The organism is Kribbella sp. DT2 (assembly GCF_049844575.1).
GTDB lineage: Bacteria > Actinomycetota > Actinomycetes > Propionibacteriales > Kribbellaceae > Kribbella.
Map to the genome: position 1 here is coordinate 788,096 of NZ_JBNCLH010000002.1, position 110,105 is coordinate 898,200.

Here is a 110,105-nt window from a genome sequence, read left to right on the forward strand (position 1 = left end):
GACCTGTGCGCGGCGGTGGCCGAAGGGCTCGGGCTTCCCGCGCCTGCTGGAGCGCCGGCCGAGGTCGTCCCGTCGCCGGCGCTGTCGCAGATCCCGCCGGGTCCGGGGCCGATCACCGGGCGGGTCATCGGGGTCTTTGCGGCTCCGGGTGCTGACCTGGCCGGGATCACGAAGCTGCGGCGCGCCGTGGAGGCTCGCGGCGCCGTACTGCGGCTGATCGCGCCGCTGGGCGGGGTCGTGAAGCGGGCGCGCTCGGAGCAGATCGTCGAGCGGACCCTGCTCACCACCCGATCGATCGAGTACGACGCGGTGGTGGTCGCCGGAGGCATCCCCGACTTCACCGACATCAAGCTGTCGATCCTGCTGGGCGAGCTCTTCCGCCACTGCAAGGTGATCGCCGCCTGGGGCGACGGCGACCAGGTCCTCGCCGCCGCCGGGATCGACACCACCGCACCTGGCGTCGTACTGGGGGAGAGCGTCGCCAAGCCCTTCACCAGCGAGCTCCTCGACACGGTCGGCCTCCACCGAGTCTGGGAGCGGGCAGCGCAGATCATGGCGAGTTAGGGCGTGTCTGGCAGCGGAGCCGCCGGCGGCGGCTCCGCTCAGGTGGCCAGTGACTTCAGGGCGAGCGTCAGGCGCTCGGTCAGCCAGTCGAGGGTCGTGGTGGTGATGGTCAGCGGCGGCGACAGGCGGATCGTCGAGCCGTGGGTGTCCTTTGCCAGTACGCCCCGCTCGGCGAGCCTCTCGCACAGCGCGCGGCCGGTCCCGAGCGCCGGATCGAGGTCGAGGCCGGCCCACAGTCCGTGGACGCGGAGGCCGACCAGGCCCTGCGCGCGCAAAGGCTCCAACCGTTCGCGGAGGGCCGGCTCGAGGTCGAGCACGTGCTGCTGGAGATCGCCCGGTTCGAGCAGCTTGACCACCGCGCGCCCGACGGCGGCGGCGAGCGGGTTGCCGCCGAAGGTGCTGCCGTGGGTGCCGGGCGTGATGACGTCCATGATCGCCCGGTCGGTGACGACGGCCGACAGCGCGACGATGCCGCCGCCGAGCGCCTTGCCGAGGATGTACACGTCCGGTACGACGCCCGCCCGCTCGGAGGCGAAGGTCGCCCCGGCCCGGCCGAGGCCCGACTGGATCTCGTCGGCGACCATCAGCACGTTGTTCGCCGTACAGGCCGCGCGGACGGCGGCCAGGTAACCGTCCGGCGGGACGATGACGCCGGCTTCACCCTGGACGGGTTCGAGCAGGACGGCGACCGTGGTGTCGTCGATCGCGGCCTCCAGCGCGGCCGCGTCGCCGTACGGGACGGACCGGAAGCCCGGCGTGTAGGGGCCGTAGTTGTCGTGCGCGTCGGCGTCGCCGGAGAAGCTGATGATGCTGATGGTCCGGCCATGGAAGTTGCCGTCAGCAACGGTGATCGTGGCCTCGCCGTCCGGCACGCCCTTGACCAGGTAGCCCCAGCGGCGGGCCAGCTTCAGCGCGGTCTCGACGGCCTCGGCGCCGGAGTTCATCGGCAGGACGGCGTCCTTGCCGGCCAGCCCGGCCAGTTCCGCGCAGAACGGGCCGAGCTGGTCGTGGTGGAAGGCCCGGCTGGTCAGCGTCACCCGGCCGAGCTGCTCGGTCGCGGCCGCGATCAGCGCCGGGTGCCGGTGCCCGAAGTTGAGCGCGGAGTACCCGGCGAGGCAGTCGAGATAGCGCCGGCCGCCGGTGTCGGTGACCCAGGCCCCCTCGGCGTGAGCGATGGTGACCGGCAGTGGGTGGTAGTTGTGTGCGCCGTACTGCTCTTCCAGCCTCACCGGGTCGGTCACGGATCGCTTCCCTTCGTCGGTAACAGGTAGTACAGGAGAGCATATCCTGTACTACCTGCTACTGAGGTCAGCCGAGCTGTTCGCGGACGGCGCGGGCCGCGCCGACCAGGTGGTCGAGGGAGTCGCGGACCTCGGGCCAGCCGCGGGTCTTCAGGCCGCAGTCGGGATTGACCCACAGGCGCTCGGCCGGGATCGCGGCCAGACCCTTCTGCAGCAGTGAGACGACCTCGGGCGTGCCGGGGACGCGCGGGGAGTGGATGTCGTAGACGCCGGGACCGACGCCGCGCGGGTAGCCGGCGTTGCCGAGCTCGTGGGCGACCTGCATGTGCGAGCGGGCCGCTTCGAGGCTCGCGACGTCGGCCTCCATCTCGTCCAGCGCGTTCAGGATGTCGCCGAACTCCACGTAACACATGTGCGTGTGGATCTGCGTGTCCGCCCGGACGCCGCTGGTCGTCAGCCGGAACACCTCGGTGCCCCAACTCAGGTACGCCGCACGGTCGGCCTGCCGCAGCGGCAGGGTCTCGCGCAGCGCCGGCTCGTCGACCTGGATCACCGCGGCACCGGCCGCCTCGAGATCGTTGACCTCGTCCCGCAACGCCAGCGCGACCTGGCGTGCGGTGTCGCTGCGCGGCTGGTCGTCGCGGACGAACGACCACGCGAGCATCGTGACCGGACCGGTCAGCATGCCCTTGACCGGACGCTCGGTCTGCAGCTGTGCGTACGCCCACCAGCGGACCGTCATCGGCTCCGGCCGCGAGATGTCGCCGACCAGGACCGGCGGCCGGACGTACCGGGTGCCGTACGACTGGACCCAGCCGTGCTGCGTCGCCAAGTACCCGTCGAGCTGCTCGGCGAAGTACTGGACCATGTCGTTGCGCTCGGGCTCACCGTGCACGAGCACGTCCAGCCCGGCCTTCTCCTGGAACGCGAGCACCTCCTGGATCTCGGCCTCGATCCGCTGGTCGTACTGCGTCGCGTCGATCCGTCCGGCGCGCAGGTCGGCGCGCGCCGTCCGCAGCTCGGTGGTCTGCGGGAACGACCCGACAGTCGTTGTCGGGAGCAACGGCAGGCCGAGCCGTGCCTGCTGGGCGGCGCTGCGTTCGGCGTACGGCGTGGAGCGGCGACTGTCCGCGTCGGTGACCGCTGCGACCCGCGCCCGGACGTCGGGGTTGTTCGTCAGTGCCGAAGCGCTCCGGGAGTCCAGCGCGGCCCGGTTCGCGTTCAGCTGGTCGGCGATCGCCTCGGCGCCTTCGGTGAAGCCGAGCGTCAGCGTCGCGATCTCGGCGGACTTCTGCCGGGCGAACGCCAGCCAGCGCGCGACCTCCGGGTCGACGCCGTCCTCGGCCGTGACGTCGTACGGGACGTGCAGCAGGGAGCACGACGCACTGACGTCGACCTGACCGGCCAGCGAGCGCAGCCGGGTCAGCGTGGCGAGCGACTTGGTGAGATCGTTGATCCAGATGTTGCGGCCGTTGACCACGCCCGCGACGAGCCGTTTCGAGCGCACCTCGGAGGCCGCGACCAGGTCGTCGAGGTTGCCCTCCGCGGGACCGGTGAAGTCGATCGCCAGACCCTCGACCGGCGACTTGGCCAGCACCGGCAGCGCCTTGCCGAGCCGGTCGAAGTACGACGCGACGAGCAGCCGCGGGCGATCGGTCAGACCACCCAGTACGGCGTACGCGCGGGCCGTCAGGTCGAGCTCATCGGCCGAGCGGTCCTGGACCAGCGCCGGCTCGTCCAGCTGCACCCAGCCGGCGCCGGCGGCGCGCAGGTCCGCGAGCACTTCGGCGTACACGGGGAGGATCTTGTCGAGCAGCGACAGCGGCTCGAAGTGCTCGTCGACGCCCGGCGCCGGCTTGGCCAGCAGTAGGTAGGCGATCGGGCCGACGACGACCGGGCGCGCGGTCAGCCCGAGGTCGAGCGCTTCGCGAAGCTCGGCGACCTGCTTGCTGGTGTCGGCGGTGAAGGTGCTGTCGGGGCCGAGCTCGGGGACCAGGTAGTGGTAGTTGGTGTCGAACCACTTGGTCATCTCCAGCGGCGCGACCTCCTGGGTGCCGCGGGCCATCGCGAAGTACCCGTCCAGCGGGTCCGCGGCCACAGCGGCCCGGTGCCGCTCGGGGATCGCGCCGAGCAGGACCGACGTGTCGAGCACGTGGTCGTAGTACGAGAAGTCGCCGGTCGGGACCTCGTCGATGCCGTCGGCAGCGAGCTGCTGCCAGTTGGCCTTGCGCAGGCCGGCCGCGGTCTGCCGGAGGGCGTCCGCGCTGACGGTGCCCTTCCAGTAGCCCTCGACGGCCTTCTTCAGTTCACGGCTCTGGCCCTGACGCGGGTAGCCGTACACGGTGGACCGTGCTGCTGACTGGGTGTTCAAGTGTCTCTCCTTGGCGAGGCAGTCTCGAAGACCCCGGACCTCAGGAGAACGACGGCAGGCGCGACGGGTCGCGCACGGCCGACCTTCCCACGAGGTCACGCGGTCACCGCCGTACGACGACGCACGGCGGGCAGAGGCAGGTCTTCGGACTCGCGGGCGCGTCTGGCTCCAGACACCTACTGGCCGTCGCTTCCCAGACCGGTCCTCCGGTCCAGTGCTGATGACGGCGGTCGTTCCCACTCACCGCTGCGGGGCAGTCCCGGATTTCCACCGGGTTCCCTCTTACGACGACCCGACTGGCGACCGGGCCGAACCACTGCGTCTCCACTTTCTCACAGAACTCTCACAGCACGACGCGAGTGTGATCGGTCTGCCAGCCAGGCTGATTTGGTTCAATGCGCGCGTGAACAGGCTGACGCGATGAGCACCGACCACGTGGACGGCCGCGTGCAGTCCCGGACGCTGCTGACGATCGGTGCCCTCGGCGTGGTCTTCGGGGACATCGGCACGAGCCCGATCTACACGATCCAGACCGTGTTCAACCCCGGCGACCCGCACCCGGTGCCGGTCTCGGCCGACAGCGTGTTCGGGATCGTGTCGCTCATCTTCTGGGCGGTCACGATCATCGTGACGATCAAGTACGTGCTGCTGGTGCTGCGCGCGGACAACCACGGCGAGGGCGGCATCCTCGCGCTGATCACACTGATCCGTAGCCACGGCACCAACGGCAGCCGCCGGACCAAGGTGATCCTGGCCGGGCTCGGCATCTTCGGCGCGTCGCTGTTCTTCGGCGACTCGATGATCACGCCGGCCATCTCGGTGTTGTCCGCGGTCGAGGGTCTCAAGGTCGTCGAGCCCGGGCTGGACTCGTACGTCGTACCGATCACCGCGACGATCATCGTCGTCCTGTTCACGCTGCAGCGGCTCGGCACCGGCCGGATCGGGCGGTCGTTCGGCGTCGTGATGGTGATCTGGTTCGTCACCATCGGCGCGGCCGGGATCGGTGGCATCACCCGCCACCCGGAGATCCTGAAGGCCCTGTCGCCGACGTACGCGCTGGGCTTCCTGACCAACGACTTCGGGCACGCCTTCTTCGCGCTGGCCGCGGTCGTGCTCGCGATCACCGGCGCCGAGGCCCTGTACGCCGACCTCGGGCACTTCGGCCGCGCGCCGATCACCCGGGCCTGGCTGATCCTCGTGTTCCCGGCGTGCGTCCTGAGCTACCTCGGGCAGGGCGCGCTGGTGCTCAAGGACCAGTCGTCGATCAGCAGCCCGTTCTTCCTGCTCGTGCCCGAGTGGGGGAGGATCCCGCTGGTCCTGCTCGCCACCGCCGCGACGGTGATCGCGTCCCAGGCCGTCATCACCGGCGCGTTCTCGGTCGCCCGCCAGGCGGTGCAGCTCGGGTACCTGCCGCGGCTGCGGATCCTGCACACGTCGGACGAGACGATCGGCCAGATCTACGTGCCGTGGATCAACTGGGCGCTGATGATCTCGGTGCTCACGCTGGTCTTCGCGTTCCAGACCTCGGCCGCGCTCGCCTTCGCCTTCGGGATGGCGGTCACCGCCACGGTCACGATCAACACCGTGCTGTTCTTCTACATCGTCCGCAAGCAGTGGGGCAAGCCGATGTGGGTGGTGATCGGCGGAGGAGCGGTGTTCCTGTCGATCGAGCTGCTGTTCCTCGCGGCGAACCTGACCAAGCTCGTGCACGGCGCCTGGCTGCCGCTGCTGATCGGGATCACGGTCTTCACCGTGCTCACCACCTGGCAGCGCGGGCGCGCTCTGGTCACCGCGCGGCGCGAGCGTCAGGAAGGCTCACTGACGACGTTCGTCAACGAGCTGCACGACGCGCGGCCGCCGCTGCGCCGGGTGCCCGGGACGGCGGTCTTCCTGAACCGGGGCAAGGACACCGTGCCGCTGGCGATGCGCGCGAACGTCGAGCACAACCACATCCTGCACGAGAACGTCGTGATCCTGTCGATCGAGACCGAGCCGGTGCCGTCGGTCCCGGACACCGAGCGGATCACGATCGACGACCTCGGGTTCGACGACGACCGGATCGTGCACGTGACGGCCCGGTTCGGCTACGTCCAGACCCCGGACGTGGCCGCCGTACTGCGGCTGGCCGCGGAGCAGAGCTCCGAGGTGGCCTCGATCGATCTGAGCGACACGTCGTACTTCCTGTCGACGATCGAGCTGCGGCTCGGTGAGCACCCGGACATGGCGCGCTGGCGCAGCCGGCTGTTCGTGGCGACCTCGCACATCAGCGCGGACGCCGCCGAGTACTTCGGTCTGCCCCGCGACCGCGTGGTCATCATGGGCTCGCGCATCGACGTCTAGTGATCCTTCGGGCGGCTTAGCGCAGGTCGTCGGAGAAGGACTGGGCGGCCTGCGTGAGCAGGGGGATCGCCCGGTCCACCAGGGGCTCGGTCATCCGGCCGGCCGGGCCCGAGATCGAGAACGCGAGCCGCGACGGGACGTCGGGCACCGGTACGGCGATGCAGCGGACCCCGAGCTCCTGCTCGCCCTCGTCGACGGCGTACCCGTCCTGCTGTGCCTTGCGGAGCTGGGCCGCGAACTCCTCGACGTCGGTGATCGTGGTCTCGGTGTGCTTCGGCATGCCGGTGCGCTGCAGCAGGTCGCGGACCTCGGCCTCGCGCAGCTGGGACATGATCGCCTTGCCGACGGCGGTGCAGTGCGGGAGGACCCGGCGGCCGACCTCGGTGAACATGCGCATCGAGTGTCGCGACTGGACCTGCGCGAGGTAGACGATCTGGTCGCCGTCGAGCATCGCCAGGTTCGCGGACTCGCCGAGCTCGTCGACCAGGCGGGCCAGGTGTGGGCGGGCCCAGACGCTGAGCATGTGCGAGGAGGTCTCGCCGAGGCGGATCAGCTTCGGGCCGAGCACGTACTGGCGGGAGGGCTCCTGGCGGACGTAGCCGAGATCGACCAGCGTGCGGACCAGGCGGTGGATCGTCGGCAGGGGGAGGCCGGACGCGGTGGCGAGCTGGGACAGGCCGAGCATGCCGCCGGCGTCGGCCATCAGTTCGAGCAGGCCGAAAGCGCGCTCGATCGACTGCACGCTGCCCGAGCGCGGGGTGCCGGTGGTTTCCGCCACGAGGTCTCCTTCGGATTCCGGATGGCGGAAGTCTAGCGCCAGATCCCGGAAGCTCAAGGTCTTGCTGGTTCCGGTTTGTGGATAATAGTCTCCACCATACGGAAATCATGGAGATTAAGGTGGTGGGTATGACAGACCTCGACGCTCTCGTCGGCGACCTCGACCGACGGCTGGCCGAGGCGGACGCCGTACTGGCCACGCGGTACCCGGGGGATCGGGGGGTGCGGCAGCCGGTGCACACGGTGTACGTGCCGGGCGATCAGTACGACGCCGGGACGGTTGGTGCGTGGGCTGCCGAGGCGAAGGCCGCGCTGGCGGCGCACGCCGGGTCGGCCGCGGAGCTGGCTTCGGCCGTGCCTGCGTTGCACGAGCAGGTCTACGAACGGGTGATCGCGAAGCTCGACGCGGAGCCGATCGAGGATCTGCGGATCGACTTCGAGGACGGCTACGGGACGCGGTCCGACGAGGAGGAGGACGCCGCAGCCGTTGCTGCCGCGCGGGCTTTGGCGTCGACCGTCAAGGACGGGTCGGCGCCGCCGTTCCACGGTCTGCGGATCAAGTCGCTGGAGGCGCCGAGCCGGCGTCGCGGCGTACGGACGCTGGATCTCTTCGTCGGTGAGCTGGCCTCGGCCGGTGCGCTGACGAGCGGCTTCGTGATCACGCTCGCGAAGGTCACGTCGGTCGAGCAGATCGCGGCGATGGTCGTCGTACTGGAGGCTGTCGAGCGGGCGCACCCGGTGCCGAAGCTCGGCTTCGAGATCCAGGTCGAGACGCCGCAGTCGATCCTCGGTCCGGACGGCGTTGCGCTGATCCCGCTGATGATCGCTGCCGGTGCCGGCCGGGTGACGGGGCTGCACTACGGCACGTACGACTACTCGGCTTCTCTCGGCGTCGCCGCGGCGTACCAGAGCATGGAGCACCCGGTCGCCGACCACGCCAAGGACGTCATGCAGCTCGCCGCGGCCGGGACCGGTGTCCTTATCTCCGACGGCTCCACCAACGTCCTTCCGGTCGGCGACCGCGAGGCCGTCCACGCCGCGTGGCGTCTACATGCCCGACTTGTACGCCGCTCGCTCGAGCGGGGCATCTACCAGGGCTGGGACATGCACCCCGCCCAGCTCCCCACCCGGTACGCCGCCACGTACTCGTTCTACCGAGAAGGCCTGGCCTCCGCCGCCGCTCGCCTCCGCGCCTACACAGGTGGTGGCGACTCGGGCTACCTGGACGAGCCCGCGACGGCTACAGCCCTGGCTGCCTACGTGCTCCGAGCAGCCGAGTGCGGCGCCGCCACCCAGGAGGAGATCAACAAGCTGACGGGCTTGGACAAGGTCGCTCTGGCGAAGCTGGCGAAACGGCCCATCTAGGCGTGCCACCTCCTCCGCAATCGGGAGGAGGCGGTGGGTGGAAGGAAGAGGCGCCCGCCCCGGAGCCCTCGGCCTCCGACCTGGGCGGCGCACCGCTGACCCCTGCGATGGTTCCGCCAAGGCGTCGGGTCAGCCGACTGACGCCGTACTGGACGACTGACGCGATGTACCGCGGCAGTCGTCCAACAAGGAAGCAGTCGTCCAACAAGGAAGCAGTCGGCCGGGAAGGTCCTTGCCGTCGCCTCCCGGTCCTGCAGTCATCGGCTCGGCCTGGGTGCCTGACTTCGGCTTCCGACTGCCGGTTACAGGACAGGTGGTGAAGGTGTGGGCCCGCTGGTACGACGTACAGGTTGCTTGGTCGCGCTCCGTCGGCCCGGCAGGGTGTCGATCGGGCGCCGCTGGACGAGGTGCTGGTGGGGACCGACCGACAGGAGGTCTCCTGCGCGAGTTGGGCGGGTGGGCAGGATCTGAGAGTAGGTCGCGGCATGGCGCGTCCGGAGAGTGGGAGACGTCCTGTCGGTCGGTACTGGGCGAGCTGACCGGCGCGGGTGGTCAGCCGGCTTTGGCTAGAAGGGCTTGTTGGGCTCGGGCTACTTGAGTGGCGATGGTTGGTTCGTCGATCGTGATCAGGTGATTCTGCTCGACTACAGGGCGGCCGTTGACCAGGAGGAGGTCCAGCGGGGGAGGTGCGCCGAGGACCAGTGCGGCTACTGGGTCGGCGATGCCTGCGTGGGGGAGCGTGTCCAGGCGCCAGAGGGCGAGGTCGGCCAGTTTGCCGGGTTCTATGGAGCCGATCTCCTGGTCCCGGCCCAGGAGGCGCGCGCCTTCGAGCGTGGCCATTTCGAGGGCGGCTCGGACGGTGAGGGCTTCCGGACCGCCGCGGGCTCTCGCGAAGAGGACGGCGTGGCGGACCTCCTCGAGCAGGCTGCCGGCTTCGTTGCTGGCGGCACCATCTACGCCCAGGCCGACGGGCGCACCGGCGGCGCGGAGGTCGGCGACTCGGGCGATGCCGGCGCCGAGGCGGGCGTTCGAGCTGGGGCAGTGGGCCACACCGGTGCCCGTCTGACCCAGCCGTTTGATCTCGGTGTCGGTGAAGTGGATGCCGTGGGCGAACCACACGTCCGGACCGACCCAGCCGAGCGAATCGGCGTACTCGGACGGTGTGCAGTTGAAGCGATCCGCGCACCAGTCGGACTCGTCGGTCGTCTCCGCGAGGTGCGTGTGGAGGCGGACGCCGCGGCGACGGGCGAGCTCGGCTGCTTCGCGCATGAGCTCGCCGGTCACGCTGAACGGTGAGCAAGGCGCCACCGCGATCCGCAGCATCGAGCCCGGCGACGGATCGTGCCAGCGATCGACCGCGGCCTCGGTCGCGATGAGGATCTCGTCGCGGTCCTGCACCACCGAGTCGGGCGGCAGCCCGCCGTCCTTCTCGCTCAGGTCCATCGAACCGCGCGCCGGGTGGAACCGCAGTCCCACCTCGGCGGCGGCCAGGATCTCCGCGGCCAGCAGATCCCCACCGGCCCGCGGGAACACGTAGTGGTGGTCGGCCGCGGTCGTGCACCCGGTCAGCGCGAGCTGAGCCAGCGCACCCTGCGCGGCGACGTGGACCGACTCCTCGTCGATCCCCGCCCACGCCGGGTAGAGCGTCGTCAGCCAGCGGAACAGCCCGGCGTCCGGCGCGAGCCCGCGCGTCACCCACTGGTACAGGTGCTGATGCGTGTTGACGAACCCGGGCGTGAGCAGGCAGCCTCGCCCGTCCACCACCCGGGCACCCTCGTACGCCGGCGCCGGGCCGGGGCCGGCAGCAACTATTTGGTTGCCGGAGACAACAACATGCCCGGCGAACTCCCGGCGACCGGGATCGAGGGTGACCACGGTCGCCCCCTCGATCACGATCGCCCGGCCGTCGCCCTCGGCCGCCCGACCGGCGTCGTCGCTTCGGTGCTGCTCGCTCATCCGCGAACCTCAGCAGAAGCCCGGCACGGCGTGCCAGGCGCTGCCCGCGTCCGTGGCGTCGTCCCGGACGACCGTCGCCTCGATCAACCCGTACGGGCGGTCCGCCGCGATGAAGACCTCACCCGGGTTCTCCACCTCGAACGGCGACAGGTCCACCAGGAAGTGGTGCTTGTTCGGCGCGGAGAACTTGATCTCCGCGACCTCCGGGTGCCGCTCCAGCACCGCCTCACCCATCCCGTACAGCGTCTGCTGCAGCGCGTAGCTGTGGATCCGCGCGAACTGCTCCAGTAGCAGGCCCTTGATCTCGTCGTACGACTTGTCCCAGTCGACCTCGGTGTGGTCGTAGCGCCACCGGGCGACCAGCGACGTCGCGAGGATCCGGTCGTCGGTCTCCGGCAGCGTCGTGTACTTGTCCTTGCGGAAGCCATGGAACTCCGACCCGGTCGACTTCAGGACCGTGAGGTCGTGGATGCCGGACACGACGTACGCGCGCCGCTCGGCACCGTGCCCCTCGACGTTCACGATCGTCGACCGGATCCCGGCGCCGGACCGGACGAACGAGTGGTCGTGCTCCTGCCCGTCGACCAGGATCCGCTCCCACGGGTACTCCTGGATCTCGACCCGCGCGCCGTCGGCGGCCGGCGTCGCCTCGAGGAAGTGGTCGCCGAGCGTCAGCGCGAAGTCCTCGATCGCGCCGACGCCCTTCTCCTTGGCGAACGCGAACGCGGTGTTCTTCTGGGTGTCGGTCGGCAGCACCTCGCCCTGGTTCCCGGTGATGTGCGCGTCCTCGAACCGGCCGCGCAGCGCGGACGAGACGTTGAGGTCGCGGATCTGGTGGCGCGCGGTGTCGCGGTAGATGCGCACGACCCGGCTCTCGGCCTTGCCGTACTGGTTGGCTCCCAGGTGGATCGCCATCGGGTCAGCTCCCTCGATAGGTGGAAAAGGCGAACGGGCTGAGCAGCAGGGGGACGTGGTGGTGCCGCTCGTCGGTGATCGTGAAGGTCACGGTGACCTCGGGAAAGAAGATCTCCTGGCCGGACGCGGCCGCGTAGGCGGCGACGTCGAACCAGAGCTGGTAGGTGCCGGGCGGGAGCCCGTGCGGGGTCAGGTCGTTGACGCGGCCGTCCTCGTTGGTGCGGCCGGACCCGAGCTCGACCACGAGGTCGGCGGCACGGTCACCGGGGCGTTCGGTGCCGATCCGCGACAGCCGGACCGGTACGCCGGCCGCAGGCTTGCCGCGCGCGGTGTCGAGCACGTGCGTGCTGACCGTGCTCATACCGGCACCTCTTGATCCACGACCTTCGTCAGCCGCAGGACGGCGATCTTGCGCAGCTCGTCCCGTACGACGGCCCGCTCGGTCGCGTCGTCGTTGCCCAGCCGCTGACGCAGCGCCGCGAGCATCTCGGCGGCCGACAGCCCGGTCGCGCAGATCAGGAACACCCGGCCGAACCGGTCCTCGTACGAGCGGTTGCCCTCGGCAAGCGCAGCGCGGGCGTCGTCGCCGACCCCGGCCTGCTCGTCGCGCGACCACGCGGCCTCGGTGCTCGCGCCCGGCGCGCGGTCGCCGATCCGCGGGTGCGCCGCGAGTGCTTTCGCGACCTCGGCGTCGTCGAACGTGCCCGCGGTCCGGTCGGCGAGCGCGGTCAGCGCCGCGAGGTCGTCGTACGGGCGGTCGGCGATCAGGCGGTCGACCCAGCGGTCGACGTCGCAGCAGGCGGCCAGCATCGGTCTCAGTCGCTCGGCCGGTACGGCGTTGAAGGCCCGCAGGTCCATCAGTTCTCCCCAGTGGTGAGCAGCTCGCCGTCGATCCAGACGGCCCGAACGTCGGCCGGAGTGCCGAGCGTGAAGATCCTGGCCAGCACTTCCTCGGCGTCGGCCGCGTGGGTGATGCCGACCGCGAGCGGTGAACTGTCCGCGGGCCGCAGGAGCTGGGCGTCGAAGCGCTTGCCGACGCTCAGGTCGCCGACCTCGTCCAGGCCGAGCGCTTCGGCCCCGGCCGCGGTGGACAGGTGGAGCAGGTGCGCCGACGTGAGCGGGTGGCCGTTGTCGCCGAGCAGTTGCTGGCAGAAGTAGGCCTGCAGGCCTTCCTTCAGCAGCGAGAACCCGGTGCCCGCGCCGACATCCGAGCCGAGCGCGACGCGGACGCCGTTGTCGACGTGCCGGCCGATCGGGAACAGGCCGCTGCCGAGCGCCGCGTTGCTCGTCGGGCAGTGCGCGACCGTGGCGCCGCTCGTGCCGAGCAGCTTCAGCTCGACGTCGGTCGGGTGGACGTTGTGCGCGAACACGCTCCGGCGACCGACCAGGCCGTGCTTGTCGTACGTGCTCAGGTAGTCGCTGCCGCCGAACAGCTCGGCGACCGTGGCGATCTCGGCGTCGTTCTCGTTCAGGTGCGAGGTGAACCACGCGTCCGGTACGTCGTTCAGCACGTCGTGGCAGGCGGCAAGCAGTTCGTCGGTGCAGGAGAGTGAGAAGCGCGGCGTCACGGCGTACCGGTTGCGGCCGACGCCGTGCCAGCGGTTGGCCAGGGCAACGGACTCGGTGTGCGCGCGCTCGGGGGTCGTGAGCAGGTCGGGGCGCAGCAGCCGGTCGCTGACGACCAGGCCGCTGGTGACGCGCAGACCGACGCGGGAGGCGGCGGAGAAGAGCGTGTCCATCGCGTCGACGTAGTGGGCGCCGAAGACCATCGCGCTCGTCGTACCGGCGGCCGCGAGACCGCGGACGAACTCGTCGGCGACGCTTCTGGCGTACGCGGAGTCGGCCATCTTGGCCTCTTCCGGAAGGGCGTACTTGTCGAGCCACTCCATCAGCGGCATCCCCATCCCGCCGACCGCGCGGATCTGCGGGAAGTGCACGTGCGTGTCGACGAACCCGGGCAGCACCAGCCCGCCGGTCAGGTCGACGACCTGCTCGGCCGGGTGCGCGCGGCGCAGCTCCTGGTAGGGGCCGCGGGCACGGATCACGCCGTGCTCGACCAGCAGTGCGGCGTCGGTGGCGACCCGCAGGGTGCCGCCGGTGAAGGGGTTCTCAGGGGTGTCGAGGAACGTGCCTCGGAAGAGCGTCATGCTGTTGCCTCACGATGGGCCGGCGCTTGGTGGCGCTCGGCGATGAATTGGTGGAGCAGCCAGGCCGCCACGCTGACGGCGATGGTGGCCGGCTCCTTGCCTGGCAGGTCCGGCAGACCGATCGGGGTGGTGATGGTGGCGATCGCCTCGGACGGGATGCCGTCCTCGGCGAGCTTGCGCTGGAAGCGCGCCCACTTGGCGCTGGAGCCGATCAGGCCGATCGTCGCCAGCTGTCCGTTGCGCAGCGCCGCGTCGCAGAGCGCGGCGTCCTCCGCGTGGTCGTGGGTCATCACCAGCGCGTGCGTCCCGGGCGGCAGCTCGCCGACCACGAGCTCGGGGAGCACGGGGACCTGGTGGATGTGGACGCCGGCGACGGCGTCGTCGAGGACTGCGAGTCGCTCGGTGGTCAGCTGGTCGGGCCGCGAGTCGATCAGGTGCAGCTCGATGTCGTGCCGCGCCATGATCCGCGCCAGCTCGAGCCCGACGTGCCCGAGCCCGAAGATCGCGAGCGACGGAACCACGGCGAGCGGCTCCAGCAGCAACTTCATCTCGCCGCCGCAACACTGCACGGCCTGCTGGTACGGCGCCTTGTCGGAGAGCTTGAACTCCAGTACTTCGGGCGCGGTCACTTGCTCGGCGATCATCGCGCGAGCCCGGTCGACCGCAACCATCTCCAGGTTGCCGCCGCCAACGGTCGCCCAGGTGCGTTCAGCACCGACGACCATCTTGGCGCCCGCCTCACGCGGCGAGTGCCCACGCACGGACACCACCGTCACCAGTACGCCGGGAAGGCGTTGCTCCCGGAGGCGTTGAACTGCTCGCATCCAGTCCATGTCGGCTTTCACACTCCACTCAGGCTGGAGGGGGAAGGGGAGGGGGAGGGGGCCGCCTCGCCCCGGCCGCGAGCGGCTTCGCCGCTGCGGGCGCCACCGCCGCTGGCGTCATCGTCGCGGCCGCGGCTCGCGCCTCCGCCGGTGGCGTCGTCGTCGTGGCTGGGGCTCGCGCCTCCGCCGGTGGCGTCGTCGTCGTGGCTGGGGCTCGCGCCTCCGCCGGTGGCGTGGGCGGGGGTCTCTGCCGAGCGGGCTTTTTCGAGTGCCCAGAAGACGGCTTCCGGGGTTGCTGGGGACGGGAGGTCGACGCTCGTTCCCGCCGGGCCGAAAGCTGCCGCCGCCTGGCGGAGAGCCTCGCGGACCGAGAAGGCGAGCATCAGTGGGGGTTCGCCGACGGCTTTCGAGCCGTAGACGGCGCCGTCCTCGTGGGCCTTCTCCAGCAGGTGGACGTTGAACACCTGTGGCATCTCCGAGAAGCTCGGCAGCTTGTACGTGCTCGCCGCCTGCGTCGCCAGGCGGCCGCGGTTCGGGCCGTCGGACTCGTCCCAGCGCAGGTCCTCCAGGGTCAGCCAGCCGGCGCCCTGGACGAAGCCGCCCTCGATCTGGCCGACGTCGATCAGCGGGCTCAGGCTGTCGCCGACGTCGTGGACGATGTCGACGCGGCGCAGCGTGTAGGCGCCGGTGAAGCCGTCGACCTCGACCTCGGCGGCCGCGACGCCGTACGCGAAGTACTTGAACGGTTCGCCGTGCATCGCGTTGGCGTCCCAGTGCAGTCCCTCGGTCCGGTAGAACCCGGCGGCCCAGAGCTGGACCCGCTGGAAGTACGCGGCGCTGACGATGTCCTCCCAGCGCACTGCCTCACCGGACAGCCCGCGGGCGATCCCGTCGTTGAACCGCACGTCGTGCGGGCTGATCCCGAGGCGCGCGCCCGCGACCTGTTCGAGCCGTTCGCGGATCTGCTCGCACGCGTTCTTGATCGCCGCGCCGTTCAGGTCGGCGCCCGAGCTGGCCGCGGTCGCGGACGTGTTGGGCACCTTGTCGGTCCGCGTCGGCGCCAGCCGCACCCGTTCCAGCGGTACGCCGAGCGTCGTGGCCGCGACCTGCAGCATCTTCGTGTGCAGCCCCTGGCCCATCTCCGTGCCGCCGTGGTTGATCAGCACCGAGCCGTCCTTGTAGACGTGCACCAGCGCACCGGCCTGGTTGAACGCGGTCAGGTTGAACGAGATCCCGAACTTCACCGGCGTCGCCGCGACCGCGCGCCTGCGGTTCGGATGCGTCGCGTTGAACCGCGCGATCTCCTCCTGCCGCCGCGCGATCTCGCCGTTGCGCAGCACCTCGCTCCAGCAGGCTTCGAGCCGCTCCGCGTGCCGAACGGGTTGCCCGTACGGCGTGAGGTGGCCGGGCTGGTACAGGTTGCGCCGCCGCAGCTCCATCGCGTCGTACCCGAGCAGCGGCGCGCACCGCCCGAGCAGGTCCTCGATGACGAGCATCCCCTGCGGACCGCCGAACCCGCGGAACGCGGTCTGCGAGGTCTTGTTCGTCTTGGCGATCTGCCCGTCGACCCGCACGTTGGGGATCCAGTACGAGTTGTCGATGTGACACATCGCGCGAGCCAGTACGGGCTCGGACAGGTCGAGGCTCCAGCCGCCGTCCGCGGTGAGCGTGGCGTCGAGCGCGACGATCCGGCCCTGGTCGTCGAACCCGGCCCGCCACCGGCTGTGGAAGCCGTGGCGCTTGCCGGACATCGTGACGTCCTGGGTGCGGTTGAGCCGCAGCCGGACCGGCCGACCGGTCAGCGTCGCCCCGAGCGCGGCGATCGCAGCGAACCCGTGCGGCTGCATCTCCTTGCCGCCGAAGCCGCCACCCATCCGCAGGCACTGCACGGTCACCGCGTGGCTGGCGACGCCGAGAACGTGCGCGACGATCTCCTGCGTCTCCGATGGGTGCTGCGTGCTGCTCTGCACGAAGATCTGCCCGCCCTCGTCGACGAGCGCGAGCGCGACGTGGGTCTCCAGGTAGAAGTGCTCCTGCCCGGCGAACTCGAACTCGCCGTCGAACACGTGCGCCGCACTGTCGAAGGCTGCCTCGACGTCGCCGTGCTCGAGGTGCCTGCCGGTGCCCTGGAAGTTGCCCGCGGCAATGGCTTCCCGGACGGTCACGAGCGAGGGCAGTGACTCGTAATCGACCTCGACCGCCGCCGCGCCGAGTCGCGCGGCCTCCAGCGTTTCGCCGAGGACCCAGCAGATCGCGTGCCCGTGGAACATTACCTCGGTGCTGGGGAAGAGCGGCTCGTCGTGCTTCACACCGGCGTCGTTGACCCCGGGCACGTCTTCGGAGGTCAGGACACGGACGACACCTGGTACGTCGTACGCCGGCTTGACCCGCAGCTCGACGATCCGGGCGTGCGCGTGCGGTGCCTGGACCGGGTAGGCGTGCAGGACGTCCTTGGTCCGGACGACGAGGTCGTCGGTGTAGAGGGCCTCGCCGGTGACGTGCAACGCGGCGCTCTCGTGCGGCAGCGGGACGCCGACCACTGACTGGGCTGGGCGCTCGGACAGCTGGCTCATGCGCTGACCTCCTCCTCGGCTTCGAGGGACTGGGCGTGGAAGCGGAGCAGCGACTGGCCGAGCATCGCCGACCGGTACGACGCGCTCGCGCGGTGGTCGTCCATCGGGGTGCCTTCGGTCGCCATCACGGCGGCGGCCTCGCGGATCGTGCGCTCGGTCCACGGGCGGCCGATCAGGGCTTGCTCGGTCGCGGTGGCGCGCAACGGGGTGGCGGCGACGCCGCCGAGTCCGATGCGGGCTTCGCTGATCAGGCCGTCGGCGACGCCGAGGGCGTACCCGACGGCCACGCTGGAGATGTCGTCGAAGCGGCGCTTGGCGATCTTGTGGAATGCGGTCAGCGGGGCGAGCGGCAGGGGGACAAGGATCGCGCGGATCAGCTCGTCGGGGGTCTTGAGGGTCTGCCGGTAGCCGGTGAAGTAGTCGGCCAGGGCAACTGTTCGCTCGCCGCGACGGGACGCGAGGACGAGCTGGGCGTCGAGCGCGAGCAGGGCCGGCGGAGTGTCGCCGATCGGTGAACCGGTGCCGAGGTTGCCGCCGATGGTGGCGCCGTTGCGGATCAGGCGCGAGGCGAACTGCGGGAAGAGCTGCCCGAGCAGCGGGACCCGGCCGGCGAGCATCCGCTCGATCTCGGTGAGGGTGAGCGCGGCGCCGATTCTGACCTGCCGGTCATCGATCTCGAACTCGCGGAGCTCGGCAAGCCGGTCGACGGCGACGACGAGCGGGGACCGGAGCCCACGCAGATTGACCTCCACCCCGGCATCGGTCGACCCGGCAACGATCTTCGCTTCCGGACTCTCGGCCAGCAGTTCCAGTACGTCGTGCAACCGTTCCGGACGAACGAACTCGGCACCACCGGACACCAGCCGAGTCACCGCGGGCGGGGGAGGAGGCAACGACCGCCGAGCTGCCAACGTGTCGTTCTCCTCCGGATCACCGAGGGCGTACGCAGCGTCCCGAATCGGCCGATACCCGGTACACCGGCACAAGTTCCCACTGAGCGCATGCAGGTCGAATCCGTTCGGCCCGTGCTCGTGGTCATCGCCGGTCCCGCCGGTGCTCCCAAGGCCCAGGCCGCCCGGCGCGCGCAGCGCGCCGGGCAGGCCGTCGGCCGGGCGGGCCGCGTCCTCACCACCCACCCCGCCGCGCCCGCCGGCGCAGCCGGCGGGCGCGGCGGTCGCCGTACGGGCTGGGCGGTAGTACTCGGCGACCATGCTGCAGATGAAGCCGGGGGTGCAGAAGCCGCACTGGGAGCCGCCGCGGACTGCCATCTCCTGCTGGACGGGGTGGAGGGACGAGCTGCTGCCCAGGCCCTCCGACGTGATGACTTCCTGGCCGTCCAGGGCGGCGACCGGGACGAGGCACGCGTTGATCGCGGTCCACTCGGTGGGGCTGTCGATGCCCGGTCGGGCGACCAGGACCGAGCAGGCGCCGCACTCGCCTTCGGCGCAGCCTTCCTTTGCGCCGGTCAGGCCGCGGTCGCGGAGCCAGTCCAGGGTGGTGGTGTGGACCGCGGCGCCGTCCAGCGAGACGTCGGCGCCGTTGACCTTGAGGTTCGTGCTCATCGGTTGCTGCTCCAGCGGGTCCTTGCACTGTGGATGGGGTTGGCGTCGCTCAGGAAGTCGTCGAAGCGGTAGCCGGCGATCTTCGCGATCTCCAGCAGCGCGGCGGCGTGCTCCTGGTTCTCGCAGTTGCCGAGCCGATCGCGGCCCTGCTCGACGATCCGCGTGAACGAGTCCGCGTCCCGGACCGAGATCACCAGCGGGAAGCCGAAGCGTTCGCGGTACTGATCGGTGATCGCCGCCAGCTCGTCGCGCTCGGGCTCGGCCAGGAAGGTGAGCCCGCGGGTGGCCTGGTCCCGCAGCGACGCCTCGCCGCTCAGACCGTCGGCGACGAACTGCGACCCGAGCTGCGGGTACGACTCGATCAGCTCCCGCTGCTCCTCGACCGACCCGGAGAACAACGCCTCCTGGAACGACCGCCGCAGTGCATGGGTGTCGGTGAACGGCCGCATCTCCCACGCCCGCTCGACCATCCACCGCGGCCCCTGGAACAGGTCGGCGAACGTCTCGACGAACTGCGGCTGCGTCATCTTGTTCACCTGATCCAGCCGTACGGCGCTCGACCCCGGCTGCCCGGCGACCGCCGGACCGAAGTCCTTGCCGACGTGGTGGAACAGCAGGTTCAGCAGGATCGCGGTCAGGCTGCCGAGCGTGATGCCGCTGCCGAAGATGATCTCGGCCCAGTCGGGCACGGCCTGGGCGACCTGCGGCTGCGCGGTGACGTACATGGCCAGCCCGACGCTGGTCGCGACGATCACCACGTTGCGGTGGTCGTGGAAGTCGACCTTGGTCAGGGTCTGGAAACCGACGACCGCCACGGTCGCGAACATCGCCAGCGCGGCGCCACCGAGCACCGGGTGCGGGATGCCGGCCACGATCGCGCCGGCCTTGGGCAGCAGGCCGAGCAGGATCATGATCACGCCGGCCGCGGCGACCACCCAGCGGCTCTTCACCCGGGTGAGCCGGACCAGGCCGACGTTCTCGGCGAAGCAGGTGTACGGGAAGGAGTTGAAGATGCCGCCGATCGTGGTGGCCAGGCCGTCGGCGCGCAGGGCCCGGGCGATGTCCTCGCGGCCGATCCGCTTCTCGACGATCTCACCGGTCGCGAACACGTCTCCGGTGGTCTCGACCGCGGTGATCAGCATGACGACGACCATCGAGATGATCGCGGCGATCGAGAACTGCGGCCAGCCGAAGTAGAAGGGTGTGGTCACCCCGACCCACCCGGAGTCGGCGACGGCACCGAAGTGGGCGTCCCCGAGCGCCCACGCGACCAGCGTGCCGACAACCAGGCCGACCAGGACGGCGACCGTCGCCATGAATCCCTTGAACACCCGCTGGATCAGCACGATCAGTCCGAGCGTGCCCAGCGCGTACGCGAGGTTCTTGCCGCTGGTCGGGTCCGAGGTCGGCCCGGCGCCGCCGGTGGCGTCCCCGGCCGCGACCGGCAGCAGCGCCAGGCCGATGATCGTGATCACCGAGCCGGTGACGACCGGCGGGAAGAAGCGGATCAGCCGGCTGAAGAAGGGTGCCATGAAGAACGTCGCGAGACCGGCTACCAGCACGGCGCCGTAGATGACGAGCAGTCCGTCGGTGCCGCCCCCGGCGGCCATGCCGATCGCGATCATCGGCGACACGGCGGTGAACGTCACGCCCTGCAGCAGCGGCAGCCGGACGCCGACCTTCCAGAACCCGACCGACTGGATGATCGAGGCGATGCCGCAGGTGAACAGGTCGGCGTTGATCAGGTGCACGAGCTGCTCGGTGCTGAGCCCGATCGAGTTCGCCAGCAGGATCGGGACGATCACCGCGCCGGCGTAGAACGCGAGCACGTGCTGGGTGCCGTAGACGGCCAGCCGTCCGGGGGACATCACTTCGTCGACGGGATGACGTGGTGCCTGGCGGCGGGGGCGCAGGGCTGCCTTCATCGAACACCCTCCAAGGGGTCGGCGGCGGGGATTGTGACCTGCACGACAGCTTGCGTTCACCCCGTGGTCCCGGGCTAGCGAGGAACCTCCGAAGTTCGCCCGTCGCGGCGCCCCCGGTTCTGTGCGATCACCCAAAGGGCGCGGGTCAGAGCGACTTGAGCGCCAGGAACACGTCGATCTTGTCCTCGAGCTGCGACAGATCGCGATCGGTCAGTTGCTCAACGCGTTCGATCCGGTACCGGACCGTGTTGACGTGCAGGTGCATCGCCTCGGCGGTGCGGGCCCACGAACCCGAGCAGGCCAGGAACTCGCGCAACGTCGCGAGTAGCTCGCCGCCGGTCTTGCGGTCGTGCTCGAGCACCGGGCCGAGCACGCGGTGCGTGTACGTCCGCCGTACGTCGTCAGGCACCGTGGCGAGCAGGAGCACGTGGGACGCGACCTGGTCCGAGGTCACCACCGACACCGGGGTGATTCCGGCGCGGGCGACGCGGTGGGCGAAGCGTGCTTCCTCCAGGGCGCCGGACAGTGCGTCGACGGAGGTCTCGCCGCTGATGCCGACGGCAACCCGCGACCGGCCCAGGCCGGGGGCGAGCCGGCCGAAGGCGCGGCGCAGCAGCTCCGGCAGATCAGGGGCCCAGGGCAACAATCCGATCAGCAGTCCGTCGCGCCCGGGCGCGACGGTCGCGGGGCCGGCGGCGCCGGGGGCTCCCCCGGCGCGCGGCGCGCCGCCGAGGCCGCCCGGCCCCACGGTTCCGGCCACGTCCTCGAAGACGGTGATCGCCACCTCGGCGGCTCCGGCGTCCCGTGGGGCCTGGTCGGCGGGTTGCGGGGTGTGTAGCTCGGCGACGACCACCACCATCGGCCGGTCGGGTTGCGCACCCGCCTGCCGCAGCCGGGTGGTGACCTCGGGCAGTGGTCCGCCGGACTCGACCAGGCTCAGCGCGTCGGCCATCAGTGGACGCAGGGCGAGCCGGCCCTCGTCTCGTCGTACGCGATCGAGGGCGCCGATCGCGCACAACTCGTGCACGGTCTCCACCTGGTCGCGGGGCCACTGCGAGTGGTCGCCCTCGATCACCAGCAGCCAGGCGGTCAGCCGGTTGCCGAGACCCGATCCGACGGGGAACACGCTGTACGCCGCGTCGCCCGCCTCGGCCACGGCCGGCGTACGGTCGGCCGTCAGGAACCGGCGGGTGACCGCGTCGAGGGTCTCGTCGTCCAACGGCTCAGGACCCGGTACGACGTGCCGCCCGGTCGGCGTGATCACCCGGCAGGTGTGCCCGATGTCGGTGGAGATCTGCGCCGCGAGCTCGTCGAGGCTGCGCCCGGACGCGATCGCGGACAGCAGTTGGCGCTGGCGGACCAGGCTCGCCGACAACCGGGCTCCGCTGTCGGTGGCGGCCGCGACGTACTCGGTGACGTCCGCGAAGGCGACCTCCGTCGGGACCTCGGCCAGCGTCAGGTGGTGGCGACGGCAGGCCGCGATCAGGTCCTCGGGGATCGTGCCGAACAGCGCCTTGCCGGCCAGGATCGTGGTCGCGCCCCGCCCGGCGACCGACGCGACGAAGGTCTCGCTGTCGGTGGGACCGCGGCGCCAGACCAGACCGGTCAGGACCAGTTCACCGCCGCTGAGGTAGTTGCCGGGCTCGAGCAGGTCGGTGGTGACGAGCCGGCCGATCGGGCGGTCGGACGTCTCCTGCGCCTGGTGCAGCAGACGCAGACCGAGCTCCGGTGCGCCGAAGAGTTCGGACAGCAGCATGGTGGTCACCTCCCGCCCCTTTGGAGAAACCTACAGCGCCCGGGGCGCTTGACGCTGCCGGTGCAGGCAACTTATCGTCCTTTCGCAGAACAGAAACAATATTCCACAATGCGGAAGAAGAGGCGTGATGATGCTCCGCTACACGGTGAATTGCTCGATCCTGTTCACCGAGCTCCCGCTGCTCGAACGACCGGCCGCCGCGCGGACCGCCGGGTTCGACGCGGTCGAGTTCTGGTGGCCGTTCGCCGAGGCCGTGCCGGCCGACGCCGAGATCGATGCGTTCGTGCGGGCGGTGGAGGACGCCGACGTCCAGTTGACCGGACTCAACTTCTTCGCCGGCGACATGCCCGGTGGCGACCGCGGGCTGGTGTCGTGGCCGAAGCGGGCCGGGGAGTTCCGCGACAACATCGACGTCACCGTCGGCATCGGTGAGCGGCTCGGGTGCGGGGCGTTCAACGCGCTGTACGGCAACCGCGTCGACTCGGCCAAGCCCGCCGAGCAGGACGAGCTGGCGATCGAGAACCTCGGGCTCGCGGCTCAGGCTGCTGGACGCATCGGAGCTGTCGTACTGGTCGAACCGGTGAGCGGCGCCGAGCGGTATCCGCTGCTGACCGCGGCCGATGCGCTGGCCGTGATCGACCGCGTGCAAGCGGCGTACGACGTACCGAACCTCGGGCTGCTCGCGGATCTCTACCACCTCGCGGTCAACGGCGACGACGTCGACCAGGTGATTGCCCGGCACATCGATCGGATCGCGCACGTGCAGATCGCCGATGCGCCCGGTCGCAACGAACCCGGGACCGGCACGCTCCCGCTGCAGGCGCAGCTGAGCGCCCTCGAAGCCGGCGGCTACACCGGCCTGGTCGGGCTCGAGTACAAGCCCTCGACCACCACCCTCAAAAGCTTCGACTGGAGATTCTGATGACGAACATCGCTTTCATCGGCCTCGGCATTATGGGCAGCCCGATGGCCGTGCACCTCGCGAACGCCGGACACCGGGTGACCGGCTACAACCTCGACATGGAGCGCGCCAAGCCGCTGGTCGCGGCCGGTGGCGTGGCCGCGGACTCGATCGCGGACGCTGTCAAGGACGCGGACGTGGTCTGCTTGATGGTGCCCGACTCGCCGGACGTCGAGCTGGTGCTCGCCGGGCCGGACGGGGTCTTCCAGAACGCGCCGACCGGTGCCCTGGTCATCGACTTCTCCAGCATCCGGCCGGACGTCACCATCGGCCTTGCCGCGCAGGCTCGTGCCAACGGATTCCGGTTGCTGGACGCACCTGTTTCCGGAGGTCAGGCCGGCGCGGAGAACGCGGCGCTGTCGATCATGGTCGGCGGTGAGGCGGAGGACTTCCAGACCGCGAAGCCGTTGTTCGACCGGGTCGGCAAGACGGTCGTCCACGTCGGCGGGAACGGCGCCGGCCAGACCGTGAAGGCCGCGAACCAGCTGATCGTTGCCTCGAACATCCAAGCGCTGTCGGAGGCCGTCGTCTTCCTCGAGGCGTACGGCGTCGACACCAAGGCCGCGCTGGAGGTGCTCGGCGGAGGGCTGGCCGGTTCGGCGGTGCTGAACCAGAAGAAGGAGAACATGCTCTCGCGGACCTTCGAGCCGGGGTTCCGGATCGACCTGCACCACAAGGACATGGGGATCGTCACCGCGGCCGCGCGGGAAGCCGGCGTCGTCGTACCGCTGGGTGCGCTGGTCGCTCAGCTCGTCGCGTCGGCTCGTACGAACGGTGACGGTGGGCTCGACCACTCGGCGCTGCTGCGTGGTGTCGAGCGACTGTCCGGCAAGGCGGTCAGCTGATGGCCAGGATGCGCGCGGTCGACGCCGCGGTCCTGATCCTGGAGAAGGAGGGATCGACGCAGGCGTTCGGACTGCCCGGTGCCGCGATCAACCCGTTCTACAGCGCGATGCGCAAGCACGGCGGGATCAAGCACGTGCTGGCCCGCCACGTCGAGGCCGCCTCGCACATGGCCGAGGGCTACACGCGGGCCACCGCAGGCAACATCGGCGTCTGCATCGGTACGTCGGGGCCGGCCGGGACCGACATGATCACCGGCCTGTACTCGGCGTCGGCCGACTCGATCCCGATCCTGTGCATCACCGGGCAGGCGCCGGTGGCGAAGCTGCACAAGGAGGACTTCCAGGCCGTCGACATCGCGTCGATCGCCAAGCCGGTGGCCAAGTGGGCCGTGACGGTGATGGAGGCGGCGCAGGTCCCGGGGACCTTCCAGAAGGCGTTCTGGTTGATGCGGGAGGGGCGGCCGGGACCGGTGCTCGTCGACCTGCCGGTCGACGTCCAGCTGGCCGAGATCGACTTCGACATCGACACGTACGAGCCACTGCCGGTGACGCGGCCCGCTGCTTCGCGGGCGCAGGTCGCGCGGGCGCTGGAGATGCTGAACGCTGCCGAGCGGCCGTTGATCGTGTCGGGTGGTGGGGTGATCAACGCGGATGCCTCCGCGTTGCTGGTCGAGTTCGCCGAGCTGGTGGGCGTTCCCGTCGTACCGACGTTGATGGGGTGGGGGACGATTCCCGACGACCATCCGCTGGCGGCCGGGATGGTCGGGCTGCAGACGGCGCACCGGTACGGGAACGCGACGCTGCTGGCCTCGGACTTCGTGCTCGGGATCGGGAACCGGTGGGCGAACCGGCACACGGGTTCGCTCCCGACGTACACCGAGGGCCGGAAGTTCGTGCACGTGGACATCGAGCCGACGCAGATCGGGCGGGTGCTGGCACCGGACTACTCGATCGTGTCCGACGCTGCCGCTGCGTTGGCGGTGTTTGTCGAGGTCGCTCGGGAGTGGGCGGCCGACGGGCGGTTGGTGGACCGGTCGGCGTGGGTCGCGGAGTGCGCGGGGCGTCGTACGGCGTTGCAGCGCAAGACGCACTTCGACAACGTGCCGATCAAGCCGCAGCGGGTGTACGAGGAGATGAACCGGGCGTTCGGGCCGGAGACGCGTTACGTTTCGACGATCGGGCTGTCGCAGATCCAGGCGGCGCAGATGCTGCACGTCTACAAGCCGCGGCACTGGATCAACGCCGGCCAGGCCGGGCCGTTGGGGTGGACCGTGCCGGCGACGCTCGGGGTTGCCGTGGCGGATCCGGACTCGACGGTGGTCGCGCTGTCGGGCGACTACGACTTCCAGTTCCTGATCGAGGAACTGGCGGTGGGGGCGCAGTTCCAGATCCCGTACATCCACGTGGTGGTGAACAACTCCTACCTCGGGCTGATCCGGCAGGCGCAGCGGGGGCTGGAGATGGACTACTGCGTGCAGCTGTCGTTCGACAACATCAACAGTCCTGAGGTCGGTGGGTACGGTGTCGATCACCTGAAGGTGGCCGAGGGGCTCGGGTGCAAGGCGCTGCGGGTGACGGCGCCGGACGAGATCCTGCCGGCGCTGGAGCAGGCCAAGAAGCTGATGGTCGAGTTCCGGGTGCCGGTCGTGGTGGAGGTCATCCTGGAACGGGTGACGAACGTCGCGATGGGCACCGAGATCGACGGGGTCGTCGAGTTCGAGGAGCTCGCCACAGAGCCCGGGGACGCGCCGACCGCGATCGCCGCGCTCAGCTGATGCGGGTGCTGGTTGCCTCCGACAAGTTCAAGGGCACGCTGACCAGCGCGGAGGTCGCGGCCGCGGTCGCCGACGGCGTACGGCGGTCCCGGCCGTCCGCCGTCGTCGAGTCGGTCCTGATCGCCGACGGCGGCGACGGCACACTGGCCGCCGCGGTCGCGGCGGGGTTCGAGCTGGTCCCGGTCACGGCCAGTGGGCCTACGGGGGAGCCGGTCTCGTCAGGGTTTGCGCGCCGGGGGGAGGCGGCGTCTCCGGGCCTTGCGGGCCGGGGTGAGGTGTCTCCGGGCGTTGCGCGCCGGGGCGCGACCGCGGTGGTCGAGTTGGCGGACGTGTCCGGCTTGATCCGCCTGCCCGGCGGCGTTCTCGCGCCTCTCACGGCGAGCTCCCGAGGCACCGGCGAAGTGATCGCCGCTGCCGTCGAGGCCGGTTGCACGCGAGTGATCCTGGGCATCGGCGGCAGCGCGAGCACCGACGGGGGAGCCGGCCTCCTCCGCGCGCTCGGCGCCCGGCTGCTGGACGCCTCCGGCGCCGAGGTCCCCGAGGGCGGAGCGGCGCTGGCCGACGTGGTCTCGGTGGAGTTGGAGGCGCTGCACCAGCGGACGAACGGGATCGAGGTGGTGGTCGCCTGCGACGTGGACAACCCACTCACCGGCCCGTCGGGCGCGGCGGCGACCTACGGGCCGCAGAAGGGTGCCGGGCCTGAGCAGATCGACGTACTGGACAGAGCGCTTGAGCACTGGGCCGGGCTGGTTGCTCCTGAACTGCGTGACACGCCGGGTGCTGGGGCGGCCGGTGGTGTTGGGTTCGCTGCGCTTGCGGTGCTGGGGGCCGAGCTTGTGCCTGGGATTGAGTTGGTGCTGGATCTCGTCGGCTTCCGCGAGCGGCTCCACGGAGTGGATCTGGTGGTGACCGGCGAAGGAGCCCTGGACGAGCAGACCCTCCACGGCAAGGCTGTTGCCGGCGTCGCCTCGGCAGCGAAGGCCGCAGGCGTTCCGGTCGTGGCTGTTTGTGGAACCAACCGGTTGGACGGCGCTCGGCTGCGGGCGGCCGGGATCTCGGCGGTGTACGCGTTGACCGACCTGCAGCCTGACGTGAGCCGTTGCATCGCGGATCCCGTGCCGCTGCTCCGCGGGCTCGGGGAACGGATCGGCCTACGATGAGTTCGACCGAGAGGGGCGGCGTATGAGCTCGCTGGACCGTGTCATCCAGGCCCGCAGAGTCGTCACGCCTGCGGGGGAGCAGGCGCTTGCCGTCGGCATCGAAGGCGGCCGGATCGCCGTCGTCGCGCCGTACGGAACCGACCTCGCCGCCGTGCACCTCGTCGAGCTGAACGACGACGAGGTGCTGATGCCCGGCGTCGTCGATACCCACGTGCACGTCAACGACCCCGGCCGGACCGCGTGGGAGGGCTTCACCAGCGCGACCCGAGCGGCCGCGGCCGGTGGGGTGACGACGATCGTCGACATGCCGCTCAACAGCATCCCGCCGACCTGCGACGTCCCGGCATTGGAGCTGAAGCGGAAGACCGCCGAGCGGCAGGCGTACGTCGACGTCGGGTTCTGGGGCGGTGCGATCCCGGGCAACCTCGCCGACCTGCGCCCGCTCCATGAGGCCGGCGTGTTCGGGTTCAAGTGCTTCCTGCTGCACTCGGGCGTCGACGAGTTCCCGCCGCTCGACCCCGCCGAGCTCGAAGCGGCGATGCGTTCCATCGCGAGCTTCGACGGACTGCTGATCGTCCACGCCGAGGACGCGCACCACATCACCACAGCCCCGACCGGCCCGGCGTACGACGGTTTCCTGCAGTCCCGCCCCCGCGCGGCGGAGAACGCCGCGGTCGCCGGGGTGATCGCGCTGGCTCGGCGTACCGGTTGCCGGGTCCACATCCTCCACATCTCCAGCGCCGAGGTCCTCCCGCTGCTCGCCGAAGCGCGAGAGGACGGCGTCAGGATCACCGCGGAGACCTGCCCGCACTACCTGACCTTCTCGGCCGAGGAGATCCCCGCCGGCGCCACGCCGTACAAGTGCTGCCCGCCGATCCGCGAGGCCGCGAACCGCGAGCTGCTCTGGCAGGGCCTGCGCGACGGCTTGATCGACCTGGTCGTCTCGGACCACTCGCCGTCGACGGTCGACCTCAAGCACCTCGACACCGGCGACTTCGGCACCGCCTGGGGCGGCATCGCGTCGCTCCAGGTCGCCCTCCCCGCGGTCTGGACCCAGGCCCGGCGTCGCGGCTTCGGGCTCACCGACATCGCCCGCTGGATGAGCCAGGCACCTGCTGCCCAGGCGGGACTCACCCGCAAGGGCCGGATCGAGCCCGGGTCCGACGCGGACTTCTGCGTCTTCGCCCCCGACGACGCCTTCGTGGTGAACGCCACGACCCTGCAGCACAAGAACGCCGTCACCCCGTACGCCGGATGGCCGCTCGCCGGTGTGGTCCGCCGTACGTGGTTGCGCGGCGTACCGATCGACATCGACGCCGACCCGAGCGGTCGGCTGCTGAACAGAGGAGACCAACGATGAACCAGCCGCGCTACTACTCGCCGGCCGGCGGACACCCCGCCCAGACCGAGCTCACCACCGACCGCGCGGTCTTCACCGAGGCGTACGCCGTCCTTCCGCGCGGCACGATGCGCGACATCGTCACCAGCCAGCTCCCGTTCTGGGACAACACCCGGCTCTGGGTCCTGGCCCGGCCGCTGTCGGGCTTCGCCGAGACGTTCTCGCAGTACATCGTCGAGGTCGCCCCTGGCGGCGGCAGCGACCGCCCCGAGACCGATCCCGGCGCGGAGGCCGTCCTGTTCGTTGTCGAAGGCAACGTTGTGCTCACCGCCGACGGCGAGAAGCACGAGCTGGCGCCCGGCGGGTACGCGTTCCTCCCGCCCGGCACCGACTGGACGCTGCGCAACACCAGCGACCAGGTCGCCCGCTTCCATTTCCTCCGCAAGGCCTACGAGCACATCGACGGCATCGACGTACCGCCGGTTCTCGTCACGAACGAGACCGAGGTCGAAGGCCTCGAGATGCCCGGCACCGAGGGCCGCTGGAAGACCCAGCGTTTCGTCGACCCGAACGACGTCCGCCACGACCTGCACGTCAACATCGTCACCTTCGAACCCGGCGGCGTGATCCCGTTCCCCGAGACCCACGTGATGGAGCACGGCATCTACGTCCTCGAGGGCAAGGCCGTCTACCTGCTCAACAAGGACTGGGTCGAGGTCCAGGAAGGCGACTTCCTCTGGCTCCGCGCCTTCTGCCCCCAAGCCTGCTACGCCGGCGGCCCGACCCGCTTCCGCTACCTCATCTACAAGGACGTCAACCGCCACCCGAAACTGCCCCGCTAGACCGCTTACCGTGCGGGTATGACTTCTGACTTCGAGGTGGCGCCGGACATCCACAGTCCTGAGGAGAGGGTCCGGTACGAGCGGGGGGCCGCGGTGCTGAACGCGGTGGACGGGGGTGCGGCGCCGGGGGTGATGGAGGCGCTCGGGGACGTCGCGCCGGCGATGGCTCATCACATCGTGGCGTTCGGGTTCGGGGACATCTACTCGCGGCCGGGGCTGGATCCGAAGCAGCGGCAGTTGGTGACGCTGGGGATCCTGACCGCGCTCGGTGGGTGTGAGCCGCAGTTGGAGGTGCACGTGCGGACTGGGCTGAACGTGGGGTTGTCGCCGACCGAGATCGTGGAGGCACTGACGCACGCGGCGGGGTACTGCGGGTTCCCGCGGGCGCTGAACGCGATCTTCACCGCCAAGAAGGTGTTCGCCGAGCGGGGTCTGCTGCCGGTGGCCGACTAGGGGGTGTCTCCCAGTTCCCGCCTACTGCGCGGCACTCGGCACGGCACCTCGAAGCACTGGAGCAAAGCCCACGATGGAAAAACATCGAGGGCTTCACTCCAGCACTCCGAGCTACCGCACCGAGCACCTGCTCGCTACGGCGGGAACTGGGAGACACCCCCTAACGCTTAAGGTATGGCCTGTGCCTGATCACTCCCGGAGACCGCGTGTGCTCGACGTCCTTGGCGTGGGGGAGGCGTGGGAGGTGCCGAACGCGTGGGTCGATGGGGTCCGCGGACGGCTGCGGGCGTGGGGCGATGACGCGGACGCGCTGCGGCCGGGGGTGTTTCCGGACTTCGTGGACGGTACGCCGGCCGCCGTGTGGTTCGCGCACCAGGTGGCGCCGCTGCTGGCCGGATGGGTTCCGGTACTGCGGGGCGAGTACGCCGACCTCGGCGCCGTACTGACTCGGGAGTTCTACCGGCCGTCGGTGCGGCTCGGTGGGGACGGGTACGTCGTGCGTGTCGCGCCGACCGACTGGCCGCTGCAGGTGGTGTCGGGGGCTCGTGGGTTCCCCGAGGACGTGCGGGTGCAGGCGCTGCGGTTGTCGCGGGACGTGGTGAGCCTGTTCGTCGACGCGGCGCCGATGGCGGCCCGGGCCCGGGCGTTGACGTCCGCGTTCGACCGGGTGCTCGGGGACCGCGAGGCAACCCGGATGCACGCGGCGGCGGACTACGACACGATCGAGCAGTTCTGGCGGACCGCCGTACTGAGTGACGCGGAGCGGGTGGTGCTGCCGGAGCTCGGTGGGCCGTCGGCAGCGCTGCAGTACTCGCTCGACACGCTGCGGGACGTCCACGGGAAGCTGTCGGCGGTGGTTGCGGGCGACGAGGCGGGCGAGTTCGCGCAGCTGCTGGCGCGGATGGTTCGGGCGGCCGGGCTGCCGGGTCAGCCGGCGGCTGTCGGGCAGGTTCTCGGGGTCGCCGGGTGGGACGTCGAGTACGCGATCGCGGACCTCGAGAAGACCGGCTTCCGCACGCACGAGTGGCTGGCGCGGAACACGGCGTGGCTCGCGCGGGCGGTTTCCGAGGGCCACGAGGCGCTGGCGAGCGCCTGGGCGGCTGCGGCGACGCGGGTCTCGGTGCACCTGGCCGGCGTACTGGAGCGTGGGGCGTGGCCGGAGCCTGAGGTTCCGGATCTGGGCGCGTACGTCCGGTTGTTGGAGCGCCCGGCGGTGGTGGACGACTCGATCAAGCTGGTCTGGGGCGCGAAGAAGCAGGAAGCCAAGCCCGAGCAGCCGAAGGCCGCCGAGCCGCAGCAGCCCGTTGAACCGAAGCCCGTGCAGCCGAAGCCCGTGGTGCCGAGGATCGAGGAGCCGAAGGTCGTCGAGTCCGAGCCCCAGGAGCTCATCCTCCCCGATCCGCTGCCGCCCAACGCCGGTGCGATGGACGAGTTGGACGCGCTCGTCGGCCTGGAGTCGGTCAAGGACGCGGTCCGCCGGATGGTCGCCGAGATCAAGACCAACCTGCGCCGCCAGGAGTTCGGGCTGCCCGCGCAGGAGCGCGCCCGGCACATGGTGTTCGTCGGCAAACCCGGTACGGCGAAGACGACGATCGCCCGCCTGCTGGCCCGGATCTACAAGGAGCTGGGCGTGCTCGAGAGCGGGCACGTGGTCGAGGTCGACCGGTCCGACCTGGTCGGACCGACCGTCGGTACGACGGCGCCGATGACCGCGGCCAAGTTCCGCGAGGCGCTCGGCGGGGTGCTGTTCGTCGACGAGGCGTACACGCTGGTCCCCGAGGGCCAGCCGGGCGACTTCGGGCTGGAGGCCGTCGCCACGATCCTGAAGATGATGGAGGACCACCGCGACAAGTGCGTGGTGATCGTCGCCGGGTACCACCGTGAGATGCAGCGCTTCATGGAGTCGAACACCGGTCTGCAGTCGCGGTTCCCGAAGCTGCTGTCGTTCGCCGAGTACGACACCAACCAGCTGGTCGCGATCTTCGAGCTGCAGGCCCGGCAGCAGGGCATGGCCTACACGCACGACGTCCTGGTGCAGGTCCGCAAGGTGATCCCGCCCGCGCCGCGAGGCCACAACTTCGGTAACGGCCGCTTCATCCGCAACCTGCTCGAGGAAGCCATCTCCAACCAGGCGACCCGGCTCGCACGGCGCGATCCCGACACGCTGACCGAACGCGACCTGCGCGAGCTCCTCCCGGAGGACGTCAAGCCGGCCGCCTCGATGCGGGCCGAGGACTACCTTCTGCAGAAGCCCGGCACGTAGGCCTCGGCGGTCAGATACCTGGGACGCGCTCGCCCTCGCGCACCGGCCCCGGGGGAGTGCCCTCGCCGAACGGCTCACCACCAAGCGCCTCACGGCCGTGCGGCATCGACCAGTTCACCAGCTCGGGTCCCTTCGGGACGAGCTGGTTCGGGTTGATCGTGGTGTGCACGAGGTAGTAGTGCTGCTTGATCTGCTCGAAGTCGACGGTGTCGCCGAAGCCGGGCGTCTGGAACAGGTCGCGCGCGTACGCCCAGAGCACGGGCAGCTCGCTGAGCTTGTTGCGGTTGCACTTGAAGTGACCGTGGTAGACCGGGTCGAAGCGCACCAGCGTCGTGAACAGCCGAATGTCGGCCTCGGTGATCGTGTCGCCGACCAGGTACCTGGTGTCGATCAGCCGGTCCGACAGCCAGTCGAGCGCCTCGAACAGCTTGTCGTACGCCGCCTCGTACGCCTCCTGCGACCCGGCGAACCCGCACTCGTACACGGCGTTGTTGACATCGGTGTAGATGCGTTCGGCAACTTCGTCGATCTCGCCGCGCAACGCCTCCGGATACAGGTCGGGCGCACCCTCGCGCTGGTGGGCGGTCCACTCCGTCGACAGGTCGAGCGTCAGCTGCGCGAAGTCGTTGGTCACCACGGCACCGGTCGGCTCGTCGACGATCGCGGGCACCGTGATGCCCTTCGGGTAGTCCGGGTCGCGCCGGAAGTACGCGTCCTGCAGGCGCGGGATCTTCAGCACCGGGTCGACGCCGCCGGGGTCGAGGTCGAACGTCCAGCTCCGCTCGTCGTGCGTCGGGCCGCAGAAGCCGATCGACAGCGCGTCCTCGAGCCCGAGCAGCCGCCGGACGATGATCGCGCGGTTCGCCCACGGGCACGCGCGGGCGACCACCAGCCGGTAGCGGCCCGGCTCGACCGGGAAGCCGTCGCGGCCGTCCGCGGTGATCCGGGTGGCGATGTAGTCGGTGTCACGGTCGAACTCGTCGTTGGGGGGCACCCTTGCAGAGTTCCCCACCAACGACGAATTCACTCGGTCAGGCCGTCAGCCGCAGGTAGTCAACGTTGAACCCACCGGTCTCGCAGAACACGGTCAGGTCCTGCTCGCCCGCCGGCAGCGTGATCCGCGCGGTGACGGACTGGTACGTCGCCCAGCCACCGGTGTCCGGGATCGACAGCTTCGCGAGCACCGTGCCGGACGCGTCCCGCAGGGACACGGCGTCAGGGGCAACGGCTCCGCTCCCGTTCGCCGCGCGGAACTCGACCTGGTACGTCGCCGCCTGCTTCACGTCGAGCCGGTACTTCAACCAGTTCCCGGCCGCCGTCCAGCCGACGTTCTTGCCGCCGCTGGCCGACGGGTTGGTCTCGACGAAGTTCGCGCCGCCGTCGGTCCAGCCGCTCTGGGCGACGTACGCCTCGGCCTCGACCTTCTCGCCGACGGGTGTGCCCTTCGGGTTGACCGTAACGTGCAGCGTCACTTCGTCGTACGCCGCACCGTCGGTGACCCGGAGCTTGACGTCCTGCTTCCCGGCCGTTGCCGGGCGCAACGTCACCAGCCCGCTGCGCGCGTCGAGGGTGACGCCGGCCGGTAGGTCCTTCGCGTAGTAGGCGAGCCGGTCACGATCGCGGTCGGTCGCGGACAGTTGCACCTGCGTGGTCGCGTACTGGTCGGCGACGACGTCCGGCACGTCCTTCAGTACGGGCGCGCGGTTGTGGTGCTCCGACGGGACGTCGCCCTTCCAGCGGTACGTCGCGAACGAGTTCGCCGGCACGGTCGCCGTGAACGACTTCCCGGCCAGGACCACCCGCACGGTCGTCGGCGTCGCGTTCGCGTTGCCGAGGATCGCGACGAAGTCGTCGCCGCGGTCCTTGAACACGACGTTGCTGATGCCGTTGCTCGTGGCACTGGACTCGACCCGGGTGTGCTCCGGCCCGAGGTACCTGGCGAACTGGCCCATCGCGTAGAGCTCGTCGCGGACCGTGAAGGTCTTCGTGGTGGTGTCGACCTTGACCAGGCGGTTCGGCCACTTTGTCGTACGGCCGACCTCCTCCCAATCGATGTTGTTGTCGCGGGCCGACGTCCAGTGCAGCGTGCCGCCGTCCTGGTCGGTGGTCTGCGCCCACATCACGTACGACGACGCGTCCAGCCGGAAGTAGTCCAGGATCGTCGCCGGGTCGAGGTCGCTGGTCTCGGTCATGTGCACCGGCTTGCCGGTCTGCTCGTACGCGTCCCGCATCACCGTGGGATCACCCCAGTACGGGTGGAACGCGATCGCGTCGCTGGCCTGCTTCGTCTTCGGGTCGTTGAAGATCCGGTAGTAGTTCTTGGTCTCGGTGCTGTTCGGGTCGCGCCAGTCGTAGAAGTTGAAGTCGTGCACGTACAGCTCGGTGCCGAGCCCCGCGCGCCGGACCTCACGCTTGATCGCGACCGCGAGCTTCTGCTGCTGCTCGACGCTGATGTCCATCGCCGGGTAGACCACGTCGATGCCCGGCTCGTTGAGTAGGGTCAGCGCGTCGACCTTCACGCCGTACCTGGCGTACGCCTGGAGGTACTTGACGTAGTACTTCGCGAACACGTCGATGCAGTCGTCGCGCAGCTTGCCGACCTGGTAGTACGCCGTGGTGCTGCCGGGCTTGAGCGCGACCTCGCCGGTGAACCGGTTGTTGGTCTTCATCCAGGCCGGCGCGCTCCAGGCCGAGGCGAAGAACGTCGCCCGCGGGTTGTAGCGCTGGATCAGCTTGACCGTGTCGATGATGTGCGCGTCGACGTCGCGTTTGATCGAAAAATGCTCGAGGCCGAAGTCCTCGGTGACGCCGGCGGGCAGTTCGTCGTACGACCAGAACGGGAGGTGCTCGATCAGGTCCGGGCTGCCGATGGTCAGCCGGAAGCGGTCGAGGCCCGCGCCTTTCTTCGGGTCGACCAGCAGGCGGATCGCGCGGTCGCGCTCGGCCGGGGTCAGCTTCCACAGGTTCGACACGCTGGTCTCGTCGAGCGAGAAGCCGACGCCGGTGTACTTCTGCCGCAGCGTGCTCGGGTCGACGACCACGGTCGCGTCGGCGGCACCACCGTCGTCGCGGGTCACGTGGGTGGTCGGCAGGGGCTGCCAGGCCTGGTCGGCGCCGCTGGAGTAGGTGCCGGTGACGGCGGCACCACGATCGGGCCGGCCGGCGGTCGCCGGCAGCCCAGCAGCGGCCAGCACGCTCCCGGCCGCCAGCGCGACGACAACCGCCGCAGAGATGGAACGCCTCACGAAACCTCCTGGAACTGGGGCGGAAAGCGCTTGCACCCCGGACGGTACCGGCAGCATGCGCATTCCACATCCCCTCCACGGTTCCGGAACTTCACGTGGCACGCACGGCAAGCCACCTTGTGCACCGCTCAGCCATATTTCGGCGCGGGATGTGGCTGGGCGGTGCACAAAGTCGGAGGGGGCAGGGGTGGTCGTTCGGGATTGCGGAAGCCGAGTGTCCGGGACGGGGGTTAGGGTCCGGGGCATGGAGATGATGACGGGTCCGGAGATCGCCGCGGCGGGGCTGACTGATTGGCGCAAGCTGGGGCAGGGGATTCATGCCCGGTACGTCGTGGGGGACTTCGCGGCGGGAGCCCGGTTCGTCGGGGCGATCGCGGAGGCCGGTACGGCGTTCGGTCACCAGCCGCGGGTGACGCTGGGCGACACGTTCGTCGACCTCAAGCTGATCAGTGACGACGCGGTCTACGTCGTCGACGGGGTCGAGCACGTGGTGGAGTACACGACGCGCAAGGACCTCGATCTCGCGCAGCGGATCACCGAGATCGCGGCTGGGCAGGGTGTGCGGGCCGACCCGGCCGGGATCACCACGATCGAGCTTGCGCTCGACACCGCGAACGGGGCGAAGCTCGCGCCGATGTGGGCGGCGCTGCTGACCGGCGACACCGCCGCGGCCGGGCGGGGGACCATCTCGTCCGACGTACGGGATGCGACCGGGCGGGTGCCGATCCTGTGGTTCCAGGACACCGACGAGCACGAGACCCCGCGGCAGCGCTTCCACCTCGACGTCTGGGTGGCTCCCGAGTACGCCGAGCAGCGGATCGCCGCGGCCGTCGCCGCCGGCGGGACCGTCGTCGACGACAGCGAGGCCCCGTCGTACGTCGTGATCGCCGACCCGGACGGCAACAAGGCTTGCGTCTGCACGGATTCACTGGGCATCAGCCGCTAGCACCGGCGTACGGCGCCTCGCCGTGGCGAGGGTCGCCGTGGTGATGACGACGGCCGTGACGGCGACCGTCAGCCAGCCGGCGGTGTGGTTCATGCCCGGGCCGACGGCGGTCGCGATCCCGATGCCGAGGGCAACCATCACGGCGGTTCCGAGTTGGGCGGCGGTGTTGAGCAGTCCGGCGGCCGCCGCCTGCTCGTCGGCCGGAACGTCCGTGCCCAGCGTGTAGGCGGCGACCGCGCCGAGCCCGTTGCCGAGGCCGCTGAGCACCAGCGCGACGACCATCACCGGGATCTCCGGCGCGAGGACCACGCCCACCGCGCCGAGACCGATCAGGACCAGCCCGCCGAGCAGCACCCGGCGCGCGCCGCCTTTGACGAGCCGGGCCGCGAGCGCGGCACCGAGGACGACGGCGAAGCTGAACGGCAGGATCATCAGCCCGGCCGCGCCGGGGCCGAGCCCACGCGCGTCCTGGAACCACAGCGTCGTGATCACGATGAAGGTGCTGGTGGTCGCCGTGATCCCGAAGGACCCGATCACACCGCCGGCCGTGCCGTGCCGCCGCCAGATGCCGGGCGGGACCAGCGGACTCTTCGTGGAGCGCTCCCGGACGACGAGGAGTGGAACCAGAGCGATCGCCAGTACGACGAGCAGGCCCGCCGCGAGCCAGGAGGTCCCGGCCGCGTTGGCGGCGGCGACGAGTGCGCTGACGGAGAGGACCTGGAGAATCACCGAGCCGGCGTTCAGCGGCGTCGGTGTCCTCGGAGCGGCGGGACTCACCAGCCGTACGATCGCCAGCGCCAGTACGGCGGTCGCCGCGAGGTTCGCCCAGAAAATCACGCGCCAGCCGACGCTGCCGGTGACCAGTCCGCCGACCAGCAGCCCCGACGCGCCGGCCAGTCCACCGGTCGCGTTCCAGGCGGCCAGAGCGCGGTTACGCGATCGGCCCGGTTCGGTCGCTCCGATCAGCAGGACCAGGGCGTTCGGGATGCTGATCGCCGCGGCGACGCCTTGCAGGAGGCGGCCGACGACGAGCCAACTGACGGCCGGTGCGACCGCGCACAGGATCGAGCCGAGCGCGAACACCGTGAGCCCGGCCAGCAGGACCCGACGCGGTCCGCGGGCGTCGCCGAGTCTGGCTCCGAGCAGCAAGAGCCCGCCGAAGCCCACGGCGTACGCCGGAACCAGCAGGCCGGCCTGGGTCGGCGAGCCCTGCAGGTCCGCCAGCATCCGCGGCAGCGCGGCGACGACGACGGTGACGCCCATGACATCGACGAACTGCACCGCGCAGATGACGGCCGTCCGTGCTCGTTCCTGGCTCATCCCTCGACACTAGGTAACGCGTTTGGTTGCGTAAAGCATTAGCGTGTCGCGCTAGACTGCGACGATGGACGACGTACCGAGCTGGAGCTGGCTGGAGGGCCGGCCTGCGCTCGACTTCGTCAACACGGTGATCCGCCGGGGCTGGACCGAGATCGAGCTGATCCGTTCGCCGGCCGACCTGGACTCGTGGCTGGACGCGGCCGCCCTGCCGGCGCCACGCCCGGCGAAGGTGACCGCGCGCGACGTGGCCGACTTCCTCGCCGTACGGGATGCTGCGCTGCGGCTGCTGCGAGCGGCGGTCGGGCAGGGGGCGTGGGACGCAGGCGACACCGAGGTGTTGAACGAGGCACTGGCAGCGGCGCCGGAGGTCCTGGCGCTCGGGGACGAGCCGGGGGTTGTCGAGGCCCGGCCGGTCGGGTCGCCACGGCCGTTCACGTTGCTGCTGGCTCGGTTGGCCGGTGAGGTGCGTGATGTTCTGGTCGCGGGACCGGCTGAACTCGCCCTGTGTGACGCGCCGGGTTGCGGGCAGTTCTTCTTCCGGCGTCGGCCGAACCAGGCCTGGTGCGGTACGCCGTGCGGCAACCGGGCGCGGGTCGCACGGCACCACGGCCGAGGCTCCGCCGCGACCTGACGGAGCCTCAGTCGCTGCTCAGGCGGCAGTCGCCGCGGGCTGGAGCTGGTCGCGGAGGCCGGCGAGGATGCGGGTCAGGAGGCGGGAGACCTGCATCTGGCTGATGCCGAGCTTCTGGCCGATGTCGGCCTGCTTCCAGTTCTCGACGAACCGCAGTTCGAGGATCTCGCGGTCGCGAGGATCGAGGCCCGCGACCAACGGGGACAGCACCTCGGTGGCCTCGAAACGGTGCAGCTGCGGGTCCTCGGTGGCGGCGATGACGTCGGCGAGCACGAGGTCGTGCTCGTTCTGCCCGGCCGGGCGGTCCAGCGACAGCACGGTGAAGCAGCCCCGTGCGCCTTCGGCCTGGCGGACCTCGGCGACCTCGACGCCGATCGTCGCGGCCACCTCTTCCAGGGTGGGTTCGCGGCCGAGCTCCTGCTCGAGCTGCGGGAGGACGCCGGCGATCCGGCCCTGCAGCTCCTGCAGCCGGCGGGGGATGCGGACGGTCCAGCTGCAGTCGCGGAAGTAGCGCTTCACCTCGCCGCGGATCGTCGGTACGGCGTACCCGATGAACGGCACGCCGTCGTCGATCCGGTAGCCGCGGACCGCCTTCATCAGCCCGAGGCAGGCGACCTGTTCGAGGTCGTCGTCCTCGACGCCGCGGCCGCGGAACCGCTGCGCGATCCCGCGGGCGATCTCGAGGTTGAGCTCGACGACCTGTTCGAGCAGCCGCTGCCGCTCGGCGTCGTCGGTGGACCGGGTGCGGGCTTCCAGCAGTTCCCGGGTGGCCGTTTCGCGCAGGGCGCGGTCGTCGGCGGTGCTGCAGTTGGTGGGTACGACGGTGTGCATGAACATGACCTCGCGACGGACTCGTCACGGCGCGGCCCTTCTCCGGACCGCGGTCAGATAGCTTCGCCCGGCACGTACCCACGCCCCAAACGTCAGGGAAGCAGGCTGACCCGGTCGCCGGGAATGGTGATCACGTCCCCGACAGCGTCATTCCACGAGCTTGCCCGCGCTGGAGACCTCGCGCATCAGCGCGCTCAGCTCGGCCGGGACCGCCGGGATCGGCTCGGCCTCGACCTGGCCGCGGCCCGACCACACCAGGTTGACCTGCAGCTTCTCGTCCAGCTCGGGGTAGTCCGACCGGTTGTGGCAGCCACGCGTCTCCCGGCGTACCAGTGCGGCCTCCAGCGTGGCCCGTGAGGCCAGCGCCGATGCCTTGAGGTCGAACGCGTGCGCGAGGTCCTGGAACCCGGCGATGTCGGGGTGCACTCCGAGGTTCGCCATCCGGTCCTCGACCTCGGACAGCTCGTCGAGTCCCGCGGTCAGCCCTTCCTCGTCCCGTACGACGCCCGCCCGCGTCGTCATCGTGTTCCGGAGCGCCCGCTGCAGGGCACGGACGTTCTCCTCGCCGTTGCTCGCGAGCAGCCCGTCGACCTCCGCGCGAGCTTCACCCACGGCTGAGGCCGACCGCTCCTGCCGTTGCAGACCGGTCGAATACCGCGCCGCGTCCTCGGCCACGATCCGGCCGAACACCATCAGCTCGATCAGCGAGTTGCCGCCCAGCCGGTTCGCGCCGTGCAAACCGCTCGCCGCCTCGCCGATCGCGTACAGCCCGTCGACGCCGGTGCCGTGGTCCTCGGGCCGGACCCAGACGCCGCCCATCGAGTAGTGGGCCGTCGGCGCGATCTCGATCGGCTCCTTGGTGATGTCGAGCATCTGCAGCTCGAGCAGCGTCTGGTAGACCCGCGGCAGCCGCCGCGTGATCGTCTCGCGCGGGAGGTGCGAGACGTCGAGCCAGACGCCGCCGTGCGTCGTACCGCGTCCTTCCTTGATCTCCGTGTACGCCGCCAGCGCGACCCGGTCCCGGGTCGACAGCTCCATCCGCTCGGCGTCGTACCGGGCCATGAAGCGCTCGCCCTCGGCGTTACGCAGCTGGCCGCCTTCGCCGCGGGCGGCCTCGGAGACCAGCGTGCCGGCCGCGTTCTCCGGCTCGATGAGGCCGGACGGGTGGAACTGGACCAGCTCGGGGTCGCGGATCCGGCCGCCGGCCTCGACGGCGAGGCGGAAGGAGTCGCCGGTGTTCTCGTCCCGGCGCGAGGACGTGTGCCGCCAGATCCGCGTGTGCCCGCCGGCGGCCAGGATCACCGCGTCGGCGCGGATCAGGTACCGCTTGCCGGTGACGAGGTCGAAGCCGTACGCCCCGAACACGCGGTTTCCGTGCGTCAGGATCCGGGTCACGTACACGGTGTCCAGGATCGGCACGTCCAGCTGGACCGCGCGGTTGACCAGCGTGCGCTGGATCTCCAGTCCGGTGTAGTCACCCGCGAACGCCGTCCGGCGGTAGGTGTGGGCGCCGAAGAACCGCTGCGAGATCCGCCCGTCGGCCTCCCGGGCGAACGGCATGCCGTACCGCTCCAGGTCCTCGATCCCGCGGGCCGCCTGCTCGGTCACGATCCGCACGGTGACCGGGTTGGCGAGCAGGTAGCTCTCCCGCAGCGTGTCGGCCGCGTGCTGCTGCCAGCTGTCCTCGGGATCCATCGTCGCGAGCGCGGCGTTGATCCCGCCCGCGGCCAGCGAGGTGTGCGCGTCCGCCCGCGATCGCTTGCCCAGGGCAAGTACATCGATCCCTCGCTCGGCCAGCTCGATGGCGGCGCGCAGACCACCCCCACCGGTTCCGATCACCAGCACGGAGGTGGAGATCTGCTGCTCGGTCACGGTCACGGCGGTGCTCCTCTGGGTCGCCTGCGATGTTCCTTCTGACCATCAGACCGCTCCGAGGGCCCGGGTGTGACGTCCTGTGAGCGAGGTCGCAGATGCAACCGGAGCAGCGGGTTGGCCGGTACTGAACGCAGAAGACACCGCCTCCTGAGGAGTCCACGTGCAACGAAGACCCATCTCTGTGCTGGTCACAGCCGGATTGGCCGCCGGCCTGCTGACAGTTCCGCCCGGTACGGCGGCCGCTCTGCCGCCGTCCGCTGCGCCAGTTCCGGGTACGACGGTGACGCTCATCACCGGCGACCGCGTCGAGGTCACACCGGACGCGACGCCGAAAGTGACGCCCGCCCCGGAGCGCCGGTCGATGCGTTTCCGGATCACCGACGACCGCGGCCGGGTCCGGGTGATCCCGCTGGACGCCGTCGGACCGCTGACCGCGGGCAAGCTCGATCCCCGGCTGTTCGACGTAACCGGTCTGATCGAGGCCGGGTACGACGACGCGCGACGGCCGGAGCTGCCGTTGATCGTGCAGGGCGCGGGATCGGCTGCCGCCCGCCTGGCCGGTACGAGCGGGCGCCGGGAGCTTGCGAGCATCGGCGCCTTCTCCGTCCGGGAGTCGAAGCGGGACGCGGTCGCGTTCTGGAAGTCCCTGCAGGCCGGCGGCAAGCTGCGAGCGGGCGTCGGCAAGGTCTGGCTGAACGGCGTACGGAAGCCGACCTTGGACAAGAGCGTGCCGCAGATCGGCGCACCGGCGGCCTGGGCCGACGGGCTGACCGGGCGCGGCGTCACGGTGGCGGTGGTCGACTCCGGCATCGACGCTCAGCACCCGGATCTCGCCGGCCGGGTCGCCGCGACCAAGAACTTCGTCGACGCGCCGACCGGTGACCAGGTCGGCCACGGCACGCACGTCGCCTCGACGATCACCGGCACCGGTGCCGCGTCCGGCGGGGCGTATCGAGGAGTCGCGCCGGACGTCCGGCTGATCGACGCCAAGGTGTGTGGCCTCGATGGCTGCCCGGAAGACGCGATCCTGGCCGGCCTGGAGTGGGCCGCCGTCGAGCAGCGAGCAGGCGTGGTCAACGTCAGTCTCGGTGGTCCTGACGCACCGGGCGACGATCTCCTGGAGCAGGCGGTCAACACGCTCTCGACCCAGCACGGGACGTTGTTCGTGGTCGCTGCCGGCAACGCCGGGCAGGGTGGTCCCGGCACGATCGACTCGCCGGGGAGCGCGGCCTCGGCGTTGACCGTCGGCGCCGTGGACAAGCAGGACCGGCTGGCCGACTTCAGCAGCCGTGGTGCGACGTACGGCGACGCGCTCACCAAGCCCGACGTGACGGCGCCGGGCGTGGACATCGTCGCGGCCAAGGCCGCCGGCACCGAAGCCGGCCTGCCGGTCGGGGACCAGTACGTGTCGCTGTCCGGTACGTCGATGGCGACGCCGCACGTGGCCGGTGCCGCGGCGATCCTGCGCCAGCAGCATCCGGACTGGACCGGGGCGCAGGTGAAGGCGGCGCTGATGGCTTCGGCCAAGCCCGCGGCGGGCGTGGGTGCGTTCGGCCAGGGCGCCGGGCGCGTCGATGTCGCTCGCGCGATCGACCAGCAGGTGGTGAGCACGCCGACGAGCCTGAGCTTCGGGCTGGCGAGCTGGCCGCACGAGGACGACCCCGTCCAGACCAGGACCGTCACCTACCGGAACTCCGGCAGCACGCCGGTGAGCCTTGACCTCGACCTGAGGGTTACCGACCTCCCGGCAGGCCTCTTCACGGTGTCGCCCGCCTCGCTCGTCGTACCGGCCGGTGGAAGCGCGGACGCGACGGTCACCGCTGACACCCGGCCCGCGACCGTGCCGATCGGGCAGTTCAGCGGGCAGGTCGTCGCCAGCGGAGCCGGTACGACGGTGAGCGTTCCGCTCGGGGTGGAGAAGGAGACGGAGAAGTACGGCGTCGACGTGACCACCATTGCTCGCGACGGCAAGGCTCCCGCCGAGCACGTCACGTTCTTCGACCGGGTCGGCGACTGCGGAACCGACCCCGCCTGCGGCGACTTCCTGTACGGCGCCGGAACCGGAACGGGCTCGGTCCGCCTCCCGCCGGGCGAGTACACGGTCGCGGACTTCAGCACCGTGACCGGCAGTGACTGGACCCTGCTGATGCATCCGGCCCTGAGGCTGGGCAAGGACACCGCGCTTACCCTCGACGCCCGCCAGGCGAAGCCGCTCGAGATGTCGGTGCCGAAGGCAACGGCCCGGCTGATGGAGCAGACCGTGGTGGTGGCCCGCGACATGCACCGTGGACGGGGGACGGAGCTGACCTACTTCCAGCCGGGCGACGCCGAGAACCCGATCTACGTCAAGGGTCTCGGACCGGCCGCACCCGAGGCCGACGTGGTCAGCGTCGCCTACGGCCGGTTCGCCGAACCGGGGCCGGCGGGGGACTTCGCGAACAGTCCGTACGAGTACAACGTGGCGGGTTACCGGCTCGGCCAGGTGATGGACGGTCTCCGGCTCAAGCCTCGGCAAGGGGAGTTCGCGACGGTGCGGGCGAGCTACGCGGCCGAGACCGACGTGCCGCAACGAGGGATCACCAGCCACACGGCCCGGCCTGCCGCCTCGAGCCTCGAGTACGCCGTACCGCCTTCTGACGCGCAGGCTCTGACCGCCACGATGCCGTTCCGGCGGACCGAGTACTTCCTGGCCGAGGGACTGACGTGGTCTTCGAGCCTGGTCGGTCAGGCCGTGGACGGCTCGACCTTCGGGCCGTGGTTCTACGACGCGAAGCGATCGGCCTACGCGGCGGGCCGGACCTATCCGCAGGAGTGGAACAAGGGAGTCTTCGGCCCGCGGCTGACCCTGGGACCGATGGAGCCGAACGGGCTGGCGAACGGCGCGCGCAGAGTGGGGGACCAGCTGGTTCTCGGGCTCAGCCTGCGCTCGGACAGCAACCCGCTGCACATGAACAACCCCAAGTTGCCGGTCGGATCGGCCCGGCTCTACCGCGACGGCGAGCTGATCGAGGACCTGCCCAGCGCGTCCGCCTACCGGGTCGACGTGCCGCCCGGCGCCGCGTCGTACCGGTTGGAGACGGCCGTCGAGGCGCCGTGGAGTCAGCGGTCGACCCGGCTCGACACCGCCTGGACGTTCCGGTCGGCCCACGTCGACGGGGAGGCGCCGCTGCCTTTCCTGGCCGTGCACTACACGCCGGAGCTGGACGACCACAACCGGGCGCGGGCGGGATCCGCGTTCGCCGTACCGATCTCGGTCCAGCGCCAGCCGGGTGCTCCCGCGGTCCGGGTGAAGCGCCTGGCGGTCGACGTGTCGACCGACGACGGGAAGACCTGGCGGGCTGCGAAGGTGGAGCGGACCGGCGACAGGTGGCGTGCGGTGGTGACCAACCCGAAGGGTGCCGCCGTGTCGCTGCGGGCCGTCGCGGAGGACGCCGAGGGCAACAAGGTCGAGCAGTCCGCCCTGCGGGCCTACCAGGTGCGGGACTGATGGCGACGCGTGCAACCCGGGGCAGGGCACAGCCCGTACTCACGAGTGAGAAGAAGCGCGACCACGAACCGAAGGAGATACGTGGCCACCGACCGCGACCAGGAGTTCTCGGCGTACGTCGCCGCCCACCGGGGGCGGATGGTGCGGATCGCGAGGCTGTTCACCTCCGGCGACGCGCACTGGGCCGAGGACCTGGTGCAGACCGCACTCACCAAGCTCTACCTGAAGTGGCACCGGGTCAGTCCGGAGCTCGGCCCGGCCCGGTACGCCGACAAGATCCTGGTCAACGTGTTCCTGGACGAGAAGGCCCGGTTCTGGCGGCACCGGGAGACGCTGACCGACGAGCTGTCCGAGTCCGGCCCGGTTCCGGCCGGCGGCGCGGAGGACCGGATGGTCATGCGCACCGCGCTCGGCCGGCTGCCGAAGCGTCAGCGGGCGGCCGTGGCGCTGCGGTTCTTCTGCGACCTGGAGGTGGCCGTCGTGGCTGAGTTGATGGGGTGCAGCGAAGGCACCGTGAAGAGCCAGACCGCGCGGGGGCTCGACAAGCTCCGCGACCTGATCGTCGACCCGACGAACGACTTGGAGAACGTGCGATGACCGATCTGAAGAAGCTGCTCGACGAGGTGGCCGGGCCGGAGCCGGTGGTCGGCGACGACGAGGTCGCTGCCGATCTCGGACGGGGCCAGAAGGCCGCCCGTCGCCGGCGACTGGGTGGAGCCGGCCTGGTCGGTGGCGGGGCGTTGGTGGCCGTCGCCGCGCTGTCGGTGCCACTGGTGCTCGCTCCCGGCGCCGGGACGGACGCACCGGCCGAGGCCGGTCCGCCGGCCGCGTCCACTCCGGTCGAGCCTCCGGTGCGGCAGTTGACCGCGGGGGCGGTGCTGCTCGTGGCGGCCGCGGCCGAGGAACGCGGCGAGGTGACCACCGGCAAGTACTTCCGGGTCAGGACCACCTGGACCCGGGACCTTCCTGTCGGGCGCGACAAGACGCCGTACAAGATCCGTGAGACGTTCCTGCAGGAGGACTGGACGGGCCGCGCGGGCGGCTCGTCGTACCGGGGTCGACGGTCGCTCGGCGCGAAGCCCGCGACCGCCGCCGACGAAGCTGTCTGGCGGCAGGCCGGATCTCCGACCAGCTGGAACCTGGGCAAGACCGACACGGTCGTGCCCAGGGACCAGATCATCACCGCCTCCCCGGGCAAGGGTGAGCTGGACAAGCTGCACGGCGACGCCGACCGGTACGACGCCTTGGGCGTGCAGGGTGTGCCGCTGAAGGAGATCCTGGCGCTGCCGTCGACCCCGGACGGGCTGCGGGCACGGTTGCTGCAGGACAAGGCTCACCGGGCCAAGGACGCCGACGACACGTCGTACCTGGTCGGCATGGCCACGGGCCTGCTGGAGACGACCCCGGCGCTGCCGAAGGTTCGCGGGGCCGCGCTGCGGCTGCTGTCCGGACTGCCCGGGGCCGAGGTCGAGGAGAACGTGCCGGACACGCTCGGACGCAAGGGGACGGCGGTCACCTTCGCGTTCCCCGCGCTGCGGTCGACCGTCAGGTTGCTGATCGAGCCACGCACCGGGAAGCTGCTGAGCAGCGAGCACCTCGGCGGCAAGATCGGCCGGACCGTCGTACTGGCCTCGGGCTGGACCGACGACCAGCCGACCGCACCGGTGAAGTGAGCTGAGCCGTCACCTGCCGCCCGGCGCCGTCACGGCGTCGAGCGGCGGGTACGGCGAGTCGGCCAGCCCGAGGTCGCGCCAGACGAAGCGGGGGACCCCGGCCAGGAACTCGCGCAGGAAGCGGGAGCTGTGCGCGATCACCGTCTCGTGGTGCTGCCCCGGCGAGAACCAGACCCAGTCGTCGGCGATCCGGAACGGCGCCGGCGAGGTCGCCATCAGGTACTCCATCTGCCGCGGGTGGATCACGTCGTACGCGAACTTCGTGCTCGGCGAGGTGACCTTGAACTGGTCGTTGAACCGCTCGCTCTCGAAGCTGATCCCGCGCCCGAACGACCGGCCGGCCACGGTCAGCTCCGGCATCCGGACCGGCAGCTGGAAACCGAGGATCGCCTCGCTGTGGTTCTCGGTCACGGTCCGGGTCGTGGTCCGGCCCTCGCTGTCGGTCGAGGTCTCGGTCCGGGTGGTCTGCCAGTGGTGGGTCAACGCGACGAACGGCGGGCCGTCGCCGTCGCGGCCGCGGATCACGTCCGCGGTGCGGTGGTTGTGACCGGACCGGGACACCGGGGTGCCCTGCAGCAGGCTGTCGTCGACGTCGACCCAGTACCAGTCCGGGTGGTGGTAGAAGGAGAAGCGCGGCTGCTGCTCGGGCTGCACCCGGTGGTCCAGCGGGGTCGCGTCGATCGCGTCGGCGACGGCGGCGAGCTGCTCCAGCCACGGGCCGAGCTGGTCAACCTCCTTGCGCGGCGGGTCGAGCACGGTCAGTTGATCGGCGTCGATGCCGAGGTTGAGCCCGGTGGTGCCGCCCGCCAGCCCGTTGAGCTGGTTGCAGACCTGCGGGGTGAGCAGCTCCGCGGCGTACGCCGGGTCGAGCGTGCCGACCTGCCAGCCGGGACCGAGCGCGGGCGGCGGCGGGACCATGGTCGCCTCCACGCCGTACCGGACCTGGGTCTCGCCGCCGGTGACCCACAGCTCGGGCAGGCGACGGGAGAGGCTGACCATCGCGACCCAGCCCTTCCAGCGCTCGGACTTGTACTCGATCACCTGGAACGGGCGGCCCGACGCGGTGCGGCCGCTGATCTGGTCGTCCGGGTCGCGCCGGAAACCGAGGCCGAACGGCGGGTTCGTGAGCCGGGCGACGGCGCCGAAGTCCGGGCTGTTCACGAACGTCCAGCCGCGTTCGCGCAGCGACTTGATGTACTGCTGGCGGCGTACGAGCGCGATGATGCCCCACGCGACTCCGGCCACGACCACACCGCCGATGACCAGAACGACCGCTAGTGCTGAGCCCGACATGACTGCCTCCCCGAGGACGACCTTGCAGCCGGACGATAGCCCGGGATCAGGCCAGCCGGTGCTCCTCGAGCCAGGTCGCGGCTCGGCGTTTCGAGGCGCGTGACAGCCAGGCGTCCTGGATCACCTCGCCCAGCTCCTGCCGGGACAGGCCGCCGAGCTCGCTGCCCCGGACCAGGACGGACAGGTGTCCGTCGAAGTGCGGCGTGGTGAAGAACGGGCTGCTCTCGTCGGAGACCAGCGCGAGCTTGTCGTCCTCCTCGGGCACCCAGATCACGATCACGTCGTCGTACCGCTGACCGGTCTCGGGGTCGAACGCGTCCGGCCGCGGGGTCCGGAAGAACACGAACGACTTCCCGCCGACCTGGTAGACGGGACCCTTCTCCACAGTGACGTGCGGCATCGCCAACGCGATCTCGTGCACGTCGGCAACTTTAGCTGTCCGGCCCGGCATCTGGTCAGTTTAGATGTCAAAGGCAGACCGGCGGCTCCGACCAAGGGGTGTCAGCAGGAACTCAGGCGGAGGGAAACGATCATGGGCAAGGTCCGGGTGCACAACTTCACGATCACGCTGGACGGCTTCGGGGCGGGCACGGACCAGCGGCTGGAGGAGCCGTTCGGGGACGGCGTCGACCACCTGCACGACTGGATGGACCCGCTGTTCGACGGGACCGCGACCGGGCTCGACGCCGAGGTCGGGCTGGACGCCGAGGCGTTCGGCGCGACCATCATGGGACGCAACATGTTCGGGCCGGTGCGCGGCGAGTGGCCGGACGAGTCGTGGACCGGGTGGTGGGGTGCCAACCCGCCGTACCACCACGACGTGTGGGTGTTCACCCACCACCCGCGGCCGGACGTGCGGATGGAGGGGGACACGACGTTCCACTTCACCGACGAGCCGATCGAGGTCGTGCTCGGCAAGGCGCGCGAAGCGGCCGGCGAGAAGGACGTGATCGTGGCGGGCGGCGCGGCGACGGTCCGCCAGTACCTGCGGGCCGGGCTGATCGACCAGCTCGACATCGCCGTGGCGCCGATCCTCGCCGGTGCCGGCGAGCCGCTGTTCGCCGGCCTCGGTGACGCGTTGAAGCAGTACGAGGTCGTCCAGCAGATCAGCTCACCGGCGGTCACTCACGTCCGGCTCGTACGGCGCTAGCGGCACAGCTCCTTGTCGAGCAGCGCGTTGACGGCGGCCTTGTGGTTGCCCGCGCCCCAGGTGACCGAGACGGTGACGCGACGCTGGTTGTTCGGCGAGACGAAGGTCCACGTCGAGTAGCCCGGCGCGTCACCGTCCTTGCCCCAGGCGTCGCCGCAGGGGAGCGTTCGGCGGATCAGGCCCAGGCCGTACTGCGACTCGTGCGCGGTCTCCTTCATCTCCTGCATGAGCTGGGGCGGCAGCAGTTCGCCGTCGAGCAGGGCACCGAAGAACCGGTTGAGGTCACGGGTCGTGGAGATGATCTCGCCGGCGGCGTTCAGGACCGACGGGTTGACGTTGGTGATGTCGACCAGGCCCTTCTCGAGCGGGAGGTAGCCGCGGGCGTGGGGGCCGAGGATGAACGGGTTCGTCCCGGGGACCGACGTGCTCCTCAGCTGCAGCGGCTTGATGATCCGGTGCTTGATCGCGTCGGCGTACGAGTGGCCGGTGACCTTCTCGACGATCAGGCCGAGCACGAGGTAGCCGGTGTTGTTGTAGACCACCTGGGAGCCGGGAGCGAAGTCCACCGGGTAGGCCGTCGCGCGGGCGACGAGCTCGGCGGTGGTCCACGTCTTCCAGCGGATCGCGAGGAACTCCTCCGACCGCGGTGACGGCAGCGTCGCGAGCACCTCGTGCAGACCGCTGCTGTGGTTGAGCAGCTGGCGGACCGTGATCCGGTCGTCGTGCACGACGCCGGGCAGCACGCGCTCGACCTTGTCGTCGAGGTTCAGCCGGCCCTCGTCGACCAGTTGCAGGACGACGGTCGCGAGGAACGTCTTCGTCTCGCTGCCGATCCGGAACCGCGCGTCCGACGGCACGGGCAAGTGCGTGCCCGCCACGGCAGCGCCGCTCGACGCGCGCGTCCTTCCGCTGTCGGTGCTGATCTCGGCGGTCGCGCTCGTCGCCCCCGCGGCGACGACGGCGTCGACCTTCTGCTGCAGTCCCGACGGGTGAATGGGTGTCGCCAGCAGGGCGGTGCTCAGGACCGCGGTCCCCAGGGTCATCATCATGAGCACCACCCTGCCGCCGCCCGGCGCTTGCCCGTAACCGGGAAAGACCTGATCCGGCCCTCGGGGGAACCCCCGCTATCCCAGGGCGGCCGGCAAGGGGTCGGCGTGCACGATCTGCAACCGGCTGACTGCCCGCGTCAGTACGACGTACAGGCGCTGGAGCCCGCGGGCCTCGGCCGCGACGATCCGCGCCGGCTCGGCGACGACCACCGCGTCGAACTCGAGTCCCTTCGCCAGCGTCGCCGGGACGCAGACCAGGCGGGTCGTGTCCATCGCGTCCTCGACCGCACCGAGCAGCGCGGGCTGCAGACCGGCATCAGCCAGTACGTCGCACAGCTGCTCGATCTGGTCGTCGGCGGCGATCAGGGCGACCGATCCGACGCCGGCCAGGGATTCCTTGCAGGCGTCGATGATCTCGGTCGTGAAGGTTTCCTTGTCAGCAGCAACGACTTTGAGGGCGTCGGCAACGGTCCGGACGCCGCTCGGCGTTCCGAGGGTCGGCGCGATCGTCGGCAGCAGCTGCGCCGCGAAGTCGATGATCTGCTCCGGCACCCGGAAGCCGCGGTCGAGCTCGGCCACGATGCCGTCCTCCTTGCCGAGGTGGGCGAGGACCTGGTCCCACGGCCCGGCGGCCCACGCGGTCGTCGCCTGGGCGAGGTCGCCGAGCACCGTCGCGGAGCCGCTCCGGCACCGGCGGCCGAGCGCGCGCAGCTGCATCGCCGACAGGTCCTGCGCCTCGTCCAGCACGAGGTGCCCGAGCGAACCGGCGTGCCGCTCGATCAGGTCGTCGAGCTCGTCGAGCAGCACGGTGTCGGCGCTCGACCACTTGGCCGTCTTCGCCGAGCGCGGCGCCTTCGGCCACAGCAGGGCAGCACGTTCGTCGTCGGTCAGTTCGGGAGCCTGCGTCGCGAGGAACTCCGCGTCGGAGAACAACTTCCACAGGACCTGCTCGGGCGTCACCTTCGGCCACACCGCGTCGACCAGCTGCTTCACCGGCTTGGACCGGGCCACGGCGTTCTGCACCCGGTCGTCGGGCGACTCGCCGCGGCGTTCCATCAGCACCAGTACGGCGTGCGCGATGCGCTGCGCGAGCGCGTTACGGCCCGGGGTGTACCGGGTCGACCCGTTGAGGGCGTTGACGATGTCGACGAGCTCGTAGTCGTGCACGCGGTAGCGCTGGGATCCCTTGCTGTACAGGATTCCTTCGGCCGGCGTACCGACGGACGTCCAGAGCGCGCGGCGCAGGATCTCGGCCATCCGGGCGTCGCCCTTGACGCGGGCGGCCTCCGGCCCGTCGACGGCGAGCACGGGCGAGGTGATCAGCTCCTCGATGGTGATCTGGCGGACGTTCACCTCACCGAGCGCGGGCAGGACCTTGCGGATGTAGGACAGGAACGAGCGGTTCGGGCCGACGATCACGACGCCACCACGGCTCAGCCGCTCGCGCTCGGTGTAGAGCAGGTAGGCGACGCGGTGCAGCCCGACGGCGGTCTTCCCCGTACCGGGTGCGCCCTGGACGCAGACGCTCGGCTGCAGCGGTGCGCGGACCAGGTCGTCCTGCTCGGGCTGGATGGTGGCGACGATGTCGCGCATCGGGCCGGTGCGCGGGCGCTCGATCTCGGCGCGCAGGAACCTGTCGGCCTGGTCGAGCTCCTCAGCGCCGATCATCGGTTCGTCCTCGAACCCGGTCAGCTCGGCGGTGTCGGAGAAGCCGTACCGGCGGCGCAGCAGCACGTGCTGCCGGTCGCTGCGGGTCGCGCGGTAGAACGGGACCGACACCGGCGCCCGCCAGTCGATCACCATCGGTACGCCGGTGCCGTCGTGCACGTGCCGGCGGCCGATGTAGTACCGGTCGAGGTCCTCGATCGACCCGTGCTCGTAGTCGAGACGGCCGAAGAACAGCGGGACGTCGGGCAGGTCGAGCAGCGCGAGCGTGCGCTGCTGGTGGGCGCGCTGGTTGGCCTCGTTGGTGAAGCGCTCGTCGTTGTCCTCGCCGCCGATCACCGGGATCTCGCGCGCGGTGACGTCGTGGTGCATCCGGCGCAGCGCCGCGCGGGACTCGGCCAGGTAGGCGCGCTCTGCGTCGAGCTCGGAGCTCTGCTGGGATTCGGCCATCGGTGTGGGACCTCTCGTGCTGTCGTGGTGGAGGGAAACGAACGACGGTGTGTCGACGGCGATCTTCGAGATCCCGCCCCGGAGTACGTCCGGTTCGTTTCGACCCTCACGCAGTGCAGACAAGCCACCCGAAAAGACAGACCGGCGACGCTAGCAGGTGGTCCGGTCGATCGCCACCGGATTTCCCGGTGAGGCTCAGGTCACCTCGGTCGGCTGTCACGCGCCGTCGGGCGGTCGGTGTCTCGTGAGCACCACCGACAGAGGAGACGATGATGGAAGCACGGTTCAACCTGTTCGAGAGCCCGACGGCCGCGAAGGTCGCGAAGCGGATCTACTCGGTCGCGGGCGTCCTCGAGCAGTCGACGGTGCCGAAGGCGCTGCAGGAGATCCTGGCGCTGCGCGCGAGCCAGATCAACGGGTGCGCGTTCTGCGTCGACATGCACACGAAGGACGCGACCGCCGCGGGGGAGTCGCAGCAGCGGCTTCATCTGGTGGCCGTCTGGCGCGAGGCCACCGTCTTCACCGAGGCGGAGCGGGCCGCTCTGGCGCTGACCGAGGAGGGGACCCGGCTGGCCGACGCCTTCGAAGGAGTCAGCGACGAGACCTGGTCCGCCGTCCGCAAGCACTTCACCGACGACGAGGTCGGCGCGCTGATCTGCATGATCGCGCTGATCAACGCCGCCAACCGGATGAACGTGATCGTTCAGAACCCGGCCGGTGCGTACGAGCCGGGGACGGCCGCGGCGCTGATCAGCTAGTCGCGCAGGGTCTGTGCGGCTGGTCGTGTGGACGCCAACCAACGCGGGCCGCTCCCGTCAGCCCCCGGTCCGCGTGTCGGGCCGGGGACGTGCTGGGTTCAGCGGTGCCGGCGGGCTGCGTCCTCGCGGGCCAGCAGCAGGTAGGCACTTGCCGTCCACGTGTACGCGCGATCGCGCAGGCCCTCACCGGTCAGCGCGTCGAAGTTCTCGGCGAAACCGGAGCGCTCGCACAGCCGGCGGAAACGCGTGCTGACTTCGTCGGCCAGGTCGACCTGGCCGACGGAGCGCAGCCCGTCATCGAGCAGCACGGTCGGCGGCGCCCAGATCGGCCCGCGCCAGTAGCCGTCGGCGTCGTAGTCGGCGGAGTCCGGCTGCTCCGACGCCAGACCCCAGGCAGTCAGATGCCGGCGGATCTTGGCGACGAGCTGCTCGACGACCTCGGCCGGGAGCCGGTGCCCGATCATGATCGGCAGCGCCGTGACCAGGCTCGTCGTCTTGCTCGGCGTACGGCTCGAGGCACCGCGCGCGGCGAAGTCCTTCCCGTCGTACAGGTCGGCGAGCAGTCCAGCGACGATCTCGTCCGCGGTCGTGCTCCAGTACGCCGCATCGTCCGGCCGCGCGAGCTCCTCGGCCAGCGCGGTGAGCGCCTCCAGTTGCAGGACGAGAACACTCGCGAGATCAGGTGCTTCGATCACCGGCTCGTGGTCGAAGATCGTCGCGTTGTCCCACCCGCTGTCGAACCCGTGCTGGTAGTGCGGCAAAGCGTGCCCAGGAACCCGGCGCCGGTCCAGCCAGAACTTCGTCCACGCCGCCAACCGCTCGTACACCTCGACGCTCGTCGGCCCGGTCGCGAGCTTGCGCCACGCCCACCCGTGGATCGGCGGCTTCACGAAGTTGTAGACGATGCCGGAGTGCCCGACGACGTCCGGCAGCGCCCCACTCGCTTCCTGGTGATCGAACGGCATCAGGAACTGATCCAGCGCCAGCTCCGCCTCACCCGGCGCCAGCGCGAGCGCGTTGAACGCGTGGTCCCAGCTCCACACCCGGTCCATCCAGTGCTTCGACATCAACGCGGCCTCGCGCGTCACGAACCCGTCCGCCCGCACGATGCTTGCCCAGAGCACGTACGCCGCCGCCTCGGCGGCCGGGTACTCCGCGGTCCGCCACCCGGCGACGCGCTCGACGAACTCCCCGAACTCCGCCCGCACCCCGGCCACCACCTGGTCGAACTCCGCCACCTTCTCGTACGGCGGCCGCGCGGTCCCGAACTCCTCGACGACCGCCTCCCAACCGTCGTCGCCGTCCAGCCGCACGGTCCGCCCAGGCCCGGTCGTCGCGTCCCCACGCACCATCGTGACCCGATACCGCCGCCCCGAAGCATGGCTGGCAAAGACCGGACTCAGATCAGTCGGGTCGACGAACAAATGCGTCTCCTCGTCAGCGCTCAATTCCAACGCCAGCCCCCGCCCGCGAAACCGCACTGTGTCCACCGTCTCGAACACAGCCTCGATCCGCCCCGCAGCCGCCTCCCACCGCAACACCTCCGGCGCCGCAACCACCTCCGTCGCCTCCGACGGCTTCAACGCGAGCACCCCCACCTGCTTGGTCTGATGCGTCACGAGATGAACGTCATCCGCCACCACGCCGTACGCGATGACAGGAGACAGCGCCAACCACGAGCCGCGCCGACTGAAGGGAATCTCACGAAGATCAAAGTCCATCCCCAGATCCTATTGGATATGCGATGCCTGCGGGAGGCGAAGGGTCCGCACCCCGACCAACTCGCCCACGGCTCGACGTCCCCGTCGTTGACCGCCCACTTCGACGAAGACTGCCCCCTCCGTCAACCACTGCTCCCTTCTACGACGACTGCCCCCTTCTACGACGACTTGCCCGGTACAACGCGCTAGTCGTCTCATGCGGGACCAGTCGTGCCGCCGCGCCGAGCGGGGCCACCGCGCCAGGTGGGAGGTCAGTTGGGTCGGGCGGGCTGACCAGGCCAGCTGGGCGCCGGAGACAGGCGTGAGCGGACGTGTACGTCCGCGAGTCCCGCCGACCCGATGCCCCGCCAACCACTGATCAACAGTCGCGTTGGCTCGACACCCACGCTCGGGTCGGGCTGGGAACCGACGTTCGGTGCCACTTGATCAGTGGTGGGCGTCGGTCGGCGGCGGGTTGGGGGATGACGGTCGGCTGTGTGGCGAACTGGTGGTGGATGGCCTTGATGGTTGCCGCGGATGGACGTGCAGCACTGGAGCGGCATGCGCGGGGTAGGGCGCCTAGGTGATTGTCCAGGGGCGAAGTTTTTCGGGGTTGCGGACCGCCCAGAGGTTGGTCACCTGGTGGTGCTCGACGTGGAGGGCGATGACGACGACCGTGACGCCGTCGAGCTGGGCGATGATGCCGGGGCGGCCGTTGACCGGTCGTTCGAGGATCGTGAAGCCGGGGGCCAGGGACGAGATGCCGATCAGCAGCTGGGCGATGCGGGCGGCGCCGGCGACCGGGTCCAGGTGGGCGGTGACGACTCCGCCGCCGTCGGCCACGGCCAGGGCTTTGGGGTCGAGGACCTCGATCAGGGCGTTGACGTCGTTGGCGGACCAGGCCTGCTGGAAGGCGCGGACCACGTCGGCGTGTTCGGGAGCGGGACGGACGGGGGCTCGGGAACCGGTCAGCCGGCGGCGAGCCGAGGAGGCCAGTTGGCGGCAGGCAGCGGGGGTGCGGCCGACGATCTCGGCGACCTCGGGGAACGGGTAGCGGAACACGTCGTGCAGGACGAACGCGACGCGCTCGGCGGGCGTCATCGACTCGAGGACGACGAGGAAGGCCATGTTGACCGACTCGTCGAGGGTGACCCGGTCGGCGGGATCGCCGGGTGGGCGGCCGCCGAGCCAGTCGGTGGCGTCGGGGAGCGGCTCGGGGATCCACTCGCCGACGTACCGCTCCCGGCGAGAGCGGGCCGAGCCGAGGACGTCGAGGCAGATCCGGCTCGCGACCGTGGTCAGCCAGGCGCCGGGAGTGTCGATCGCCTCGCGCTGCGCGGCGGTCTGCGCGTACCAGCGTGCGTAGGTCTCCTGGACGACGTCCTCGGCGTCGGCGAGCGAGCCGAGCATCCGGTACGCCAGGTTGATCAGCTGCCGGCGCTCGTCGATCACCCGGCTGAGGCTGGCGTCCTCGGTCATCCGTCGCTCCCCGTCGTTCGCTGATCCTGCCTGGCATCCGTTCGACGAAACAGCCTCCCGAACTGTCAGGCCTCACACTCCGCGCCGCTGCTTCGTCGTACCGGACGACAACCACAGGAGCGAGGAGACAACCGATGAGCGACTTCGAGGCTATCGCCGTCCGGGTCGAGATCGAGGCGCTGCGCGGTGAGTTCACCGACGCGGGCATGCAGCGCGACTACGACCGGCTGGCGGGGCTGTTCACCGAGGACGGGGTATGGCGGCTGCCGCACATCGACCTCGAGTTTGCCGGGCGGGAGACGATCCGGGCCGCGGTCGAGCGGCTGCAGAAGCTGTGGGAGTACTTCGTCCAGACCGCCCATCTCGGCGCACTGGTGATCGACGGCGACACCGCGACCGGACGGGCCTACGTGACCGAGTTCGGCCGCCTGTACGACGGGCGCTCGAACTTCAACTGCTCGATCTACCACGACCGCTACCGGCGGACGTCCGACGGGTGGAAGTTCGTCGAGCGCTCGTACGAGATCAGGTACCAGGACCAGACCCCGCTGCCCGGTGCGGGCAACTCTCCGGAGGTTTGAGATGAATCCTTTGACCGGCGACTACAGCCTTTCCACGCCTCTCGACTTCACCGTGCGTCAAGGGTTCGGCCGGGTCGGAGGTCGCTTCGAGAAGGTCGAAGGTAGCGCGTCCTTCGATGGCGACGAGCCGTCGAGGTCGAGCGTGCAGGTGACGATCCGGACCGTGAGCATCCAGACCGGGACCAAGCGGCGCGACGCGCATCTGCGGCGGAGCTATCTGAGGACGGATGCGCATCCGTTGGCGACGTTCGCGTCGACGGAGGTGGTGCAGCTGGACGGGGCCGGCTTCCGGGTGAGCGGCGTACTGACGCTGCGCGGAGTTCCGAAGTCGGTGACCTTCGATCTGCGGCGTGACGGGTTGAGGTTCGCGGGCGAGCTCACCCTCGACCGGCGGGACTGGCAGGTGGAGTGGAACGCGGTCGCGGAGGGGTGGGGGCTGTTCGTCGGGTACGACGTGATCGTGCGCCTGGACGTCAGTGCGACGCGAAGCCCGCGAGCCGCCGAGAGCGCGACGAACGCGGTCGCCGCACCGGCCGAGTGAGCCGGCTCGACCGGCTGTGGCCGGTCAGGTCCAGTCGGGGCCGGCTTCGAGGCGGAGGTGCAGTAGTTGCTTGAGCGGCATCGACTCGCCGTCGCGGGCGCCGAGGCCGACGGTGAGCGGCGGGTCGGAGGGCTCGACCTGGAGGCCGGACAGACGGGCCTTCAGGCTGGGGCGGACACCGAGCAGGTAGAAGTTGCCGTCGGCATCGACTGCGAGGGTGTGGTTGCGCTTCAGGTACCAGCCGACCAGGTTCGTACGGTAGCTCGCGCCGGATGCGACGACCTGCGCGCGCAACGGGCCGGGCTCGATCCCGGCGGCCTTGGCCTTCGCCACGAAGTCCACGAGCAGCGCTCGTGCCGCGGCCGTCTCGGTCGCGCGGCGCCGGTCGAGGGCAGCTGCCTGCTCGGCCGCTGCCTCGCGTCGTCGATCCCGCCAGCTGGCTTCGCTTTCCACGCCGCCACCCTAGACGCCGCCACGAGAGCCTCGATGGACGGGCGGGACGGGGGACGGGCGAAGGCCAGGGCCGAGCCGCGTGCGGCCCTCAGGTGGTCGCCTGCGTGAGCGCCCCGTCCACCGCCGAGCCGGGTGCGGCCCTCAGGTGGTCGCCTGGGCGAGCAGGCCGTCGACCAGGGCGGCGAGGCCCTGGGGGAAGGTGTTTTCCTGGGCGACCTCGCCCCACTGGCCGGCGGCCGCGGTGAGGTGGGGGAGCTGTGGGTTCTCCAGGCCGCTGAACGGGCTGTTCTCGGCGGGTGGGAAGTCGGCGTCGGGGTAGCGGCGGGCGGTGTTGGCGCGGACCAGGATCTCGCCGACGGTGAAGTACCAGATGTTGCGGAAGATCAGGACGCTCTGCGCCGGCGTGCAGCCGTGGTCGGCGGCGCCGGCGAGGATCGCCTCGACGACCCACAGCGCCGGGTCGCCGATCCGGGTGATGAAGCCGTCGCTGGTGAGCACCTCGGCCGCCCAGGGCCACGCGGCGAACGCGTCGTGGATGAGGACGCCGGCCGCAATGATCCGGTCGCGTGGCTCGCCGGACAGCTCCGGGCGCGGCAGCTGTGCGGCGTACTCGGTCAGTAGGAGGAGCAGCAGGTCTTCCTTGTCCCGCACGTGGTGGTACAGCGTCGTCGCGCCGATCCCGAGCTCGCCGGCCAGGCCGCGGATCGTCAGCTTCTCCCAGCCGTCCCGGTCGATCAGCCGTCGGGCCGCGGCAAGGATCTCCGTGCGCGAGGTGACAGGTGGCCGACCGGTCTGGCCGCTGCTGACGCTGGATCTGGGCACGCCCCCATCATGCGGTCCGGCGCGCCCCGATCCCAGCACCGGGGTGCGTGGTGTCGGCACGACTGCTAGTTTAGGAACATGTTCCTAAAGACGATCGGACTCGGCGAGCTGCTCCAGCCCGTACGCCGCCGCCTGGGCCTGGCGATCGCGTTGCAGGCGGTCGCGGCGGTGGTCGCCGTCGTACCGTTCGCCGCGGTCGCCGAGCTGGCGCGAGTGCTGCTGGCAGACGGTCCGATCGATGGCGACCGGGCGTGGCGGGTCGCCGGGATCACCGCAGGCGCCCTCGTCCTGTGGCTGCTGCTGAGCGGCGTCGCAGGTGCCCTGGCCCACCAGGCGGACCTGGACTTCCAGCTGTCCGTACGCCGGCGCCTCGTGCGCCACCTGGGCCGGGTCCCGCTCGGGTGGTTCACCGACCGGGGTGCAGGCGGGATCGGCAAGGCGGTCCAGCACGACGTCGACACGATGCACCACCTGGTCGCGCACGCCGCGCTGAGCCTCACGGCGAGCGTGATCACGCCGGTGGTGACGCTGGCCTACCTGTTCGCGGTGGACTGGCGGATGGCGCTGATCCTGCTGGTCCCGATCGTCGCCGGGGTCGCGCTGTTCGTCCGGCTGGCGTTCACGATGGAGTCGCAGACGGCGGCCTTCGACGCGGCCCAGCAGCGGATCGTCAGCCGGGTGATCGAGTTCGTCGAGGGTATCGCGGTGGTGAAGATGTTCGGCCAGGCCCGGCGCGCGCATCGCCAGTACGGCGAGGCGGCGGACGACTTCTCACGCTTCTTCCTGGCCTGGGTCTCGAAGGGGTACCGGGCGTCGGCGCTGTCGGAGTTGCTGCTGAGTCCGGTGACCGTGCTGCTCGCCGTACTGGTGGGTGGGGCGGTGCTGGTTCCGTCGGGGCGGCTGGAGGCGATCGACCTGTTGCCGTTCGCGATCCTGGGGCTCGGGCTGGCGTCGCCGTTGCAGGCGTTGCACTACTACAGCCACGACGCGGAGAAGGCCGTCGCGGCGGCGAAGCGGGTCGGATCGTTGCTTGCGGCCCCTGAACTCCCCGTCGCGGACGCGCCGCGCCACGCTGTCGGCGGGCGGGTCGAGCTGTCCGGGGTGGAGTTCGCGTACGACGCCGGGCGGCCGGTGCTGAGCGGGATCGACCTGGTGCTCGAGCCGGGCACGGTGACGGCGTTGGTGGGCGCGTCGGGGTCGGGCAAGACGACGCTGGCGAAGCTGCTGCCGCGGTTCTTCGATCCGACCGCCGGCGTGGTGGCGATCGGTGGGGTGGATCTCCGGGAGGTCGCGCCCGAGGAGTTGTACAGGCTGGTGTCGTTCGTGCTGCAGGACGTTCAGTTGCTGGATGCAACCGTGCGGGACAACATCCGGCTGGGACGGCCGGACGCCGACGAGGCGACGGTACGACGAGCAGCTCGGGCCGCGGCGATCGACGAGCGGATCGGTCGGCTGGCGCTCGGGTACGACGCGGTCGTCGGGCGGGACGTGCGGCTGTCCGGGGGAGAGGCTCAGCGGGTGTCGATTGCCCGGGCGCTGCTTGCCGACGCGCCGATCGTCGTACTGGACGAGGCGACGGCTCATGCGGACGCGGAGTCGGAGGCGTTGATCCAGGACGCGTTGTCGGAGCTCGCGGTGGGGCGGACCGTGCTGGTGGTCGCGCATCGGCTGGCGTCGGTGACCGGCGCCGATCAGATCGTGGTGCTCGATCAGGGGCGGGTCGTCGAGAAGGGCCGGCATCAGGAACTGCTTGCTGCCGGCGGACGGTACGCCGGGCTGTGGCAGCTGCAGGAGGAGGGGCGATGATTCGCAAGTTGTTCAGGGCGCTGGGGCCGGAGTACGACGGGGCGTTGCGGCGGTTGGTGGGGTTGTTCGTCGTCGCCGGAGTTCTGCAGGGGCTGGCGTTCGTCCTGCTGGTGCCGGCGTTGAAGGAGCTGCTCGACGGTGGCCGGCCGTGGCCGTGGGTGCTCGCGCTCGGGGTGCTGTGGATCTTGTACGCGATCGTCGCACCGATGGCGACGCTGGCGGGCTTCAGGACCGGGGCCGGGCTGAGCCGGGACCTCCATCACCGGATCGGGGACAAGGTCGCGCAGCTGCCGCTGGCCTGGTTCACGGCCGACCGCGTCGGCGGGCTCGGGCGGCTGGCCTCGCACCGGATCCTCGACATCATGGGGGTGCCCGCGCACCTGCTGCGGCAGTTGGTCGACACGACGGTCACGCCGCTGGTCGTCGTACTGGCGATGTTCTTCTTCGACTGGCGGATCGCCGTGGCGATGGCCGTCGCCGCGGTTGCCACGGCGATCGTCTATCGCGTGGCGAGTCGGGGGCTGGAGGCCGTCGACCAGGAGGCCGACCGGATCCATGCGGAGGCGGCCGGGCGGATCGTCGAGTTCGCGCGGGCCCAGCCGGTACTGCGGGCCTTCGGGCGGACGGTGGACGGGCATGCGGCGCTGGACGACGCGCTGGTCGCTCAGCACCGGGCGGGGCGCCGGACACTGCGGGTCGGGTTGTCGGGGATCGCCGGGCTCGGGTTCGTGGCGCAGGCGTCGTTCGTCGGAGTGCTTGCGTTGGGCACCTACCTGACGATCGGCGGCTCCCTGGGGGCGGCCGAGTTCATCGCGTTGCTGGTGCTGGCGGCGCGGTTCGTGGAGCCGGTGATGGTGACGGCTGAGCTGGGCGGGGCGTTACGGGTGGCGGGGAACGCGCTGGGGGAGATCGACTTGTTGCTGGCGACCGAGACGCTCGTCGAGCCGGTGGTTGCGGCGAAGACTCGTGGGTTCGGGGTCGAGCTGGAGGACGTGGAGTTCTCGTACGACGGCGGCGGGACCGCGCCGGTGCTGGCGGGGCTGTCGATGAGCGTTCCGGAGGGGCGGATGACCGCGCTGGTCGGGGCGTCGGGGGCCGGCAAGACGACCGTGGTGAAGCTGATCGCGCGGTTCTTCGATCCGGCGGCGGGCGTCGTACGGGTGGGTGGTGCCGATGTGCGCGACCTGCGGACCGAGGACCTGACCTCGCTGGTGTCGGTGGTGTTCCAGGACGTGTACCTGTTCGAGGGCAGCATCCTCGACAACATCCGGGTCGGCCGGCCCGAGGCGACCGACGAGGAGGTGTTCGCCGCGGGGCGGACAGCGCGGGTCGACCAGATCGCCGAGCGACTGCCGGCTGGATGGGACGCGCCGGTCGGGGAAGGCGGCAGCCGGTTGTCCGGTGGGGAACGGCAACGGATCTCGATCGCCCGGGCGTTGCTGAAGGACACCCCGATCGTGCTCTTCGACGAGGCGACGGCCGCGCTCGACGCCGAGAACGAGCACGCCCTGCACGAGGCGATGACGGCGCTGTCGCGCGATCGCACCGTGCTGGTGATCGCCCACCGGCTGCACACGCTCGAGGGGGCCGACCACATCGTCGTACTGGACAGCGGCCGCTGCGTCGAGCAAGGTCGCCATGAGGACCTGCTCGCGCGCAACGGCCGCTACGCCCACTACTGGAACGAACGCCGCCGCGCCCAGGGCTGGCGACTGGCTGAGGGGATCAGTAGGTAGCCGGCCGGTAGTTCGTCCACCCCTGCCCGATGTCCTCGCCGGTCCTGAGGGTTCCGTCGCCCTTGCCGGTCCAGCGGAAGAGGTGGCCGTCGCTCGTCCGTACGGCGACCAGGTCGGCCTTGCCGTCGCCGTTGACGTCCATGGCGTTCATCGGGCCGAAGCCGTTCCAGCCGCTGCCGACGTCGATGCGGGTGGAAAAGGTGCCGTTGCCGGCGCCGCGGTAGTAGAAGAGGTTGCCCGAGGCATCGGTGCCCCACAGGTCGCCGTCTCCGTCGCCGTCAACATCACCGCCGGCGAACTCGTAGTTGGCCCACCCCTCGCCGATCCGGTTGCGCTGGCTGAAAGCGCCGTTGCCCTTGCCCGGGTACCAGTACAGAATCCCGCCGTCACGGGCGACGATGTCGGCCTTGTTGTCCTTGTTGAGGTCGACGACCGTGAACCACTCCATGCTGTCCCAGCCGGCCCCTTCGTTCACCAGCTTGGTGAAGGTGCCGCGCCCGGAGTTGTTCCAGTAGTGCAGCTTGCCGTCGGTCGAGGTCGCGAAGATGTCGGCGTACCCGTCGGCGTTGCTGTCACCGACACCGATCCGGTGGTACGACGCCGACCAGCCCGGCCCGACTTCGCTTGAGCCGCCGAACTTGCCCAGCGCGGTGCCCGGGTAGAGGTGCAGCGTGTTGCTCGGGTCGACGGCCAGCAGGTCGTCGTACTTGTCGCCGTTGACGCTCTCGGCCGCGCGGTCCGTGACGGTACCGCCGCAGTTGTAGCTGGTGTACGCCGGACCGTTGTAGTCGAAGCTGTAGGTGACGAACTCGCCGTGCAGCTCGATGTGCTGCTCGTTGCCGTTGTAGACCTGCGCGTAGTGCAGGTGCGGTCCGCTCGCGTTGCCCACGGCACCGACCCGGCCGATGAACTGACCTTGGGCGACCTGCGTTCCGCTGGCCACGTCACGCGAGCTGAGGTGCCGGTACTCCGACTTCCAGCCGCCGCCGTGGTCGATCGTGATCACGCCGGCCGCACCCTGGGTGGCGACACCGGCCGCGCTCGCGACGACGGGCTTGCCGAGGTCGTCGTCGCCCGCACCCCAGTTGAAGTCGAGCGGGAAGGAGTTGTCACCACCGTGCCCGGTGTACGTCGCGCCGTTCCACTTCTCGCCGCACGGGAACGGCAGCTCGAAGGTGGGCTTGGCGTCGACCTGTGCCGACGAGGCCGGCGCTGCGATCGCCGTACCGGCGACCGTGAGCAGGGAGATGGCCAGTCCGGCCAGGGATCTCTTGAGCAGCTGCTTGTTCATCGTCGTGCTCCTCAGTAGGTCGCGGGACGGTAGTTGGTCCAGCCCTGGCCGATGTCCTCGCCGGTCCTGAGGGTTCCGTCGCCCTTGCCGGTCCAGCGGAAGAGGTGGCCGTCGCTGATGCGTGCGGCGACGAGGTCGGCCTTGCCGTCGCCGTTGACGTCCATGGCGTTCATCGGGCCGAAGCCGCTCCAGCCGCCGCCGACGTCGACTCGGGTGGAGAAGGTGCCGTTGCCGGCGCCGCGGTAGTAGAAGAGGTTGCCGGAGGCATCGGTGGCCCACAGGTCACCGTCTCCGTCTCCGTCGGCGTCACCGCCGGCGAACTCGTAGTTGGCCCAGCCTTCGCCGATGCGGTTGCGCTGGCTGAAAGCGCCGTTGCCCTTGCCGGGGTACCAGTAGAGGATTCCGCCGTCGCGGGCGACGATGTCGGCCTTGTTGTCCTTGTTGAGGTCGACGACGGTGAACCATTCCATGCTGTCCCAGCCGACGCCTTCGTTGGTGAGCTTGGTGAAGGTGCCGTGACCGGAGTTGTGCCAGTAGTGGAGCTTGCCGTCGGTGGAGGTGGCGAAGATGTCCGCGGCACCGTCGGCGTTGGAGTCGCTGACGCCGATCCGGTTGTAGTACGACGACCAGCCCGGGCCGATGTCGGCCGAGGCGCCGAACTTGCCGGTCGCGTTGCCGGGGTAGATCCGCAGCGTGTTCTCGGGGTCGACGGCCAGCAGGTCGTCGTACTTGTCACCGTTGATGCTCTCGGCCGCGAGCGGCGTCGCGCCACCGCTGGTCCACCAGGTCGTCTGCTTGCGCGCGCCGGCCCAGCTGAAGCTGAAGTGGATGTGGTCGGTGTGCGGGTTCGGGCCGGAGTAGTTCTGCCAGCCGGCGTTCGGCTCGTAGGCCTTCCAGATCTTGTGGTTCCAGATCAGGTAGACGATGCCGAGCCGCCGGGCCAGCGCGTGCTTGTTGCCGTACTGGTCGGTGGCGAGCATCCAGTTCAGCAGTTCGTTGGCCTTGGCAAGCTGTGTGGAGTTGTTCGCGTTGAACCCGAAGTCGAGCGCGCGACCGTCGTGGTGGTCGCTCGGATCGCCAAGGTTGCAAGGGCGGGTGATGCCCATGCTGTTCTGTCCCGGGTACTCGGCGTCGAGCATCGCCTGCAGGCTCAGCGGACCCGACTTGGCGGTCGGGTCGCAGCCCGGCGTGACGTAACCGGCGTAGCCGTCGATCGCGGCGGGGAAGGCCGGCGTCGGTGGAACGGCGGCCGCGGTGGAGGCGGTCGTGAGCGTCGCCGCCAAAACGGCGGCACCGGCGAGGCCGGCGAGGAGTTTCTTCACAGTTCACTCCGTATCTGGGCAGGTTGCAGCGGCGGAACCGATGACATCCGGGCATGACGCAGCGCCGGGCATGGTCCCGTGTGGACGAGTAGCTGTCTCAGTGAGAAGCGCGGCCGTGAAGTCCCCCGACCCCCCTAGGCCGAACAGCAGCAACTGTGACCTGCCCTGGCCTCGTTCCGAAAGCCTTCTGCAGCAACGTGCAGCCAGGAATCGATGCAGCACAAGGGTTTTCAGCGCATCGGAGGCACTCCACCGATAAGCTCGGACCATGACGCAACAGCCGCCGTACAGCCACCGCAGTACGGTCCGCGGCGTAGAAGCCTGGGTCGTCGCGCTGAAGCTCGACGACGCGGGTGCGCAGCGATTCGGAGAGCTCACCGCCGACCTGGCGAAGAAGGCGCCGCCGGCCAATCAGATCGCGATCGTGGTGGACAGCCGGGTGGTGAGTGCGCCGTCGGTGATGTCGGCGATCAGTGGTGGGCAGCTCGAGGTCAGTGGGGCGTTCTCCGAAGAGGGTGCGGAGAAGTTGGCTGAGGCGATCGGTGGGTGATCAGCGCGGTGGGGTGTGCCAGGGCCAGGTGGTGAGGAGGGTGCGGAGTTGGCGGGTGGCGGGGGAGAGGTAGCTGTTGGTGTTCCAGTAGAGGGTGAGGGTGCGGCGGCAGTCGGGGGTGTCGATGGCGACCAGGGCGCCTGGTGGGGTGAGGGTGGAGCGGCGGGCCTGGTCGGGGACCAGGCCGACGCCGAAGCCGGCGCTGATCAACTCGGCCAGGGTGCCTGCCTCGTCGGCTTCGCAGACGATGCGGGGGATGAGGCCGTGCTCGGCGAAGAGGCGGTCGAGCAAGCGGCGGTGCCAGTGGCCTGGGCGGGCGCTGACGAACGGGACGTCGGCCAGCTCGTCGATGGTGACTGACTTGCGGTTGGCGAGCGGGTGGTCGAGGGAGGTCGCGAGCCAGACCTGTTCCTCGAGCAGTTGCGTGCTCTCCAACCCGTCCGCGGGGACCGGCTGCGACGCGAGGCAGAGGTCGATCTCCTGCGCGCGGAGCCGGCGGGACATCTCCGACGCCGGGAGCTGGACGAGCTCGATCTCGACGCCCGGCCGTTCCAGCTTGTACGCCGACAGCGCGGCCGTGATCGTCAGGAAGGTCTCCGACCCGACCCGCACCGTGCCGAACCCGTCGCCGGTCGCGTCGGCGACAGCGCGCCGGCCCGCGTCCAGCTCGCCGAGCGCGCGTTCGGCGTACTGGCGGAAAAGGTGGCCGGCGTCGTTGAGTCGCAGCCGGCCGGCCCGGTCGAACAGCGGCGTGCCGAGCTCGTGCTCCAGGCGGGCGATCGTGCGGCTCAGTGACGGCTGCGCGATGTGCAGCTCCTCGGCGGCGCGGCTGAGGTGCTCGAGGCGCGCGACGACCAGGAAGTGCTGCAGCGAATTGAGGTCCATGTCGTTCCGAGCATAACGTCATAGCGATATTGGTCTTCGACAGAATAGCCGCCGGATCATAGTTTCGACGGCGTGAGTAGTGATGGGATTCTGCGAGGCCTGGTCAGCGCCCACCTGGTGACGATCGTGGCCCAACCGGTGTTCGCCGGTGTCTTCCTCAGCGGTGACTACGACGGGCTGCGCTGGCACGAGCTCGGCGCCAACGTCGTCACCTCGATCGGTTACCTGCAGCTGGTGGTCGCGATCGTCGTGTGGGTACGGCGGCGCGTGAGCTGGCCGTTCGTGGCGACGCTGGTGCTGGTCGGGGCGGAGACGGCGCAGTACTTCGCCGGACTGGCGGGCGCGCTGTGGTTGCACCTGCCGCTCGGGGTGATGACGATCGCTGGGCTCGTGGTGCTGTTCATCGCGGTCTGGTGGAAGGGGGAGGCCGTCGATGCGTGAGCTATCGAGGCGCCGGGTGCTCGGGATCGGGGCTGCGCTGGGGGTGACCGCGGCGGGCGGCCTGTCAGCTGCTGCTGCGTTGTCGAGGCGCCCTTCGTTCACCGGCAAGGAGTTGCGCAGCGGGGTACCGTTGCCGCCGCCGTACGAGGTGCCGCTGCCGATTCCTGCGGTGCTGGCGCCTGTTGGTGGGGACCGCTACGAGATCACGCAGCGGGAGACCACGGCGGAGATCCTGCCGGGGATCCGGACGCCGGTGTGGACGTACGGCGGGACGTTCCCGGGCCCGACGATCGAGACCCGGCGAGGACAACCGATTACTGTTGCTCACCGCAACGAGCTGCCGGTGCCGACGGTGCTGCACCTGCACGGCGGGCGGAGCACGCCGGAAGCCGACGGGTACCCGACCGATCTCGTGCTGCCGGCGGGATGGTCGGCGGACCACGGCGGCGGAGCACATGACATGCACGCCACCGGGCAGAGCGGTCACGCCACCGAGCACGGCAGTCGACCCGCCATGCACAGCATGAAGGACCCCCGCGCGGTGATCACCCAGCTCACCCGCGAGTACACCTTCGCGGTCGACCAGCGCCCGACGCTGCTCTGGTACCACGACCACCGGATGGACTTCACCGCCCCCGCGATCTGGCGCGGCCTGGCCGGGATGCAGATCGTCCGCGACGACGCCGAGGACGCGCTCGGCCTCCCGGCCGGTGAGCGAGAGCTGCCGCTGATGATCACCGACCGGTCGTTCGCGGCGGACGGCACCCTGGACTACCCCTCGATCGACCCGACGCTGCGCGGGCGGCCCGGCGTACAGGAGTCTTACCTGGCAGGGGTTCTCGGGGACGTCGTCCTGGTCAACGGCGCGCCCTGGCCGGTGCACGAGGTCGACGCGGCGCGGTACCGGTTGCGGATCCTCAACGCGTCGAACGCCCGGCACTACGACCTCGAGCTGGTCGGCGACGACGGGCGGCGGCTCGACCTCGTCCAGGTCGGCGCCGACCAAGGGCTGCTCGCCGGGCCGGTCGTCCATCGGGACCTGCCGATCGCTCCGGCCGAGCGGTACGACGTGGTCGTCGACTTCTCCGGCGTACCGGTCGGCAGCCGGGTGCGGATCGTCAACCGGCTGGGCTCGGGCCGGACGCGGGACGTGATGGCCTTCCACGTCGTACGACGGGCGCGCGACGACAGCCGGATCCCGGCCGTCCTGTCCGACGACCTGCCGGACTGGCAACGCCCGGACGCTGTCCGCGTCCGCGACTTCGCCTTCCGCGCCGGCCGGATGCCCAGCGGTCGCGGCTGGCTGATCGGCGGGCAGCCGTTCGACCCGGCGCGCCCGGACGTCACCACGCGCCTCGGTGACGTGGAGATCTGGCGGCTGGTGGCCGACGTGCACCATCCCGTGCACCTGCACCTCGTCGGCTTCCGCATCCTGTCCCGCAGCGGCAAGGCGCCGCCACCGCACGACGCGGGCCTCAAGGACACGGTCGCGCTGCGCCCCGGTGAGTCCGTCGAGCTCATCACCCGGTTCGAGGGCTACCGCGGCCGCTACCTGTTCCACTGCCACAACGCCGAGCACGAGGACATGGCGATGATGGCCAACCTCGAGATCACCTGACGGTCAGTGCGGGAGCTTCCGGGTGTCGACGAGCTCCTGGGCGACGTCGCGGAGCTTGGTGTTGGTGTCCTGGGAGTAGCGCTTGAGGATCGCGAAGGCCCGGTCACCGTCGACGTCGAAGCGTTCCATCAGGATGCCCATCGCCATGCCGACCAGTTTGCGGGCGTCGACGGCCTGGGCCATCGTCTCCTCGTGCCGGGCGGTGGCGACGGCGACCGTCGCGTGCCGGGCGAGGATCTGCGCGATCGCCTCGTCGTCGGCGCCGAAGGCGTCGGGCTGCGGGCTGTACAGACCCAGGACGCCGACGGTGCGGCCGTCGTCGCCGAGCACCAGCGGCACGTCGAGCACGCTGCGCACGCCGAGGCCGGACACCTTCGCGGCCCACTTCGGCCAGCGGCCGTCGGTGTGGGTGTCACGGATCAGGACCGTGGTCCGGTCCCGCAGCGAGGTAACCAGCGGGCCGTCCTCGGTGTCGATCTGCAGGGTGTAGACGTCGGCGACGACCGGGTCGGTGACCGCGGCGATCTCGGCGCGGTGCCCGCGGGTCGCCAGCGCCAGGCCGGCGTGCGTGCAGTTCAGTGCCTGCAGCGCGAACTGCACCACCGCGTCGACGGTCTCGTCGACGCCGGAGGCGTCGTGCAGCTCGACCGCCAGCCGCGCGAAAACGTCGGCAGCCGCGCCGTCTACAGGGTCAAGCGTCGCCACATCCGTCTCCACGTCCGCATGACGGTCACCCCGCCGGTCGGAGTGCCCAGACTCATATTTTGCCTCACCGGCCCCGGCTGTGCCGGAGGTGGCCGGTATCAGGGCGCCGGGGTGTCGTTCTCGAGGATCAGCCCGGCGAGCACGGTCAGGTCGGCGGCGACCAGTTCCGGCTGCGGACCGTGCGGGCTGAGCACCATCCCGGGCCGGCTGATGAACGCGGCCTGGCAACCGGCTTCCAGCGCGCCGGTGATGTCCCAGTTGTGCGCCGCGATCAGCCGCACCTCACCGATCGGTACGCCGTACGCGGCGGCGACCGCCTGGTACGGCGCGGGCGCGGGCTTGAGGTGCCCCACGGTGTCGGCCGACATCACCCGGTCGAAGTACTGCCGGATCCCGGCGTTGGCCAGCTGCTGCTCGGCGACGTCCTGGACGGAGTTGGTCAGCGCGACCAGCCGCAGCGGCGAGTCGGCCAGCCGCGCGAGCGCGTCGGGCACCTCCGGGTGCGGCGGCAGCGACGACATCAGCGCGACGGTCTCGTCCACCTGCTCGTCACTCAGTACGACGCCCTGCCGCGTGCCGAGCATCCGCAGCGCGGCCCGCTGCGCGGTGGTGAAGTCGACGTACGCGCCGGTCAGTCCACCGACGAACGCGAGCTGCAGCATCTGCGCGAACCACAGCGGCCGCAGCGCCGCCGTACCGAACAACTCCTCGAACCGCCCGTCGAGGGCTTTGAGGTCGAGCAACGTCTCGTTGACGTCGAACGCGAGGACCTGAGTCATGGGGTGCTCCCGGCAGTCAGAAAATAGAGGGACGATTCTAAAAATGGTAGCTTAGCTGGGTGGAGCGGAAGCTGACGGCGAAAGGGGAGGCGACGCGGGCGCGGATCGTCGCGGCGGCCGCGGGGCTGATGTACGAGCGTGGGGTGGCGGGGACGAGCACGGAGGACGTGCTGGTGGCCGCGGGCGTGAAGAGCCCGTCGCAGCTCTACCACTACTTCGGGGACAAGCGGTCGCTGGTGCAGGCGGTGATCCAGTACCAGACGGAGTCCGTGCTGGGCTTCCAGAAGCCGTTGCTCAGTCGGCTGGACAGCTTCGAGGCGCTCGAGGCGTGGCGGGACGCGGTGGTGGAGCTGCAGCGGTCGCGGGACTATGCGGGCGGGTGCCGGATCGGCTCACTGGCCGCGGAGCTGGCGGACCACGACGCTCGCGCGCGGACCGAGCTGATGGGGACCTTCGAGCAGTGGGGAGAGGCGATCCGTGACGGACTGGCCTCCCTCCAGGCGCGGGGGGAGCTGGATGCGGCGGCCGATGTCGATGAGTTGGCTTTGGTGCTGCTGACGGCGCTGCAGGGCGGACTGCTGATGACTCAGGTACGGCGGGACACGACAGCGCTGTACGCCGTACTGACCGCGACCATCGAACACCTTCGCGGGCTCAGCTCCGTTTGATGCCCGCTGCGTAGTTGAGAGCGGTGAGCGTGTTCTGGAGGGTGGCCAGGTCGGGCTCGGGAGTGACGGCGAAATCGGCGTACAGGCAGTAGGCGAGGTTGCCGTCGGTGGTGCGGCCGGCGATCTCGGGGTGGCCGTCGTCGTTGTCGAGGACGAGCCAGCCGAGGGTGTCGAGCTCGTCGAGCACGATCGCGCTGGGGGAGTCGTCGCCGGGTGGCAGGACCAGGAGGCCGGCGCCGGTGAGCTCGTCGAGGTAAGCGGTGTGGGCGTCGGCGAGCTCGATGACCGCGAGGTCGATGAAGTCGACGCCGGGGCGGGGCGTGTTCTCGGAGGCGCAGGCGATCGCGATGCCGTGCGGCAGGCAGGTCGTCTGCGGCATCGGCCGGGAGTACGGCGTACCGGGGCGGCGCAGGCAGCGGCGGGTGGGGGAGATCGGCAGGGTGCGCCGGTGGGTGTTGCGGTTGTTCACGCGGCGGCCTCGACCTCGAAGACCCGGTCGAGGCCGGTGCGGTGCAGGGCGTCGGCGGCCCGGCGGTTCGCGTGCCGGATGACGACGCCACCGCCGCGGCGGCGGCAGATCCGGTGGGTGTCGAGCAGGGCGGCGAGCAGCGTGGACGACATCTGGTCCAGGTCGGAGACGTCGATCACGACCAGGCACGCGCCGTCCATGACGAGGTCGTTGAGCTGCCATCGCAGGGCGGTCAGACCGGCGGCGACCTCGGCCTCGCTGATCGTGACGATGGCCTTCCGGGGCGGTGGGGTGTGAGTGGAGTGCGTCATGGCGGACCTCCCGGCAGCACAAGCAGGATCTTCTTACTCTTCCCCGTGGACGTTGAGAACGATCGAGCGCCTTCTTTACGATCCGATGACGAGAAGGGTCCCGGGCGTCCTCCGCGACCGATCGGTTGCGAGGATGGTTCGATGGCGTTGCAGGTCCTGGTCGTCGAGGACGACGACCGCATCCGCACCGTCCTGCGGCTCGCGCTGGAGGACGAGGGGCACCAGGTGACCGAGGCCGCTGACACGCCCGCTGCCCTGGAGCGGGTGCGCACGGTGATGCCCGACCTGGTGCTGGTCGACCTGATGCTCGGCGAGATCGACGGCTACACCTGCATCCGCGAGATCCGCCGGCTGAGCGACATCCCGATCGTGATCGTCAGCGCCCGGTCCGACACCCACGACATCGTCGCGGGGCTGGAGGCCGGCGCCGACGACTACCTCACCAAGCCGTTCCAGGTGAAGGAGCTCACCGCTCGGTTGCGGGCGCTGCGCCGACGGCTGCGGACCAGTACGGAGGCGACCGAGCCGGACGTCGTACTGGATGCCGATCCCGTACGGCGCCTGGTGCTGTCCCGGTCGCGCGGGTCGGTGCTGCTGCAGGGCGCGGACCTCAAGCTGACCGTCACCGAGTACCGGCTGCTCGCGGAGCTGGCCCGGCCGCCGGGCCGGGTGCTGAGTCGCCCGGCGTTGCTGTCGTCGGTCTGGGAGCACGGCTTCTACGGTGACGAGCGGATCGTCGACGTGCACATCCGGCGGTTGCGAACCAAGATCGAGCGCGATCCGGGCCGTCCGCAGCTGGTGGTCACCGTGCGCGGGATGGGCTACCGGCTGGACCCGCGGTGAACCGCGCGATCGCCGCGCTCGGTCTGCGGCACCGAATCGTGATCGCGTTCGCGCTGGTCGCGCTGCTGGTGTCGATGGTGTTCGCGGTCAGTACCTACGCGCTCGCGCGCGGGTACCTGCTGGGTCAGCGTGAGCGCGTCGTCCAGCAGCAGGCGCTCGCCGACGCGGGGTTCGTGCAGCGACGGCTCGAGACCGCGGGGGCGGACGTGTCCGCCGTACTGACCGCGGCCGGTACGCCGGCCGGGCACACGGTGGTGCTGAAGTGGCAGGAGCAGTGGTACGGGTCGGCGCTGGATCAGGGGCGGGAGATCGTTCCCGAGGAGATGCGCGCCGAGGGGGCCGAAGGGCGGGCGGCGACGCAGCGGTTCCGGTCCGCTGACGGGCCGGTGCTCGTGGTCGGCGTACCGCTGCCTGCTGTTGGTGGCGAGTTCTACGAGATCGCACCGCTGAACGAGCTGGACGGGATCCTGCGGTTGCTGAGCGGCATCATGATCGGTGGGGCGTTTCTGTCGGCGCTCGCCGGCGCGGCGCTGGGGGCTTGGGCGAGCCGGTCGGTGGTGACGCCGCTGAACCGTGTCGCGGTCGCGGCGGCGACGATCGCGGGGGGCGAGCTGGACACCCGGTTGCCGCCGACCGAGGACCCGGAGCTGGCGACGATCGTTGCCTCGTTCAACAGTATGGTCGAGACGCTGCAGCAGCGGATCGAACGGGACGCCCGGCTGGCGGCGGACGTGAGTCACGAGCTGCGGTCGCCGTTGACGACGCTGGTGGGCAGCGTCGACCTGCTCACCGCACGGCGGGACGAGCTGCCGCCTCGGTCGCAGCAGTTGCTCGACCTGATCTCGGCGGACCTGGAGCGGTTCCGGCGGTTGCTGGACGACCTGCTGGAGCTGGCGCGGTCGGACGCGGGGCTGGATCTGGGGTCGGAGGCAACGGTTCCGTTGCGGGACCTGCTGGTTTACGTGGCTGGTGAGGTCGGTGCCGACCCGGCGCTGGTGAAAGGGGCCGAAGGCATCGACGTGCGCGGGGACAAGGCGCGGCTGGGACGGTTGTTCCGGAATCTGTTCGAGAACGCGGACCGGCACGGCGGTGGGTTGACGGGGGTGCGGGTGAGTCGGTCGGGGGACGACGTGCTGATCGAGGTGGACGATGCCGGAAGCGGAATCGCGCCGGAGGAACGGGAGCGGGTGTTCGAACGGTTCGCCACCGGCGCGAACGCGCGGGGCTCGTCGTCGGGGACCGGGCTGGGGCTGGCGCTGGTCGCGGAGACCGCGGCCGCGCATGGTGGTGCCGTGTGGTGCGAGGCGTCGCCGTCGGGTGGCGCGCGGTTCGTCGTACGGCTGCCGGAGGTGAAGCGGTGAAGGGCTGGTGGGTGGGGTTGGCCGTCGTACTGGTGGCTGCTGGGTGCGGGGTGCCGACGCAGGACTCGCCGGTGGGGATCCAGCCCGAGGCGCTGCCGTCGCGGTTGCGGGAAACCGCGTTACCGGGGGAGGTCTCGCCGCCGACGGCCGGGCCTGGGCAGGTGAGCGTGGTGGTGAACTTCGTGCGGAAGGACCGGTTGGTGCGGTCGGCTCGCGAGGTGCCGAACGGGTCGGCGCAGGAACGGCTGAGTGCGATCGTCGAGGCGCTGGCCGCCGGTCCGACCGAGCGCGAACGCGCGAGTGGGATCTCCTCGGCGTTGCCGGCCGGGCTGCAGCTGACGGTCGCCGCGTTGCAGGGCAACCGCGCGGTGATCGGCCTGACCGGCGAGACCGACGGCTCGGCCGCCGAGAACGTGCTCGCCGTCGGCCAGATCGTGCTGTCCGCGACCGCGATCCCCACGGTCAAGGAGGTTTCGTTCGAACGCGACGGGCTGCCGGTCGAAGCCCTGCTGGCCGACGGCGCGCTCACGAGGAACCCGCTGACCGCCGCGAACTACGCGTCACTGCGGGCCGGCTGACGCTTGAGCGAGGTCGCTGCGATCAGTACGGCGACCAGCAGGACGACGGCGCAGAGAGTCAGGCCTCGGGCGTAGCCGCTGTTGAGGGTTTCAGGGGTGATCAGGTCGCCGGTGTGGTCGTGGGCGGCGGTGCCGAGCGCGGCGAGGCCGAGGGACGCGCCGAGTTGGCGGGAGCTGTTGAGCAGGCCGGACGCCGTACCGGTCTCCTCGGGTGCGACATCGGTGGTGGCGGTCGCGACGAGCGGACCGAGGCAGAGGCCGAAGCCGATGCTCGCGATGATCGACGGACCGAGTACGTCGGTGAGGAACCGGCCGTCGGCGCTGATCTGCCCGAACCACGCGAACCCGATCGCGGTCAGCAGCGCGCCGCCGATCAGCAGCCGTTTCGCTGAGACGTGGTAACCGAGCTTGATCGCGAGCACCGACCCGACGACGACGCCGAGGGCGAAGGGCAGGAACATCACGCCGGTCAGCGCCGGGCCGATGTCGAGGACGCGCTGCAGGTAGAGGGACATGAAGTAGAAGGACGACGCCATCGCCGCGCCGACCAGCAGGTTGTAGGCGTTCGCGCCGGACACCGAGCGGTTCGCGAAGAGGCCGAGGCGGACGAGTGGTTCGCGGCGCGTGGTGCGCTCGACGAGGATGAAGGCCGCCAGTAGTAGGGCGGCCAGAGCAAGGGTGATGAGGGTGGTGGGCGAACCCCACGCGTGCCGGTCGGTCCGGACGACACCGAAGACGAGCGTCGTCATCCCGGCCGTCGCGAGCACCGCGCCGAGCACGTCCGGGCGGCCACGTCGTACGGTCTTCGCGCTCGCGGCGACTCCACCGGCCGCCAGCGCGAACGCGACGGTTGCCATCGGGACGTTCACGAACATCACCCACCGCCAGCTCGCGTACTGGGTGAGCACCCCACCGATGAGCACGCCGAGCGCGCCACCGGCCGCGTTCGTCGCGCTCCACACGCCGAAGGCGCGGACCCGGGCACGGCCGCCCGGAAACGTCGTCGCGAGGAGCGCGAGCGCGCCCGGCGCCAGCATCGCCGCCCCGATCCCCTGCGCGGCACGGGCCGCGACCAGGTGCCCCGGCTCCTGGGCGAACCCGCCGATCAGCGACGCCAGCCCGAACAAGGCCAGCCCGGTGAGCAGCAGCTGCTTACGCCCGTACCGGTCGCTGGCCTTGCCGCCGAGCAGCAACAGGCCGCCGAAGGTCAGCGCGTAGGCGTGGATCACCCAGGTCACGCCGGTCGCGCTGAAGCCGAGCCCGCTCGCGATCTGGGGAAGTCCCACGTTCACGACCGAGAGGTCGAGGGACACCATGAACTGCACGACGGCCACCACGGCGAGGGTGGTGGCGGGGCTGCTCTCTGCCTTTCGGAACATGTTCCGAAATTAGCAGCAGAAGTCCACGGTTGTCGATCGTGGGGTGGCGAGGCCGGGTTAGCCGGCGGGTGGGACGACCGTGTAGCCGCGTTCCTCGATGGCGGTGAAGCAGCGGGCCTGGATCTCGGGGGTGGGGAAGGGGGCGCTGACGCGTTTGGTGTCGAGGTCGATGGTCGTGACGGTGACGCCGTGGGATTGCAGGACGGTGGTGATGGTGCTGGTGCAGTGGGAGCAGGTCATGTCGGGGACCTCGAAGACGACGTCGGGGAGGGGCATGGTGGGCTCCTGGGGATCGAGGGTGACGACGTTCAAGTGACTGAGGAAGGTGGTGACGAAGAGGTCGACCAGGTGAGGGAGCAGGGGCGGGCTGGGGGTGGTCATGTTGGCCAGGCAGCGGAGGAGTTCGCCGGTGGGGAGGGCGGCGTACTGGGGGAGGTCGGCGGTGGCGATCGCCTGGTTCTTCAGGGTGCGGAGGATGGTTGTCGACTCCGTCGTGTAGCGGAGGGTGCCGCCGGGGTGGGGTTCGAGGGCGATCGGGATCATGCCTCGGCGGAACGTCGACGACTGCAGGCCCCAGTGCCAGGTGTTGGCGACGACGGCGAAGATGCCTGAGTCGCGGAGGGCGACGGCGAAGGAGGCCGGGTCGTCGTACGGGGTGCTGGCGGCGAGGTAGGCGTGCTGGGCGAGTGCCCGGGCGGTGGTCTCGAAGCCGACGGCGAGGATCTCGCGGGGGTCGGCGTCGGTGGTGGTCGTGGTCATGATGCGGCGGTCGTGATCGCTCAAAGGGCTCAACGCAGGAAGGGCCTGGCGGAGAGCGAGAGTGGTTTCGCGCGCGACGACCGGGACGATCGGGCCGAGTGAGCTGCAGTGGGCCACGTTCAGTACGCCGGTGCTGTCGTGCCACAGGACTCGGTGGGTCGCGCTGGTGGCGACCGCCGTGTCGAGGTATGCGCGCTGGGCGGTCGTGAGCCGGCCGTCGGGTGAGAGCGGGGTGACTTCCGGTTTGGCACTCCACGGGGCTGGCGCCGGAAGGACCGGCGTCCAGGGCGCGATGGTCTCAGCCAGGATGCGGGCCGCCGCCGCGCGGTCGTAGTCGGACGCAGGCGCCTCCCCGGGGACGGCTCCATTCTCCTGGGAAGGGCGCAGCGTCGCTGGTCACACCGCGTGTCCGGCGAACCGGCTGCGCCGGTCGCCGGAAGAGCGGGTCAAGCGCGAGCGCTGCCTCATCGCCGCGTGAGCGGACGACCGGGCGAGCGCTGTGCCTCATCGCCGCGTGAGGCGGATGACCGGGTACTCGCGCTCGGACTTCTCCTGGTACTTCGCGATCCGGGGCTGGGCTTCCGCGATCCGCTTCCACGCCTCCGCGCGCTCGGTCTTGTCGAGGCGCTCAGCGGTCACCGGTACGGCGCCCTTGTCCGCGAACTCGACCGTCACCTGGTCCGGGTGGGCCGTCAGGTTCGCGTGCCAGTCGGGGTGCTGACTGCCGCCGCCGGAGGCGACGACCAGCCAGGACTCGCCGTCCGCGAACCAGGCCAGCGGCGTCGCCCGCGGCTCGCCGCTGCGGCGCCCGAGGGTGTTGAGGACGAGCACGTCCATCCCCATCATTTGGCCCTTGCCGTCGCGGATCTTGCGGCTCGCCCGCGCGCCCATCTTCACCTGCATCCATCGCGAGAACCGTCCCGGCGTTCCCGGCTTGCGCTCCGCCTGCTGTGTGTTCGTCATACCGAAGACGCTAGGCGCCCGACCACCGCGCTCGCTTCTCGATTCCTGATCACCTGCGAGCGGCGGCGATCTCCTGACCGAGCTCGCTGCCGGGGAAGCGGTCGAGCATCGCGCGCAGTTCGTCCGCACCAACGTTGGCCCCGAACGCCTCCGCGCGCGGCTGCAGCCGTACGCCGTCCGCGAGCCGGTCGAGCACGACCGGGTCGAAGCCCAGGTCGTCGACGAACTCGGTGACCACGGCAACGTCCGACGCGTCGTCACCGGCCACGGCGATCGCCTTGCGGCCCGGCGTACCGGCGGGGCGGGCGCCCTCGTCGAGGTCGTGGTAACCCATGTGGTTGAACCCCTTGACCACCTGCGCCCCGTCGAGGAACGCGGCGACGGTCTCGCTGGACGACGTCCGTGGGTCGGTGAGGTCAGCGCGGTGGCCGTCGATCTCCCACCAGTAGTTCATCGCGTCGACGACGAGCTTGCCGCGCAGTTCGTCGACCGGGAGCGCCTGGTACTTGCCGAGCGGCAGCGCCAGTACGACGAGGTCGGCCTGCGCCGCCGCCTCCACACTCGTGGTCGCGACGGCGCCGGGCACCAGGATCTCGACGGTGAGCGCGATCTTCGCGGGATCACCCGAGCCGGCGATCAGCACTTTGTAGCCCGCGGCAACGGCCAGCCGGCCGAGCACGGTCCCGACCTTGCCGGCGCCGAGGATCCCGATCGTGTGGATGCCGGTCGCGCTCATGCTCGTTCCGGGGAAAGGTCGGTCGCCGAGGACAGCTCGACCGCCGGGGTCAGCTCGGCCAGCCGCTCACGCACCTGCGGGATCACCTTGCCGCCGAACAGTTCGACCGCGCGCATCCGCGCGTCGATCGGCTGGGCGCCGCTGCTGTAGATCAGGTCGAACCGCCCGACGCCCACCGCGTTGACCGCACGGGCGATCTTGGCGGCGACGGTGTCCGGCGAGCCGATGTAGAGCGAGCCGTGCTCGATCTCGGCCAGGTACTCCTCGCGGCGGATCGGCGGCCAGCCGCGCTGCTGCCCGATCCGGTCGCGGATCACCTTGTAGTGCGGCCAGTAGATCTCGCGTGCCTCCTCGTCGGTGTCGGCGACGAAGCCCGGCGAGTGCATGCCGACCGGGTGTGCCGTCGTACCGAACTGCTCGGCGGCGCGGCGGTACAGATCGATGTACGGCGCGAAGCGCTCCGGCTGGCCACCGATGATCGCGAGCATCAGCGGCAGGCCGTGGTGCGCCGTCCGGATCACCGACTGCGGCGAGCCGCCGACGCCGATCCAGGTCTTCAGCCGGCCGGACTCGGTCTTGGGGAAGACGTCCGCGTCGGTCAGCGCCGGGCGCGTCGTACCGGACCAGGTGACCGGCTTCTCGTCCAGCAGCTTGACGAACAGGTCCGCCTTCTCCTCGAACAGCACGTCGTAGTCGGCCAGGTCGTAGCCGAACAGCGGGAACGACTCGGTGAACGAGCCGCGCCCGAGGATCACCTCGGCGCGGCCGTTGGACAGCGCGTCGACGGTCGCGAACCGCTGGAAGACGCGGACCGGGTCGTCCGAGCTGAGCACGGTCACGCCGGACGCCAGCCGGATCCGGCTGGTCCTGGTCGCGATGCCGGCCAGGACGGTCTCCGGCGACGAGACCGAGTACTCCGGGCGGTGGTGCTCGCCGAGGGCGATCACGTCGACGCCGAGCTCGTCAGCCACGACGGCCTCCTCGACGACCTGGCGGATCGCCGCGGCGTGCGAGAGCAACCGGCCGTCACCGTCCTGCGGGACGTCGCCGAAGGTGTCGAGTCCGAACTCGAGATCTGTCACGGGTCCTGCGCTCCCTGGGTCGTAAGGGGGTTGATGTGTCAATCCTAACCGCCGGAGTTGACGCGTCAACCAGGTGGTTCGACAGGCGTAACGCGAAGCCGCGGCAACTTCTTCCCGCCGCGACCGCGTTGGGTAGATTCAGCGCATGGTGGTCGGTCCGGCGGTTCCGGTGGCGGCGGCGCGGCGGATCGCGTTGGTCGCTCAGGGGTTCGGGCAGGCACGGCCGGGGCGGGCGGATGTCCGGCAGGTACGGCGGGTGGTCGAGCGGGTCGGCGTACTGCAGGTCGACTCGGTGAACGTGCTGTGCCGGTCGCACTACCTGCCGGTGTTCTCGCGACTGGGGGAGTACTCGCGGGAGCGGCTGGACCGGATGTGCTGGGGCGGCGGTGAGCTGTTCGAGTACTTCTGGGGACACAAGGCGGCGTTGCTGCCGATGGCGTCGTACCCGTTGGCGCGGTGGCGGATGCGGGTGGCTGAGCGGCAGGTGTGGGACGCGCCGCTCGACCCGGAGTTGCAGGTGCCGTGGTCGGTGGTGGTCGGGATGCGGCGGCTGAGCGTGGAGCGGCCGGGGCTGGTCGACGACGTCCTGGCGATGGTCGCGGAGAAGGGCCCGATCACGGCGGGCGAGGCCGACCGTGACGGCGTACGACGGAAGCGGACCGATCCGGACCCGGATCCGACGACCGGGACGATGTGGAACTGGCAGGACGCGAAGATCGCGATCGAGTACCTGTTCGCGACCGGCCGGGTCGCCATCGCCGGGCGCCGGCACTTCGAGCGCCTGTACGACGTCGCTGAGCGGGTGCTGCCGGGCGCCGTACTGAATGCGCCGGAGCTGGACGATCACGAAGCCCGGCGGGAGTTCGTCCGGATCGCGGCGCGGTCGCTCGGGGTGGCGACGGCGGGCGAGCTGTGCGGCGCGACGAAGGGGCACTATCCGTTGCCCACGGCAACCGCCAGGCGCGTGGTCGGTGAGTTGGTCGACGCCGGGGAGCTCGTGCCCGTGCAGGTTGACGGCGTGAAGCAGCAGAGCTACCTGTGGGCGGAGGCCGAGGACCGGCCGGTCGACGCGCGGGCGTTGCTGTCGCCGTTCGACACGCTGATCTGGAACCGGGACCGCACCGAGCGGCTGTTCGAGTTCTTCTACCGGATCAGCATCTACACGCCCGAAGCGCAGCGCGTGCACGGGTACTACGTGCTGCCGTTCCTGCTCGGGGACCGGCTGGTTGCGCGGGTCGATCTCAAGGCTGACCGGCGGAACTCCGCACTGGCCGTGCCCACCCTGACGCTCGAGCCCGGGGCGACGGACGTGGTCGAGCCGCTGGCGGCCGAGTTGCAGTTGATGGCCCGCTGGCTGGGCCTGGAGCGGATCCAGGTCACAGCCGGCGGACCGTTGGGGCGAGCGCTGTCGAGCGTGCTGGGTTAGGCCGCCGCGTGGACCCGGTGGGTGGGAACAGCCCGCCGCGTCGCGCGCTTGATGCGCTGCTGGCCGACCAGGCTGATCAGTGAGAGCAGGATCGCCGCGCCGGTGTACCAGGTCACGGTGGGGATCTCGCCGAGCGCGGCCGTCAACTGTCCCGCGATGACGACCGGGACACCCAGGCCGACGTACGCGATCAGGTAGACCGCGCCGACGACGCCGGCGCGCTGGTGCGGGGCGGCCAGCGGGAAGACGAGCGCCAGCGCCGCGGTGAACGAGGCGCCGAAGCCGATGCCGGCCAGGGCCTGGCCGATGATCATCACGGCGAGGCTGCCGGCCAGTACGCCGGTCAGGATGCCGGCCGCGCCGACGACCGAGGCGTAGATGCCGATCGTCATCGCGCGCCGGGAGTCGACCCGGCCGAGCGCGAAGCCGATCAGGAACGACGCGGTCTGCGGGACGAACCCGGCGACACCGTTCATCAGGCCGCTGTCGATGTGGAAGACGCTGTGCACCAGGCTCGGCGCGAGACCGCCGGACAGGCCGGCCAGCATCCAGACCGCGGCGACCACCGGCGCCGAGGCGGCGAACTCCGCGCGGGTGGCCGCGGGGAACGAGATCCTCGGGATCATCGATCGCAGCGCTCCCGGCGTACGGCGTACTGTCTCGGGCGAGAGCGCGACGACCCCGAAGCCGAGCACGGTCAGCGCGGTCAGTACGACGAAGATCACCGTGTTCGCCTTCGGCGTCAGCTGGATCGCGACGCCGGCCAGCAAGGAGCCGAAACCGAGTCCACCGGTCAGCCCGGCGCTGCCCAGGATCACACCGAGCCCCTTGCGGTGGGCCGGGGCGATCTCGACCAGGGCCGCGGTGAAGGCGGTCGTGGCCGCGCCGGCGGCGACGCCCTGCACGGTCCGGCCGGCGATCACCCAGTCGACGTTCTGGGCGAACAGGAACAGCAGGTTCGACACCACCTGCACGACGAGCGCGCCGAGCAGAACCGGCCGCCGGCCGAGGTGGTCGGACAGCGACCCGACCGTCAGGACGGCGGCCAGGAACCCGGCGGCGTACACGGCGAACGCCAGCGTCAGCAGCTGCGGTGCGAAGTTCCACTGGTTCCGGTACTCGACGAGCATCGGGGTGAGGGAGCCGGCCGCGAGGTTGAGGCTCGTGAACGTGATCGCCACGCCCGCCAGCGCGACGCCGGTGGGCAGGGTCCAGCGGCGCTGGACGACGGGGGACTGCGGTGAGGTGGACACGGAGGCTCCTTGCTGAACCCAGCGACTAGTCGGTGATGAGGACGACGCCGGCCGGCGCGTCCAGGGCCTTCACCGTCAGTTCGGCGGCGCGGTCGAGGCTGACCCGCGGCTCGGCGGGCACGTTCTCGGGGTTGTAGGTGCCCGGGCCGTAGAACTGCCCGTAGCTGAGGACGACGCCGCCTTCGGCGAGCACCGACTTCTCGAGCTCGGCGACCGCGTCGGCGTCCGGTCCGGCCGGCAACTGCCAGGCGACGGTCTGCGCCAGGAGCTTCGGCGATCCGCTCTGCCGGGCGGCCTCGATCAGGTTCTGGTTGCCCTCGGTGCGGATCCGGGCATTCAGCGGGGTGTGGTGAGCGATGTCCGCGAGGTCGTCGGGCAGGTCGGTCAGCTCGTTCAGTACGACGTCCGGCCGGAACTCCTTCACCGTCCGGACCAGCGCGTCCCGGTCGAACACGTCGCAGACGATCGGCTCGGCGCCGAGCTCCTTCAGCAGAGCGGTCTTGCTCTCCGAGCGGGTCATCCCGCCGACCACGTGCCCGGCCTGGACCAGCAGGGGAACGATCCGCTGCCCGATCACACCGGACGCTCCGGCCAGAAAAATCCTCATCGCGCGATCTCCTTCGGTTATTCTGGATGTTTAATGTCCAGATAACCGTACGCCCCTGGCTATCGCGTGGTCAAGCCAGCAGGTTCCGGCCCGTGGACGCCGGTCCGGACGGTGGGGGAGCGTCCCTACGATGACTACTGAGCCAGTGGACATTCGACGCTTCGGTGAGGACCCGCAGATGACGAGCAGCTACCACGCCGCCGGCGACCGCTACGAGCGGCTGGAGTACCGCAGGGCCGGCCGCTCGGGGCTCGACCTGCCGGCGGTGTCGCTGGGGCTGTGGCAGAAGTTCGGCACCGACTACCCGTTCGCGACCCAGCGCGAGATCGTGCTGCACGCCTTCGACCTCGGCGTCACGCACCTCGACAACGCGAACCGGTACGGCCCGCCGTACCGGGCTGCGGAGATCTTCCTGGGCCGGTTGCTGCGCACCGACCTCGCGCCGTACCGGGACGAGCTGGTGATCAGCACCAAGGCCGGCAACCCGATCAGCCCGAGCCCTTACGCGAAAGGCGGTTCGCGCAAGTCGCTGCTCAGCTCGCTCGACCACAGCCTGCGCGATCTCGGCACCGACTACGTCGACATCTTCTACCACCACCGGCCCGACCCGACGACTCCGCTGGAGGAGACCGTCGGCGCGCTGGTGAGCGCGGTCCAGCAGGGCAAGGCCCTGTACGTCGGGGTGTCGAACTACCCGACCGACCAGGCCCACGCGGCGGCCGAGCTGCTGCGGCGGGCCGGCGTACCGCTGCTCGTGCACCAGCCGCGCTACTCGATCTTCGACCGTACGCCGGAACGCTCGGGCCTGCTCGACCAGGCCGCCGCGGACGGGTTCGGACTGGTTGCCTACAGCCCCTTGGCGCAGGGGCTGCTGACCGACAAGTACCTCGACGGCACGATCCCGGAGGGCGCCCGGGCGGCCAACAGCACGTTCCTGTCGCCGGACCAGATCGACGAGGTCTACCGCGAGCGGGCGACCGCGCTGAGCAAGATCGCCCACGAACGCGGCCAGTCGCTCGCGCAGCTGGCGCTGCAGTGGGTGCTGCGCCGGCCGGAGGTGACGACCGCGTTGATCGGCGCGAGCTCGACCGGCCAGCTCGACCACAATCTCGCCGCGCTCGACTTCCCGCCGCTGACCGAGGCGGAGCTTGCGCTGATCGACGAGCATGGAGTCCACGGCACGGGTCAACGTGCCTGACCTTGGGAGTGGTTGTGACCGTTACGCCTGAAGCCTCGTTCCGCCTGCGGTACGGCTCGCCGTCGGAGGTGCCCCCGGCCGCGTGGACCGACGTGATCGCGCAGCAACTGGCGCACCGGTCGGTGCGGAGCTACCGGCCGGATCCGGTCTCCGACGAGACGCTGACGGCGCTGATCGCCGCGGCGCAGTCGGCGCCGACCTCGGGGAACCTGCAGCTGTGGAGCGTGGTCGCCGTACGGGACGACGATCGTCGCGCCCGGCTGGCGGAACTGGCCGGAGAGCAGGACTTCGTCAAGCAGGCACCGCTGCTGCTCGTCTGGCTGGCCGACCTCGCGCGGGCCCGGCACGTGACCGAACAGATCGGTCAGGCGACCTCGGAGGGTGCGGACTTCGTCGAGGCGGCGCTGCTCGGGTTCGTGGACGTTGCTTTGGCGGCGCAGAACGCGGCGCTGGCGGCCGAGTCGCTCGGGCTCGGCACGGTGTTCGTCGGCGCGATCCGCAACCGGCCGCTCGAGGTCGCCGCCGAGCTGGAGCTGCCGGCCAACGTGTTCCCTGTCTTCGGGCTCACGGTCGGGCACCCGGACCGGTACGACGAGACGTCGGTGAAGCCGCGGTTGCCACAGGAGGCGGTGCTGCACCACGAGCGGTACGCGCTAGAGCCGCAGACGGCGCACGTCGACGCCTACGAGGAGCTGCTCAACCGGTACTACGCGGCCGCCGGGATGCCTCAGGGATGGGTACGCCGGGTGGCTGCTCGCTTCGGCAGCGTGGCCGGTCTGAAGGGCCGCGAGCACCTGCGCGAGGCGCTCCGCGTGAAGGGCTTCCAGCTCCGATGAGAGCGCTTGCGTGACGGACTAGCCCACTGGCGCGTTGTGAGGTCATGAAGACTCACGGGGACAGTGTTGAGGAGGTTCGGCCGGACACGGTCGATCCGGGGTTGGCAGCGGCGACGCTGAGCGTCTACGCGCACCGCCACGAGGTGGTCCATCTGTTGTACTCGGCAACCGACGAGCCGGACGCGCTCCGCCGGGTGGCCGAGATCCTGCACCTGGAGGAGTCGACCGTGGCCCGCGTGCTCGACCAGCCGCTGCGCTGGATGACGGCCCCGGCCCGCGAGGCGCTGGAGTCGGCCGCGGCCCGCGGGGTCTCGATGATCCCTGAGGTGGGGGAGCTGGCCACCACATCCGCCGGGCCTGACCAGGCCTAGCCGGCCGGCCCGTCGTGCTGCCCTCAACCGAGGGGGCGGCCGGCGCACCGTAGCGTCCGAAGAACCCGCATGCGTCCGAAGACCGGTGCGCCATAGCCTCGGCTTCTTCGGACGCAACGAGATTCTTCGGACGCTACGGGGCCAAGGCGCTCAGGGCGAGCAGGGCGGTGTCGTCGGCGAGCGGTTCACCGAAGCTGGTGAGCAGGTCGGAGAGGGCTTTGACCAGTTCGCCTGCGGGCGCACCGGCGTACTGCAGGGCGAGAGTTCGGAGTGCGTGCTCGCCGTAGAAGTCGCCGTTGACGCGGGCTTCGGTGAGGCCGTCGGTGTAGAGCAGCAGCGTGTCGCCGGGCTGCAGGCGCAGGCGGGTCGGCGGGAACTCGCCCGTCGGGAGGATGCCGATCAGCGTGCCGTCGGCGCTCGGGAGGAAGCCGGCCGTGCCGTCGGCGCAGATCAGCAACGGCGGCGGGTGACCGCCCGAGGCGAACTCGACCTCGACCTGACCCGTGGTCCGATCGGGAATCAGGGTGCCGAAGATCGCCGTGCAGTAGCGCGGGTCGCCGGTCGCGAACCGCTCGTTCAGTACGGCGTTGAGCGTGGCGAGCGCGGACCCGGGATCGTGCAGCGCGGCGGCGCGCAGGGTGTAGCGGGCGAGCGACGTCACGGCGGCGGCCGCCGAGCCCTTGCCGCAGACGTCGCCGAGGAAGAAGCCCCAGCGGTGCCGGTCGACGGCGAACACGTCGTAGAAGTCGCCGCCGAGCTGGATGGCCGACGCCGTGTGGTAGTACGCCGCTGTCTCGACACCCGGTACGACGGGGAGCTGTGCGGGAAGCAGGGACTGCTGGAGCACGGCGAGTGCGTCCTGCAACTGGGCGCGATCGGCCTCGGCCTGGAGCTGCGCGGTCTCGGCCTCGAGCTGGGCCAGCTCGGCCTCGCGCTGGGACGTTTCGGCGAGCCGGCGGCCGTGCAGGAGCTCTTCCTCGTACGCGCGGCGAATCTGCGCGTCGAAGACCGTCGTACGGATCAGGACGGGTTCGCCGGCGTCGTCGTACTTGACTGTTGACGAGATCAGGACCGGGAGCCGGCCGCCGCCCTCCCCCTTGAGCTCGAGCGCGACGCCGCTGACGCCGCCCTGCATCCGCAGCGACGGCGCGAGGTGCGTCTCGTGGTAGAGCTTGCCGCCGATCGTCAGCAGGTCGGTGAACCGGATCCGCCCGACCACGGCGTCGCGGTCCAGCCCGAGCCAGTCGAGCAGCGTCGCGTTGATCCTGACGATCGTGCCGTCCATCGCCGTCGACAGGTGACCGCTCGGCGCGGACTCGTAGATCTCCTCGGTGCTGTCGCCGAGCATCACCTCAGGCTCGCGAGAAATTCGCTGATCGCCTGATTGGTCGCCGCCGGCGCCGACAGGTGCGGGCAGTGGCCGGTCGCGTCGAGCGTGACCAGCGTCGAACCGGGGATCGCGGCGTGCGTGTACGCACCGACCTCGCGCGGCGCGATCACGTCCTCGGTCGACTCCAGGATCAGCGTCGGCACCTTCACCGAGGCCAGGTCGGCGCGCGAGTCGGACAGGAACGTGGTCCGGGCGAAGACCCGGGCCATCGCGGGATCGGTCGCGCAGAAGCTCGTCGTCAGCTCCGCCCCGAGCTCGGGGATGTCGGCGTTGCCCATGATCACCGGCGCCATCGCCGACGACCAGCCGAGGTAGTTGGACTCGAGGGAGGCCAGCAGCTCGTCGATGTCCGCGCGGTCGAAGCCGCCGCGGTAGTCGCCGTCGTTCAGGTAACAGGGCGAAGGCCCGACCATGACCAGCGCGCCGATCCGCTCCGGCGCCTTGCGCGCGGCCAGTACGCCGATCATCGCGCTGACCGAGTGCCCGACGAAGACCGCGTCGTGCAGGTCGAGCGCCGTACAGACCTCGACGACGTCGTCGGCGTACCCCTCGAGCGAGGCGTAGCGCCGCTCGTCGAAGGCAGCCGGGTCGGACTTGCCCGAGCCGACCTGGTCGAACAGGGCGATCCGGTAGTCGTCGGCCAGCGCCGGGACCGTCAGGCGCCACATGTTCTGGTCACAGCCGAAGCCGTGCGCGAGCAGGACCGTCCGGCCGTCCGGGTTTCCGGTGGTGGTGACGTTGTTTCGGCGCAGGGTGTCCACGGGGCCATCTTCGCAGCCCGGACGGGATCCGGCGGTGTCGGCTTACCGGCTGCGGAAGCGTTGCTCGTCGTGCTGCGGGCCCGGGCAGGGTTCCTCGCTCGCGGCGTCCGCGAGGTCGTAGGCGACCAGGGGACAGCGGGTGCAGTAGAGCAGGCCGTCGTCCGGGTCGACGAGCAGGTCGTGGTCACCGGTCGTGAACGGGACCGGGCAAGCTGTCAGTTCGATCTCACCGCGATCGGCGAAGTGCTTGTCGCACCGGATACAGACCGGTCCTGCGGCGAACCGGCCCTGCGAAGTGACCCGGTGCAGGTCGATCACCTGGTGACCGTTGATCTCGGCGTACGGATCCGTCACGGGCGTCGTCCTCCAGGGTGGTCTGCGCTCGCCCTCCTAGGTGCCCACAGCAAGGTTGTGTTACGCATCCGGTCTATGACGGATCCGTCACGAGAGCGCCGGGACCTGGTCGACGACGCGCAGCAGGCGGTGCAGCATCGTCACCCGGATCACCGACGCGACCCGCGGGGTGAGGGCCGCGAGCGTGAGGGAACCGCCCGCCGCCTCGGCCGCGTGGTGGAGCTGGACGAGCGCGCCGAGGCCGGTGGAGTCGCAGAACGACAGGCCGGACAGGTCGAGCACGAGCGAGCGGCCGGCGGCGACGATCGGCCCGCCCGCGTCGGTCAGCAGGGCGGTGGTGCCGAAGTCGAGCTCGCCCGAGACCATCGCCACGACGTCGGATCCGCGGTCGTCGATGGTGACGGTCAGTAGCTGGGAGTCGCTCACTGAGGGATGCTCATCGGGATTGGCTCACTGGGGGAGCTTACGCGTGTCGATCAGGTGCTGGGCGACATCGCGGAGCTTGGTGTTCGTGTCCTGGGAGTAGCGCTTCAGGATCTGGAAGGCCTGGGACTCGTCGAGGTCGAAGCGCTCCATCAGGATCCCCATCGCCTGACCGACCAGCTTCCGGGCGTCGACCGCGGCCGTCATGGTCTCGCCGTCGCGCGCGGCCGCCACCGCGACCGACGCGTGCCGGGCGAGAATGTGCGCGATCGCCTCGTCGTCGGCGCTGAACGCCTGTGGGTCGCCGTTGTAGAGACTCAGTACGCCGACCAGCTGGTCGGCCGCCCACATGGGGACGTGCAGGACCGAGCCCACGCCGTACGACGTGAGCCGCGTGCTCCAGGACGGCCAGCGGGCCTCGGTCGCGACGTCGGCGACGTACATGGTGGTGCCGCTGGTGAGCGCCGCGTGCAGCGGGCCCTCGCCGGCGTCGATCTGCTCCTGGTAGATCCGCGCGACCAGCGGGTCGGTGACCGCGCCGATCTCCCAGCCGCCGTGCCCGGTCAGCATCACGCCGGCGTACGTACAGGCCTCCGCCTGCAGTGCGAACTGGACGACCGCCTCCACCGTGTCGTCCACGCCGTCGGCATCGTGCAGCTCCACAGCCAGCTGCGCGAACACCGTTGCCAGCAACGGCTCGGAACCGCTGTGGTCCAGAGCCTCCCGCAGAACCTGCTTCTCGACCGCCGGGGCCGAGGCGTGCTCAGTCATGCCCATATGATGCACGGCCGGGTCACCCCCCGGTGCATAACTCCCGGATGATGCTCCCGAGTCGTTACGCGGCCGGCGTCTGTTTGCGGGGGCACGCCGCGGGTCACCGGGCGTCGTGCCAGGACTTGCCGACGGAGAGGACCGGTTCGATGGGTGACTACGAGGCGACGACCGTGGTGGACGTTGCGCCGAACGTGCTGTTCGAGTACCTGTCCGACGTCGAGCGGCTGCCCGAGTACCTGCCACAGATGACTGAGGCGCACCGCTTGGAGGAACCGTCTGCCCAGTCGCAGGGTGCCGAGGCGCGGCAGCCCGGCGAGGCCGTTCGCGAGCGGGTCGAGGTAGCCGCCGTGGTGGGTGACGAGCGGGAGGTCCGCAGCGAGGCCGCGATCGACATCGTCGAGGAGGACCGGAAGATTCGCTGGTCGGCGCCCGGGCCGCACGACTATCACGGCGAGCTGGAGGTCGGCTTCATCGCCGACGGCACTGCCCAGCTGACGGTCCGCCTGCACACCGACCACGCGGAGGGCCCGTCGATAGACGAGGCGCTGCAGCGAACGCTGGGCGGAATCAAGGCGACAGTGGAGCAGCCGGGCAAGCAACCCCGCGAGTAGGGCCGCGGGTCGAGGCGCCTGTCGCGGTCTCTTGCGCTCGACATTGAGTGTTCAACTACTCTGGGGGCAAGCGGCGATCAGGGAGTTGAGAACATGGCGATCTTCAGGCTGAATCATGCGGTGCTGTACGTGCGGGACGTGGCGGAGAGTGTCGCGTTCTACCGGGACGTGCTCGGGTTCGGGTACACCGAGGTCGGGGACAGCTTCAAGGGAGGGGCGTTCCTGCGGGCGCCGGGGTCGACGAACGACCACGACCTCGGGTTGTTCGAGCTCGGGGCGCAGGCCGGGCCGTCGGGGGCCGGGCGGTCGACGGTGGGGCTGTACCACCTGGCGTGGGAGGTCGACACGCTCGGCGACCTCGTGGACCTGGCGCAGACGCTGAGCGCCGCGGGCGCGCTCGTGGGGAAGTCGGACCACGGGACGACGAAGTCGCTGTACGGCAAAGACCCGAACGGGCTGGAGTTCGAGATCGTCTGGCTCATCCCGGCCGAGCTGCTGACCGACGCCGATCGCGACAAGGCCGGCGTCGCGCCGCTCGACCTGGCGGCCGAGGTGGACAAGTACGGACGCGAGGCGCTCAGTGGTGTCGGGATCTCGCGGAACTAAGCGCCAAGGGCCGTCAGGTCGCGTTCGGCGTACTGGCGGTGCTCCCACTCCTCGTTGAGGACGATGGACAGGCACTCCTTCAGCGGGAAGTCCTCGATCACCGGCCAGCCGGGCGCGGTCTGGGTGACGTTCGCGGCCAGTTGCTCGTCGGTGAGCGCCGCGATCACCCCGCGGACCATCGCCTGCCGCTCACCCCGGAGCGCGAGCGCCTCGTCGAGTGACGGACGGGCCTCGCGGTCCCACGGGATGCCCGGCCAGCCGGGCGCCTCGTCCCAGGGCAGGTCGAGCGGATGCCACGGCGACGGGTCGCCGAGGATCATCCGTCCGACCCATGCGTCGCCGGCGAAGCAGAGGTGCCGCAGCGTCTGGATGAACGACCACTCCTCGTCGACGCTCCGGTGCAGGTCGGCCTCGGGCAGCGGCCTCGCGCGGGCGACGGTCTCGTCCCAGCGCCGCTCGAGGATCGCCCACGCCTCCCGGAACCCGTCGGCGTCGACCGGGCGCATCTTCGCGCGTTCCGGCGTACGGCGGTTGAGCTCGGCGTCGATCAGCGGCGCGATGTCGACGCCGTTCACGACCACGTTCCGCACCTCGCCGTGGATCTCCAGATCGCACAGCTCCACGCCGTACAGCCTGCTGCGGTACAGGCTGCCGCCGCGCACCACGAGGTCACTGAAGGCCACTTCGCGCATCCGGGTCTCGTCCATGGCCACACCCTAGAACCGTTGCCGGACATTCCACTTCCGCGAATTGAGCACATCCTCCGGCTGCATACTGTGCGCAGGAACTGACTCGGCGAAGGAGTGCGGCGACGGGCCGGCCCTGATCAGCTGGGTGAAACGCCAGCGCCGCCGAGCTCGGCGGGATCGACATCGTGGTGGCCAACGTCAGTGCCCTCGCGATCGGTGGCGAGGGGGAGGAGCCCTGGAAGCAGAGCTTCGAGGTCGACCTGATGGGTACGGTCCGGAGGGTCGACGCGGCGATGCCGTTCCTCGGCGAGAGCCAGGCGCCGTCGATCGTCACCGTGTCGAGCGTCTCGGCGCGGGAGATCGACTTCGCGGCCGGCGCGTACGGGACGTTCAAGGCCGCGATCGTGCACTACACCCAAGGCCTGGCCTTCCAGCCGGCAGGCAAGGGGATCCGCGCGAACACCGTCTCCCCGGGCAACACCTACTTCCCGGGTGGCGTCTGGGAGTCGGTCGAGAGCGGCAACCCGCAACTGTTCGCGGACTCGCTCGCCCTCAACCCGACCGGCCGGATGGCCCGCCCGGACGAGATCGCCCGCGGCGTCGTCTTCCTGGCCAGCCCGGCCGCCAGCTTCGTCAGCGGCACCAACCTGGTGATCGACGGCGCGCTGACCCGTGGAGTGCAGTTCTAGCCCTGGGCAACGACCTTGCTGTTGTTGCTTCCGGCCACGAACTTCTGGCGCGGCAGCCGGTCGAGCCAGTAGTCCATCAGAAGGTTGCCCTGACCCCCTTGGTAGGAGCTGCACCGGATCCGCGGGATCGCCATCGGGTCGAAGCTCTTCCCGTACGGCGAAGGGCACGGCCCGGCACCGACCAGCAGCACGCCCTCGTTCTTGTACGCCGTACCGCCGCGTCCTCCCGCAGCGAGGACGCGGTGGTCGCGGGGGTGGACCCCGAGCGGTAGCGCGATCGTCCGGGCCGGAGCCGCGGGGACGGCCGCGGTGATCATCGCGGCCAGGCGGCCGATCTCGCTCTCGGCCTCGGCGGTCTCGAGGTGGCGGAGGTTGGGGTGGTCCCAGGTGTGGTTGCCGAGCTCGCAGCCGGCGTCGTTCAGGTACCTGAGGGCCCGCGGGACCTCGGCGCCGGACAGACCGAACGGTGACCTGTTGAGGTAGAAGGAGCCGACGGCCGGGAAGTCGGGGTAGCGCGTCTGGAAAGCGAGCATGATGCCCAGCGCGGTGTCGGGGACGACGCGGCCGGACTTGTCGAGCGCGAACTGGCCGGGGGTGCTGTCGTCGAAGGTGAGCACGACCGGCGTCTTGCCCTCCGGTACGGCGGACAGGTCGCGGCGGACCAGGTCGATGGTGCGGATCGGGTGGTAGCCCTCGCGATAGAGGCGTTCGAGCTCGGCGCGGAAGAAGGCCGGCGTCATGTCGTACTCGCCGTTGACGTTCGCGGCGAGCCGGTGGTGCATGAGGACCGGGATCACACCGAGCTCGCTGGGCGCGGGCGGCCGGCTGGTGAGCGGCTTGGCCTGCGTCGTCGGGGCGGGCGCCTTCGGTGCGGGCGCTGACGGCACGGGACCGTGGTCCTTGGCAACGACCGGCGCCGCGTCAGGCTGTGTCGTGTCGTTGCATCCGGCAACGACTGCCGACGCGGCAAGGGCGAGGAAGGTGCGCCTGTGGAGCGTGCCCGGCGTACCGGCGCTCATTCGTAGATCACCAGCTCGGGACGCGGCTTCAGCGCGAGCACCTGGGCGGGGGTCATCAGCGCGCCGTGCCGGGTGTCCTCGACGTAGAAGAGCTTGAACGCGGTGTGCACGCCCTTCGGCAGCTTGGTCACCAGGCCGCGGTACGTCGCTTCCTTGGCGCCGCGGGCGCCGATGCCGTCGACGGACTTGATCAGCGCGACACCCGGGTGCGGGCGCAGGGTCGCCTCGTTGGTGACGATCCGGCTGGTCAGCTGGTGGAAGACGAAGACCTTCTCCGGCAGCCGGTACTTGGTGGTGACCGCGGACAGGTAGGCGCCGATCTCGTTCAGCTCGGCCCCCGACGTCCGGCCGAACACGCGGCCCGGGACCTGGCCGGGACCGACCTGCCACTCCGGATCGACGGCGAGGCCGACGTCCGGCTGGCGCAGCCACGGTTCGAGGCGGCGGACCTCGTCGATGGGCTTGGCCTGGCCGGGCTGGACGTCGAGCATCAGCAACATCTTGTGCTTGCGCGCGACGGCGAGGTAGCGATCGATCTGCGCCGGGTCGATCCGGCTGCGGTACTTGCCGTCGCGGCCGGCGGCACCCTGCGCGGTGACGACGATCAGCTCCATCACCGGGAGGATCGTGCGCCCACCCCGGTACGACGTCGCGAGCTTCTCGAGCCGGCGGGCGCGCTCCTCGAGGTTGCTGTCCAGCGGGCCGAGTGCCGGTGCGCCTGGCGCGCCGACGAAGGCGACGAGCTGGTGGGTCGGAAACAGGGTCCGCCCGCCGCGAGGGAGCTGCGGCAACGGCAACGGCTTGGGTTTCGGCGGCTGCGGCGGAGCGGCCGGCGCGCTGGGACTCGAGGCCTTGGAGGGCCGGTCGGACGCGGTGACATCGGCCTCGACATCGGCACAGCCGACGGCGAGCGAGAGCAGCAGCGGAAACACCAGCAAACGTCGAACAACCACAGTGACACCCGATTCCCCAGAAGGTGGTCAGGCACGTGGCTGTACCCACTGCTCAAGCTAGGCGTGATCGACTCGTCGCACAACGTGACCACGCCGTACCGGCGTGTCTTTCTACCCGCCGATCGTCAGGCCCTCGCGCTCGTCGTCCCAGGCCGCCGACGAGATCCGCCAGCCGGCCGTCGTCCGGACGAACTGGACGGTCTTCATGCCACGGCCGGTGAACGGTACATCGTCCTGGACGCCGGACTTGCCGTAGGCACCGAACCAGTGGGCGATGTCGCCGAAGATCTCGGTGCGCCCGTCCTCGGCCCACTCGCGGAAGTCGGTCAGGCGGCCGCCGGTCAGCAGTTCCTGCCGCGGCGCGATGAAGTCCTCGACGCCGTACGCCACCGGTTCCGCGCCGCAGGTCTTGACGATCAGCGCCGACGGCAACAGCAGGTCCCGCAGCGTGCCGAGCCGCTCGGCGACGCCGTCCCCGGAGGTGAACGCGGCGAAGAAGGCCCGCACGATGCCCTCGATCTGTTCGGTGTCGGTGCCCATCGTCTCCCTCTCGCGTGGTCGAAGCCGTCAGAGACTAGCTCGACAGGCGGCTGAAAGGGAGTCTGGTTACGGTCGAGGGACCTTCGAGAAGGAGCCGACAATGAGATCACTGATCGTGTTCTGTTCCGTCACCGTCGACGGGTTCATGGCGGGGCCGGACAACGACCTCGGGTTCATGGTCGACGACGAGGAGCTGGAGACCACGCTCAACGGGGAGCTGATGCGGGCCGCCGACGCGATCGTCGTCGGGCGGAAGTCGTTCCCGGAGATGTCGACGTACTGGACGGCGGCCGAGGGCGAGCTCGCCGACTGGATGAACACCACGCCGAAGCACGTGCTGTCGAGCGACGACTCGTACGACGTGAGCGCGTGGGGCAGCGCGACGCTCGCGGCCGGCGACGGGGTCGAGCAGGTCCGGAAGCTGAAGGGCAAGAAGGGCAAGAGCGTCGTCGTGTTCGGCGGCGTCGAGACCGTGCGGGCGCTGGTCGCCGCGGGGCTGGTCGACGAGTACTGGTTCAAGGTGCACCCAATGGTCGTCGGGCGGGGCCGGTCGATGTTCTTCGACGTGAAGGACCGGACCGCGCTGAAGCTGCGCAGCGTGCGGTCCTTCCCGAGCGGGAGTCTGGGAGTCGTCTACACAGCGTGACGCGCGTCGATTGACAGTCGATAGGAAGGCGGTGATAGTCGAGCCGTGCAGATGATGGATCGGATCGTGGTGCCGCTCAGGGTGTTTCTCGTGCTGCTGTTCGCCGGGCTGGTGTTCGCGCAGGTGGTGAGCCTGCCGGGGCAGTTCGGGCAGCTGAAGGGAGACGGCGCCGACCTGCGCTGGCCGCTGACCGTGTTCTCGATCCTCGAGGTGGTCTGCGTCCAGGTGGTGATCGTCTGCATCTGGCGGCTGCTGACGCTGGTCAAGGTCGACCGGATCTTCAGCGAGAAGGCGTTCGCCTGGGTCAACGTGATCCTCTGCGCGATGGTCGCCGGGTGGGTGCTGCTGCTCGGGATGACGATCTACCTGTCGCTGCGCGCCGACGACCCCGGCCTGCCGATCCTGCTGATCGGGCTCGTGCTGGCCGGCGGGGTCGTGCTGCTGCTGATGGTGGTGATGCGCGCCTTGTTGCGCCAGGCCACCACCCTGCGGACCGACATGGAAGCGGTGATCTGATGCCGATCGTGGTCCGGATCGACGTCGAGCTCGCCAAACGCAAGATGGGCGTCGGCGAGTTCGCGGAGCTCGTCGGCCTGACCCCGGCCAACGTCGCCGTACTGAAGAACGGCCGCGCGAAGGCCGTCCGCTTCAGCACCCTCGAAGCCATGTGCCGCGTCCTCGACTGCCAGCCCGGCGACCTGCTGGAGTGGGTCGAGGACTGACTCACCGTACGGCGAGGAAGTTCAGCGCCTCGACCCGGAGCACGACCGCGTCGTCCTGGTTGAGCAGCTCGGCGCGCGTGCGCACGAGCCCGCGATCCGGCTTCGACCTCGACAACCGCGCCTCGAGCACGGTCGTTCGCAACCGCAGCTGGTCACCCGGCCGCACCGGGACCAGCCACCGCAGCTCGTCGACGCCGGGCCCGCCGAGGCTCGCGACGTGCGAGAGGTAGTGCTTGGCGTAGAGCCGCATCATCAGACCCGCCGTGTGCCAGCCGCTGGCGATCAACCCGTGGAACGGCCCGTCCGCCGCCGCCTCCGGATCGACGTGGAACGACTGCGGGTCGAAACTCCGCCCGAAGGCGACGATCTCGGCCTCGGTGACCTGGACACGCTCGGGAAACTCGTACGTCGACCCTACGACGTAGTCGTCGAAGTACCTGTCGTCGATGGGCCGGCTGAATTCGTTGCTCACAGCGCTCATCCTCCCAGCCGGACGGTACGGCGTCCGCCGAAGTGTCAGGGAACCTCCGAGGTAGAGCGCGGGCCGTCCAGGACGAACAGCGCCAGGACGACGTCCCACAGCTCCTCCCCGGCCGGCGACACCGCGGTGGGGCAGCCGGGGTGTGGCGCCGGTTCGTGAACTCGGGTCAGGAGCGGCTGCGGATGATGTGTGTGCACGCCTCGGACGTGATCGTTCAGGAGTTCTTCGAGGGGTGATGTCGATCTGGGGCCGGCTCGGTCGACGCAGGGGTGAAGATCGACAGCGACGAAAGGCTGGAGCCATGTCATTTCAGGCGTACCTGGACAAGGTCGAGGAGAAGACCGGGATGACCCCGCGGGCGCTGCTCGAGGTTGCCCGGGCGAAGGGGTTCGAGGGGCCGGAGACGAAGATCGGGCCGCTGGCGGAGTGGTTGAAGGACGAGTACGGCGTGGGGCGCGGACACGCGATGGCGCTGCTGCACGTGATCAAGAACGGGACGGCGATCAGCGACAAGCACGTGGGAACGACCGGCGTACACCGCGACGCGAGCAACGAACTGTGGTTGGACGGCAAGGCCACCAACCCGCTCGGGTGAAGTGACGGCGCCTCCCCAGGGGGAGGCGCCGCCGGTCGGTCAGGTGCGGATCTCGTGGAAGCTGCTCATGTGGTTGACCATGGCCACCTCCGTCGGCAGGCGTTCCATGCTGCTGGCGCCGAGGAAGCCGACGATGCCCTCGACCTTGGACAGGACGTGGCGGGCGTCGTCGGGGGTGGCGATCGGGCCGCCGTGGCAGATCACCATCGCGTTCGGGTCGACCGCGAAGATCGCGTCGCGCAGGCGGGTGACCAGGTCGACGGACTCGTCGAGGGACAGGCTGCTCTGGGCGCCGATCATGCCTGAGGTGGTCAGGCCCATGTGGGGGACCAGGATGTCGGCGCCGGCCTCGGTCATCGCGGTCGCTTCGGCCTCGTCGTGCACGTAGGCGAGCGTGATCAGGTCCCGCTCGCGGGCGGCGGTGACCATCGCGACCTCGGTGTAGAAGCCGAGCCCGGTCTCCTCCAGGTTCGCCCGGATGATGCCGTCGAACAGACAGACCGTCGGGTAGTTCTGCACCCCGGCGAACCCGGCCTCCTGGACCTTGTCGAGGAACCGCGGGATGTCCCGGAACGGGTCCGACCCGCAGACGCCGGCCATCACCGGGAGCTGCTTGGTCAGCGGCAGCACCTCCGAGCCCATCTCCATCACGATCGCGTTCGCGTCGCCGTACGGCATCAGGCCGGCCATCGAGCTGCGCCCGGCCATCCGGTAGCGGCCGGAGTTGTAGATCACGACGAAGTCGAGCCCGGCCTCCTCGGCGCACTTCGCGGACAGCCCGGTACCGGCGCCGCCGCCGATGATCGGGCGCCCCTCGGCGACCTTGCGGCGGAAACCGGCCAGCAGTTCGGCGCGGGACAGAGTGTTCATCTCGTCTCCTTCTCCAGCCAGGTGGCCAGCAGGTCCACCGCGGCGGCGGACACCGCCGGGTCGTTGATGTCGGTGTCGAAGTCGTGCACGACGATGTCCGCGCGCAGGGTGGCGCGGAGGTTGGTGTAGAGCGCGTGGTCGGCCGCCGGGTCGTGGAACGGCGCGCCGGGGACGGACAGTTGTGACAACCCTTGGTGCGGGAAGAGCACAGCGACCGGTCCGGTGGACGGGTTGATCCGGGCGGCGATCCGTCGGCCGAGCTCCGCGCACTCGTCGACGCTCGTGCGCATCAGGGTGACGGCGGGGTTGTGCGGATACAGGTGCCGGGTTTGGAACTGCGACGGGACCCGCTCGGGCCCGTAGAAGTTGACCATGTCGAGCGCGCCCACACTCACCACCTGCGGTACGCCGGCACTCGCGGCCGCCGTCAGCCTGGAGGCACCGGCCGAGCAAACTCCGCCGACCAGCTCGTCGGCCAGCTCGGTCGTGGTCAGATCGGCCACAGCCTGTACGCCGCCACTGCGGACCAGCGACTCCAGCGTTCGCCCGCCGACTCCTGTGCAGTGGAAGGTGACCGCCTCGATCCCATGCTCATCCAGCCCGGTGACGACCGAGCTGCCGCACACGGTCGTCACGCCGAACATGCTCACGGCAACCAACGCGCCGTCGTCGGTTGATTCGCGCGGAGCCGACGCCATCCCGACGCAGGCCGCGGCCGCGTTGGCCAGAACCGGCCGGCTCAGCCGGTTCAGCCCGTTGATGTCGACCACGGGGTACATCAGGGTCAGGTCCGCCTCGCGGACATAGGCCGTCGTGTCCCCGGCCGCGATCGTCGAGACCAGCACCTTGGGAAGCCCGAGCGGCAGGGCGGCGCAGACCTCCGCCATCACGTACGCCGCGTTCGATCCGCCAACGGCCAGTACGGCGTCGACCTCACCCCGGGCGACCAGTTCGAGCACGATCACGGCAGCACCGCGCCCCATCACGGTCATCGCCGAGTTCCGGTCACCAACGCGCCGCAACTCATCGAGCTCACCGCCGCCCGCCTGCGCGACTGTCTGTCGGGTAATTGTGTGTGATTGTGCGAGTGCACTCAGCCCCGGTTCGCCAAGCACGCCGACGTCGATCAGCACCGACGAAGCTCCCAGTTCGCCGATTCGGTCTCGCAGGAACGCGTACTCTGCGGGCTTCGTGTCGAGCGCGCCGATCAGCGCGATCGCCGGCATCAGCTGATCCCGTAGTCCGGCACCAGCACCTCGGCCCCGCCCTGCAGTGCCGACTGGTGGGCGCAGATGCCCGGCGCGGTCCAGGTCGCCGCCGTCCGCGCGTCGACGCGCGGCCGCCGTTCCTCGACGATGCTCGACACGAACTCGTGCACCAGATGGGGATGCGAGCCGCCGTGCCCACCCGCGGTGAACGGACGCAACGACTCGGGCAGCAGTTCGGGCGCACCCTCAGGCCGTACGTCGCGCTCGTCGACCGCCCGGCCACGCCGTCCTGGCGCCAACGCCTGCAGGGAGAACTCCTTCATCGGCCCGCCCTCGAGCTGCGGCCACTCCAGCGCGCCCTCGTCGCCGTACACGGAGAAGCCCTCGAGATAGCTGCGCCCGAGCTGGAAGAACGACATCGTCACGTTCGCCACCAGCTCTCCGGGCAGCTGGAACAGCGCGGCCTCCGTCCCGTAGCCCGGCCCGGCGACGCCGATGCGGTCCGGCGTGAGCGGGCTCGACCCGAGGCAGCGCACCGACTCCGCCCGCGTCCCGGCGAGCGCGAGCGCGGGGGAGAGCGCGTGCGTGACGTAGTGCATGGGCGGGTAACCGAGCCAGTACGGCGGGAACCCGTCGAGGTTCTGCAGGTGCTCACCCCGGAAGTACGACAGCCTGCCCAGCCGACCGGACTCGAGCAGCGACCGCGCGTGGAAGTACTCGCGGGAGTACACCGCGGTCTCCATCATCATGTAGTTGCGCCCGGCATCTTCCTGCGCGGCGACCAGCTGGTCGAGATCCTCCAGGGTCGTTGCCATCGGCACCGCCGACGCGCAGTGCCGCCCCGACTTGAGCACCTGCTGGACCTGGCCGGCATGCAGCGCGACCGGCGTGAGCAGGTGCACGGCGTCCCAGCCCGGCGCGGCCAGCGCCTCGTCCAGGCTGGCGAACCGGTCGGCGATCCCGAGGCGGTCCGCGACGGCCGTCGTACGGGCTGGGTCGCTGTCGACCACGGCGACGCGGCCGACCGAGTCGTGCGCCTGGTAGATCGGGACGAAGTCGGCGCCGAACCCGAGGCCGACCACGATCACGTCGATGCTCATCGGACCGCTACCTCCCGCTCCTCGCCGAACAGGAAGACCGCGCCGCCGGTGGCGAAGTTGTCCAGGTCGGCGTTCGCCTCCTGGCCGGCCTGGGACTCCAGGACCAGCTCCAGATCGGCGCGGCTGTCGGTGTAGAGCACGGCCTGGTAGTGGTACGCCGGGGGAGTGCCGTCCGGAGCCGGGTCGAACCGGCAGACCGTCCAGCGCCTCAGGCCCACCATCCGCTGGGCGATCGGGATGTGCTGGTCGTCGTAGTACCGGTCGAACTCGCCGGTGTCGTCCGGGGTTCCGTAGAGCACGGTCACCTTGTACATGTCAGCCCTTCAGTCCGGTCAGCGCGATGCCCTCGACGAAGTACTTCTGCGCGAAGGCGAACAGCACCACGATCGGCAGCAGCACGACGGCGGCCGCGGCCATCAGGTAGCCCCACTGTGCCGTGTAGGTGCCCTGGAACGAGGCCAGGCCCATCGCGAGCGTGTACTTGTCGGAGTCGTTCAGGTAGATCAGGGGTCCGAGGTAGTCGTTCCAGACGCCGAGGAAGGTGAACACGCCGACCACGGCCAGCGCCGGCTTCGACAGCGGCAGGATGATCCGCCAGTAGACCTGGAACGGTGAGGCGCCGTCGATGTAGGCCGACTCGTCCAGCTCGTACGGGATCGACAGGAAGAACTGGCGGAGCAGGAAGATGTTGAACACCGCCGTCCCGAAGAACGAGGGCAGCACCAGCGGCACGTAGGTGTTGACCATGCCGATCTTCTGCCAGAACAGGAAGGTCGGGATCAGCGTCACGGCGTACGGCAGCATCACGCCGGACATCAGCAGGCCGAAGACCAGGTTCTTGTGCTTCCAGCGCAGCCGGGCGAACGAGAACGCGGCCAGCGAGCAGGACAGCAGCGTGCCGATCAGCACGCCGGCCTCGATGATCAGGGTGTTCAGGAAGTAGCGCGCGAACGGGACCTGGGTGAGCGCGCCGGTGAAGTTGTCCCAGGCAAACGGTTTCGGGATCCACTGCGGCGGCGACACGAAGATCTGGCCGCTGTTCATGAGCGCGCTGCGGACCAGCCAGATCAGCGGTAGCAGGGTCGGGATCGCGCCGGCGACCAGCAGCAGGTAGACGAGGATCTTCTTGGCCAGCCCCCGCGGCGCGAACGGTCTGCGCGGAACCGGTACGTCGGTGGCGGCGGCCGGCTTGTCCAGCACTGCGGTCATCGGGTGCTCCCCGCCTCGTAGTAGACCCATCGGCTGGAGTTGCGGAACAGCACGACGGTGACGGCCATGATCACCAGGAACAGGATCCAGGCCAGCGCGCTGGCGTAGCCCATCTCGTTGTTGGTGAACGCGGTCCGGTACAGGTAGTAGATGTAGAACAGCGTCGAGTCGTTCGGCCCGCCCTCGGTCATCACCGCGGCCTGGACGAAGACCTGCAGCGCGCCGATCACGCCGGTGACGAGGCTGTAGAAGATCGTCGGCGTCATCATCGGCAGCGTGATGTGGCGGAACCGGCGCCAGGCGCCGCCGCCGTCGACCGAGATCGCCTCGTACAGCTGGCGCGGCACGCCCTGCAGTCCCGCCAGGAAGATGACAGCGACGTTGCCGAACCCCCAGACCGACATCAGGATCAGTGACGGGATCGCCGTGGACTCGTCGAAGATCCACTGCGAGCGTGGCAGCCCGGCCTTCTCGGTCATCGTGTTGAGCAGCCCGAAGTCGGGGTTGAACAGCCAGATCCACAGCATCGAGTTGGCCACGATCGGCACGATCGCGGGCAGGTAGTAGATCACCCGGAACACGGCCTGGCCGCGGACCGGCTGGTTCAGCAGCAGCGCCACCGCGAACGCGACGATCAGCAGCAGCGGTACGGCGCCGAGCGTGTAGTACAGGGTCGCCCACAGCGACTTGTAGAAGCTGTCGTCGGCGGTGAACATGCGCTTGTAGTTGGCGAGTCCGACGAAGCTCGGCTTCCCGCCGATGGTCCAGTCGGTCAGGCTGATCACCAGCGACGCGATCATCGGTGCCAGCGTGAAGGCGACGAAGCCGATGATCGCGGGCAGCGCCAGCAGCACGCCCCAGCGCGACTCCTGCTTCAGCGGGCCGGACACGTCACAGCTCCTGGGTGGGCCACTTGCCCTGCAGCAGCGGCTGCATCTTCGGTTTGAGCGCCTTCACGATGTCCATCGGCGCGCCCTTGTTCAGGCCGACCTGCTCCAGCGCCGGGTCGAGCACCTGGTGGATCCGGTCGGCGTTCTTGATCTGCTGACCCCAGTCGGTGACGCCGTTCTTGAGCGTCGGCTCGACGACCGCGGTCCGGAAGTTGGCCGGGTACTTGTCCTTCAGGACCCACTTGTCGATCTCGGCCTGGTCCGTGTAGTACTTCTTCTGCAGCGGCGCCCACAGGCCGTCCTTGAACAGGTCCACGTGCTCGGGGTCGTTGTAGTAGAGGTAGAGCTCGATCGCTTCCTCCGGCTGCTTGGTCTTGGCGAAGATCGCGCCGGCCGCGCCGCCGGTCATCGTCAGCGGCTCCTGGAACTTCGGCAGCACGCCGACGCCGAACGGCACCTTCGACTCCATCAGGTCGAGCAGCGTCCAGTTGCCGTCGATGATCATCCCGACCCGCTTGGTCTGCAGCTGCACCGACGTCGTCGGCGCGTTCTTGCCCAGCTGCGCCGGCGACGGCGCGACCCGGTGCACGTAGATCAGGTCCTGGATCTTCTTCAGGACGTCGACCGCCTCGGCCGAGTCGAGCGCGAACTTCGTGCCGTCCTCGTTGACCATGTCGCCGCCGTTCGAGCGCAGCAGGCTGTAGAGCGCGGCGCCGCCCGCGGGCGCGATCGTGCCGAACTGCTTGACCTTGCCCGCGTCGAACCCGTCCTCGGACGGGTGCTTGCCGTTCTGGTCGAGGGTGAGCTTGTCGGCGGCCTGGACGAAGTCGTCCCAGCTCCACGCGGTCGCGGCGGTGAACGGCGCCGGGTCGAGCCCGGCCGCGCTGAAGGCGTCGGTGTTGTAGTAGAGGATCTGCACGCCCATCGCGAGCTGGTTCGCGGCCAGCTTGTCCTTGCCGTACCAGAAGTAGCTGCTCGGCAGCCGGTCCTTCAGGTCCGGGTACTTGTCCAGGTACGGGAACAGGTTGAGGATCAGGCCCTTGGCGGCCAGGTCGTACATCTGGCCGGTGCCGAGGTAGCCGATGTCCGGGGGCGTGTTGGCCGCGACCAGGCTGGACACCTTGGTCGGGTAGTTGGAGACCGGGACGAACATCGGCTTCACGTTCGCGCCGTCGTGCTCCCCGGCGTACTTCTTCAGCATGTCGTCGATCGCCTTCTTCTCGAAGGCCGATCCCCAGTACATGAAGGTCAGGTCGGACCTGCCGCCGCTGCCGCCGGCCCCGTCGCCGCAGCCGGCCAGCACGGTGGATCCCAGGCCGGCGGCGAGAACGGCCGCGCTGCCGGTCGTGAAGAGCTGTCTCCTGCTGAGTCGGGTCTGTCCGATCATTGCTGCTCCTCGGGTCGTTTCGGCGAGCGTAGGACCAATAATGTCGATGGTCAACATAAAGATGTCGAGTAGAGTGATAAATAGTCAGGACGCCGACCTATGCGGGAGAATCCGGGATGACCACGCAGGAAGTCAGGGCCACCCGACGGCCGCCGGCGTCGCGGATCACGCGCTCGGGCGAGATCCTCGACCTCGTGCGCCGCGGTCAGGCGACCACGACCGGCCAGCTCGCCGACCAGCTCGGCCTGGCCCGCTCGACGGTCAACGACCGCGTCGAGCTGCTGCTCGCCTCGGAGCTGCTGACCTCGTCGGCGGAGTCGCTGACCGGCTCCCGCGGTCGCCCGGCCTCGACGCTCGCCTTCAACCCCAGGGCCGGTACGACGCTCGCCGCGCAGCTCGGCATCTCCGGCATCCGGCTGGCGGTCACCGACCTGGCCGGCGAGATCCTCAGCAGCGAGATGATCGACATCGACCTGGCCGACGGGCCGCAGCACGTTCTGCGGCTGGTCACGGCGGGCTTCGACCAGGCGCTGGCCCGGCTCGACGAGGATCGGGCGCAGGTGCACGGCATCGGCTTCGGCCTGCCGGCCCGCGTGGAGCTGGCTGGTCACCCGAGCGAGACGCCGTGGTCCGAAGAGGTCGTCCAGGCCGTGCTGGCCGAGTGGCTGCCGGTGCCGGTCTTCGTCGACCACGACGTGAACCTGCTGGCCTTCGGCGAACTGTGCGCTCGCGAGGACGCGCCGGAGGTGCTGGTCAGCGTGAAGGTCGGCACGGTGATCGGCTGTGGCCTGGTGATCAACGGTCACGTCGTCCAGGGCGAGTCCGGGATGGCCGGCGAGATCGGCCACACGCGCGTCGGCGACTCCGAGGTCCCGTGCAGCTGCGGCAACGTCGGCTGCCTGAACGCCGTCGCGAGCGGTGGGGCGCTGGCGCGTCGCCTGCGGGAGAAGGGGATCGACACACCGAACGCCCGGGCCGTCGCCGCGCTGGCCAGGTCCGGCGATGTCGACGCCGGCCACGCCGTACGGATGGCCGGTCGTGACATCGGTGAGGTGCTCGCCGGGGTCGTCAATCTGCTGAACCCGGCCGTGATCAGCCTGTGGGGATACTTGGCCGAGGCCGAGGAGCAGCTGATCGCGGGGATCCGGGAGAGCATCGCGCGGTCGGCGCAGCCCGGTCCGGCCGGCAAGGTGCGGATCGAGCCGGCCGTGATGGGCGGCGACGCCGGCCTGTACGGCGCGGCGATGATGGTCGTCGAGCACGCGCTCCGGCCGGAGGCCGTCGACGGCTACCTGCACGCCAGTCACGGCTGAGTCCCTGCACGCTCAGGAGTTAGGTTAGGCTGCCCATGGTTTGATCAGAACTGTGAGGAGCAGGGACATGCGGGCTCGGGTTGTGGCGGTTGCGGCGGCGCTGGTGCTGGCGCTGGGAGCGTGCGGCAGTGGGGGCGACGACGAGAACGCGGCCGCGCCGGCCGGCGACGGGTTCCCGGTGACGATCGACCACCTGTTCGGCTCGACGACGATCAAGGCGAAGCCCGAGCGGATCGTCGCGATCGGCGGCGGCGACATGGAGAGCGCGATCGCGATCGGCGCCGTGCCGGTCGCCGGGGCGGACTGGTTCGGGTTCACCGAGACGCGGACCTGGGTGAAGGACGCGCTGGGGGACCGGCCGGCGCCGAAGCTGGTCGCGTCGTTCGAGCCGAAGTTCGAGGAGATCGCCGCGCTCAAACCGGACCTGATCCTTTACGTGAACTCGATCAACGACAAGAAGCAATACGACACCTTCAGTGGGATCGCGCCGACGATCGCGGCACCGGCCGGCACCAAGAACGTGTACGGCGTGCCGTGGCAGCAGCAGGTCGAGATGATCGCCAAGGCGACCGGCCGGACCGCCGACGGCCAGAAGGTGATCGCCGACACCGAGGGGCTGCTCGCCGACACCGCCAAGGCCAACCCGGGCTGGGCCGGCAAGACGATCACCGCGGGCGTGTTCAGCGCCGACGAGTTCTCCGCGTGGCTGCCGTCGGACCCGCGGATGCGGCTGCTGACCGCGCTGGGGTTCAAGACCAACCCGCAGATCGATGCCCTGGACAACGGTGACTTCTACGTGAAGATCTCCCAGGAGCAGCTGGAGAAGCTGAACGCCGACCTGATCTTCCTGGCCGCCGAGGACCAGAACGGCAAGGTCGACCCGAAGGTGACCGGCAACCCCGTCTACAACAACCTCGCGACGGTGAAGGCCGGTCACGTGGCCTACTTCGGCGGTGCCCCGGTGATCACCTCGAACACCGAGCTCGGCCAGTTCGCCAGCGCCTTCTCGATCGGCGGCCCGCTCGGCATCAAGTACATCACCGGCAAGATCGCGCCGCTGCTGAACAAGGGCCTGCCGGCTAGCTCGTGACCCGCTGAGCGGCCTTGTCGAACAGCCGGTCCGGGATCAACCGGCGAATCTTTGGTACGACGACCGCCGCCGCCCCGATCGGGTAGCGGGTCTTCGGGTGGCCGGAGGTGACCGCGTGCTCGATCTGCTCGGCCACTTTCTGCGGGCTCGCGCCGTGCTTCGACGCGTGCCGCAGGGTGTCGCGGAACGCGTCGATACGCTCGGCGTACCGGTCGTTGGCCGGCAGCCGGTCGAGGGTCTGGATCGCCTTGGCCCACAGGGGAGTGGCGATCGGGCCGGGCTCGACGAGCGAGACCGAGATGCCGTCGGGCGCGAGCTCCTGGCGCCAGGCGTCGGCGATCGCTTCGACGGCGTACTTCGACGCGTGGTAGGCGCCGGCGAGCTGGACCGAGACCAGGCCGCCCATCGAGCCGACGAAGACGACCCGGCCTGGCTTTCCTCTGCGCAGCAAGGGGATGGCCAGCTGGGTGACCGCGACCGTGCCAACGACGTTGACGTCGAGCTGGTGGCGGAGGCTGTCGATCGGGAGCAGCTCCAGCGGACCCGCGATGCCTTCGCCGGCGATGTTGACGACCGCGTCCAGGCCTTCCTCGCCGAGCGCGGCGTCGACCTCCGCGATCAGCGCGCGGACGGAGTCGGTGTTGGTGACGTCGACCTGGTGGACCGAGAGTCCGTCCGACGTCTGCTTGGCGAGGATCTCGCCGTCGGCGGGGTCGTGCACGGCGGCGAAGACGCGCAGGCCCAGCTGGTCGAGGCGGAGTGCGGTGGCGGCACCGATTCCGCTGCCGGCACCGGTCAGGAGTACTGCGGACATGTCGTTCCCCTCGCTGGGTGGCGTGCGTTCGCCGCCCGGTACCCGTCGCTGCGATGGGGAACCAAGGTCAACGGCGGGGCTTGCCTCGACGGGGTGCGTAGCGCTGGGCCGGGGCCTTCTTCGCCGGGCCGGGTTTCTTCGCCTGGTTGGCCTTCTTGGCGGCGGTCTTCTGCGCGGCGGTCTTCTTCTCGGCGCGCTGCGGCGTACGGGTGCTGTTGACCGTGCGGCCGCGGACGATGCCGATGAACTGTTCGGTCAGCTCACTGGGCTCGCCCTCGGGAAAGGCGAGGACGACACTCGACTCGGGGGCGTCGGTCAGCGGGCGGTAGGTCAGGTCCTTGCGGTGGTGGAGACGGGCCAGAGACTGCGGGACCACCAGCAGCCCGACGCCGGCGGCGACGAGCTCGATCGCCTCGGCGGTGGTCGCCGGGACGATCGTCGCGGCCTCACCCGGCCGGTCGGTCCAGGTCAGCGTGTCGTCCAGCGGGTAGAGCATGAACTCGTCGGCCAGGTCGTCGGCCGTGACCTCCTCGGCCGCGGTGACCAGATGATCCTTCGGTACGACGACGACCGTGGTCTCGGTGTAGAGCGGGATCGCGCTCAGCCCGGTCCGGTCGATCGGCAGGCGGACCAGCCCGGCGTCGGCCTCACCCGCCCGTACGACGTCCGCCGCTTCCGCCGCCGTCACGGTGATCAGCGTCAGCGGGACCCGCGGGAGGCGGTCCTTCCAGATCCGGACCCACTTGGCCGGGGTGACGCCCGGGACGTACGCGAGCCGGAAACCGCTGGGAGCGTCGGACTCGCTCGCGGAGTCCGCCTGCGGGTCGGTCGCCGGGTCGGTCGCGGGGTCGGGTACGGGGTCGGTCACCGGGTCAGGCTATCCGCCGGTGGTCGGGGAGCCGGTCAACCCTCGATACCCTGGCGGTATGACGTCGCAGAAAACCACCCAGACGATGAAGCCCGCGACCGCGGCGAAGAAGCTTGGTGTGTACCTCGAAGCCACCCCCGCGGAGTTCCAGGAGGGTGTGGTCTCGCGCGACGAACTCAACTCCCTGCAGGCCGACCCGCCCGAGTGGCTGCGGGAGCTTCGCCGGACCGGCCCGCACCCGCGGCCCGTGGTCGCCTCCAAGCTGGGCATCTCGATCTCCGGCCTGGCCCGCGCCGGGATCTCCGAGCCGCTGACCACCGAGCAGATCGACGCCCTGAAGGAAGAGTTCCCGGAGTGGCTGCGCCGCGAGCGCAACACCCACGCCGAGGTCATCCGCGAAGCGGCCCTGAAGGCGGACCGCCCGCAAGACTGACCCGCCGGCCGCGCTCGCACGATCAGGTCGTACGCCGGGCCCGCGCGAGGTGGACGCCGCGCGGGCGGGTCGGCGTACGGGCTAGTCGCTCGCCGCGCCGGCGGTCCGGCGTACGGGCTGGTCGCCTGCGGCGCGCCAGTGCTTGAAGGCCTCCGAGCCGCTGACGAACAGGACGATCACGGCCGCTCCGGTGTAGACCGCGTCCGGGGCCGTCCAGCTGCCGTTGACGTGGGTGAGGAAGGCGGGGTTGAAGAACTCCTGCCGGCTCAGAACCAGCGCGAGCGGTACGGCGAACAGCGCCTCGGCGGCGACGTACAGCATCGCCAGCGGACGGGTCCAGCTGCGGGTCGCGAAGCGGATCACCTCGAGCACCGTGGTGCCGGCCAGGCCGGCGAGGATCGGCCAGATCCAGCCCGACCACAGCGCCGGGTCCAGGACCTCGATGCGGTTGCCGTCGGCGGGGAACGGCTGGGCGGTGTGCTGCCAGACGACCAGGCCGAGGAGCAGCGCGCTCCAGATCGCGGCGGCGAGGGCTCCGTTGTTGCGGGTCTCGGCCTGGCGCAGCTCGGGCAGGTCGTCGGGCGTCCACGGCTGGAGCGAGCTGGTCGCCGCCTCACGCCGGCTGCTCGACCGGTCGATCAGCGCGAAGATCACCGTCGGCCAGGCGATCATCTGCGCCCCGACGGTGAGCAGTGCGCCGATCCCGCTGCCGATCGCCGAGCCGATGTCCTGGTCGTCGAGCACGTCGATCACCACGGTCGCCACCACGACGAGCGGCAGGATCGTGGTCAGCAGCAGCTTGAGCAGCCGCACGTACGCCGGGTAGAGCTCCGGGCCGATCAGCGCGAGCGGGCGGTCGGCGTACCGGGCGGCGAGCCGGATCGGGTCGCCCATCTCGGTCAGTACAGCGCGCTCCGCGACCTCGGGGTCGGTCGCGTCCTGCGCGTCGGCGGTGTCGGCGATCGTCGTCCGCAGCTCGTCGGCGACGTCGCCACGCTGGTCGGCCGGGATCCGCCGGACGACCTCCTGCACGTAGCGCTCGGTCAGCGGGGTCGTGCTCATCGGTTCTCCTTGGTGAGTCGTGAGATCGAGGCGGCGAGGTCGTCCCACTCGCGCACCAGCCCAGCGCGCACCACCGAACCCTCGGTGGTGACCTGGTAGAACTTCCGCGGCCGGGACTCGTCGGTGTTCCAGTCGCTGGTCAGCAGGCCCTGCTTCTCCAGGCGGCGCAGCAACGGGTAGAGCGTGTTGCCGTCGACGGAGATGCCGGCGTCGTTCAGCGTGACGAGCAGCGCGTAGCCGTACTGCGGTGCTTCGAGCAGGGCGAGGCAGGCCAGGACGACCGTGCCTCGACGCAGCTCCTGGGCCTGACTGAGGATCAGTTCTTCGGCGGCCATGAACAACACTATACAGTGCGGCACACACTATTGTCACAGCGCTCGCCCCAACGGAAGACGGGCGGGCCCTTTGGAGGCCCGCCCGTCCTTTTGTGGTGTCGCGTCAGTGCTGGGGGCGGTACTTGACCGTCCGGCCGTTCAGCGGCTGCAGCTCGCGGCTGTCGCCCTCGGGGAAACGGCTCTGGAAGTGGTTCAGCGAGACCGGCAGGATCTCGCGGTGCTGGGCGAGCACCAGCCACGAGACCGGCTCGGAGTACGGCGTGGTGGTCAGCGAACCGTCGTACCGGTACGTCGACAGGTCGCGCGGCAGCGCCGCGGCGAGGTTCACGGGCCCGAGGTCGACCTCCTCGTCGCACTCCTCCGGGACCGTCGCCAGCACCTTGTCCTGCAGGGTGCCGCCGTGACCGCCGGTGGTGATGAACAGCCCGACGACCAGCTTCTCGCCGTTCGGGCCGCTGTGCACGAAGTGCTGCTCGAGCGCGTACTGGTGGCCGTTGAGCCGGTGCTCGGAACGCGTGTGGAAGTGGAAGTTCACCAGGTCGTACCGAACACCGCCGACCGTCACCCAGGCCGCGCCGGCCGGGATCTCGGCGAGGATCGTCTCCTCCGCGGTCCGGTGCTCGCAGCCGCCGGGCTGACCGCCGTCGCGGCTCTCGTACCGGATCTTCAGGGCGAGCGAGGTCGGGTAGTGGACGTGCAACGCGGGCAGCCCCGGGCTGGTCACCGCGTGACCGGTCCGGATGTCGATCGGGCTCTGGTGCGGGGTTTGCGCGGAGGCGCTGGTGAGCAGCGAGGGCGACGCGAGAACGACCGCGGTCGCGGGGACGCCCAGCAAGAGGGCGCGACGGGACACAGACTTGGCCACGTGAACTCCGTATTCGGGCGGGAACAGGAAGCGGCCCGATCCTCCACCGGGCCGTCTCGGAGTATGCGCTCGCGTGGGGGCGATCGTGTGCACAGGGTGTGAAGCGTCGGCTGCTGCCGCTCGTCGCGGACCGGTTGAGCGGTTGGGCCGTGCGGTGGGAGAGGATGGGGGCATGACTTCTTCGTCTCCTTCCGACAGCGTCTCGTACCGGCCTGATGGTGAGGTGGTGGAGCTGTGCAGCGAGTTGATTCGCTTCGACACCACCAACTACGGGAACGGGAAGAGCAACGGGGAGCGGGGGGCGGCCGAGTACGTCGCCGCCAAGCTCGACGAGGTGGGGATCGAGTCGACGATCTACGAGTCCGAGCCGGGGCGCGCGACGCTGGTGGCGCACTGGGAGGGCGAGGACCAGTCGGCGGACCCGCTGCTCGTGCACGGGCACCTGGACGTCGTACCGGCTGATCCGAAGGACTGGAAGGTCGACCCGTTCGCGGGGGAGATCTTCGACGGGTGCGTGTGGGGACGCGGCGCGGTCGACATGAAGGACTTCGACGCGATGGTGCTGTCGGTGGTCCGGGCTCGGCAGCGGGCCGGGGTCAAGCCTCGGCGGCCGGTGCGACTGGTGTTCACGGCCGACGAGGAAGCCGGCGGCCTGTACGGCGCGCAGTGGCTGATCAACAACCACCCGGACACCGTCGCGGACTGCACCGAGGGCATCGGTGAGGTCGGCGGGTTCTCGATCACCGTGCAGGACGACCTGCGGCTGTACCTGATCGAGACGGCCGAAAAGGGCATGAACTGGATGCGGCTCAAGGCGCGCGGCACCGCGGGCCACGGGTCGATGGTGAACGACGACAACGCGGTCACCGAACTGGCCCGCGCCGTCACCCGGATCGGCGACCACGAGTGGCCGCTGCGGCTGACGCCGACCGTGCGGGAGTTCCTGAAGACGCTGGAGGACCTGCTCGGCACCGAGCTCGACCCGGAGGACCGGTCGGGCGTGCTGTCGAAGCTCGGGACGTTCAGCCGGATGTTCGGCGCGACGATCCGCAACACGGCCAACCCGACGATGCTGAACGCCGGCTACAAGGTGAACGTGATCCCGGGCGACGCAGAGGCGCACATCGACGGGCGGTTCCTGCCCGGGTACGAGGACGAGTTCTTCGCGACCATCGACGAGCTGCTCGGCGACAAGATCCAGCGCGAGACGGTGATCGAGGACATCGCCCTGGAGACCGAGTTCAGCGGTGGCCTGGTCGAGGCGATGAAGTCCTGCCTGGCCGCCGAGGACCCGCAGTCGCGCACGGCCCCGCTGCTGATGTCGGGCGGCACGGACGCGAAGTCGTGGTCGCGCTTGGGCATCCGGTGCTTCGGATTCGTTCCGCTGCAGCTGCCGCCGGACCTGGACTTCATGGGGATGTTCCACGGCATCGACGAGCGCGTGCCAACGGCTTCCCTGGAGTTCGGTTCGCGGGTTCTGGATCGGTTTTTGACGGAGGCCTGAGTACGTACGGGGTGCAGGTCGCGACTGC

The 110,105-nt window shown here is 70.2% G+C and carries 105 protein-coding genes, 1 pseudogene and 1 riboswitch (1 of these 107 cut by a window edge); of the genes and pseudogenes, 44 read left to right on the plus strand and 62 right to left on the minus strand.

Going from position 1 to position 110,105, the window contains the following annotated elements:
- Positions 1–564 carry the final stretch of a catalase gene (locus ACLQ2O_RS12460; protein ID WP_425830538.1) on the plus strand. 1,590 nt of this gene lie to the left of the window's left edge, so the window shows 564 of its 2,154 coding nt (coding positions 1,591–2,154); its start codon lies off the left edge, out of view; its stop codon occupies positions 562–564.
- A 38-nt stretch (positions 565–602) separates the two neighbouring features.
- Here the strand turns inward: ACLQ2O_RS12460 and rocD are convergent, their stop codons facing one another.
- Together rocD and metE are read right to left on the minus strand one after the other, a co-directional pair.
- Positions 603–1,805, minus strand: coding sequence for an ornithine--oxo-acid transaminase (rocD, locus tag ACLQ2O_RS12465; protein ID WP_425830540.1), 1,203 nt, complete (start codon positions 1,803–1,805; stop codon positions 603–605).
- A gap of 67 nt (positions 1,806–1,872) precedes the next feature.
- The gene (gene metE, locus ACLQ2O_RS12470) at positions 1,873–4,176 is read right to left on the minus strand and encodes a 5-methyltetrahydropteroyltriglutamate--homocysteine S-methyltransferase (protein ID WP_425830542.1); all 2,304 of its coding nucleotides are present in this window, start codon (positions 4,174–4,176) and stop codon (positions 1,873–1,875) included.
- Positions 4,177–4,294: 118 nt separating this feature from the next.
- Positions 4,295–4,509: riboswitch (cobalamin riboswitch) on the minus strand.
- Positions 4,510–4,596: 87 nt separating this feature from the next.
- Between metE and ACLQ2O_RS12475 the strand changes: the two genes are divergently transcribed.
- A complete protein-coding gene (locus ACLQ2O_RS12475) occupies positions 4,597–6,516 on the plus strand; it encodes a potassium transporter Kup (protein WP_425830544.1) in 1,920 nt (639 codons plus the stop codon).
- Positions 6,517–6,532: 16 nt separating this feature from the next.
- Here the strand turns inward: ACLQ2O_RS12475 and ACLQ2O_RS12480 are convergent, their stop codons facing one another.
- Positions 6,533–7,294, minus strand: a complete 762-nt coding sequence (locus ACLQ2O_RS12480; RefSeq protein WP_425830546.1) for an IclR family transcriptional regulator — start codon at positions 7,292–7,294, stop codon at positions 6,533–6,535.
- Between the two features lie 128 nt (positions 7,295–7,422).
- On the opposite strand from ACLQ2O_RS12480, the gene ACLQ2O_RS12485 reads away from it, so the two are divergent.
- Positions 7,423–8,658 carry a DUF6986 family protein gene (locus ACLQ2O_RS12485; protein ID WP_425830548.1) on the plus strand — a complete coding sequence of 412 codons (1,236 nt, stop codon included), beginning with the start codon at positions 7,423–7,425 and terminating at the stop codon, positions 8,656–8,658.
- 552 nt (positions 8,659–9,210) lie between these two features.
- Here ACLQ2O_RS12485 and ACLQ2O_RS12490 read toward each other — a convergent pair.
- From ACLQ2O_RS12490 to ACLQ2O_RS12535, 10 genes are all read right to left on the minus strand, one after another.
- On the minus strand, positions 9,211–10,614 hold the full coding sequence (locus ACLQ2O_RS12490; protein ID WP_425830550.1) for an 8-oxoguanine deaminase: 1,404 nt from the start codon (positions 10,612–10,614) through the stop codon (positions 9,211–9,213).
- A gap of 9 nt (positions 10,615–10,623) precedes the next feature.
- A complete protein-coding gene (pucL, locus tag ACLQ2O_RS12495) occupies positions 10,624–11,529 on the minus strand; it encodes a factor-independent urate hydroxylase (protein WP_425830552.1) in 906 nt (301 codons plus the stop codon).
- A 4-nt stretch (positions 11,530–11,533) separates the two neighbouring features.
- Positions 11,534–11,890, minus strand: a complete 357-nt coding sequence (uraH, locus tag ACLQ2O_RS12500) for a hydroxyisourate hydrolase (protein ID WP_425830553.1) — start codon at positions 11,888–11,890, stop codon at positions 11,534–11,536.
- Positions 11,887–12,387: a 2-oxo-4-hydroxy-4-carboxy-5-ureidoimidazoline decarboxylase gene (uraD, locus tag ACLQ2O_RS12505; protein WP_425830555.1), complete on the minus strand. Its 501-nt coding sequence runs from the start codon at positions 12,385–12,387 to the stop codon at positions 11,887–11,889. The genes uraH and uraD (ACLQ2O_RS12505) overlap by 4 nt, the downstream gene beginning before the upstream one ends.
- Positions 12,387–13,676 carry a guanine deaminase gene (guaD, locus tag ACLQ2O_RS12510; protein ID WP_425830556.1) on the minus strand — a complete coding sequence of 430 codons (1,290 nt, stop codon included), beginning with the start codon at positions 13,674–13,676 and terminating at the stop codon, positions 12,387–12,389. Before guaD ends, uraD (ACLQ2O_RS12505) begins: the two co-directional genes overlap by 1 nt.
- A complete protein-coding gene (gene xdhC, locus ACLQ2O_RS12515) occupies positions 13,673–14,500 on the minus strand; it encodes a xanthine dehydrogenase accessory protein XdhC (RefSeq protein ID WP_425830557.1) in 828 nt (275 codons plus the stop codon). The genes guaD and xdhC overlap by 4 nt, the downstream gene beginning before the upstream one ends.
- A 17-nt stretch (positions 14,501–14,517) precedes the next feature.
- Entirely contained in the window at positions 14,518–17,073 is a 2,556-nt protein-coding gene (gene xdhB, locus ACLQ2O_RS12520) for a xanthine dehydrogenase molybdopterin binding subunit (protein ID WP_425830559.1), read from the minus strand.
- A complete protein-coding gene (locus ACLQ2O_RS12525; protein ID WP_425830561.1) occupies positions 17,070–18,635 on the minus strand; it encodes a xanthine dehydrogenase small subunit in 1,566 nt (521 codons plus the stop codon). Before ACLQ2O_RS12525 ends, xdhB begins: the two co-directional genes overlap by 4 nt.
- A complete protein-coding gene (uraD, locus tag ACLQ2O_RS12530; RefSeq protein ID WP_425830563.1) occupies positions 18,632–20,560 on the minus strand; it encodes a 2-oxo-4-hydroxy-4-carboxy-5-ureidoimidazoline decarboxylase in 1,929 nt (642 codons plus the stop codon). Before uraD (ACLQ2O_RS12530) ends, ACLQ2O_RS12525 begins: the two co-directional genes overlap by 4 nt.
- Before the next feature lie 145 nt (positions 20,561–20,705).
- Positions 20,706–22,316: a PucR family transcriptional regulator gene (locus ACLQ2O_RS12535; protein WP_425830948.1), complete on the minus strand. Its 1,611-nt coding sequence runs from the start codon at positions 22,314–22,316 to the stop codon at positions 20,706–20,708.
- A gap of 127 nt (positions 22,317–22,443) precedes the next feature.
- On the opposite strand from ACLQ2O_RS12535, the gene ACLQ2O_RS12540 reads away from it, so the two are divergent.
- The 8 genes from ACLQ2O_RS12540 to ACLQ2O_RS12575 all read left to right on the plus strand — a co-directional run bounded on the left by ACLQ2O_RS12540 (position 22,444) and on the right by ACLQ2O_RS12575 (position 31,954).
- Positions 22,444–23,238, plus strand: a complete 795-nt coding sequence (locus tag ACLQ2O_RS12540; protein WP_425830564.1) for a hydroxypyruvate isomerase family protein — start codon at positions 22,444–22,446, stop codon at positions 23,236–23,238.
- On the plus strand, positions 23,238–24,122 hold the full coding sequence (locus tag ACLQ2O_RS12545) for a 2-hydroxy-3-oxopropionate reductase (protein ID WP_425830566.1): 885 nt from the start codon (positions 23,238–23,240) through the stop codon (positions 24,120–24,122). Before ACLQ2O_RS12540 ends, ACLQ2O_RS12545 begins: the two co-directional genes overlap by 1 nt.
- Positions 24,122–25,897, plus strand: a complete 1,776-nt coding sequence (gene gcl, locus ACLQ2O_RS12550) for a glyoxylate carboligase (RefSeq protein WP_425830567.1) — start codon at positions 24,122–24,124, stop codon at positions 25,895–25,897. Before ACLQ2O_RS12545 ends, gcl begins: the two co-directional genes overlap by 1 nt.
- A complete protein-coding gene (locus ACLQ2O_RS12555; protein ID WP_425830569.1) occupies positions 25,897–27,057 on the plus strand; it encodes a glycerate kinase in 1,161 nt (386 codons plus the stop codon). The genes gcl and ACLQ2O_RS12555 overlap by 1 nt, the downstream gene beginning before the upstream one ends.
- A gap of 22 nt (positions 27,058–27,079) precedes the next feature.
- Positions 27,080–28,417, plus strand: coding sequence for an allantoinase AllB (allB, locus tag ACLQ2O_RS12560; protein ID WP_425830570.1), 1,338 nt, complete (start codon positions 27,080–27,082; stop codon positions 28,415–28,417).
- Entirely contained in the window at positions 28,414–29,238 is an 825-nt protein-coding gene (locus ACLQ2O_RS12565) for a bifunctional allantoicase/(S)-ureidoglycine aminohydrolase (RefSeq protein ID WP_425830571.1), read from the plus strand. The genes allB and ACLQ2O_RS12565 overlap by 4 nt, the downstream gene beginning before the upstream one ends.
- Before the next feature lie 18 nt (positions 29,239–29,256).
- Entirely contained in the window at positions 29,257–29,691 is a 435-nt protein-coding gene (locus ACLQ2O_RS12570; RefSeq protein ID WP_425830573.1) for a carboxymuconolactone decarboxylase family protein, read from the plus strand.
- Between the two features lie 208 nt (positions 29,692–29,899).
- Positions 29,900–31,954 (plus strand): AAA family ATPase, encoded by a 2,055-nt coding sequence (locus ACLQ2O_RS12575; protein WP_425830574.1) that lies wholly within the window; start codon positions 29,900–29,902, stop codon positions 31,952–31,954.
- 10 nt (positions 31,955–31,964) lie between these two features.
- On the opposite strand, the gene ACLQ2O_RS12580 is transcribed toward ACLQ2O_RS12575, so the two are convergent.
- Together ACLQ2O_RS12580 and ACLQ2O_RS12585 are read right to left on the minus strand one after the other, a co-directional pair.
- A complete protein-coding gene (locus tag ACLQ2O_RS12580) occupies positions 31,965–32,948 on the minus strand; it encodes a glutathione S-transferase family protein (protein ID WP_425830576.1) in 984 nt (327 codons plus the stop codon).
- 37 nt (positions 32,949–32,985) lie between these two features.
- Positions 32,986–35,199 carry a carbohydrate-binding protein gene (locus ACLQ2O_RS12585; protein WP_425830578.1) on the minus strand — a complete coding sequence of 738 codons (2,214 nt, stop codon included), beginning with the start codon at positions 35,197–35,199 and terminating at the stop codon, positions 32,986–32,988.
- 244 nt (positions 35,200–35,443) lie between these two features.
- Between ACLQ2O_RS12585 and ACLQ2O_RS12590 the strand changes: the two genes are divergently transcribed.
- On the plus strand, positions 35,444–36,145 hold the full coding sequence (locus tag ACLQ2O_RS12590) for a VOC family protein (RefSeq protein ID WP_425830580.1): 702 nt from the start codon (positions 35,444–35,446) through the stop codon (positions 36,143–36,145).
- Here the strand turns inward: ACLQ2O_RS12590 and ACLQ2O_RS12595 are convergent.
- Positions 36,125–37,465 (minus strand): MFS transporter, encoded by a 1,341-nt coding sequence (locus ACLQ2O_RS12595; protein ID WP_425830582.1) that lies wholly within the window; start codon positions 37,463–37,465, stop codon positions 36,125–36,127. The genes ACLQ2O_RS12590 and ACLQ2O_RS12595 overlap by 21 nt on opposite strands.
- A 64-nt stretch (positions 37,466–37,529) precedes the next feature.
- Here ACLQ2O_RS12595 and ACLQ2O_RS12600 point away from each other — a divergent pair, with 64 nt between their 5' ends.
- Entirely contained in the window at positions 37,530–38,096 is a 567-nt protein-coding gene (locus ACLQ2O_RS12600; RefSeq protein WP_425830584.1) for a CGNR zinc finger domain-containing protein, read from the plus strand.
- Positions 38,097–38,114: 18 nt separating this feature from the next.
- On the opposite strand, the gene ACLQ2O_RS12605 is transcribed toward ACLQ2O_RS12600, so the two are convergent.
- Together ACLQ2O_RS12605 and ACLQ2O_RS12610 are read right to left on the minus strand one after the other, a co-directional pair.
- Positions 38,115–38,927 carry a SigB/SigF/SigG family RNA polymerase sigma factor gene (locus tag ACLQ2O_RS12605; protein WP_425830586.1) on the minus strand — a complete coding sequence of 271 codons (813 nt, stop codon included), beginning with the start codon at positions 38,925–38,927 and terminating at the stop codon, positions 38,115–38,117.
- A 147-nt stretch (positions 38,928–39,074) separates the two neighbouring features.
- Positions 39,075–40,805, minus strand: coding sequence for an L-aspartate oxidase (locus tag ACLQ2O_RS12610; protein ID WP_425830587.1), 1,731 nt, complete (start codon positions 40,803–40,805; stop codon positions 39,075–39,077).
- Positions 40,806–40,962: 157 nt separating this feature from the next.
- Here ACLQ2O_RS12610 and ACLQ2O_RS12615 point away from each other — a divergent pair, with 157 nt between their 5' ends.
- The 3 genes from ACLQ2O_RS12615 (at position 40,963) to ACLQ2O_RS12625 (ending at position 45,962) form a co-directional block, all read left to right on the plus strand.
- Entirely contained in the window at positions 40,963–44,289 is a 3,327-nt protein-coding gene (locus ACLQ2O_RS12615) for a S8 family serine peptidase (RefSeq protein WP_425830589.1), read from the plus strand.
- Between the two features lie 81 nt (positions 44,290–44,370).
- Entirely contained in the window at positions 44,371–44,886 is a 516-nt protein-coding gene (locus ACLQ2O_RS12620) for a SigE family RNA polymerase sigma factor (protein WP_425830591.1), read from the plus strand.
- Complete coding sequence (locus tag ACLQ2O_RS12625; RefSeq protein WP_425830593.1) at positions 44,883–45,962, plus strand: CU044_5270 family protein; 1,080 nt, start codon at positions 44,883–44,885, stop codon at positions 45,960–45,962. Before ACLQ2O_RS12620 ends, ACLQ2O_RS12625 begins: the two co-directional genes overlap by 4 nt.
- Before the next feature lie 9 nt (positions 45,963–45,971).
- Here ACLQ2O_RS12625 and ACLQ2O_RS12630 read toward each other — a convergent pair whose 3' ends face one another.
- Both ACLQ2O_RS12630 and ACLQ2O_RS12635 read right to left on the minus strand, forming a co-directional pair.
- Entirely contained in the window at positions 45,972–47,255 is a 1,284-nt protein-coding gene (locus ACLQ2O_RS12630) for a hypothetical protein (protein WP_425830595.1), read from the minus strand.
- A gap of 46 nt (positions 47,256–47,301) precedes the next feature.
- The gene (locus ACLQ2O_RS12635; RefSeq protein WP_425830597.1) at positions 47,302–47,706 is read right to left on the minus strand and encodes an MmcQ/YjbR family DNA-binding protein; all 405 of its coding nucleotides are present in this window, start codon (positions 47,704–47,706) and stop codon (positions 47,302–47,304) included.
- An 81-nt stretch (positions 47,707–47,787) separates the two neighbouring features.
- Here ACLQ2O_RS12635 and ACLQ2O_RS12640 point away from each other — a divergent pair, with 81 nt between their 5' ends.
- A complete protein-coding gene (locus ACLQ2O_RS12640) occupies positions 47,788–48,405 on the plus strand; it encodes a dihydrofolate reductase family protein (protein ID WP_425830599.1) in 618 nt (205 codons plus the stop codon).
- Here ACLQ2O_RS12640 and ACLQ2O_RS12645 read toward each other — a convergent pair.
- Together ACLQ2O_RS12645 and ACLQ2O_RS12650 are read right to left on the minus strand one after the other, a co-directional pair.
- Positions 48,402–49,454, minus strand: a complete 1,053-nt coding sequence (locus ACLQ2O_RS12645; protein WP_425830601.1) for a serine hydrolase domain-containing protein — start codon at positions 49,452–49,454, stop codon at positions 48,402–48,404. The genes ACLQ2O_RS12640 and ACLQ2O_RS12645 overlap by 4 nt on opposite strands.
- A 75-nt stretch (positions 49,455–49,529) precedes the next feature.
- On the minus strand, positions 49,530–51,569 hold the full coding sequence (locus tag ACLQ2O_RS12650; RefSeq protein WP_425830603.1) for a HelD family protein: 2,040 nt from the start codon (positions 51,567–51,569) through the stop codon (positions 49,530–49,532).
- 272 nt (positions 51,570–51,841) lie between these two features.
- Between ACLQ2O_RS12650 and ACLQ2O_RS12655 the strand changes: the two genes are divergently transcribed.
- Complete coding sequence (locus ACLQ2O_RS12655; protein ID WP_425830605.1) at positions 51,842–52,327, plus strand: carboxymuconolactone decarboxylase family protein; 486 nt, start codon at positions 51,842–51,844, stop codon at positions 52,325–52,327.
- A 98-nt stretch (positions 52,328–52,425) separates the two neighbouring features.
- Here ACLQ2O_RS12655 and ACLQ2O_RS12660 read toward each other — a convergent pair whose 3' ends face one another.
- Together ACLQ2O_RS12660 and sigJ are read right to left on the minus strand one after the other, a co-directional pair.
- Positions 52,426–54,048, minus strand: a complete 1,623-nt coding sequence (locus ACLQ2O_RS12660; protein WP_425830607.1) for an amylo-alpha-1,6-glucosidase — start codon at positions 54,046–54,048, stop codon at positions 52,426–52,428.
- Between the two features lie 558 nt (positions 54,049–54,606).
- Positions 54,607–55,506, minus strand: a complete 900-nt coding sequence (gene sigJ / locus ACLQ2O_RS12665; RefSeq protein ID WP_425830609.1) for an RNA polymerase sigma factor SigJ — start codon at positions 55,504–55,506, stop codon at positions 54,607–54,609.
- Between the two features lie 134 nt (positions 55,507–55,640).
- Here sigJ and ACLQ2O_RS12670 point away from each other — a divergent pair, with 134 nt between their 5' ends.
- Positions 55,641–56,087, plus strand: a complete 447-nt coding sequence (locus ACLQ2O_RS12670) for a nuclear transport factor 2 family protein (protein ID WP_425830611.1) — start codon at positions 55,641–55,643, stop codon at positions 56,085–56,087.
- 1 nt (position 56,088) lies between these two features.
- Positions 56,089–56,628, plus strand: coding sequence for a YceI family protein (locus tag ACLQ2O_RS12675; protein WP_425830613.1), 540 nt, complete (start codon positions 56,089–56,091; stop codon positions 56,626–56,628).
- 24 nt (positions 56,629–56,652) lie between these two features.
- Here ACLQ2O_RS12675 and ACLQ2O_RS12680 read toward each other — a convergent pair whose 3' ends face one another.
- Entirely contained in the window at positions 56,653–57,081 is a 429-nt protein-coding gene (locus tag ACLQ2O_RS12680) for a hypothetical protein (RefSeq protein WP_425830615.1), read from the minus strand.
- Positions 57,082–57,222: 141 nt separating this feature from the next.
- Positions 57,223–57,903: a TetR/AcrR family transcriptional regulator gene (locus tag ACLQ2O_RS12685; protein WP_425830617.1), complete on the minus strand. Its 681-nt coding sequence runs from the start codon at positions 57,901–57,903 to the stop codon at positions 57,223–57,225.
- A gap of 78 nt (positions 57,904–57,981) precedes the next feature.
- Here ACLQ2O_RS12685 and ACLQ2O_RS12690 point away from each other — a divergent pair, with 78 nt between their 5' ends.
- Positions 57,982–59,709 (plus strand): ABC transporter ATP-binding protein, encoded by a 1,728-nt coding sequence (locus tag ACLQ2O_RS12690; protein ID WP_425830619.1) that lies wholly within the window; start codon positions 57,982–57,984, stop codon positions 59,707–59,709.
- Positions 59,706–61,445, plus strand: coding sequence for an ABC transporter ATP-binding protein (locus ACLQ2O_RS12695; RefSeq protein ID WP_425830621.1), 1,740 nt, complete (start codon positions 59,706–59,708; stop codon positions 61,443–61,445). The genes ACLQ2O_RS12690 and ACLQ2O_RS12695 overlap by 4 nt, the downstream gene beginning before the upstream one ends.
- Here ACLQ2O_RS12695 and ACLQ2O_RS12700 read toward each other — a convergent pair.
- Together ACLQ2O_RS12700 and ACLQ2O_RS12705 are read right to left on the minus strand one after the other, a co-directional pair.
- Complete coding sequence (locus ACLQ2O_RS12700; RefSeq protein WP_425830623.1) at positions 61,435–62,736, minus strand: FG-GAP-like repeat-containing protein; 1,302 nt, start codon at positions 62,734–62,736, stop codon at positions 61,435–61,437. The two genes, ACLQ2O_RS12695 and ACLQ2O_RS12700, sit on opposite strands and share 11 nt — an antisense overlap.
- An 11-nt stretch (positions 62,737–62,747) precedes the next feature.
- On the minus strand, positions 62,748–64,058 hold the full coding sequence (locus ACLQ2O_RS12705; protein ID WP_425830625.1) for an FG-GAP repeat domain-containing protein: 1,311 nt from the start codon (positions 64,056–64,058) through the stop codon (positions 62,748–62,750).
- 268 nt (positions 64,059–64,326) lie between these two features.
- Between ACLQ2O_RS12705 and ACLQ2O_RS12710 the strand changes: the two genes are divergently transcribed.
- Entirely contained in the window at positions 64,327–64,608 is a 282-nt protein-coding gene (locus ACLQ2O_RS12710) for a SecDF P1 head subdomain-containing protein (RefSeq protein WP_425830627.1), read from the plus strand.
- Here the strand turns inward: ACLQ2O_RS12710 and ACLQ2O_RS12715 are convergent, their stop codons facing one another.
- The gene (locus ACLQ2O_RS12715) at positions 64,609–65,493 is read right to left on the minus strand and encodes a LysR family transcriptional regulator (RefSeq protein WP_425830629.1); all 885 of its coding nucleotides are present in this window, start codon (positions 65,491–65,493) and stop codon (positions 64,609–64,611) included.
- Between the two features lie 72 nt (positions 65,494–65,565).
- On the opposite strand from ACLQ2O_RS12715, the gene ACLQ2O_RS12720 reads away from it, so the two are divergent.
- Positions 65,566–65,934, plus strand: coding sequence for a hypothetical protein (locus ACLQ2O_RS12720; RefSeq protein ID WP_425830631.1), 369 nt, complete (start codon positions 65,566–65,568; stop codon positions 65,932–65,934).
- Entirely contained in the window at positions 65,927–67,552 is a 1,626-nt protein-coding gene (locus ACLQ2O_RS12725; protein ID WP_425830633.1) for a multicopper oxidase family protein, read from the plus strand. Before ACLQ2O_RS12720 ends, ACLQ2O_RS12725 begins: the two co-directional genes overlap by 8 nt.
- Positions 67,553–67,555: 3 nt before the next feature.
- Here ACLQ2O_RS12725 and ACLQ2O_RS12730 read toward each other — a convergent pair whose 3' ends face one another.
- Positions 67,556–68,257: a GAF and ANTAR domain-containing protein gene (locus tag ACLQ2O_RS12730; protein WP_425830637.1), complete on the minus strand. Its 702-nt coding sequence runs from the start codon at positions 68,255–68,257 to the stop codon at positions 67,556–67,558.
- Positions 68,258–68,355: 98 nt separating this feature from the next.
- The gene (locus ACLQ2O_RS12735) at positions 68,356–69,036 is read right to left on the minus strand and encodes a haloacid dehalogenase type II (protein ID WP_425830639.1); all 681 of its coding nucleotides are present in this window, start codon (positions 69,034–69,036) and stop codon (positions 68,356–68,358) included.
- A gap of 59 nt (positions 69,037–69,095) precedes the next feature.
- On the opposite strand from ACLQ2O_RS12735, the gene ACLQ2O_RS12740 reads away from it, so the two are divergent.
- Entirely contained in the window at positions 69,096–69,704 is a 609-nt protein-coding gene (locus ACLQ2O_RS12740) for a TetR/AcrR family transcriptional regulator (protein WP_425830641.1), read from the plus strand.
- Here ACLQ2O_RS12740 and ACLQ2O_RS12745 read toward each other — a convergent pair.
- Together ACLQ2O_RS12745 and ACLQ2O_RS12750 are read right to left on the minus strand one after the other, a co-directional pair.
- Positions 69,691–70,173 (minus strand): hypothetical protein, encoded by a 483-nt coding sequence (locus ACLQ2O_RS12745; protein WP_425830643.1) that lies wholly within the window; start codon positions 70,171–70,173, stop codon positions 69,691–69,693. The genes ACLQ2O_RS12740 and ACLQ2O_RS12745 overlap by 14 nt on opposite strands.
- Entirely contained in the window at positions 70,170–70,484 is a 315-nt protein-coding gene (locus ACLQ2O_RS12750; protein ID WP_425830645.1) for an STAS domain-containing protein, read from the minus strand. The genes ACLQ2O_RS12745 and ACLQ2O_RS12750 overlap by 4 nt, the downstream gene beginning before the upstream one ends.
- A gap of 141 nt (positions 70,485–70,625) precedes the next feature.
- On the opposite strand from ACLQ2O_RS12750, the gene ACLQ2O_RS12755 reads away from it, so the two are divergent.
- Genes ACLQ2O_RS12755 through ACLQ2O_RS12765 form a run of 3 tightly spaced genes read left to right on the plus strand, consistent with a single transcriptional unit; the run spans position 70,626 to position 73,266 of the window.
- Positions 70,626–71,327, plus strand: coding sequence for a response regulator (locus ACLQ2O_RS12755; RefSeq protein WP_425830647.1), 702 nt, complete (start codon positions 70,626–70,628; stop codon positions 71,325–71,327).
- On the plus strand, positions 71,324–72,688 hold the full coding sequence (locus tag ACLQ2O_RS12760) for a sensor histidine kinase (protein WP_425830649.1): 1,365 nt from the start codon (positions 71,324–71,326) through the stop codon (positions 72,686–72,688). The genes ACLQ2O_RS12755 and ACLQ2O_RS12760 overlap by 4 nt, the downstream gene beginning before the upstream one ends.
- The gene (locus tag ACLQ2O_RS12765; RefSeq protein WP_425830651.1) at positions 72,685–73,266 is read left to right on the plus strand and encodes a GerMN domain-containing protein; all 582 of its coding nucleotides are present in this window, start codon (positions 72,685–72,687) and stop codon (positions 73,264–73,266) included. The genes ACLQ2O_RS12760 and ACLQ2O_RS12765 overlap by 4 nt, the downstream gene beginning before the upstream one ends.
- Here the strand turns inward: ACLQ2O_RS12765 and ACLQ2O_RS12770 are convergent.
- The 5 genes from ACLQ2O_RS12770 to ACLQ2O_RS12790 all read right to left on the minus strand — a co-directional run bounded on the left by ACLQ2O_RS12770 (position 73,242) and on the right by ACLQ2O_RS12790 (position 78,185).
- Positions 73,242–74,645, minus strand: a complete 1,404-nt coding sequence (locus tag ACLQ2O_RS12770) for an MFS transporter (protein WP_425830653.1) — start codon at positions 74,643–74,645, stop codon at positions 73,242–73,244. The genes ACLQ2O_RS12765 and ACLQ2O_RS12770 overlap by 25 nt on opposite strands.
- A gap of 57 nt (positions 74,646–74,702) precedes the next feature.
- Positions 74,703–75,404, minus strand: coding sequence for a heavy-metal-associated domain-containing protein (locus tag ACLQ2O_RS12775; protein WP_425830655.1), 702 nt, complete (start codon positions 75,402–75,404; stop codon positions 74,703–74,705).
- Between the two features lie 504 nt (positions 75,405–75,908).
- Positions 75,909–76,367: a nitroreductase family deazaflavin-dependent oxidoreductase gene (locus ACLQ2O_RS12780; protein WP_425830658.1), complete on the minus strand. Its 459-nt coding sequence runs from the start codon at positions 76,365–76,367 to the stop codon at positions 75,909–75,911.
- A gap of 49 nt (positions 76,368–76,416) precedes the next feature.
- Entirely contained in the window at positions 76,417–77,103 is a 687-nt protein-coding gene (locus ACLQ2O_RS12785; RefSeq protein WP_425830660.1) for an NADPH-dependent F420 reductase, read from the minus strand.
- Entirely contained in the window at positions 77,100–78,185 is a 1,086-nt protein-coding gene (locus ACLQ2O_RS12790) for an LLM class flavin-dependent oxidoreductase (protein ID WP_425830662.1), read from the minus strand. The genes ACLQ2O_RS12785 and ACLQ2O_RS12790 overlap by 4 nt, the downstream gene beginning before the upstream one ends.
- Before the next feature lie 145 nt (positions 78,186–78,330).
- On the opposite strand from ACLQ2O_RS12790, the gene ACLQ2O_RS12795 reads away from it, so the two are divergent.
- On the plus strand, positions 78,331–79,611 hold the full coding sequence (locus tag ACLQ2O_RS12795) for a winged helix-turn-helix domain-containing protein (RefSeq protein WP_425830664.1): 1,281 nt from the start codon (positions 78,331–78,333) through the stop codon (positions 79,609–79,611).
- Here ACLQ2O_RS12795 and ACLQ2O_RS12800 read toward each other — a convergent pair.
- Together ACLQ2O_RS12800 and ACLQ2O_RS12805 are read right to left on the minus strand one after the other, a co-directional pair.
- The gene (locus tag ACLQ2O_RS12800; RefSeq protein WP_425830666.1) at positions 79,608–80,864 is read right to left on the minus strand and encodes an MFS transporter; all 1,257 of its coding nucleotides are present in this window, start codon (positions 80,862–80,864) and stop codon (positions 79,608–79,610) included. The two genes, ACLQ2O_RS12795 and ACLQ2O_RS12800, sit on opposite strands and share 4 nt — an antisense overlap.
- A 25-nt stretch (positions 80,865–80,889) precedes the next feature.
- Positions 80,890–81,471 carry an NAD-dependent epimerase/dehydratase family protein gene (locus tag ACLQ2O_RS12805; protein ID WP_425830668.1) on the minus strand — a complete coding sequence of 194 codons (582 nt, stop codon included), beginning with the start codon at positions 81,469–81,471 and terminating at the stop codon, positions 80,890–80,892.
- Positions 81,472–81,601: 130 nt separating this feature from the next.
- Between ACLQ2O_RS12805 and ACLQ2O_RS12810 the strand changes: the two genes are divergently transcribed.
- Genes ACLQ2O_RS12810 through ACLQ2O_RS12820 form a run of 3 tightly spaced genes read left to right on the plus strand, consistent with a single transcriptional unit; the run spans position 81,602 to position 83,876 of the window.
- A complete protein-coding gene (locus tag ACLQ2O_RS12810) occupies positions 81,602–82,669 on the plus strand; it encodes an aldo/keto reductase (RefSeq protein ID WP_425830670.1) in 1,068 nt (355 codons plus the stop codon).
- 14 nt (positions 82,670–82,683) lie between these two features.
- On the plus strand, positions 82,684–83,505 hold the full coding sequence (locus ACLQ2O_RS12815; RefSeq protein WP_425830672.1) for an NADPH-dependent oxidoreductase: 822 nt from the start codon (positions 82,684–82,686) through the stop codon (positions 83,503–83,505).
- A 44-nt stretch (positions 83,506–83,549) separates the two neighbouring features.
- Entirely contained in the window at positions 83,550–83,876 is a 327-nt protein-coding gene (locus tag ACLQ2O_RS12820; protein ID WP_425830674.1) for a hypothetical protein, read from the plus strand.
- A 133-nt stretch (positions 83,877–84,009) separates the two neighbouring features.
- On the opposite strand, the gene ACLQ2O_RS12825 is transcribed toward ACLQ2O_RS12820, so the two are convergent.
- The 5 genes from ACLQ2O_RS12825 to ACLQ2O_RS12845 all read right to left on the minus strand — a co-directional run bounded on the left by ACLQ2O_RS12825 (position 84,010) and on the right by ACLQ2O_RS12845 (position 87,575).
- On the minus strand, positions 84,010–85,224 hold the full coding sequence (locus tag ACLQ2O_RS12825) for a SpoIIE family protein phosphatase (RefSeq protein WP_425830676.1): 1,215 nt from the start codon (positions 85,222–85,224) through the stop codon (positions 84,010–84,012).
- Positions 85,224–86,027, minus strand: coding sequence for an alpha/beta fold hydrolase (locus tag ACLQ2O_RS12830; protein WP_425830678.1), 804 nt, complete (start codon positions 86,025–86,027; stop codon positions 85,224–85,226). Before ACLQ2O_RS12830 ends, ACLQ2O_RS12825 begins: the two co-directional genes overlap by 1 nt.
- 42 nt (positions 86,028–86,069) lie before the next feature.
- Positions 86,070–86,381, minus strand: a complete 312-nt coding sequence (locus ACLQ2O_RS12835) for a hypothetical protein (protein ID WP_425830680.1) — start codon at positions 86,379–86,381, stop codon at positions 86,070–86,072.
- A gap of 87 nt (positions 86,382–86,468) precedes the next feature.
- Entirely contained in the window at positions 86,469–86,807 is a 339-nt protein-coding gene (locus tag ACLQ2O_RS12840; protein ID WP_425830682.1) for an STAS domain-containing protein, read from the minus strand.
- A 24-nt stretch (positions 86,808–86,831) separates the two neighbouring features.
- On the minus strand, positions 86,832–87,575 hold the full coding sequence (locus ACLQ2O_RS12845; RefSeq protein WP_425830684.1) for a GAF and ANTAR domain-containing protein: 744 nt from the start codon (positions 87,573–87,575) through the stop codon (positions 86,832–86,834).
- A gap of 149 nt (positions 87,576–87,724) precedes the next feature.
- Between ACLQ2O_RS12845 and ACLQ2O_RS12850 the strand changes: the two genes are divergently transcribed.
- Both ACLQ2O_RS12850 and ACLQ2O_RS12855 read left to right on the plus strand, forming a co-directional pair.
- Positions 87,725–88,189 (plus strand): SRPBCC family protein, encoded by a 465-nt coding sequence (locus ACLQ2O_RS12850; protein ID WP_425830686.1) that lies wholly within the window; start codon positions 87,725–87,727, stop codon positions 88,187–88,189.
- Between the two features lie 93 nt (positions 88,190–88,282).
- Positions 88,283–88,795, plus strand: a complete 513-nt coding sequence (locus ACLQ2O_RS12855; RefSeq protein WP_425830688.1) for a VOC family protein — start codon at positions 88,283–88,285, stop codon at positions 88,793–88,795.
- Here the strand turns inward: ACLQ2O_RS12855 and ACLQ2O_RS12860 are convergent.
- Positions 88,792–89,502 carry a DinB family protein gene (locus ACLQ2O_RS12860; RefSeq protein ID WP_425830690.1) on the minus strand — a complete coding sequence of 237 codons (711 nt, stop codon included), beginning with the start codon at positions 89,500–89,502 and terminating at the stop codon, positions 88,792–88,794. The genes ACLQ2O_RS12855 and ACLQ2O_RS12860 overlap by 4 nt on opposite strands.
- Before the next feature lie 149 nt (positions 89,503–89,651).
- On the opposite strand from ACLQ2O_RS12860, the pseudogene ACLQ2O_RS12865 reads away from it, so the two are divergent.
- Positions 89,652–90,173: pseudogene (locus ACLQ2O_RS12865) on the plus strand (SDR family NAD(P)-dependent oxidoreductase); the annotation flags it as partial.
- Here the strand turns inward: ACLQ2O_RS12865 and ACLQ2O_RS12870 are convergent.
- From ACLQ2O_RS12870 to ACLQ2O_RS12880, 3 genes are all read right to left on the minus strand, one after another.
- Positions 90,170–91,192, minus strand: a complete 1,023-nt coding sequence (locus tag ACLQ2O_RS12870) for a polysaccharide deacetylase family protein (RefSeq protein ID WP_425830692.1) — start codon at positions 91,190–91,192, stop codon at positions 90,170–90,172. The pseudogene ACLQ2O_RS12865 and the gene ACLQ2O_RS12870 sit on opposite strands and share 4 nt — an antisense overlap.
- On the minus strand, positions 91,189–92,145 hold the full coding sequence (locus ACLQ2O_RS12875; RefSeq protein WP_425830694.1) for a hypothetical protein: 957 nt from the start codon (positions 92,143–92,145) through the stop codon (positions 91,189–91,191). Before ACLQ2O_RS12875 ends, ACLQ2O_RS12870 begins: the two co-directional genes overlap by 4 nt.
- Positions 92,146–92,256: 111 nt before the next feature.
- Positions 92,257–92,685 carry a DUF4440 domain-containing protein gene (locus tag ACLQ2O_RS12880; protein ID WP_425830696.1) on the minus strand — a complete coding sequence of 143 codons (429 nt, stop codon included), beginning with the start codon at positions 92,683–92,685 and terminating at the stop codon, positions 92,257–92,259.
- A 100-nt stretch (positions 92,686–92,785) separates the two neighbouring features.
- On the opposite strand from ACLQ2O_RS12880, the gene ACLQ2O_RS12885 reads away from it, so the two are divergent.
- The 3 genes from ACLQ2O_RS12885 to ACLQ2O_RS12895 are packed head-to-tail and all read left to right on the plus strand — an operon-like array spanning position 92,786 to position 94,053.
- Positions 92,786–93,331, plus strand: coding sequence for a dihydrofolate reductase family protein (locus tag ACLQ2O_RS12885; RefSeq protein WP_425830697.1), 546 nt, complete (start codon positions 92,786–92,788; stop codon positions 93,329–93,331).
- A 51-nt stretch (positions 93,332–93,382) separates the two neighbouring features.
- Entirely contained in the window at positions 93,383–93,847 is a 465-nt protein-coding gene (locus tag ACLQ2O_RS12890; protein WP_425830950.1) for a DUF2975 domain-containing protein, read from the plus strand.
- Positions 93,847–94,053, plus strand: coding sequence for a helix-turn-helix domain-containing protein (locus ACLQ2O_RS12895; protein WP_184794626.1), 207 nt, complete (start codon positions 93,847–93,849; stop codon positions 94,051–94,053). The genes ACLQ2O_RS12890 and ACLQ2O_RS12895 overlap by 1 nt, the downstream gene beginning before the upstream one ends.
- Position 94,054: 1 nt before the next feature.
- Here ACLQ2O_RS12895 and ACLQ2O_RS12900 read toward each other — a convergent pair whose 3' ends face one another.
- Positions 94,055–94,525, minus strand: coding sequence for a MaoC family dehydratase (locus ACLQ2O_RS12900; protein ID WP_425830700.1), 471 nt, complete (start codon positions 94,523–94,525; stop codon positions 94,055–94,057).
- Positions 94,526–94,835: 310 nt separating this feature from the next.
- On the opposite strand from ACLQ2O_RS12900, the gene ACLQ2O_RS12905 reads away from it, so the two are divergent.
- Positions 94,836–95,129, plus strand: a complete 294-nt coding sequence (locus ACLQ2O_RS12905) for a DUF4287 domain-containing protein (protein WP_425830702.1) — start codon at positions 94,836–94,838, stop codon at positions 95,127–95,129.
- 39 nt (positions 95,130–95,168) lie between these two features.
- On the opposite strand, the gene ACLQ2O_RS12910 is transcribed toward ACLQ2O_RS12905, so the two are convergent.
- From ACLQ2O_RS12910 to ACLQ2O_RS12940, 7 genes are read right to left on the minus strand one after another with little or no spacing between them, the layout of a single operon-like run.
- Positions 95,169–95,999 carry a phosphoenolpyruvate hydrolase family protein gene (locus ACLQ2O_RS12910; RefSeq protein WP_425830704.1) on the minus strand — a complete coding sequence of 277 codons (831 nt, stop codon included), beginning with the start codon at positions 95,997–95,999 and terminating at the stop codon, positions 95,169–95,171.
- The gene (locus ACLQ2O_RS12915; protein ID WP_425830706.1) at positions 95,996–97,225 is read right to left on the minus strand and encodes a Tm-1-like ATP-binding domain-containing protein; all 1,230 of its coding nucleotides are present in this window, start codon (positions 97,223–97,225) and stop codon (positions 95,996–95,998) included. The genes ACLQ2O_RS12910 and ACLQ2O_RS12915 overlap by 4 nt, the downstream gene beginning before the upstream one ends.
- Positions 97,225–98,307, minus strand: coding sequence for a Gfo/Idh/MocA family protein (locus ACLQ2O_RS12920; RefSeq protein WP_425830708.1), 1,083 nt, complete (start codon positions 98,305–98,307; stop codon positions 97,225–97,227). Before ACLQ2O_RS12920 ends, ACLQ2O_RS12915 begins: the two co-directional genes overlap by 1 nt.
- Positions 98,304–98,621, minus strand: coding sequence for an EthD family reductase (locus tag ACLQ2O_RS12925; protein ID WP_425830710.1), 318 nt, complete (start codon positions 98,619–98,621; stop codon positions 98,304–98,306). Before ACLQ2O_RS12925 ends, ACLQ2O_RS12920 begins: the two co-directional genes overlap by 4 nt.
- 1 nt (position 98,622) lies before the next feature.
- Entirely contained in the window at positions 98,623–99,516 is an 894-nt protein-coding gene (locus tag ACLQ2O_RS12930; RefSeq protein ID WP_425830712.1) for a carbohydrate ABC transporter permease, read from the minus strand.
- Complete coding sequence (locus ACLQ2O_RS12935) at positions 99,513–100,406, minus strand: carbohydrate ABC transporter permease (RefSeq protein WP_425830714.1); 894 nt, start codon at positions 100,404–100,406, stop codon at positions 99,513–99,515. Before ACLQ2O_RS12935 ends, ACLQ2O_RS12930 begins: the two co-directional genes overlap by 4 nt.
- Position 100,407: 1 nt before the next feature.
- Positions 100,408–101,793, minus strand: a complete 1,386-nt coding sequence (locus tag ACLQ2O_RS12940; RefSeq protein WP_425830716.1) for an ABC transporter substrate-binding protein — start codon at positions 101,791–101,793, stop codon at positions 100,408–100,410.
- Positions 101,794–101,909: 116 nt separating this feature from the next.
- On the opposite strand from ACLQ2O_RS12940, the gene ACLQ2O_RS12945 reads away from it, so the two are divergent.
- Both ACLQ2O_RS12945 and ACLQ2O_RS12950 read left to right on the plus strand, forming a co-directional pair.
- Positions 101,910–103,106, plus strand: coding sequence for an ROK family protein (locus ACLQ2O_RS12945; RefSeq protein ID WP_425830718.1), 1,197 nt, complete (start codon positions 101,910–101,912; stop codon positions 103,104–103,106).
- A 67-nt stretch (positions 103,107–103,173) separates the two neighbouring features.
- On the plus strand, positions 103,174–104,196 hold the full coding sequence (locus tag ACLQ2O_RS12950; RefSeq protein ID WP_425830720.1) for an iron-siderophore ABC transporter substrate-binding protein: 1,023 nt from the start codon (positions 103,174–103,176) through the stop codon (positions 104,194–104,196).
- Here the strand turns inward: ACLQ2O_RS12950 and ACLQ2O_RS12955 are convergent.
- Together ACLQ2O_RS12955 and ACLQ2O_RS12960 are read right to left on the minus strand one after the other, a co-directional pair.
- Positions 104,186–105,010, minus strand: coding sequence for an SDR family oxidoreductase (locus ACLQ2O_RS12955; RefSeq protein WP_425830722.1), 825 nt, complete (start codon positions 105,008–105,010; stop codon positions 104,186–104,188). The genes ACLQ2O_RS12950 and ACLQ2O_RS12955 overlap by 11 nt on opposite strands.
- Before the next feature lie 67 nt (positions 105,011–105,077).
- Positions 105,078–105,878: a LysR family substrate-binding domain-containing protein gene (locus ACLQ2O_RS12960; protein ID WP_425830724.1), complete on the minus strand. Its 801-nt coding sequence runs from the start codon at positions 105,876–105,878 to the stop codon at positions 105,078–105,080.
- 58 nt (positions 105,879–105,936) lie between these two features.
- Between ACLQ2O_RS12960 and ACLQ2O_RS12965 the strand changes: the two genes are divergently transcribed.
- Positions 105,937–106,311, plus strand: a complete 375-nt coding sequence (locus ACLQ2O_RS12965) for a DUF5997 family protein (RefSeq protein ID WP_425830726.1) — start codon at positions 105,937–105,939, stop codon at positions 106,309–106,311.
- An 81-nt stretch (positions 106,312–106,392) separates the two neighbouring features.
- On the opposite strand, the gene ACLQ2O_RS12970 is transcribed toward ACLQ2O_RS12965, so the two are convergent.
- The 3 genes from ACLQ2O_RS12970 to ACLQ2O_RS12980 form a co-directional block, all read right to left on the minus strand.
- The gene (locus ACLQ2O_RS12970; RefSeq protein ID WP_425830728.1) at positions 106,393–107,373 is read right to left on the minus strand and encodes an HAAS signaling domain-containing protein; all 981 of its coding nucleotides are present in this window, start codon (positions 107,371–107,373) and stop codon (positions 106,393–106,395) included.
- Entirely contained in the window at positions 107,370–107,708 is a 339-nt protein-coding gene (locus ACLQ2O_RS12975) for a PadR family transcriptional regulator (protein WP_425830730.1), read from the minus strand. Before ACLQ2O_RS12975 ends, ACLQ2O_RS12970 begins: the two co-directional genes overlap by 4 nt.
- A gap of 103 nt (positions 107,709–107,811) precedes the next feature.
- Complete coding sequence (locus ACLQ2O_RS12980; RefSeq protein WP_425830732.1) at positions 107,812–108,573, minus strand: carbonic anhydrase family protein; 762 nt, start codon at positions 108,571–108,573, stop codon at positions 107,812–107,814.
- A gap of 172 nt (positions 108,574–108,745) precedes the next feature.
- Between ACLQ2O_RS12980 and ACLQ2O_RS12985 the strand changes: the two genes are divergently transcribed.
- Positions 108,746–110,077 (plus strand): M20/M25/M40 family metallo-hydrolase, encoded by a 1,332-nt coding sequence (locus ACLQ2O_RS12985; protein WP_425830734.1) that lies wholly within the window; start codon positions 108,746–108,748, stop codon positions 110,075–110,077.
- Positions 110,078–110,105 lie beyond the last annotated feature (28 nt).

Excerpts from the sequence above, each read along its gene's own strand:
- ACLQ2O_RS12475 (WP_425830544.1), top strand. The coding sequence starts at position 4,597 with ATGAGCACCGACCACGTGGACGGCCGCGTGCAGTCCCGGACGCTGCTG.
- ACLQ2O_RS12485 (WP_425830548.1), top strand. The coding sequence starts at position 7,423 with ATGACAGACCTCGACGCTCTCGTCGGCGACCTCGACCGACGGCTGGCC.
- ACLQ2O_RS12490 (WP_425830550.1), bottom strand. The coding sequence starts at position 10,614 with ATGAGCGAGCAGCACCGAAGCGACGACGCCGGTCGGGCGGCCGAGGGC.
- pucL (WP_425830552.1), bottom strand. The coding sequence starts at position 11,529 with ATGGCGATCCACCTGGGAGCCAACCAGTACGGCAAGGCCGAGAGCCGG.
- uraH (WP_425830553.1), bottom strand. The coding sequence starts at position 11,890 with ATGAGCACGGTCAGCACGCACGTGCTCGACACCGCGCGCGGCAAGCCT.
- uraD (WP_425830555.1), bottom strand. The coding sequence starts at position 12,387 with ATGGACCTGCGGGCCTTCAACGCCGTACCGGCCGAGCGACTGAGACCG.
- guaD (WP_425830556.1), bottom strand. The coding sequence starts at position 13,676 with ATGACGCTCTTCCGAGGCACGTTCCTCGACACCCCTGAGAACCCCTTC.
- xdhC (WP_425830557.1), bottom strand. The coding sequence starts at position 14,500 with ATGCGAGCAGTTCAACGCCTCCGGGAGCAACGCCTTCCCGGCGTACTG.
- xdhB (WP_425830559.1), bottom strand. The coding sequence starts at position 17,073 with ATGAGCCAGCTGTCCGAGCGCCCAGCCCAGTCAGTGGTCGGCGTCCCG.
- ACLQ2O_RS12525 (WP_425830561.1), bottom strand. The coding sequence starts at position 18,635 with ATGAGCACGAACCTCAAGGTCAACGGCGCCGACGTCTCGCTGGACGGC.
- uraD (WP_425830563.1), bottom strand. The coding sequence starts at position 20,560 with ATGAAGGCAGCCCTGCGCCCCCGCCGCCAGGCACCACGTCATCCCGTC.
- ACLQ2O_RS12535 (WP_425830948.1), bottom strand. The coding sequence starts at position 22,316 with ATGCTGCTGTCCGAACTCTTCGGCGCACCGGAGCTCGGTCTGCGTCTG.
- ACLQ2O_RS12540 (WP_425830564.1), top strand. The coding sequence starts at position 22,444 with ATGATGCTCCGCTACACGGTGAATTGCTCGATCCTGTTCACCGAGCTC.
- ACLQ2O_RS12545 (WP_425830566.1), top strand. The coding sequence starts at position 23,238 with ATGACGAACATCGCTTTCATCGGCCTCGGCATTATGGGCAGCCCGATG.
- gcl (WP_425830567.1), top strand. The coding sequence starts at position 24,122 with ATGGCCAGGATGCGCGCGGTCGACGCCGCGGTCCTGATCCTGGAGAAG.
- ACLQ2O_RS12555 (WP_425830569.1), top strand. The coding sequence starts at position 25,897 with ATGCGGGTGCTGGTTGCCTCCGACAAGTTCAAGGGCACGCTGACCAGC.
- allB (WP_425830570.1), top strand. The coding sequence starts at position 27,080 with ATGAGCTCGCTGGACCGTGTCATCCAGGCCCGCAGAGTCGTCACGCCT.
- ACLQ2O_RS12565 (WP_425830571.1), top strand. The coding sequence starts at position 28,414 with ATGAACCAGCCGCGCTACTACTCGCCGGCCGGCGGACACCCCGCCCAG.
- ACLQ2O_RS12570 (WP_425830573.1), top strand. The coding sequence starts at position 29,257 with ATGACTTCTGACTTCGAGGTGGCGCCGGACATCCACAGTCCTGAGGAG.
- ACLQ2O_RS12590 (WP_425830580.1), top strand. The coding sequence starts at position 35,444 with ATGGAGATGATGACGGGTCCGGAGATCGCCGCGGCGGGGCTGACTGAT.
- ACLQ2O_RS12595 (WP_425830582.1), bottom strand. The coding sequence starts at position 37,465 with ATGAGCCAGGAACGAGCACGGACGGCCGTCATCTGCGCGGTGCAGTTC.
- ACLQ2O_RS12600 (WP_425830584.1), top strand. The coding sequence starts at position 37,530 with ATGGACGACGTACCGAGCTGGAGCTGGCTGGAGGGCCGGCCTGCGCTC.
- ACLQ2O_RS12605 (WP_425830586.1), bottom strand. The coding sequence starts at position 38,927 with ATGCACACCGTCGTACCCACCAACTGCAGCACCGCCGACGACCGCGCC.
- ACLQ2O_RS12625 (WP_425830593.1), top strand. The coding sequence starts at position 44,883 with ATGACCGATCTGAAGAAGCTGCTCGACGAGGTGGCCGGGCCGGAGCCG.
- ACLQ2O_RS12630 (WP_425830595.1), bottom strand. The coding sequence starts at position 47,255 with ATGTCGGGCTCAGCACTAGCGGTCGTTCTGGTCATCGGCGGTGTGGTC.
- ACLQ2O_RS12635 (WP_425830597.1), bottom strand. The coding sequence starts at position 47,706 with ATGCCGGGCCGGACAGCTAAAGTTGCCGACGTGCACGAGATCGCGTTG.
- ACLQ2O_RS12640 (WP_425830599.1), top strand. The coding sequence starts at position 47,788 with ATGGGCAAGGTCCGGGTGCACAACTTCACGATCACGCTGGACGGCTTC.
- ACLQ2O_RS12645 (WP_425830601.1), bottom strand. The coding sequence starts at position 49,454 with ATGATGATGACCCTGGGGACCGCGGTCCTGAGCACCGCCCTGCTGGCG.
- ACLQ2O_RS12650 (WP_425830603.1), bottom strand. The coding sequence starts at position 51,569 with ATGGCCGAATCCCAGCAGAGCTCCGAGCTCGACGCAGAGCGCGCCTAC.
- ACLQ2O_RS12655 (WP_425830605.1), top strand. The coding sequence starts at position 51,842 with ATGGAAGCACGGTTCAACCTGTTCGAGAGCCCGACGGCCGCGAAGGTC.
- ACLQ2O_RS12660 (WP_425830607.1), bottom strand. The coding sequence starts at position 54,048 with ATGGACTTTGATCTTCGTGAGATTCCCTTCAGTCGGCGCGGCTCGTGG.
- sigJ (WP_425830609.1), bottom strand. The coding sequence starts at position 55,506 with ATGACCGAGGACGCCAGCCTCAGCCGGGTGATCGACGAGCGCCGGCAG.
- ACLQ2O_RS12670 (WP_425830611.1), top strand. The coding sequence starts at position 55,641 with ATGAGCGACTTCGAGGCTATCGCCGTCCGGGTCGAGATCGAGGCGCTG.
- ACLQ2O_RS12675 (WP_425830613.1), top strand. The coding sequence starts at position 56,089 with ATGAATCCTTTGACCGGCGACTACAGCCTTTCCACGCCTCTCGACTTC.
- ACLQ2O_RS12690 (WP_425830619.1), top strand. The coding sequence starts at position 57,982 with ATGTTCCTAAAGACGATCGGACTCGGCGAGCTGCTCCAGCCCGTACGC.
- ACLQ2O_RS12695 (WP_425830621.1), top strand. The coding sequence starts at position 59,706 with ATGATTCGCAAGTTGTTCAGGGCGCTGGGGCCGGAGTACGACGGGGCG.
- ACLQ2O_RS12700 (WP_425830623.1), bottom strand. The coding sequence starts at position 62,736 with ATGAACAAGCAGCTGCTCAAGAGATCCCTGGCCGGACTGGCCATCTCC.
- ACLQ2O_RS12710 (WP_425830627.1), top strand. The coding sequence starts at position 64,327 with ATGACGCAACAGCCGCCGTACAGCCACCGCAGTACGGTCCGCGGCGTA.
- ACLQ2O_RS12715 (WP_425830629.1), bottom strand. The coding sequence starts at position 65,493 with ATGGACCTCAATTCGCTGCAGCACTTCCTGGTCGTCGCGCGCCTCGAG.
- ACLQ2O_RS12725 (WP_425830633.1), top strand. The coding sequence starts at position 65,927 with ATGCGTGAGCTATCGAGGCGCCGGGTGCTCGGGATCGGGGCTGCGCTG.
- ACLQ2O_RS12735 (WP_425830639.1), bottom strand. The coding sequence starts at position 69,036 with ATGACTCAGGTCCTCGCGTTCGACGTCAACGAGACGTTGCTCGACCTC.
- ACLQ2O_RS12750 (WP_425830645.1), bottom strand. The coding sequence starts at position 70,484 with ATGACGCACTCCACTCACACCCCACCGCCCCGGAAGGCCATCGTCACG.
- ACLQ2O_RS12755 (WP_425830647.1), top strand. The coding sequence starts at position 70,626 with ATGGCGTTGCAGGTCCTGGTCGTCGAGGACGACGACCGCATCCGCACC.
- ACLQ2O_RS12770 (WP_425830653.1), bottom strand. The coding sequence starts at position 74,645 with ATGTTCCGAAAGGCAGAGAGCAGCCCCGCCACCACCCTCGCCGTGGTG.
- ACLQ2O_RS12775 (WP_425830655.1), bottom strand. The coding sequence starts at position 75,404 with ATGACCACGACCACCACCGACGCCGACCCCCGCGAGATCCTCGCCGTC.
- ACLQ2O_RS12780 (WP_425830658.1), bottom strand. The coding sequence starts at position 76,367 with ATGACGAACACACAGCAGGCGGAGCGCAAGCCGGGAACGCCGGGACGG.
- ACLQ2O_RS12785 (WP_425830660.1), bottom strand. The coding sequence starts at position 77,103 with ATGAGCGCGACCGGCATCCACACGATCGGGATCCTCGGCGCCGGCAAG.
- ACLQ2O_RS12795 (WP_425830664.1), top strand. The coding sequence starts at position 78,331 with ATGGTGGTCGGTCCGGCGGTTCCGGTGGCGGCGGCGCGGCGGATCGCG.
- ACLQ2O_RS12805 (WP_425830668.1), bottom strand. The coding sequence starts at position 81,471 with ATGAGGATTTTTCTGGCCGGAGCGTCCGGTGTGATCGGGCAGCGGATC.
- ACLQ2O_RS12810 (WP_425830670.1), top strand. The coding sequence starts at position 81,602 with ATGACTACTGAGCCAGTGGACATTCGACGCTTCGGTGAGGACCCGCAG.
- ACLQ2O_RS12820 (WP_425830674.1), top strand. The coding sequence starts at position 83,550 with ATGAAGACTCACGGGGACAGTGTTGAGGAGGTTCGGCCGGACACGGTC.
- ACLQ2O_RS12825 (WP_425830676.1), bottom strand. The coding sequence starts at position 85,224 with ATGCTCGGCGACAGCACCGAGGAGATCTACGAGTCCGCGCCGAGCGGT.
- ACLQ2O_RS12845 (WP_425830684.1), bottom strand. The coding sequence starts at position 87,575 with ATGACTGAGCACGCCTCGGCCCCGGCGGTCGAGAAGCAGGTTCTGCGG.
- ACLQ2O_RS12850 (WP_425830686.1), top strand. The coding sequence starts at position 87,725 with ATGGGTGACTACGAGGCGACGACCGTGGTGGACGTTGCGCCGAACGTG.
- ACLQ2O_RS12855 (WP_425830688.1), top strand. The coding sequence starts at position 88,283 with ATGGCGATCTTCAGGCTGAATCATGCGGTGCTGTACGTGCGGGACGTG.
- ACLQ2O_RS12860 (WP_425830690.1), bottom strand. The coding sequence starts at position 89,502 with ATGGACGAGACCCGGATGCGCGAAGTGGCCTTCAGTGACCTCGTGGTG.
- ACLQ2O_RS12870 (WP_425830692.1), bottom strand. The coding sequence starts at position 91,192 with ATGAGCGCCGGTACGCCGGGCACGCTCCACAGGCGCACCTTCCTCGCC.
- ACLQ2O_RS12880 (WP_425830696.1), bottom strand. The coding sequence starts at position 92,685 with ATGGGCACCGACACCGAACAGATCGAGGGCATCGTGCGGGCCTTCTTC.
- ACLQ2O_RS12885 (WP_425830697.1), top strand. The coding sequence starts at position 92,786 with ATGAGATCACTGATCGTGTTCTGTTCCGTCACCGTCGACGGGTTCATG.
- ACLQ2O_RS12890 (WP_425830950.1), top strand. The coding sequence starts at position 93,383 with ATGATGGATCGGATCGTGGTGCCGCTCAGGGTGTTTCTCGTGCTGCTG.
- ACLQ2O_RS12895 (WP_184794626.1), top strand. The coding sequence starts at position 93,847 with ATGCCGATCGTGGTCCGGATCGACGTCGAGCTCGCCAAACGCAAGATG.
- ACLQ2O_RS12905 (WP_425830702.1), top strand. The coding sequence starts at position 94,836 with ATGTCATTTCAGGCGTACCTGGACAAGGTCGAGGAGAAGACCGGGATG.
- ACLQ2O_RS12910 (WP_425830704.1), bottom strand. The coding sequence starts at position 95,999 with ATGAACACTCTGTCCCGCGCCGAACTGCTGGCCGGTTTCCGCCGCAAG.
- ACLQ2O_RS12915 (WP_425830706.1), bottom strand. The coding sequence starts at position 97,225 with ATGCCGGCGATCGCGCTGATCGGCGCGCTCGACACGAAGCCCGCAGAG.
- ACLQ2O_RS12920 (WP_425830708.1), bottom strand. The coding sequence starts at position 98,307 with ATGAGCATCGACGTGATCGTGGTCGGCCTCGGGTTCGGCGCCGACTTC.
- ACLQ2O_RS12925 (WP_425830710.1), bottom strand. The coding sequence starts at position 98,621 with ATGTACAAGGTGACCGTGCTCTACGGAACCCCGGACGACACCGGCGAG.
- ACLQ2O_RS12930 (WP_425830712.1), bottom strand. The coding sequence starts at position 99,516 with ATGACCGCAGTGCTGGACAAGCCGGCCGCCGCCACCGACGTACCGGTT.
- ACLQ2O_RS12940 (WP_425830716.1), bottom strand. The coding sequence starts at position 101,793 with ATGATCGGACAGACCCGACTCAGCAGGAGACAGCTCTTCACGACCGGC.
- ACLQ2O_RS12945 (WP_425830718.1), top strand. The coding sequence starts at position 101,910 with ATGACCACGCAGGAAGTCAGGGCCACCCGACGGCCGCCGGCGTCGCGG.
- ACLQ2O_RS12950 (WP_425830720.1), top strand. The coding sequence starts at position 103,174 with ATGCGGGCTCGGGTTGTGGCGGTTGCGGCGGCGCTGGTGCTGGCGCTG.
- ACLQ2O_RS12955 (WP_425830722.1), bottom strand. The coding sequence starts at position 105,010 with ATGTCCGCAGTACTCCTGACCGGTGCCGGCAGCGGAATCGGTGCCGCC.
- ACLQ2O_RS12965 (WP_425830726.1), top strand. The coding sequence starts at position 105,937 with ATGACGTCGCAGAAAACCACCCAGACGATGAAGCCCGCGACCGCGGCG.
- ACLQ2O_RS12970 (WP_425830728.1), bottom strand. The coding sequence starts at position 107,373 with ATGAGCACGACCCCGCTGACCGAGCGCTACGTGCAGGAGGTCGTCCGG.
- ACLQ2O_RS12975 (WP_425830730.1), bottom strand. The coding sequence starts at position 107,708 with ATGGCCGCCGAAGAACTGATCCTCAGTCAGGCCCAGGAGCTGCGTCGA.
- ACLQ2O_RS12985 (WP_425830734.1), top strand. The coding sequence starts at position 108,746 with ATGACTTCTTCGTCTCCTTCCGACAGCGTCTCGTACCGGCCTGATGGT.